This window comes from Adhaeribacter arboris (genome assembly GCF_003023845.1).
Classification (GTDB): Bacteria; Bacteroidota; Bacteroidia; order Cytophagales; family Hymenobacteraceae; genus Adhaeribacter; species Adhaeribacter arboris.
Genome location: NZ_PYFT01000001.1, coordinates 4,777,429 through 4,892,771 on the forward strand (window position 1 = coordinate 4,777,429; position 115,343 = coordinate 4,892,771).

Below are 115,343 nucleotides of genomic sequence, written 5' to 3' on the forward strand. Positions count from 1 at the left end.
CCAGGACCGCAGCCAGATTGCCAAAAACTTCTCCCCGAAACCAATATTTATTCCGATGAGAGTAAAAGAAATAATACCGGTAGTAACAATACCCATGAGGAGGGCAAAAGCAATTTTTTGTTTCATAACGCTCTGATTTTTAAAATTTTTAGCTGTTTTGCGGCTGAGCTTGTTTCCGCGATTGAAATAGGACTTGCAGCGCCGCTTCCGGCGAAGAGCGGAATAATTGGTAAATTTGCTCGGTATTACCTACCCGTATTTCGTATTCATTTTTCTCCAGCGCTTTTACGAAAGCTTCGGCTACGGCCAGGGGCGGAATACCATTATGGCCACCAATAGGCTGCGAAAATTCGGTATCTACCAAGGGTGGCATGAGTTCAAAAACCTTAATGGCGGATGTCTCTGCCAAGGCTAAACGTAAAGCTTGCGAGTACGAGTGCAAAGCCGCTTTACTCGCGGAGTAACCCACCAAAGCGCCCGGTACAAAAGCCACAATCGACGATACATTTACAATAGCCGCTTCCGGCTGATTTTTTAAAATGGGAAGCAGTTTTTCGTTTAACCGGATAACCGATAAATAATTAGTATGCATTTCCTCGGCTGCTTTTTCGAAGGCATTGACCGTGGGGTCGGTAATATCATACAACAAAGCGTGCCCAGCGTTATTGATTACTATATTCAGGTCCGGGAAATCCGAGTAAAGCGTGTTTACCAGATTAGTAACGTCCGCTTCTTTGCTCACATCCGACACTATTGCCGTTACATTTGGTAGCTGAATAGTTGCTCGTTGTAAACGCTCCTTATTCCGGCCGGTGATAATTACCTGGTTGTTATTTTGGGTTAATAATTTGGCTAATTCTAAACCAATACCAGCACTCCCGCCGGTAATTAGTATTGTGTTTCCAGTTGTTTTCATAAAGTTGTATTTGATTAAAATGTACGTTTTAAGAACTGATTGCCTAGCAACTTGCCAGAAGTTTTTCAGATAAGATTTATGTCTAATTTTTATACCAATCGGTATATTTTTAAATAAAAAATTTAAGTTAATTCTTCAATTAGTTTTTCGACGGATTGTAAAATAGCCTTCCGAAAATTGGTTTTTCCGGTAAGTTTGGTGATCATAATAGCACCTTCAATCATGGCAATAAGAGTTAGGGCGGTTTGGTCAGGGTTTACATCGGTGCGAAATTCTTTATTTTGAATTCCCCCATTTATCAGTTGTGAAATTTTGCTTTTCCAGTCAGTAATGGCATCGGCCGCTTTATTTTTTAAAATTGGATGCGTGTCATCGGCTTCAATGGCGGTGTTTAAAATAGGGCATCCTCCCACCGGAAAAGGAAATTTTAAAAAATTATCGTATACCCGTACGTAAACCAATAATTTATCCTTTGCCGACGTTTGCTTTTCTATTTCGGAATGAATAATTCGTTGTACCTGGGCCAAATTAAATTCAAAGGCGGCTACGGCTACTTCGTCTTTATTCTCGAAGTTGCCGTAAATACTGCCTTTCGTTAAGCCAGTAGCATCGGTAATATCGGCGATAGAAGTACCCGCATACCCTTTGGTATTAAAAATAGGAGCTGTTTTCTCTATTATAAATTGCCGGGTTCTTTCTGCCTTACTCACTTTGGTTTCAATAATGGTTTAAAATTATACCATTTGGTATATTATACAAATAAATAGCTCAAAAAGTTTAAGAAATTTATAATTTTAAATCAGATAATTTACTCGCCTGTAACTTGCAGTTAATTAAAGTTAGTACGAACAGTCAATTTTGGGAGAATACTAGTTTATTTACACGGCCAATCATTCTCTTATTCCCTAGCTTGTATGAGCAACCTGCTTAAAGATATTTACTCGCCCAGCTTTTATAATGCTTTAGCTACCGGTTTAAATAAAATAATTCCCGGCTTCGAAAGGCAAATATTTATTTCTCTGATCCTGACGGAAAATTTCCAGGAAAAGGAATTGAAAGAGCGGATGCGGCATACTACTCAAGCTTTGCGGGCCTTTATGCCGGATAATTTTGCCGAGGCGGCTCACCTGCTGCCCGCTATAATTACGCAATTAAAAGACGATGGCTTTAGCGAAGGCCGATTGGAGTTTCTGTTCTTGCCGGATTACATTGCAACCTACGGCTTAGCCGATTACGAAAATTCAATAAAAGCGCTGGAACACGTAACCCAATACATTACCGGCGAATTTGCTATCAGGCCTTTTCTATTGCATTACTACGAACCGACCCTGGCTCAGATGTTAAGCTGGTCGCGCCACGAAAAATACCAGGTGCGCCGTTTAGCCAGCGAAGGCTCGCGCCCCCGGCTACCCTGGGCGATGGCGGTGCCGGCTTTAAAGAAAGATCCTTCTCCGGTGTTGCCCATTCTGGAAAATTTAAAAAATGATTCTTCGGAAATTGTACGGCCGAGTGTGGCCAATAACCTGAACGATATTGCTAAAGACCACCCTTCCATTGTGCTGCAAATTGCCGCCCAATGGAAGGAGACCAGCAAAGAAATTGATGCCTTAATAAAACATGGCTGCCGCACTCTGCTCAAACAAGGCCACCCGGAAATACTGAACCATTATGGTCTGTCGGCTAAAAACGTTACGCTGGCCAACTTTAAAATAAATACCCCGGAGGTTTTCATGGGAAATAACCTGGAATTTAGTTTTAAAATTAAAAATGAGCAATCGATGAATCAGATAATCCGGGTAGAATACGCCATTTACTACCTGCGACAAAATAATACCTACGCCAAAAAAGTCTTTAAAATAAGTGAGCGCCTATTTCTCCCCCAGGAAGAAATTACCATAACCCGCCGGCAAAGTTTTAAACGGATCACCACCCGCACGTTTTACCCGGGGCAACACCGCTTAGGTTTAATTTTAAATGGCGAAGAAAAAGAAGTTAAACCTTTCGATTTGGTGGTCAAATAAAACTGGCGTTTTAAAAGAAATAGAAATCGGAAGTTCATTTCTGTTTATGGAACAGTCATGGTAATCATTCCCTGTCTCTCCGAAAAAAGACTTTTCTCTAAATTAGCGCGAGTGGTCCGATCGTGTTTCTTATCATGGGAGGTCGTATTGGCTAATGAAACTGGATATGCATGCCTACAATTATTAAGCTAGGCGGCTCAAGTAAAGTAAATTATTCGCAAATTCTATTTGAAACTCTTTGCCAAAATCATGTACTTGGCGAAAAATTTTAAAAATTTCAATGGCTTACCCGATTATAGCTGGTTTAACCTCTTGCCGGAAAGTCCTGATTTTTATTCTTACTACGAAATAACTTTAAACTATGGCAAAAATTATTTCTCCGCAAGTTGACTTTGCTGAACTGATCCGGCAGGTAAAGCAGGTAACTCCCGAAATTTACGATCAGCAGGGTAATTACCTGAATCTTATGGAAGGTCGCTGGCAGGAACCGGGTACTCCCCGGGAATTTGTAACGCCCATCGACGGCTCTGTATTGGGTAATCTGCCTTTTCTGGACAAAGCTACGGCGCTACGGGCCGTACACGGCGCTCACCGCGAAGCCGCCGATTGGTGCCGGGTAGACCTGGACGAGCGCAAACAGCGCGTCCAGGATTGCCTCGACCAGCTCCGCGATAACGTAGAACTGATTGGTAAATTGCTCATGTGGGAAATTGGTAAAACCTACAAACTAGGCTTTACCGACATCGACCGCTGCATCGACGGCGTGCAATGGTACGTCGATAATATCGAGGAAATGCTGGGCCGCCGGGAGCCCTTGGGCGTGGTTTCCAACATTGCCTCCTGGAACTATCCCATGTCGGTGCTGATGCACGCGGTATTGGTGCAGGTACTTTGCGGCAACGCGGCTATTGCTAAAACCCCAACCGACGGTGGCTTTATCTCGTTGAGCGTAACGTTTGCGATTGCCCGTCGCTGTGGTTTGCCCGTGACCCTGGTTAGCGGTTCGGGGGGTGAGTTAAGCGATGTATTGGTGAAAGACCAGGCTATCGAATGTCTTTCCTTCGTGGGTGGCCGCTACAACGGCCGCAATATTGCCGACGCCTTAGCTTCGGTGCACAAGCGTTACATGTTGGAAATGGAAGGTGTGAATACCTACGGCATCTGGAATTTTTCCGATTGGAATAACCTGGGCGACCAATTAAAAAAAGGCTACGATTACGGCAAACAACGCTGCACTGCCTACGTGCGTTTTGTGGTGGAACGCCGTTTATTTCCGCAATTTTTAGAAACTTACTGGACTGCTATCCGCAGCCTGAAAATAGGAAATCCTACCTTGGTTGACAACCCCACCGATAAACTGCCCGATTTGCATTTTGGACCGGTAATCAACAGCCGGCAGGCCGAAGATTTGGATCGTTTGTATACCAATGCGCTTAAAACCGGTGCTACGCCTTTCTACGAAGGTAAATTAGATGATTCGTTATTTTTACCAGATCAGGATCGTTCGGCGTACCGCGCCCCGCGCGCTCTGGTGAATTTACCGCGCCAAAGTGAGTTATACTTTAAAGAACCTTTCGGGCCGATTGATTCGGTAGTACTCGTGGATCGGGTAGAAGAACTGGTAGGGGAGATGAATATTTCCAACGGCGCCTTAGTAGCTGCCGTCGCCTCCGATGATACCAAATGGGCGCAACGCACCGCGAAAGAAGTACGGGCCTTTAAAGTAGGCATTAACAAGCTCCGTTCCCGTGGCGACCGCGAAGAAGTTTTCGGCGGCTTAGGCGAATCGTGGAAAGGTGCTTTTGTGGGTGGTAAATTGCTGGTAGAAGCTGTAACCCAAGGTGCCCCTTCGGAACTGGTGCTCGGTAATTACCAGGATGCTACTTTACTGCCGGAGAAAATTTAAAAAAAGATTTTGCTGGATTGCTTTTAGGCTGAAAATTTAAAAAAATCATTGGAAACCTGGGATTGGCGAAGTAGCTGGTTCTAGGTTTTTTGTTTATGGGCATTTCTTAAATGAATAAATATATACTATATTCGTTAATACAGGTACGTTTATCCAGCTAACGGGTGTGGTATAAATACCAGTACTGGCGTTTAGCAGTAAGTTGGTGGCAATATTAAAAAGGGACGTAAAAAAGGAATAATTTAAAATGAAAATTTACTTCTCTGACTTCTTTAATGTTTCGCCAGAAACACTAGATGAATACGGCGCATTTAACGTGTCACTAATAAATGATTTGCCATTGTTCATTGATCCCTTTCTGCTTTTTGGAAGTAAAAAGCCTGAATATCAAGAGTTACACCAAAATATATTGGACTATTTAACTTTTTTAAAGTCAAAGTCAGAAAAAGGAATAACAGATATTTCACAAGTTAAATCTTGGTATCTGTTTCGTGAAGTAAAACAAAATTGGTTTGGCTACAGCAAAGTTGGAAATGGAGGAAGTGGTTTAGGTGAAAAGTTTGGAAAGGCAATGTCCTCGTCTATGCATATCGTTTTTGACGACTTGGGCAAAGAAAAGATTACAGAAAGTTCGCATCTCGAAAAGGCTGGGCTATTTGAATTTGGTGTAGGAAAAGACAACATAAGCGACTTTACTACGAATCTAACAAAAGAATATTTGTTAACCTATACAGAATCTTTTGCTAAAAAACATATAGACCCTATTCAACTTAATGCTGTTATGGTTGACAAGGTTTATTTTGACTATGAACTTGAAAGATGGATGCCGAAAGAGTTTACACTTCCATATATTTTCAATGATTTTGTAATTCTTACGCCAAAAGAGCTTTTAACTAAAGACGAAAATTGGATTAATAGTAATGACTTGCGAGGCGACTTTAGGAAAATATGTAACAGCATTCCAAATGATCAAATGCGAAATGAAATATCTAATTATTTTTATAAAAAGCTCCCAAAACCTCCGAAGAATAAACAAAATTCCCAAAAAGAAATAACACAAGCAATTCAAGAAACAATAAGGCAGTATCCTGAAATTATCAAGTGGTATATTAAGCAAAAAGAAGAAAATAAAGAAGGAGCAAAGAATGTTTCAAAACAAAGGGTTCAAGAAGTTGAAACTGTTTTTATTCACCAAATAAGTTCTTTCGTTGAAAAACTCATTGATAATACTGACTTTTATAAAATTAGTTCGCAAAGTTCTTTTGATGAGGCTTTGGAAAGGGTTAATTACTTAAAGCAAGTAATTGAGAATAATGACGGATACAGACTTTTTTACATTGACGGCGAACCAATCAAAAGAGAAGAAGACTTACAAATTATTTATCGCCTAACTTGGTATGCTTCTGATTTTGATATTAACAGAGAAGCGAATAATGGCCGTGGTCCTGTTGATTATGCAATATCAAAAGGAGCAAAAGACAAGACGCTAATAGAGTTTAAACTGGCCTCAAATTCAAAACTAAAACAAAACTTGGAGAAACAAGTGGAAATTTATGAAAAGGCAAATAATACCAATAGTTCGATTAAAGTCATTTTATACTTTGACAACAGTGAATTCAAAAAAGTAATCAAAGCATTGAAAGAACTTAAAATCGACAATAAGCCAAACATAATACTTATTGATGCAGGACGAAAAATATCAGCTTCAAATGTTAAATAGAAGAAATCCTTCCACCAACACTGTATATACAAAACCCTTGCTCCGCTGCGGGCTTCGCATATACTAAACGTTGCCAGCAATAACATAAAAAACAGATGGAACTGAAAGACTACTTAGGACTTACTGTTATCGGAGCTGTAATTACGACTATAGGTAGCTTAATCGCTCTTTTCCTAAAGGACTTTTTGTTTGTTCGATACTTTGACTCAATTAGGGAGAAACGGACCCTGAAGAGTTTATTAAAAAAGTATAACGATCCGTTGGTATTGTCTGCAATTGAACTAATCAGACGTCTAAATGAATTGATAAAAAATTATTCTACTCTAACTAGTGTTTTTACCACAGACAACTTCAACTCCACACCGAGAATCCAGGCATCAAATGATGCAACGGATCCTTACTTTTTGAAATACAAAATTGTAAGTACCCTTTATAGATTTTGTTCCCTACTTGGTTGGCTTGAATTGTATCGACAAGAAATGACTTTCTTGGACAGTCACTCCACTAAAAGGACAATTAAGCTACTCGAGATTATAGAAAAGATAAGGATCCCTTTGGCGGACGGACAATTAATTGAAGAGAAAAAAGATTGGACAACTTGGAAGGACATACTAATATTTAGGGAAGAGTTAAGGGCCATCGGAGAGGGAATGATTGAGAACAACAAAGAAAAGAGATCAATACTGGGGTATGGAAAATTTCAAGAGATGATTGACGGATATTTAAGTAATGATAAGCCGACTCGGTTGCGACCTACAATTAATTTCTTCTTGGACTATAACAACAAGAAGGATTTTAGACAACAAAGACTTAAGCTATTGCATGATGGACTATTAGATCTAGTCGAGTGTTTAAATAAGGAATTGTACAACAAACAGGTAAAGAAACTTAGATTAGACTAATGCTACTGCTAGCAACACAAGATATAAGTCATTCCAGCACAGTTGATATTTAATTTGATTATTCTGGGTGCCGGCACGCCTCATAGCCAAACGTTGGGCAGAATGCAAAAACAGGAAAAGTAAAAAGCGTATTTTTGAATAAGTAAAAGAAATAAGACCATGGCTACACCAATCCAATTTATTATAGATAATGAGGGACACAAGAAATCAGTTATTGTACCTTACAAGCAATGGGAAGAGTTGAACCAACGCTATGAGAAGCTGAACAACAAAGTGCAGGTACTCACTGGAATTCAAGAAGCGATGAAGGAAGTAGCGCATGCCCGGAAAACAGGTAAGAAGTTGCAGGCCCTGACTGACTTTCTGAATGAAAACAGAGATTAGGGTTACCAACAACTTCAGTAAGCGTGCAAAGTCCCTGATAAAGAAATACCCATCCCTGATAAATGAACTGGAGGCATTGGAGAAAGACCTTACCAGTAACCCTCAACTAGGCACACCTCTAGGCAGCAATTCTTACAAAATAAGGTTGTCCATTAAAAGCAAAGGCAAAGGTAAAAGTGGCGGTGCAAGAGTGATTACACATATTGACGGCGAAATAGTAGCAATGGTTGAAAAAAGTATAAACGAGAAAATCACGGTTTACTTGTTGACTATCTATGACAAGTCCGAGACTGCATCAATATCAACCAAAGAATTAAAAGAACTTATCAAAAATAAGCGCTAATAAAAATAAGCACCTCGCCCAATGTTTAGTATCTACAAAACCCTTGCTGCGCTTCGGGCTATGTAGATACTAAACATTGGGCATCATTTAACCATACTGAATACAGTAAAAGGACACGTATCCATTCTTGCTCATCCAAAATAAATTTTAAGGACAATCCTTTCCAGCTTTCAAAAAAATAGCAAATATTTTGTGATAAAATCTCCTTTTCGGCTACTAATACTATAAGAAGACAACAGCAGGAATGAATCAGTCCGATAAGAAGGAGTTTATCCAGTTAATTCAAGCGCACCAAAGGCTCATCAACAGCCTGTGTGCTATCTATTATACCGCTCCCGAAGATCGAAAAGACTGCCGGCAAGATATTGTGCTGCAGCTCTGGCGGGCTTACCCCAACTTCCGCCACGAATCTAAAGTAAGCACCTGGATCTATCAGGTGGCTTTGCATACCATCCTGAACCAAAACAAGAAAGAAAAAAGACGGGTAGCTACCGAGCCTTACTCGGAGGTTAATTTAAATATTGGGGTCGTACCCATTTTTGCCGACGATGCCGTGCAGCAACTGCAACAAGCCATTAATCTGCTGGCCGACGTGGATAAGGCCCTCGTGATTCTTTATCTGGAAGGATATAGCCACCGCGAAATTGCGGACATTTTACACCTAACCGAGACCAATGTGAGCACCCGCTTTGGCCGGGTGAAAGCGCAATTGCAAAAAATATTTAAAATTAAGCATTATGAACCTCGATAATCTTAAATCTGGCTGGCAACAATACAAGGTAATGCATAGCCTCCCGGCGATGGAAGAGGAAGAAATACTATCCATTATCGAAGCCAAACCAAGGAAGGCTTCGGGGTTAGTATTCAGCAGAGTAACGCAAAACACCTTGCTCTACGCTTTTTTACTGCTGTGCGTGAATGGTGGCTGCGCCATCTGATAGCCTTACTTTTTTAAATTTTCTTTCTACTTTTTTCCTTGTTTTGTTATGGCCTATATCCATTGGGTTCCGGACGGAATCCTTGTTGACTTTGGTTTTTATGCCCTCCGGTGGTATTCTGTGCTTTTTGCCTCGGGCTTTCTGTTCAGCTATATTTTACTGCGTAAGAAGTTCCGGGCGGAAGGCGTAGCCGGGGTAATGTTGGAAAAGCTGACCATCTACGTGGTAATAGCAACGGTTATCGGCGCCCGATTGGGGCATTGCTTGTTTTACGATTTTGCGTATTACTCCCAGCACCCCCTGGAAATTTTTCTACCAGTCCGCTTCCAACCAGAGTTAGCGTTTACCGGTTTTCAAGGATTAGCCAGTCATGGGGGAGTGATGGCCATATTAATCGCCGTTAGCTTATATTCCTACCGGTATCAGGTAGCGCTGTTTTGGATACTGGATAAGCTGGCGTTGGTTAGTCCGCTGGCGGGCTGTCTCATTCGGGTAGGCAATCTGTTTAATTCAGAAATCATTGGCCGGCCTACGTCGGTGCCCTGGGCTTTTGTTTTTGAACGGGTGGACCTCATTCCCCGGCATCCGGGGCAGCTCTACGAAGCTATTAGTTATCTGCTGATTTTTATTTTGCTCCATACCCTGGAACCAAAGCTGAACAGAAAGCCCGGTTTTATCTTTGGGTTATTTCTGGTCTTACTGTTCCTTGCCCGGTTCCTGCTGGAATTCTTTAAAGCCGATCAATCGGTTTTTGAAGCGGGCATGTTGCTGAATATGGGGCAACTGCTCAGTATTCCTTTTATTCTGCTGGGGTTTATCCTGCTGGTGTTAAAGAATCAGAAGCAATCGATTATAGTTAAAGAACCGCCGGCCGCGTAGTGGTTGTAGTCTTAGTTGCATTTAAACTGCGTTCAACAACTGCCATTACTTAAACACTTCTATTTGGCAACAGCTTTATTCCCAACAAGGTTATAACTTTAATTTACAAGCTTAAAATAGATTTCTTCTCTGGCTAAATCCATTAACAGTTTTTTGAATTTTTCCGGCTACTATGATTATGGAAACTATTAGTGGAAACTCCATTTATTTCCTTTATCCGACTCGGCCAAAAAAGCGAAATAATTAGGCAAATCCAACTAACTGAATAAAATGCCTATATTTGAATTTCGCAAACAATAGATATGATAGGCATTGCTTCGTTGCAGGATTTTTACCGGGAAATGGGGTTCGTGAATAATAACGAACTCGAAACCATTTTACCGGACGGCATCAATAAAGAAATTGGGCATTTTAACGTGTTTAGTATTGCCAGTACGCGGAAGAAACTGAAGGAAACCAAGGTTATGCCTTACAACCGGCGGACTTACTATAAAATAAGTTTGATTAACGGTCACAATCGCGCGGAATACGCCGACAAAGTTATTGACATCCCCAAGCACGGTTTATTGTTTGCCTCGCCCAAAGTACCGTATAACTATATTCCGCAGGATGAACAGCAGTCGGGTTATTTTTGCATTTTCACGCAGGAGTTTCTGGCTACTTCGCGGAGCGGCGTCATTCTGGACGAACTGCCTATATTTAAACCGGGCGGTTACCCGGTCTTTCAATTAAATGAAAATCAGGTGAAAGAATTAAAGCAGCTGTTCGAGAAGATGTTTCAGGAACTGGCTTCGGACTACCCCTTCAAATACGATTTGCTGCGCAATTATGTGTTAGAGTTAATCCATTACGGTCAGAAATTACAACCGGATATTACCCAATACACCGCCCACAATGCTACTGCCCGAATTACCGGATTGTTCGTGGAGTTGCTGGAACGGCAGTTTCCCATTACCTCCCCGGGACAGCAATTAGAATTACGGGCCGCGAAAGATTATGCCGAACGGTTAGCCATTCACGTGAACCATTTAAATAAGGTCTTAAAAGAAAATACCGGCAAAACCACTTCTGACTTTATTAGCGGCCGCCTGGCCCAGGAAGCCAAAATATTACTCAAACAAACCGACTGGAATGTGTCGGAAATTGCGTATGCCTTAGGTTTTGAAGAAGTAGCCCATTTTTCTAACTTTTTTAAAAAACAAGCCGGTTTGTCGCCACTGGCTTTTCGTTCCTGAGGTGCTATTTGATTTTTGCAAATAATGGATTGATACGTGCAAACACCTGCCCGGTAAATTGCGCCACCTTTGTAGTATAAAATTTAAAAATATGGCTACAAATAATAAAATCGCATTAGTTACCGGCGGGAGCCGCGGATTAGGCAAAAACATGGCTCTTAGCTTAGCCAAAAAAGGGATTGATGTGGTGCTTACCTATAACAGCAACCAGCCGGAAGCCGATAAAGTAGTTTCGGAAATACAAGCTTTAGGTCAAAAAGCCTTTGCTTTTCAACTGGATGCCGGAAACATCAAATCTTTTGGTAATTTTCTCGGACAAGTAACCACCCATTTACAAGAACAAACCGGTAGTCCGAACTTTGATTTTTTGATTAATAATGCCGGCACTGCCCTCTACGCTCCTTTTGCCGAAACCACCGAAGAGCAGTTTGATACGGCCTTGAACCTTCATTACAAAGGCGTATTTTTCTTAACGCAAAAAGCCTTACCGTTTCTCAATGATGGCGGACGGATCATCAATATCTCCTCAGGATTGGCGCGTTTTTCTTTTCCGGGTTCTTCGGCTTATGGTTCCATGAAAGGCGCCATTGAAGTGCTTACCCGGTATTTGGCTAAAGAGCTAGGCCCACGTGGCATTGCGGCCAATGTAGTAGCGCCCGGAGCTATCGCTACCGATTTTGGCGGCGGCCACGTACGCGATAATGAAGACGTAAACGCTCAAATTGCGGGCATTACCGCTTTAGGCCGCGTAGGTTTACCCGACGATATTGGCGGCGTAGTAGCGTTTTTATGCACCGAAGAGGCCCGCTGGATTAACGGCCAACGGATTGAAGTTTCCGGCGGAATGAATTTGTAAAATTAAAAGTGCTGTTGCCAATAAGGTGTTATTGTAAAAAGCTGACTTGGAACGTTCCAAGTCAGCTTTTTACTTTTAGGCTGTATTGAACCTTAAACTATAAATTTCCGGTATGGCAATACTTAAACCATCACTATTTTTATGAAAATAAAAAATCGGAATAAATCGTTAAGTTTATACATCAGCTAAAAATAGCCATTACGGCCTTTGAAATCCTTAACATCCAAAACGACTTCGGCGCGCAAGCAATAAGAATTCCGGAGAATTTTAAAATTGATGACGATAAGGTATATGTTAAAAGAATAGGCAATGCTTTATACTTAATACCCTTCCATAATCCATGGGAAAATCTTTTTGAAAGTTTGGATAAGTTCACTCCTGACTTTATGGGAGAAAGAAACCAAGTAGATAATCAAACTCGGGAGACTTTTGATTAATGAAATACTTACTGGATACGAATATTTGTATTTATATTATTAAAAGAAAGCCAGCTATTGTACTTGAAAAGTTTAAAGAATTACCTTTAGGAAGTGTTGCCATTTCGACTATTACTTTAGCTGAACTGGAATATGGCATATGAAAAAGTACTAATCCTGACAAAAATTTAGATGCCCTTATCTAATTCTTGGTTCCGCTAAACATTTTGGCTTTTGATTCTGAAGCAACAAGAACTTACGGTAAAATAAGAGCAGATTTAGAAAGAAAAGGAACGCCTATTGGGCCACTGGACACCTTCATTGCCGCCCATGCATTAAGTTTAAATATGATTTTAGTAACTAACAATGAGAAAGAGTTTACCAGAATAGCAGAACTGAAAATCGAAAATTGGGCAGAATAAAAACCGCTAGCAATGACTATGCAAGAGTTGGGTTACTTTCTTCAGAATTTCCTTCTTTTCCATTACCTCATATTTGGGCGCAGATTTACTTCATAAGTTAAGAAACGGCTACAATAACCATAGATTTGGCTACACCGGCTTTTTAGTAACTACTGACCTTTGTAGAAACTAAAAAACATAGAAAATGAAAATTGTAGTTACCGGCTCATTAGGCCACATCAGCCAGCCCCTCACCCAAGAATTAGTTCAGAAAGGCCATAAAATTACCGTCATCAGCAGCAAGCCCGAAAAACAAGAAAAAATTGAAGCATTAGGCGCCACTGCCGCCATTGGTTCTTTAGAAGATGTTGCCTTTTTAACCGCTACATTTACCGGGGCCGATGCCGTGTACACCATGGTGCCTCCCAACAATTACTTCGATCCTACTCTGGATTTGATTGGGTATTACCGCCAACTCGGTCAGAATTATTCCCAAGCTATCCGGGAATCCGGTGTAAAGCAAGTAGTAAACCTGAGTAGCATTGGTGCCCACTTAGAAAAAGGTAACGGTATTTTGCGGGGAGCGCACGATGTTGAGCACATCTTAAATGAGTTACCAGCGGGCATTGCCATTACGCACATCAGACCAACTTCTTTCTATTACAATCTATACGGTTATGTGGATATGATAAAAAGTCAGAACCTGATTGCTGCCAACTACGGAGCCGATGACGTGATACCCTGGGTTTCGCCGGTAGATATTGCCGCAGTTGTAGCCGAAGAACTCGTAAACGCACAGGTGGAGCGTAAAGTGCGCTATGTAGCCAGTGAGGAACTGACTTGCACGGAAACCGCCCGGATTTTAGGAACTGTTATCGGCAAACCGGATCTGCAATGGATTATTATTCCGGATGAACAAAATCTAAATGCTTTAACCACTATCGGCATGAATCCGGCAATAGCGGCTGGTTTAGTAGAGATGTATGGCGCCTTGCACAGCGGTTTATTAGCCGAAGATTATTACCGCAACCGGCCCGCCGTAATGGGTAAAGTAAAGCTGAGCGATTTTGCCCAAGAGTTTGCCGCGGCCTTTCAACAAAAGTAAGTATATTGTCCTATGGCTACCCTCCCACCGCACCGGTTTAAAACCATTAGCGAATACCACCAGCAAATGGGGCTTCCCAAGCCGGAACATCCTTTAATTAGTGTAATCAATATGGAAACAATGCCCGTGTTTGCCGGGCAGGAACCGCAGAATCTGGTGCTGGACTTTTATTCTATTGCCTTGAAAAGGAATTTCAATATTAAATTTAAGTATGGGCAGCAGCAATATGATTTTGACGAAGGTATTCTGTTTTTTATAGCGCCGGGGCAGGTGTATGGGATAGAGCCCAGCCTGGGTAAAGAAGTAAAACGGTCGGGGTGGATGTTACTCATCCATCCCGACTTTTTATGGAATACGCCTTTAGCCAAAACTATTAAGCAATACGAGTACTTCGACTACGCGGTAAACGAAGCCTTATTTCTGTCAGAAAAAGAAGAACTTACCCTAACGAACATTCTGCAGAACATTGCCCAGGAATATCATTCCAATATCGATAAGTTCAGCCAGAGCGTAATTATTGCCCAACTGGAATTATTACTCACCTACGGCGAACGGTTTTACCACCGCCAGTTCCTCACCCGGAAAATTACCAACCACCAAATTCTAAACCGGCTGGAAGAACTATTAAACGAATATTTCAACAGCCAGGCCTTAACCGAAAAAGGCTTACCCACCGTGCAATTTGTTGCCGAAGAATTAAACGTATCGCCTACCTATTTAAGCAGCTTACTCAAGGTTTTAACCGGCCAAAGCACGCAGCAACACATCCACGATAAACTCATCGAAAAAGCCAAAGAAAAATTATCTACCACGGCGTTATCGGTTAGCGAAATTGCTTTTACCCTAGGCTTTGAACATTCCCAATCGTTCAGCAAATTATTCCGCAGCAAAACCAACCTGTCGCCGCTAGAATTCCGGCAATCCTTTAACTAGGCTGCGCTTAATTAGAAATGATGTCCGGATACTGGGCTCCATTTGCTCTGCTCTATATGGCGCGGATTTACTTCCGTACCTTACGCTTTAACCTTACTCAATAAATATCATATCCATTTTTATGTATTCATTTAAGTGCCTCGGCGAAGTTATTGTTTAAATTTTACGTACTAATTTTACGTACTAATTAAAAGAGAATTACTGCCCAAAAAACAGGAAAAGAATAAGTAGATTTAAAATCAACAGTTTATTTGCGGTTTAGCTTAATTAGCTTTATGTTTTAGATAAATCTAGACCTACACTTAAATGGATAGTAAAGTTGATAGCAAAACTAGTGTTGTTTCTTCTACCCCAGGCCCATCTAAAACCGGGTTTTATAATTATCTGAAAAAAGGGTTATTATCCTTAGGGCCGGGTATCATTACGGCCGCTTTGGTTTTTGGTCCGAGTAAAATGACCATTACGTCTAAGCTAGGAGCGGTTTATGGTTTCTCGCTTTTGTGGATAGTTGTGGTGGCTATTTTTTTCATGACCATCTTTACCACCATGAGCGCCCGGATTGGCGTGGCTACCCAGCAATCTTTACTAAGTACTATCCGGCAAAAATGGGGAAAAGCTGCTGCCATTGCCATTGGAGTAGGTATTTTCTTCGTTACCACTTCTTTCCAAGCGGGTAATTCTGTAGGAGTAGGAATTTCTATCGCCGAAGCCAGCAATACCTCGCCCATTCTTTGGATTGTGGTATTCAATATTTTAGGCATGGCATTGCTCTTTTTCCGGAGTTTTTATAAGGTAATGGAAAAATTAATGTTTTTTCTGATTGCTCTGATGCTGTTTGCTTTTATTACTACTTTATTTCTGACGAAACCCGGTCTAACGGAAGTGGCCGGTGGATTTATCCCGACTATTCCGGCCGGGTCGTTGGGCTTAGTCATTGCTTTTACGGCTTCTTGTTTTTCTATTGTCGGGGCATTTTACCAGTCTTACCTGGTGCAGGAACGAATTAAGATAAATCCGGAAATAAAAGAAACGAACCGCAACAGCATTACCGGTATTTTTATTCTGGGCTTAATGAGCGCCATTGTTTTAATTTGTGCGGCTGCGGTTTTACATCCCAAAGGTATTCCGGTAGCTAGTGCTTCGGATATGGCCCAAGCCTTAGAACCGCTTTTCGGCCGGTATGCTTCCATTCTTTTTTTAATGGGTTTATTCGGGGCGGCTTTTTCTTCGCTGGTGGGTAACGCCAGTGTGGGAGGAACCTTGCTGGGCGATGCCCTGGGTTATGGCAGTCAACTGAATAATCGGATGGTGCGATTTTTAATTGCTTTGGTAATGATTATCGGGGCTACCATTGCCATTGTTTTCGGTAAATTGCCTTTAGAATTAATTGTTTTTGCCCAAAGTATTACCATTTTTCTGGTTCCTTTTATTGGGTTAGCCTTGTACTTTGTTGCCAACGACTCCCGGATTATGGGTGATTTAAAAAATTCGTTTGCCGTTAAAATTTTTGGCGCCTTGGGCTTGCTGATTTTAATTTTTCTGGCGGGCAGCAATGTAAACGAGCTATTTCTAAAGTAAGTAACTGCTTGGTATGAACGATTTACAATTATTAGAACAGGAATACTTAAAACCTTCGCCGGCTTTAATTGCCGATATGTACGACCTGGAAGGTGATATTATCTTACTTGGGGTAGGTGGTAAAATGGGCCCCAGTATGGCCCGGTTAGCCAAACAAGCCGTTGACTTGGCAGGAGTAAAAAAACGCATTATCGGGGTTTCCCGCTTTTCCGACCCCCAAACCCGCACCGAACTGGAGGCAGATGGAATAGAAACTTATGCAGCTGATTTATTAAATGAAAAACAATTAGCGGAGTTACCCGAAGCTCTTAATATTCTGTACTTAGCCGGCCACAAGTTTGGCACCACCGGCAAAGAAGCGTTTACCTGGGCCATGAATGCTTATTTGCCCGGCCGGGTAGCCGAACGTTATAAAAATTCTAGAATTGTCGCCTTTTCTACGGGCAATGTTTATCCCTTTTCGCCCGTAAGTTCTGGTGGCTTATCCGAAGATCAGCCCACCGGCCCGGTTGGAGAATATGGCCAATCTTGCTTAGGCCGGGAGCGTATTTTTCAATATTTCTCCGATAAATACCAGATACCGCTGCTCATCTACCGGCTGAACTATGCCATTGATTTCCGGTACGGCATATTACTGGAAGTAGCTAAAGCGGTAAAGGAACAACGACCCATTGACTTAACTACCGGTAACGTAAATGTTATCTGGCAGGGCGACGCGAATGAAATAGCTCTGCGGGCCCTTAAACATTGTAGTGTTCCCGCTAAAATATTAAATGTAACGGGTCCGGAAACGGTATCTATTCAATGGCTGGCCGAGCAATTTGGTTGGCTTTTGGGCAAGGAACCCATTTTTATGAACGAGGTGCAGCCTACCGCCTTATTAAGCAACGCTTCCGAAGCGCACCGCCTTTTCGGGTATCCGCGGGTAACCTTGCGCCAGATGATAGACTTAACCGTTACCTGGTTGCAGGGAGGCGGTAAAATTTATAATAAACCCACTCATTTTCAGGAAAGAACGGGTAAGTTTTAACAGATGAAAGCAACTAGTTTAAAATCTGAAGTACAAGTTTTATTGCACCAGGGAACCGTTATACCCGCGCATCCGCTGGCTTTACAGGAAAACCGGCAATTAGATGAAGCGCGTCAGCGGGGATTAACCCGTTATTATCTGGCCAGTGGAGCAGGTGGGGTGGCGGTAGGCGTGCATTCTACTCAATTCGAAATCCGGGACCCTAAAATAAACTTGTACGAGACGGTACTAAGACTGGCCGCCGAAGAAATTGAGTCCGCTAAATTAAGCCGACCTTTTATAAAAGTAGTCGGAATTGTAGGTAAAACGGAACAAGCCTTAGCGGAAGCCCAATTAGCGGTTAACTACGGTTATGATTTAGGTTTATTAAGCATAGGTGGGTTACAGGGCTGGACGGAAAAACAAATTACCCAGCGGGTAAAAGCTGTGGCGGAGGTTATTCCCATATTCGGATTTTACCTGCAACCCAGCGTAGGAGGGAGGATCTTCTCGTACGATTTCTGGTATGAATTTGCGCAAATTCCGAATGTGCATGCCATTAAAGTAGCGGCTTTTAACCGTTACCAAACCCTGGATGTGGTACGCGCGGTTTGTTCCTCTGACCGCCAAAATGAAATTGCTCTGTATACCGGCAACGACGATAATATTATTGCCGATTTACTAACTACTTACCGGTTTGAAGTGGCCGGGGAAACAGTAGAGAAAAAGTTCGTGGGTGGTTTGCTGGGCCATTGGGCCGTCTGGACGAAAAAAGCGGTGGAATTATTAGACGAAATAAAGGCCGTGCACCAAAACAATGGAAAAAATTTAGCGGAATTATTAACTAAAAATATTGCGGTAACCGACATGAACGCCGCTATTTTCGACCCGGCTCATAATTTTCATGGGTGTATTCCGGGTATTCACGAAGTACTGCGGCGGCAAGGTTTATTAGCGGGCAGATGGTGTTTAAATCCGAACGAAGAATTATCACCGGGGCAGATGGAAGAAATTGACCGGGTATGTGCGGCTTACCCCGAACTGGTGGACGATGAATTTGTGAAAGAACTACTCGCTAAGGAGTTGCAGATAAAATAATAAGCTGGACCTATTTAATTGTTGCTAATAGGGTAATACGGATAGGAAGCAACTACGAGCAATTGACGTCAGTTTGGCTATGGAGGGCCTTCTAAGGTTCCGGTGCCGAGGCACGAGGCATTGTGAGGGACGAACAAAGGAAGCTTAGACCAGCCCGGAAGAGCCAAACGAGGCCCGCCGGCCAGGAGGCAAACAGGTTACTTCTCAATCGCATCAGCGCCAATGCCTGGAGACGGGCACCGGCTCCAAAGATAAACAGCCTTTATTATGTCTTTTATACTTTAATCTAGTATAAGGTTTTCTTTTTCAGCATAGCATTCTTAAACCTATAAAATGAATAGAAGGGATTTTGTGAAGATTACCAGCGCCTTGGTGGCGACTCATAATATTAGTTTCCCATCAGAAGCCAGGCAAAATAAAACGCCTCTTAAAACCATTAAGGTTACGCATACCGATTCTAATTTTGAGCGGGAAAAGCTGGTGCGTCCGTTTGGGTTTAAAGGCGGCTATCTCACGGAGTTATGGCAAACCGTTTCTAAGCTGGAGACCAGTTCGGGTAATAGCGGGATTGGACTAGCTACCCAGAGTGTTTTGTACGCCGACGCGGATTTATTCGCGGCCCATTCCGAAGCTGGGGGCAATGCTTTAAAATACACCTTAACCGAAAAAGCGCTGCAATTAGTGAAACAAACTCCTTTCACCACCCCGGTAGAACTAGTAGAAAAAATATTGCCGGAAGCCATGCGCCTTGGGCAAACCATAACCGGTAAAGCCGACCTCAATCCTATATTTACCTACATTGCTTTAGTAAGTCTGGATAATGCTGCCTGGGTTTTATACGCCGCCGAAAACAATTTCAAGACCTTTGATGCGATGGTGCCGGAGCCTTACCGGAGTGCTTTAACTTCGCGCAGCAACAAAATAGCTATCATGTACCAGGTGCCTTATGGTATGCCCATGGAAGATTTAAAAAAGGCGGCCCACGATGGTTATTTTGTTTTTAAAATAAAAAGCGGTGAGCCGGGCACTCAAGCCGAAATGTTACAAAAAGATATGGACCGCTTAACCTTAATTCATAAAACCCTTCAGAATTTTCGGACGGACCATACGCCGAGTGGTAAATTAATTTATACCATCGACCCCAACGCCCGCTACCAGAAAAAAGAACTATTTCAACGTTACCTCGACCATGCCCAAAAAATAGGAGCTTTTGAACAAATTTTATTCGCCGAAGAGCCGCTGAATGAAAAGAACGATGAAAACGTAAAAGACCTGGGTATTCCGATTGCGGGCGATGAAAGTGTCCACGATGAAGCAAGTGCCATTCGGCGATTAGAACAAGGTTACGGAGCCTTGGTGTTAAAAGGAATTGCTAAAACTTTAAGTTTTTCGATGAAGGTAGCCAAACTGGCCAAGGAACGGGGAGTACCTTGTCTTTGCGCGGATTTAACCGTTAATCCTATTTTAGTAGATTGGCATAAAAACCTAGCCGCCCGGGTAACTCCTTTCCCGGGCATTGGCATGGGCTTAATGGAAACCAACGGCGACATGAATTATCGTAACTGGCCAACCATGATGCGTTATAACCCAGCAGCAAATGCTTCCTGGAATAAAGTGAATAAGGGTGTATTTGAATTGGGTAAAGATTTTTACGACCAGAGCGCTGGTATTTTTCAGCCATCCACCCATTATCAGGAGTTATTCCGCAAAAAGACGAACTAAGGACTTGGGTAACCAAGTAAATACACAACCCGGCGGCTAAACTTTGCTTAGTAAATTCAGCATTTTGCGATCGAGTTTTTGACCGTGCCAATCCTCGTAGGCTACATCGGCCCGACCGGAGTTTAAAACGCCAAAGTCGCCGCTGAATTCCCAAACGGCAAAGCCAATTCCGTTCTCCGACAAAATACTTAATACATCGCCAAACCAAGCCAGAAATACGTCGTGCGGGGTTTTGTTCCAGGAGCCACATTCGCCGCAATGTACGCCTACGCCGCTATTGACTAATTCAATCCAGGGCCGGTAAAACTCTTCTAACAAAGCCCGGCTTAAATATTTATCACCTACTTGTCCGGGCCATTTCGGTTCCGGTAAATTTTCGGGATCTTTATTTGCCCAGGGAGCTTTATAATGCGAAATAATGCCTGGATTATAGCCCCGGCAGCTTTGCGCAATATTTAAGTCGGTAATTTCGGGAATAACGGTAGTGCCGGTATTATTGCCATCGGCAATAACCAGGTGTTTCTTATTTTCTTCGCGAATGGCTTCCGAAGCTGCTTTGGCTACTTTGCGGTAAACTTCGCCGGGTACGGTGCTACGTTTAGAATGCTGGTCGTTCATGTCTTCGCGCATGCTGGGCTCATTGAGTAAATCGAAGCTTATTTTCTTATCCGACACATTTTTGTACCGTTTGGCCCACATTTTCCAGTGAAAACAAAATGCATCTAAAGCCGCCTGGTCGGTCCATAAATTATAAGGCTCGTTAAACCCGGCATTCACGCAGTAACCGGGCGCCCGGTGTAAATTTAAACTTACGTGCATTTTGTATTTGTGCGCCATTTGCACCAGGTTATCAATTTTATCTACCTGCCTTTCGTCTATTTTGTACACTTCGTCGGGCGTAATAGTGCGGCTGCGATCAATATCTAAATAATAGGGGTACGCCATTGGTAACCGCACAAAATCAAAGCCCCAATCCGACATCCATTTAAAGTATTCTTCGGGGGTTGCCTGGCGGGTACGAGTGGGGTCCGGCGAAAAGAAATCGAGCAGGTTAAATCCTTTCCACTTCGGAAGCTTGTTCTTGTTTTTCTTGGTCTTTTCTTCTAAGCCAGCGAAGGCACTACTGCCAACCAGGCCCAGGCCGGCCGTAAGAAGACCGGTTTTTTTAATGAAATCGCGGCGGCCATTAGGTAATTCGTGTTGCATCTTCTCTTCTATGTGTTAATTTAAGTGGGTAATTCTGATCCTGTCTGGAATATACACATTAAAATTTAATACTTTAAAATAGGAAAGAGCGAAAAGTAAAAATAATAAGTTCCCGAACCAGGACAGGATTTTAGCCTGCAGCAGTCCTAAAAACTTTACGAAAGCAGCGGGTAAAACCATAATGCTTTGAAAATGATGTAATAAAATAAAGATGTTTGAGCAGTAGAATAGAAATAAAGTAGTTGTTGGTTATTTAGTAGTTTGGGCGACAATCTTCTGGGATTCTATACACTTGTAAAAGAGATATTTTAACCTAATTTTGCCCGGGTACTTAAATGGTATCAAGTTTAACTATTTCCTGAATTTATCTGCCGGTAGCTTTCATGAAATGGGGCGCCTAAACCCAATTTAGCCAACTATAAACCATAACGCTTATGATTTCGGAATTACTAGCTATTTACGAACGGGATATTAATCGCCTAAAAACTGAAATAGAATCATTTCGGGAGGAAGAAAACCTCTGGAAACTAGCGGGTCAGGTGAAAAATACGGCCGGTAATTTAGGCTTACACCTGGTAGGAAACCTGAAAACGTACATCGGTAAAAACCTGGGCGACTTTGACTACGTCCGCAACCGCGAAGCTGAGTTTAATTTGAAAAATGTACCAAAAGTACATTTACTGCAACAAATCGACGAAACGAAACAGGTTGTTAGGGCGGCTTTGCAGAAATTAGAGAAATCGCAGCTCGAAGAAATTTACCCGGAAGAAACCTTAGGTTATCCCATGACTACTGGTTTTTTTCTGATCCATTTAGCCGCCCATCTTTCCTATCATCTAGGCCAGATAAACTACCTCCGCCGAATAGTAGAATAATACTTATTAATCTGTTACAGGAACGAAGCGGTAAACTGTTTGTGGCCGGGTTTATATTCGTTTAGTATCTGAATAATATCCACTTACCATACCTGTCTATTATGTTTATATGCCATATTGTGGTGGGATATACGTAATAGTTACGTATATATAGTTAGGGCACATCTAAGATTAGTTCTAACTTTTGTTTGTAAAGTTTGTATATTGAAAATATGGGAACGACAGAGCTAATAAAAGAAATAAAAAAACTTTCAGTAGACAAAAGACTTAGAATTGTGGAGCAAACATTAAAGTCTATCCGAGAATCAGAAAACATAAACCAACTGGAAAGAGCGTCCGCAGCTTTATATGCTGACTATGCTGCAGATAAAGAAGTGACGGCATTCAACGAGTTAGATTTCGAGGATTTCTATGAAACAAGGTGAGGTTTGGCTAATTAATCTCGACCCGACTGTTGGTTCTGAGATAAAAAAGACTAGGCCCGTAATCATTGTAAATGACAATGCCCTGGGAAAATTGCCCCTGAAAGTTATTGTACCCTTGACCGACTGGAAAGACCGATACGATATAGCTCCTTGGATGATAAAATAGTACCTGACAAGAATAACAATCTCTCAAAGTCATCTGCTGCAGACTGCTTTCAGGTGCGCTCCCTTTCCGAACTTCGTTTTACCAAGAAGCTGGGGAAAATAACAGATGAACAGCTTGAAGAAATCAAAATAGGACTTGCTAAAGTACTATCCATAGAAGCCTAAATAAAAAACGTGCCCTAACCATACCTGTAGGGTAGCTATGCCTCGTTCGTTTTTTATACAAACCACTACCGTTAAGCGTACAGAACAATCGACAAAGCAAGGTTAGTTGGTTGGTTATATCGTAAATTTTAATTATCTTTGTAACTAAGATATTTAGTTGATAAGATATTTTATGAATAATAACCTACTCACCCAAATCAGGAAACTGAGCCAACAATATGCCTACACCTCTATTCAGATGCACGAAGCCATTGGCCGAAAGGCCGGACTTTCCGGAACGGACCATAAATACTTGGGATTTTTGATTGAAAAAGGGCAAATGACCGCAGGCGAGCTCTCCACTTTAACGGGTTTAACTACCGGTGCCGTTACCGGTTTAATCGACCGATGGGAAAAGAAAAACCTGGTGACAAGACAATTTGCTCCAGAAGACAGGCGGAAGGTTTTCATTGAACCAAACACGGAAAACATAATGGCTCTTTTAACCCCGCTTTATAAAGACTTCCGGGTCAACTCCGAAAAATTGCTTGCTTCCTTTTCAAACGAAGACATCAAAATTCTGGAAACCTACTTTTTAAAAGCAATTGCAATAATGAATGCGACTACCGACCAACTCAACAACAAAAATCGGGAAAATGAAGAATAGGAGTGCTTTCGTATTGGGTTTTCAGGATATGACTAAAACAATGCTTGCTTTGGTTGGGGGGAAAGGCGCGAACCTGGGGGAACTTGCCAGGATAGAAGGAATACACGTACCAGATGGCTTTTGTATTTCTACGGAAGCTTTTAAAAGAATAATCGGAGAAACCTCCTCGATTAACGAATTACTTGATAAGTTATCGCTGCTAAAGGTAGAAGACCGGGATAAAATTGTTGAATTAAGTGCTGAGATTCGTAGGATAATAGAAGCGATACCTATTCCTGAGGACATAAATGAAGAGATTTCCGGCTTTCTCTCCAGGTTTGGAGAAAAAAATGCCTACGCCGTACGATCCAGTGCAACGGCCGAGGATTTACCAACGGCTTCTTTCGCCGGCCAGCAGGATACCTATCTGAATATTATTGGAAAGGAGGCCATCCTAGAGCATATCAGCCAGTGTTGGGCCTCGCTGTTTACTGAGCGGGCGGTAACGTACCGGCTTCAAAACGGCTTCGACCACCGTAAAGTCCACCTGGCCGTGGTGGTGCAGAAAATGGTCTTCCCGGAGGTAGCCGGAATTTTGTTTACCGCCGATCCCGTCACTTCTAACCGGAAAGTGGTATCCATTGATGCCAGCTTCGGGTTGGGGGAGGCTTTGGTTTCCGGCTTGGTGAATGCGGATAACTACAAAGTGCGGAACGGCAAGATTATCGAAAAGAAAGTATCCACGAAGAAACTGGCTATATATGCGGTAAAGGATGGCGGTACGAACCAACAGGGGATTGAATTGGAACAACAGAACAAGCAAGCGCTGACGGATGAGCAGATTTTACAGTTGGAGTGTATAGGCAGAAAGATTGAAGCCCATTTGGGCTGCCCTCAAGACATTGAATGGTGTTTAATTGACGCTACGTTTTATATGGTGCAGAGCCGGCCAATCACGACGTTATTCCCCATCCCTGAAGCGAAGGATTCCGCCAATCACGTGTATATATCGGTTGGTCACCAACAAATGATGACCGATGCCATGAAGCCTTTGGGGATATCTATCTGGCAGTTAACGGCTGGCCGACCCATGTTTACCGCTGGCGGAAGGTTGTTTGTGGATGTCGCCCCGGATCTGGCTACACCGGCGGGAAGAAATATTCTGGTCAATGTCTTGGGCAAATCCGATCCGCTCATCCAAGACGCGTTGAGCACCATCCTGGCGCGAGAAGATTTTATAAAGGCACTACCAGCTAACAAAAAAGATTTAAGTCCCGGTACAAGTAGTCAAGGCCCACCGCCGACAGTTTTTCAAACATTACACGACTATGATCCGCAGATTGTTTCTGATTTAATTAATAACAGTCAAGCAGCGATAACCGAGTTGAAACAGGCCATTCAAACAAAATCAGGATTGGATCTTTTTGAGTTTATCCTTGAATACAACCAGAAATTAAAAAAGGATAAATCTAATTCACAAAGCCTGGCCGTGATTATGACGGCTATGAATGCTTCGGCTTGGCTCAATGAAAAGATGGCGGATTGGTTAGGGGAAAAAAACGTAGCGGATACGCTTTCTCAATCCGTGCTCAACAATATTACCTCGGAGATGGGGCTGGAATTGTTGGATGTTGCCGATGTAATTCGCCCCCATCCGGAAGTAACCCATTATTTGCAACAGGTAAAGGAAGATAGCTTTTTAGATGAGCTAATTAAGCTCGAAGGTGGAAAGGAAGCCCGCCAGGCCATCTATGCGTACCTGGATAAATACGGCATGCGCTGCGCCGGAGAAATTGATATAACAAAAACCCGTTGGAGCGAAAAACCCAGTACACTGATTCCCTTGATCCTTGGCAACATCAAAAACTTCGAGCCTGGTGCCCGCCGGCGAAAGGTTGAGCAAGGACTACAGCAGGCTTTGGAAAAAGAACAAGAGATAGTAAGTCGATTGAAGCAACTGCCGGATGGTGAGCAAAAAGTTGAAGAAACAAAGCGAATGATCGGCTTGGTTCGAAATTTCATCGGCTATCGGGAATATCCTAAATACGAGATAGTGAATCGTTACTTTGTTTATAAGCAAGCTTTATTGAAAGAAGCCGAACAACTCGTACAAGCGGGCATTATTCAGGATAAAGAAGATAGCTACTATCTCACTTTTGAAGAATTTCAAGAAGCTGTACGCACCAAGGAATTAGATGACCAGATCATCAGTAAACGGAAAGACGCGTACAAAATCTACGAAAAGCTAAGCCCACCCCGGATTATCACGTCTGATGGTGAAATTATTACGGGTGCCTACAAACGAGAAAATCTCCCGCCCGCAGCGATTGTCGGTCTGGCGGTTTCTTCGGGAGTGATAGAAGGGCGCGCGCGGGTTATCTTGAATATGGAAGAGGCTAATCTCGAAGCGGGAGATATATTAGTTACTGCGTTTACGGACCCAAGCTGGACTCCTTTGTTTGTATCTATAAAAGGCTTGGTTACCGAAGTGGGCGGACTAATGACCCACGGCGCCGTTATCGCCCGTGAGTACGGCTTACCGGCAGTTGTTAGCGTAGAAAAAGCTACCAAACTGATAAAAGACGGGCAGCAAATCCGCGTACATGGAACAGACGGGTATGTGGAAATCCTATAAACAGGGAAAGTATATAAAACCGGCTTGCTGGAGATGTAATACTTTATACTTTTGGATTTTCACTATTTGTTGTTTTTGCTTCCATCATCCGTACTTATTATAGTTACTGCCGCTTAAATTAACTATAATGGGCATCATGCTTGTTGCTCAGAAGTTTTCAATGTATATTTTTTAAAAATATTTTAGCCACGGACCTTGCTATTACGTAAACTTGGTTTAACTTTGAAACACAAAGTACTTTACAATGAACCCACAGCAAGATCAATTAGAAGCCCTGCACGAGATCCGGAACATCATGGATCGTTCTTCCCGCTTTATCTCGCTTAGTGGATTGTCGGGCGTGTTTGCCGGTTTGTCGGCATTGGGTGGTGCGGCAGTGGTTAAATGGTACTTTAGTCAACAAGGCATTAATTACTACCGGGACTTGGGCAGCCATTTAACCCGCGAAAATATATTATTTCTTTTAACGATTGCGGTAGCCGTTCTGATACTTGCTTTCTGTACGGCTACTTACTTTACCGTTCGTAATACCCGCAAAAAGAACCACCGGATCTGGGACAGCCAATCGAAGCGATTACTTGTGAACCTGGCCATACCTTTAGCCACGGGAGGCGCTTTTTGTGCCATACTTTTGTACCATAACATTTTAAACCTGGTCGCACCGGCCATGCTGATTTTTTATGGCCTAGCCTTGCTGAACGGCAGCAAGTATACGTTAAGCGACATCCGCTACCTGGGTATTTTCGAGATTGTATTGGGTTTGTTAGCCAGTGTTTTTGTAGGCTATGGCTTAATTCTCTGGACGGTAGGATTTGGGATGCTGCACATTGTGTATGGCGCGCTGGTGTACTTTAAATACGAACGCTAGCAGACCGGTGAAAAAGTATCTGGAAAATATAAACAAAGCCTTTGAAAGCAAGGCACGGTTGGGCATTATGTCGGTGCTGATGGTGGAAGATAAAGTTGATTTTAATACTCTGAAAGAAACCCTGCAATTAACCGATGGCAACCTGGCCAGCCACCTACGGGCGCTGGAAGAAGCGGAATACCTGCGCGTAGAAAAACAGTTTGTAGGCCGCAAGCCTAATACTACTTACCACGCCACTGAGGCTGGTCGCGAAGCATTTAAAAGCCATTTAGATGCTCTAGAGCAATTAATTTTAAATAACAGGCAAAACAACTGATTTTTTTTGTACTTAGACTTTGTAATTCAAAGTACTTTAAAATAAATCTTATAACTATTATTAAACCTAAAACTACTTTATCATGACACAGCAACCTAAATCTCAAAATCAGCCCCTTCATTCTGCATCATTCGTTAAACCGATAATAGTGGGTGCCGGAATAGCCTTACTCGTGATCTCCTTTTTTGTATTTGGAGTAGATGAGCCTCATCCGGAATGGGGGAAGTTTTGGATAGTTAGACCTTTACTAATTACTCCTTTAGCCGGGGCCATAGGTGGCGCCTTTTACGCTTTCCTAAATTACCAGAGTTCCCGCGGTTTTAACAAAATAGGGGCTATCCTTTTGAGCCTGGTTGTATACTTTATCGGGCTGTGGCTGGGTATTGTTTTAGGCTTGGACGGCACGATGTGGAATTAAAACTCGAAAAATTAGAAGTGAAAATTCTGGCTAAAAAAAGGCTTAAAACATAAACTTATGAAAAATGAAATCCTCTCCCACCTAAACGACCCCAGGCAATTGGAAAAGCTGTACCGGGCCAATAAGGCAAACTTTAAGCAAGAATTTAAGGGTGTTTACCCCCAGTTAAGCGGCAATGTACTGGCTGATTTCTGGTACGAAAGGCTGAACTACGAATCGGAAGAAATTTCCTGGGGCTCCCGAAACGAGTTACTGTTCGTTGTAGGGGCAGCTTTAATAGCGGGTACACTGGCTAAATTACCCGCCATTTTTTCCATCAGCGAAGAGTTTTTTTATCCCCGCAATATTGCCTTTCTGGTGTTCCCGTTTTTAGCCGCTTACTTCGCCTGGAAAAATAAATTACCGGTTAACAAAATAGCCTACCTTTCTGGTACGGTAGTAATTTGCCTGGTATATATCAATTCTCTGCCGGATAATAACAAAAGCGATACCTTAGTATTGGCCTGCATCCATTTGCCTTTGCTGCTTTGGGCAATACTAGGAGTGTCGTTTGCGGGCGATGCATTTCGCGACTATAAAAAACGATTAGAGTTCTTGCGTTTTAACGGCGACCTGGCCGTAATGATGGCACTGTTAGGCTTTGCCGGAGTATTAATGACGGCCATCACCATCGGATTATTCAAGCTGATAGGGTTTAAAATTGAGGAATTTTACTTTGAGTACGTGGTGGCTTTCGGCTTACCCGCCGTACCTATCGGTGCTACGTTCCTTACCCAAAGTAATCCGCAACTGGTAAACAAAGTATCGCCGGTAATTGCTAAGATATTCAGCCCCTTAGTTTTAGTAATGTTAATTATTTATTTGGGAGCTATTATTTTTTCAGGTAAAGACCCTTATAACGACCGGGAATTTCTGTTGCTATTCAACCTGCTTTTGCTTGGGGTAATGGCGTTAATATTCTTCTCCGTTGCCGAAAGTTCTGCCGAAGAAAAAACAACTTCGGGCCTCTGGATACTGCTTCTGTTGTCGTTAATTACGATAGTGGTAAATGGTATCGCGCTGTCCGCTATTTCTTTCCGGATATCGGAATGGGGAATTACGCCAAACAGAGTAGCGGTGCTTGGCGGTAATGTTCTCATTTTGGTTCATCTGCTAATTGTAACAGTTATGTTATTTAAAACAGTTACGAAAAAAGCAGTTATCACCGAAGTCGGGAGAGCCATTGTCCTTTACTTACCGGTTTACCTTATCTGGTCAGTAGTAGTGGTTTTCCTCTTCCCGCTGGTTTTCGGTTTTAAATAAAAATTGGACCAAAGCCTTTAGTAATACAGAAGAACATACATAGCAAGACTAAGAAAGTTTAATAACAAAATATTTAAAAAACTGAAAAATTATGATTACGCAAAATAAAAGACTTACCGGTATTGTGCTTACAGTAGCGTTTTTATTGCTCCTGCCATTGATTGCGATGCAGTTCACAAATGAAGTGAATTGGTCGTTATTCGATTTTATTGTCGCTGGTTTTTTACTGCTCAGCACTGGTCTCCTAGGTGAGCTTGTATCAAGGAAAGTAAATAAATTTGAGCACCGAATTGCCATCTGTGCCGCTATTCTGGCAGTACTCTTTCTCATTTGGGTAGAACTTGCCGTCGGTATTTTCGGCACACCGTTCGCCGGAAGTTAGCCGGTAAAATTAGTATATGCCCCTATTGTGGTTGGATGTGCGTAATAATGACGTGTACCACCCGCAATTATACGCAACCGCTTCCGACAAGATAGCCTTACAGCGGAAAAGCTATTGATCGCAGATAATTTTAAAATTTCTATTATTAATGAATGGTAAAATGTAGTATAATTTAAAGAGCATGAATCCTTCAAGACTAAAATTTATTTTCTTCTTCCTCTTATTTGCGTTTGCCTTTCTTTTTGGCACCACCTTGCTTTTAAATCAGCCACCCGAATCTTTCCTGGGTTCGGAGTCACAAGTACCCTGGAAATCTACTGTATCCACCATTCTATCGCCTATTAAAATTATTTTGATGGGGCCTCTATTGCCTTTTATTAAATTTTTGCATCAAGATCCGGATACCCCACCTCCCTTTTTTCTTATCGGTTTTGCTTTTTACTGGACTATCCTTGCCTTAATTGTGCATTATATTCTGAGTAAAATACGCTGAGTAATTTTTATTAACAAGATTGAATTCAGGAAGCTCTTGGGCGGGTTTTGAAATCAAAAATTAGATTAGTTACATGCGGCAGCGCCCAACAAGGGCTTAGCGAAAGGGCAGGTGAAGTGGTTAGATGGCGCATTGATCAAACTTTGGTGCTAGGTAACAGGGTAATGCTTCTTATACCGCCACTTCGCCAAGCTCGTTTCCCCATCTTATAGAACTCATTATTAAAAACTACTCCGAGATAATATGACAAAAGAGAACAACTTAAAAAGATTTATGGATGCTCAGGAAGCCGACTACTCCATGGCTTTAGCCGAAGTGAAGAATGGAAGGAAAAGAAGCCATTGGATGTGGTACATCTTTCCGCAGATCCAAGGGCTGGGTTTTAGTGAAATTTCAAAATTTTATGCTATCCAAGATATTAACGAAGCAGAAGCGTTTTTGAAGCATCCGATTTTAGGCAGCCGGCTGGTACTTATCTGTCAGGAATTGCTTCAATTGAAAGAGAATAATGCGAATAAAATATTTGGTAGCCCGGACGATTTAAAGTTAAAATCGTCTATGACCTTATTTTCTTTGGTACCTGATACAGACCCCGTATTCCAACAAGTTTTAGATAAGTTTTTTAACGGAACCAAAGACAGTAAAACTTTACAGATAGTTAGCCCGCAACAATAAAATTATAGAAGCTACTTTCTTAATTCCTGGAGAAGAAAGAGGTTGGCAAAAGAAGAATTATTATAAAAATGTAATTTCAATTAAACTTGGTAAGAACAAAATATTTAAGAGATTCATCTTTAATAAAAAAATCAGGCAAGTAAAGCTTTATCTTCTCGTAAAAGTTAGCCTCTATTGTAGTTAGAGAAATTCTAAACCACCTTTGCCGAATACTAAGTTAAAACAATGCAAAAAGGACGATTAGAAGCTTTCAGCGACGGAGTTTTAGCCATAATTATTACCATTATGGTTTTAGAAATAAAGGTGCCGCATGGTCAGGATATGCAGGCTTTACAACCTCTCCTGCCGGTAATTATCAGCTATATTTTAAGCTTTATTTATGTGGCTATTTACTGGAACAACCATCACCACATGCTGTATACCGTTAAACACGTAACCGGCGGTATCTTATGGGCGAACCTGCACCTGCTTTTCTGGTTGTCGTTGGTACCCTTTGTAACCGGCTGGGTAGGCGAAAACCATTTGGCGCCTGTTCCAATGGCATTTTACGGAGTAGTTCTCTTTATGGCCGCTATAGCGTACTGGCTCTTACAAAACCAGATTATTCAGAACCATGGTCCGGAATCTATATTGGCCAAAGCCATTGGAAAAGACATAAAAGGTAAAATCTCGCCTGTTCTTTATTTTATCGCTATTTGCTCTACTTTTTTTAGTACTTGGATTGCCGCTGGCATATATGTTTTAGTAGCTTTTATGTGGCTGATTCCGGACAAACGGATTGAGATTATTCTAAAGCATAATGCGAACGAAAAAAGCGAACTAGGTTCCAAAGCAGCCAAACATACTTCCTGATTTTGTCGGCTTGTGTATTTTTAAAAAATCTGCGCCCAGATGTCCTTATATTTTCATTTACTCATCCTAAAATAGTAAACAGCCTTTTTATGAGGCTTTATTACAAAAGGCAATTCACTAATAACAGTATATCCTTTATTACAATCTGCCTGAGGCTAATAGAACCTGCTTTTTAGGTAGGCTAGTTGCTTTATTCTACCAAAATTATTCCCCACAGCTGGCTCGTTGTAATTCGGGGGCCAATTTACTACTTTTCTATAAGTGCTGCAGGCTATCTAAGGCAACATACAAATTTTGTATTTTCAGTACATGCAGCATAGTCCCGTACGTTATAGCTTATAAACGAAGACATGGACAATCTTGATCAATTGCTTGCAGAATATTACAAAGCTCCGGAAATCTTTCAAGCCGGAAGATACTGGAAAGCATACGAAGCTAAAATTATAAGTGAAATCAAGAGAGCTGATATCGGACAAATAAGAAGTGGAAAGTATCCCATTTTTAGCACTTTTGGATTTTCTGATTTAGTGTATAGATATCATCCTAATATGCTTTTGCATGAAAAGCTCATTAAGAAAATTATAAGGAAGCTTTTTGTTGCGGATCGAGCCATATTGCCCTATTCCTTAAAACTGGCAGATATCAGAGAAATGGCCTATAATAATTGTCTCCTTCAGGGGCAATTGGCAGGCGCTAAATCTATTGCCGAAATCGAAGCAAGTACATACGGTAATCCCGCTGATTTATTCGAAATTGACGGCAGAAAGTATACGATGCAATTTTTAAATTATTATGTTAGATTTTGTTTTGTTCAAAAAGTTTTACATCTAAAAGGTAATGAAACTATCGTTGAATTAGGTTCCGGTTCCGGGTTTCAAGTAGAGATACTAAAAAAAATGTATCCAGATTTAACCGTACTTTGTTTTGATTTACCTGCTCCGTTATATCTATGTGAACAATACCTTTCTAATGTTTTAGGGGATACTACGGTTATTAAATCAACTCAAACCATGAATGTAGTGGACTTGAATGAATTTATTAAATCAGGAAAGGTGTACCTATTTGGTAATTGGAAGTTTCCACTGCTTAAACAATTTGAATTTAATTTATTTTGGAATGCCGCTAGTTTTGGAGAAATGGAGTTGGATATTGTAAGTAATTATCTAAGCTATATTAAAGAGAATTGTCATTCCATTTATCTTCTGCAGAGCAGGAATGGTAAAGAAAGTTCTAAAAGTGCAGGGGTGCTAACGCCGATTAAATTTAGTGATTATAATTCTATGTTGAGTGATTTTAAACTCATTAAAGAATCCGATGCATTTGAAGCTCACCGTAGAATGTCTCAGAATGGGGGCTATTTCCAGGCAATTTGGCAAAAGATAAATAATTATGGTTTACCAGATAACATTTGTATTAATTGAGCAATAATTATTAGCAGCTACCTAAAAGTTATTCTAATTATATGGAGCACGAATACCTTATGGTTTGAAATGGCAATAGTGAGTATTATCTTTCTATTGGGCAATATTTTTATGGGGCACTTTGAAGAAAGAAGTCCGAATTGGCGGAAATTAGTAAAATACTTGGTAACGGTTTGTATCATTGTTGCCATCTCCATCTTTGCCGGACGCACTTATGCCTTTATACTTTTCGGACTTGCCTTTATTCCGGTTATTTATGCTCATGGTATTTTGCTGCCCAAAAAAGGAATAAACGGGTGGACGGGCGAACCAAAATCAAAGTATTACGAATTCAGAGGTTGGGATAAAATATTTTTTAAGTAGCCATTTTTAAATCAATAAAAAGAAATTCAAATAGCTTTCTCTGACTTTTATTTTTTACCTGTTTCACTAGTTTCAGCTCTTAAGTAAAAAGAAATTGGCGATTAAATGAAAATTCCGTTCTCAAACCTCAGTAATAAAATAGTAATAAAATAAAAAGTATAAAGATGCAGAACATTGTCAAACAATAATTGGATGCTAGAATCGGAAAGGTTAAGGTTTGAACTAGCCCATTTAGAGGATAAAGGTTTTTTCTTTAAGCTGTTGAATAGCCCAAACTGGATTAAATACATAGGAGATAGAGGCATTAAAACCGAACAGGACTCGGAAAACTACATCAAGAATTCGCTGATTAAAACCTATAATGATAAAGGATTTGGGTTATACAAAATGGTAGTAAAAACCACCAACCTGCCCATTGGTATTTGCGGTTTTGTAAAAAGAGATTACCTCGATTCGGTGGATATCGGCTTTGCTATACTGCCGGAGTTTGAAGGCCAAGGATATACGTTTGAAGCCGCCAAAGCCATTTTGGAATACGGGCAAACCGAGTTAGGCCTTGGTACCGTTTATGGCATTACTACTCCCGATAACAAAGCATCCCAGCATCTGCTGGTAAAGCTAGGATTACAGTTTGTTTTTAAAAGAACCGATAAAATCCAAAACCAGGAATTATTGATTTTCTCTAACCAACAAAGAATATCCGCACCTCACCAAAATTAAGCTACGCAGGCAAATAGTAATAAAAGAACTTCCCGGCATACTGCGGACCATCTCTCTAAAGCATTAAGTAAAATCGAGTTAAGGCTACGGCAAAACAGGAGGGAATATTAAACAGTAATTCAATTTACTTTCTTCATCAGACTTATTTTAAAATTTATTGTATTTAGGCTTTAGAACTTAATAGATACAAGATTTTTTAAAAATAAATGCCCGACAACTTTGCCGGGCATTGGAAATACCTATTTCTATACTTAATGAAATCCTGAAGTATAACTTCCGATAGCTATATTACTTTATTTTCCGGATGTAAATATTGCCGTTAAAGTTCTTGAACATAAACTCAGGACCGCCACCATTTACCAAGCCATAAAGCCATTTATCTAATTTCATGTTTTTGTTGCCGCCAACTTTCATCATTTCTTTTTCTTTATCGCCTTTGCTAAAGTTCATTTCAAAATCGCTGTAAATTTCGCCGTTATCCGCTTTCATTTTGGTGGCAAATTTGGCGTTAGCGGGCAAAGCTACGTCTATTTTGCCGTTCATGCTGCTAAAAGCCATGGGTACGTTAGGGGTAATTTTTCTCAGACTTACCTGCAGGTCGCCGTTTAACGTATTGGCTACCACCGAACCAGAAACATCGGTAAGGCGAATATCATCGTTGAGGTTGCTTATTTCCAATTCGCCGTTTACGCCTTCCACAATTATTTTACCGTTATTCAGCGTGCTTAGCTTTACCGAAAAATCGCGGGGTACTTTTATGTCCAGGTCAATGTCGCGGTTAAAGGAATTAGTACGAACCACTACCTGATTATTTTCTTCGCTGGCCTCTAAGCCAAAGTTGTTATTCGGAATCCGGCGCAGTCCATTGGCGGTCGCATCGTTTTGCCGGTCTCTTTTCCGGTCGTCGTCATCGTCGTTGCCTCGCCCGGAGTAGCCGATAATGACATCTTTACCGGAATGAGCCGTTACTTTAATAGAACCGTTGAGTAAGTCTACTTTTAAGCTGCCCGGCTGACCTGGTTTAGATAAAGCAACCGTTAAATTCTTGTTCTCATTTTGAGCTACTACGGGATTGGTAGTTACGATAATGAGCAAGGTAATTAATACAATATAAGGTAATCGTTTCATGATGGTGGTAATTTAAATATTTTTAAAATTTTATTTTTTTTGATTCTCATTGACATAGCTGCACACTTTAGCGCGGATTTACTTCCGTGCCTTACAACTTTTATTGTTCGCAAAGCGGCGGCAGTTCTATTTCCTCTTTGAGCTGTTTCATCTCATCTGCCTTGGTTCTTTTTGTCTGGACACAAAGTAAAAGGGCCCCTACCCCCAGAACCAAAAAACGCAAGACGTTAAAAACTCGCCGACCGCTCGAACAGTTTAGCGTTAACCTTTGCACTGGGCTGAAGCTGTTTGTTCTATAGCTACTTAGGGTTTTTTGTTGTTTTAAATTTTTAGAATTTTAAACTTTTTGTCATTCAGGAGGAACCTATTTACTTACGCAGCAGAACAGGTTCATTCTGTATTAAGCCTTTCTGTTGATTTACATGTTAATTTTCTGTCTTTTAAATTAAGGCTATTACGTCCCAGTTATACCGCGAGCGTCTTCGCTCGTGATGATTATCGTCCGGCCTCTGGCCGGTGGTAGATTGTTTTAATTTCTGGTTAAGTTTTATTGTAATTCCTAAAATAAAAGCTTTTCAGTTCGCCCGGCCAGAGGCCTTTCGCATGGTAGCCACGAGCGAAGACGCTCGCGCCCGCATAATTCTTTAAATCTTTAATTTCTCAACTTCTCAATTTTAAAACTTTTCAACCTCTCAACTTTCCAACCTGCAACCCTTTCACTTCCCCTGCCGCACGTACACGTCGCCGTTGAGGGTTTCGAAACTGAAGGTAGGGCCGCCTTTGCCTAAGCGCATGGCTTGGCGGTTATCTACTTTATACACGGTACCGGAGCCTTTATTTTTAGTATTCTGAATAGTTTGCGCGGGTAAGGTTTTGAGGTCATCAAAATCGCTGAAGAACTCGCCGTGCATGGTTTTAAAAGTGAAATCGGCGGATAAATTGGGCTTGAACACCACGTTTAGTTTACCGTTTATGGTCCGGAAGTCGGAATCGCCGGTGGGGTTTTTGGTATAGGTAACATCTACGTTGCCGTTTACGGTATTGGCTTTGGTAGTACCTTCAATGTTACTAATTTTAATCGGGCCGTTTACATTATTCGCTTTTACAACTCCCTGGGTATTTGCTACCGTTACTTCGCCGTCGTTTACCGTCGATACTTCCAGATTGGTCTGGCGCGGTACTTTTACGGTAATGTCAAAAGCAAAATTATAATCATCTTCGTCGCGGTCAATGTTCATGCTGCGCATGCGGCCTTTGCGGCGGTAAATAAAAGGCGCTTCTAAGTAAACGTAAACGGTATCGCCGGAAGCTTCGGTTTTAAGCTGTACTTCGCGCATGCCTTTTTCCGCGTCGGCTTTGGTATCGCCGGTAATGGTTTTTTCGGCGGTTAATTCTACTTTATCCCCGTTATAACCTTCTACTTTTACGTCGCCCTGAATATTTTGCACAAATAATACGTGCGGGCCATTAGGGGTATTAAAACTGACGCTACGCGTAATATTTTCGGTTAATTTTTGGGCAAAAGCTGTTCCGGTTAGCCCGCTGCACACCAGTGCGGCCAGGCCGAAAAAAATCTTTTTCATAAACTTAAGAGATTAGATAAGTACGTTGATAGTTTGTTTTACTTTTGCTTCTACCGCCTGATTTAAATCTTTCTTGCGCAATAATTTTTGCAATTCGGCTACCGATTTTTTCTCCTGTAAACTCAGCATGACATCGGCCAGGGCAATTTGTACCAGCGGCGAATCTTGCTGACTGATGGCGGCAATTAATCCTTCGCGCACGGTAGGGTTACTAGCATGTTGGTACAAAGCCTCGATGGTGGCCAAGCGCACGTTCACGTTCGGGTCGTTGTTTAAAGTTTGCAGCAAAGCCCGAATTACTTTGGTATCGGCTGTTTCTAAATCGCCGGTTAAGTTTACCGCTTTCAGGCGCTCTGTCGCCGATGATTGCTTGAGTAAAGTCAGCATCATTACTTCGCGCATGTTCTGCACCTCGCCGGTTAGGTGGCTCAGTTCTTTTTCGTAGGTTTTAGCCGGCGTTATCCGGAAGCCAATCCCAATGCCAATAGCTAATACTAGCATCCCGAAAACTACTTGCCCGAATACCTGCGGCACGCTCAGCGAAGCCAGCCAACTGCCAAAAAAACCACCTTTGGGTGCCCGTTGCGGATGTTCTTTTTTGTAATCGGCCAACATACTCTGAAAATCAGCTTTCATAAAAGCGCTGGGTTCCGGCGCCGGAATATCGCCTATCTGGCAGTATAAGTTTTTGAATTCAGTTATTTCGGTAGCCTTAATGGTGCCTTGTTCGATATATTCCTGTAGTTCAGCTTCTTGCTGCAGGGTTAAGGTGCCTTCCAGGTGACCCGTTACCAGGTCGATGTACTTCTCATCCATCATATTTCTTGCCTTTCCAATTGGGTGTAAATATTTTTTAAATCCTGCATTGCCCGAAATACTTTTACTTTCACCGCCGCTTCGGAGCAGCCCAGTATGTCGGCAATTTCTTTGTATTTTAGGTCCTGGTACCGGCTTAGGATTAAAACTTCTTTTTTATCGGGACTAAGCTGGTTCAGGGCCTTCTGCAATAATTGTATTTCTTCGTCTTTCTTGGTTTGCTCTTCTAGGTTATAAGAATTATGCAAGCTGTTTTCTACCGTGGTAAAATCATCCGAAAAACCCAAACGACTGTCTTTGCGGTAATAATCGGCGTATACGTTGCGGGCTAAGTGGTACATCCAGGTAGTAAATTTACCTTCGCCGGTAAACGTATGTTTGTACTTCAGCATGCGCATAAAAACGTTTTGCACCAAATCTTCGCTCACCATTTTGCTTGAGGTAAACCGGTAAAAAAAGCTGTACAGCACCCGGTGATACCGGTCGAACAGCAATCCCAGCCGATCTACGTCTCCGGATTTTACTTTCAGCATTAAAGCATTATCGGCTAGTGCGTCCAAGCGAAACAGGATTATGTTTTCAGATTCAGAAGGGGAAACTAAGGTTTTGGCGAATGGTTACAAAGATTTATTAAAAAATATCCTCTACCTGTAGCTCCTTTCTTAAAACCACTTCTAATTCAACCTTTAAAAGTATTCAGATGGGTAGAGAACGTGCCTAGATGCTGCGCTGAACCTTAAAGCCAGTTGAGGTTAAGATTTGTTCTAGTTTGAGTAACATTCATGAAGGCTTTCAGAAAAATAACTTTGCAACAAATGCCACAGATGGCTAATTTTAAATTTTTACCAGAGTTATACCTAGTGCTTGCTACCAGCTAAGGTTAGTATTCATACTAGTAAGATATTTCCTTGATCTATCCCTAAGAAGGGCTAGGTTTAGAAAGGCTTGCTTGGTAAATTCTTTAACAATTCATTTTTCATTTGCTCCATTATGATGAAACTTTGGTTTTTATTTTTCGGGTTCTTTTTAACTTCCGCGATTAGGGCGCAACCGCAACCCAGTTTAAAATTATGGTATACCAAGCCAGCTAATGCGCAGGCCGCCGAAGACCCGAAAAACGGCTGGAAAGACGACCCCGAATGGCTTAAAGCGCTACCGTTGGGTAATGGTTCGCTGGGGGCGATGGTTTATGGAGATGTGACGCGGGAACGCATTCAGTTGAACGAAGAAAGCATGTGGTCGGGTAGTCCGGACGATAACAATAATCCGAATGCTTTTGCGGCTCAGGCCGAAATCCGGAAGTTACTGTTTGCCGGAAAATACAAAGAAGCCTCCGCTCTCACCAGCCAAACGCAGATTGCCAAAGGCGAAGGTTCCGGCCACGGCAACGGGTCAACGGTTCCTTTCGGTAGTTTTCAGTTATTAGGCAACCTTTTTCTCGATTTTCCTAAAAATTTGCCCTACCAGAATTATCAGCGGGAGCTCGACTTGAATGATGCCGTGGTGCGGGTTAGTTATACGCAGAATGGCGTGCAGTTTAAGCGCGAGGTGTTTGTGAGCCAGCCCGACCAGGTAATGGTAGTACATCTTACGGCCAATAAACCAGGGCAACTTTCTTTTACCGCCCAACTATCCCGCCCCGAACGGTTCCGAACTTACGCAGAGAATGACCAGTTACTAATGGCTGGCAAACTGAGCAACGGCAAAGGCGGCGATGGACTAGCCTACCTGACCCGACTAAAAGCCAAAGTGAATAAAGGCTCGGTAAAGTACAGTGAGGCCGGGTTAACGATTCAGGGAGCCAACGAAGTAACGTTATTTCTTACTGCTTCTACGGATTATAAGCTGGAATATCCTGCTTACAAAGGTCGGAATTACGAAGGTATCACTCGTACAAATTTGCAAAAAGCAATGCAAAAATCGTATAGCCAATTGTTCGGCAAGCATTTGGCCGAGTACCAGCCTTATTTTAAACGGGTTTCCTTTAGTCTTAATTCCGGGGAAGACAAGCTCCCCACCGATGAAAGGTTAGCCGTTTTTAAAACGAACCCCACCGACCGGCATTTATACGAGTTGTTGTTTCAATACGGCCGTTATTTACTCATTGCCTCGTCGCGGCCCGGTACTTTGCCGGCCAATTTACAAGGCATCTGGACGAATAAACTACAATCGCCCTGGAACGGCGATTACCACACCAATATTAATATTCAGATGAACTACTGGCCGGCCGAGGTAACCAATTTGCCGGAAATGCACTTGCCTTATTTTGATTTGCTTCGGTCCCTGACTAAACCTGGCGCCGAAACTGCCCAAATTCATTACCACGCCCGCGGTTGGGTTATTCATCCGATTACTAATGTTTGGGGATACACGGCTCCCGGCGAAGAAGCTGGTTGGGGTATGCATACCGGAGCTACGGCCTGGTTGTGTCAGCATATTGGCGAGCATTACCGTTTCACGCAGGATAAAGTTTTTTTACAGGAACACTATCCGGTATTAAAAGCCGCCACCGAGTTTTACATGGATTGGCTGGTAGTGAACTCGCAAACCGGCAAATTGGTTTCCGGGCCGGCCGGATCGCCGGAAAATACATTTATTGCGCCCGATGGCAGCAAAAGTCAGATTAGCATGGGCCCCGCCCACGAACAACAGGTAATCTGGCAATTATTCAATGATTTTCTAATGGCTTCAAAAGTATTGGGTATTCAGGATGACTGGACCAAACGCATTACCCAGGCCCAGCAATCTTTAGCTGGCCCGCAGATTGGCTCTGATGGTCGCTTAATGGAATGGGCTAGTGAATTCCAGGAAGCGGAACCCGGGCACCGCCATATTTCTCATTTATTCGCCCTGCATCCGGGTAATCAGATTAACCTGGTCCAAACGCCTGAATTAGCCGCTGCCGCTAAAAAATCTTTGGATTACCGCATTGCGAAAGGGGGCGGCCATACGGGTTGGAGCGCTGCCTGGCTAATAAGCCAATACGCCCGCCTGAAAGAAGCCGAAAAAGCTAAAGCCAGCCTGGATGTAGTTGTAACAAAAAGCACGTCGCCTAATTTATTTGGCCAGCATCCGCCGTTTCAGATGGACGCCAATTTTGGTACTACAGCCGGTATTGCCGAAATGTTGCTGCAAAGCCACGTGCAAACTGCTTCGGGCGGCGTACTCATTGACTTATTACCGGCTTTACCAGCCAGTTGGGCCATTGGCAGGGTCAGTGGTTTAAAGGCGAGAGGGGGCTTTGAGATCACCATGAACTGGCAAAATAACTATTTGCAACAAGCTGAAATCCGCTCCGAAAAAGGGGGTGAAGCAACCTTACAGTATGGGGGAAAATCTAAAGTTGTATCCCTGCTACCCGGGCAAAAGCAGGTTATCCAATGGTAATCTGAAATTCCCGTAGAAAAAGAAAGATTGTACGCGGGTGTAAAGTACCTGACCAACCTCACCACCCCGGCAAGCATTTAACCCAGCCGGGTTAGAACAAGCGGCTACCTATATTCATGAGGAATTTCAAAAGCTAAGCGAACGGGTATCGTACCAATCATTTACGGTAGATGGGCAAACGTATAAAAATATTATCTGTACTTTAGGCCCTAATGAAGCTGAACGCGTTATTATCGGAGCACATTACGATGTTTGCGGCAACCACCCGGCACTGCCGATAATGCCTGAATATTCGGTAATAAGATTGAGAAAATTGACTTTCCGTTAACTTTGGAGCTTTAATTAGTTTACCTGAATATCGTTGAATTTCCTCCTGCATTAACTCAGGGCAGTAGAATTGAAATTCATTTTGTGAATTCAAGAGTAATTCTTCTATAAGTCTGTTAGCATTTAGCAAGGCACTAAATACAATATTCGTATCAACAATAATCATTTAAGAAACCGGTATTTATTTTCGGCCCACCATCTCTTTTTAGATTCATCGGCAAGATTATTTGCTTCACTACTGGCAGTTGCTTCTTTATATTGTAAATAATTTATAATTCGTTGTAAGCCAATAGATCTATATTAGAAGGTAAACGGATAATTATTTCATCATTAGTTCTTTCTATAGTCATAATCTAGTTTTACGAATTTAAATGTGACATTGTTCCCTTGTGTAAATTAACTTATTTTTAATACCTACCCGCTTAAAACAGGCGTAAAATTTAAAATTCTCTACCGAATTGGCTTCGGCACCACGGGTAAACTTTCGTGCCCTTCGGCGTCTACGGCTTGTACCGCGAAAAAGTAATTATCCTTGGAGTAGGGGAGCAGGACTTTGGTTTCGCTGACGTAAATTTTCTTCTGCCACATAGGCAGGGAAGTTTCCCGCATTAATATGAAGTAACCGCTTGGCTTTTTACCGGTAGCAGGCGCTTCCCAGTGCAATTCGGTTTGGTTAGTTAAATTGCTGGTTACAATTCCTGCATTTTCCGGCGAAGCTGGCGCGGAAGCCAGACTAGCTAATGTAGCTAAATTAAGTGCCGTATTTTTGCGTAGGTAATCGTAGTCGATATGTTCGGGGAAATCGCCGTAAGCAATGTTGTTTTCGGTGCGGACATTTTGATGTTGGTGTTGGTAATTTTCGTTCATCTCGCAAATGCGCACCGCAGTAAAACCAGCCTGGCTAAATGGGGTATGGTCGCCGCCTCGCAAAAAGCGGTCGGTACGGTAATTTAACACAACTTCTAATTGCGGAACATAACGCTCGCTCATTTCTTTTAGGTAACGGGCCAACTGGCGGCTGCGGCTGTCGTTTTCGCCGCCAATACTTTTACGCAAAGCGGCCATTTCTTCGGTTTCCAGAGCGGGTACGCCTTCACTAAAAATCCGGACGTGGGTATTATCGCGCAGGTTGGTTTCATCGGAAAAAGAATTACCAATCATGTCGTTGTTTAATAGGGCTACCAGGTTCCAGCTCTCTTTTTTAGCGCGTTCGGCTAAATGTTTGGCCCCGTATAACCCTTGTTCTTCGCCTTGCACAGCCACAAAAATAATAGTAGCCGGAAAAGTACGCGCAGCCATTATACGGGCTAATTCTATTACAGCGGCTACTCCCGAGCCATCGTCGTTAGCACCCGGCGCCTGACCTTTTACATCCATCACATCGGTGTTGCGGCTATCAATATGGCCCGAAACAATAAATATGCGGTTATCACTGGGGTCAGTGCCTTTTAAAGTGGCCATTACATTCGCCATCTCCACATCCGCCGGAATACGACGACCATCGGCTTTAACTAGGTATTTATCTTGCGTTACGGTTAAACGTCCTCCGGAAGCAGCAACAGCTTTTTGGAATTCGCTTTCTACCCAGTTCCGGGCGGCGCCAATACCTCGTTTTTTATCGGTGGTAGAACTTAACGAATGCCGGGTCTCGAAGCTAACCAATTTCCGGACGGTATTTTCCAGATTCTGAGCAGAGACCTCCTTCACCATTTGCGCAATAGCTGCATCTGGTCGCACAATTGTTTGAGCGCCAACCGAATAAGGAACGACTGTAATTAGAATTAAAGCGGCTGAAAAACGCGCCAAAGAAGAAAGCCAGTTATATTTCATGAAAAAGGAATAGAATACCAGATTGAGTATGTACGGCCATAAAGGTAATAGGCTGTACTTTATTGAAGGAATTGCTTTAACAAAACATTTTACAACTTGGGAAAAATTGGTTTTGGCAGGTATTCCCTTATTGTGCATACGGTAAAATCCAGGAAGCGTGTTTATAAGGCTCCCAGGGAACGGCGGCTAAATCTGTTTTACTATCAATGAAAGTTTGATAAGGCCGACCGTTGAGGCTGGCTTGCGCAAACGCGAAAACCTGCACCTGTTGGTAGCCTTGTTTTTGGTAATGCTGTTTCAGAAACTGAGCAAATTGCCAGATTAAATCGGGCCGGACGGGTAAAACGCTGGCCTGTTTAGAAGTGAGGAATTGCGTGGGATAAACGGTTTGGCTCTGACCGGTAAGTGGGTTACGTACTTCAAAGTAAATAGTGCCGGTTTTAGCGCGTAACATCATTTGCCAGGCCATCCGATGCCCTTCTTCGGTCCAATGTACATCGCCGGGAATAAACCAGTGCCGGATAGGTAATAGTAACTGAATTATAAAGTATATAGTGAGTAAGTAAAAAATGGGTGGCGTGAACGAGTTTGTCGGTACCGCGTTCGGTTGAGTATCCGTTACCGACAAGGCTGGTTTTTTACGGAAAAATAGGCGACGGATGGTTTCTGGATTAAAAAAGAATACCGATAAGGCAATGCCTATGTACGGAAAAACACCTACCTGAAATACCGTTGAATTAAACAGATGAAAAAAAAGTGAAGCGATAAAAGCCCACTTCCGGGATTTATGCCACAACAAAAAAGGAGTAATGAATAAATCGAACAAGATACCGCCGTAGGCAATGAATACCTGTAACTCATGTTTTTGTAATAGCGGTCCGATTAGAGAGTAATGTGCTTTTACACTAAACCACAATTTAATGGGCATGGCTTGTAGCCAATCGGGGTATATTTTAGCAATGGCGGCAAACGTATACACAATCCCAATCTGAGCGGCAAATATAGCCAAACACCACCGCGAGCAAGTTAAAGAGCGAATAGCCGCATTCCGGCGGGTATCCCAGGAGGCATAGGCATTTGCCGGCACCAGCAACATTAAAAAGCAAAGCAAAATTATTAAGTAATAATGATTATTATAGCTAACCTTTTGCATGAGGTAGGTGGCCCACCACAATAGCATATAAGCCGCCAGACTAGCCCGGTAATATATTCCAAATAGAATCAGCAGCCCAAGTATAGCCATTAACCCGTAGTAATAATACATGCCGTCGCCGGGCAAGGGTTTTAGCCACTCAAAACCGATAAAAGGCAAGTGTACCGTGGGTTCGATAAAATTGCGTTTCACCCAGCCGGTAGCAATGGCTCCGCCTGCTTCCAGGGCGAGCAGCAAACCAAAAAATAACCGGAAAATAATTAACGGGCTATTATCAACCGGCTGACGCAGCCAGGTAAGTAAATGAAACCTAACGGGGGAAATAGTAGCGGTTTGCGCCATAATTTTAATGCATCAACTTCGGTAAAAATGCCAAAATTTTAAATAAGCTGAAAGATGCAGATTTAGTAATATAGAAATAAAATATTATCTTCCACCGATGCTTTTCTTTACGGGGTAACTCTTTTTTAACCCGATTATTGCAGAAGAAAAGTAACAAAAATCCCGAGTATTTTTAATTTTACACCTACGTTATTCGCCTACTATGCCTATTTGTACTTTGCTTCTTACGCCGAAGCGCAGTGTATTACTAGTGTTTGCTTTTTTCTTAATTACGTACGTTGCCCAGGCCCAATTAAACACCAACCCACCCAATGTTTCGTGGCGACAAATTAACACCGAAAAATTCCAGATAATTTTCCCTTCTGATTTTGAGAAGGAGGCCCAACGCGTGGCCAATACCTTGCAGTACTTGCACGCACCCCTATCGCGTACCTTGGGCCGGGAACCGCGGCGCTTGCCCCTTATCTTACAGAATCGCAACGCTATTGCCAATGGCTTTGTTACCCTGGCGCCACGCCGTTCGGAGTTTTATACTATGCCTACTCAGGATTATACTTTGCTGGGTACTAACCGCTGGCTCGATTTATTAGCGGTACACGAGTTCCGGCACGTGGTACAATACGACAAAGCCCGGCAGGGAACTTCTAAACTGGCTTATTATCTGTTTGGCGATTATGGTTTATCGGTAGCAAATAACCTGGCTTTACCTAATTGGTTTTGGGAAGGCGATGCCGTTGGTACCGAAACCGCTTTTACCAGCAGCGGCCGCGGCCGTACGCCTGATTTTGATTTATTATACCGCACTAATTTATTGAGCGACCGGAATTACTCGTACAACAAACAGCATTTAGGTTCTTTTAAAGATCCTGTACCCAACCATTACGTACTGGGTTATCATTTTACCACCTATGGCCGCCGGCATTATGGTCCTGAGTTCTGGGGGAAAGTGGTAGACCAGGCGTCCAGCCGGTTTTTTGTGCCGTTTATTTTTTCATCCGCAATGCGCTACGAAACCGGTTACCGACTGCCCGCCAATTACCGCCGGATGCAACACGAACTCGATTCGCTCTGGACCCAACAAGCTAACCAGATTAAACCAACCGAAGCTACTACCATAACGAAACGGATAAATTCTACCTACACCCATTACGAATTTCCGCAGGAACTTTCCGATGGCAGCATTGTAGCGCTAAAATCTGGCTTGGGCGATTATCCGCATTTTGTAAAAATTGCAGCCGATGGACAGGAAAAGAAATTGTTTACTCCCGGCCCGATTAACGGAAATGCTATGCTATCGGTAGCTCAAAATAAAATTGTTTGGTCGGAGTACGAGTTTGATCCCCGCTGGCAGGTCCGGACGTATTCGGTTATTAAATATTTTGATGTAACCACGGGTAAACAACACGTATTACAACGCAAAACCCGGTTGGCCGCTCCTGCTTTTTCGCCGGATGCCAGCAAAATAGCCGCTATCGAAACCTCACTGCAAAATGACTACACGCTGGTAATTCTGGATGCAAATACCGGCCAGGAGTTACAACGCATTCCGGCTCCGGAAAATAGTTTTATTTCCATGCCTCGCTGGGCTCCGGATGGTAAAAGTATTGTGTTGCTTCGTACCGCGCAGGGGCGCCGTTCCATCAGTTTGTTAAATATTGAAACAAGTACCTTTACCGAATTACTAGAACCTACCACCGAAAATATTGGCCACCCGGTACTAGCGGGAAATTACGTTTACTTTAATGCCCCGTACCTCGGCATTGAAAATGTTTTTGCCCTGGATGTTACTACCCGTAAACAGTTTCAGGTAACGGCCCGTCCGTTTGCCGGTATCAATGCGGTTGTTAGCCATAATGGGAAGCAAATTTTATTTAATGATTTTACCAAAACTGGCTACGATGTAGCCCGAATGGAAAACAACCCCGCTGCGTGGATACCGTTGGAGCAGGTGCCGGATATCCGGGTAAAGTATTACCAGCCTTTAGTAGAGCAGGAAGGTAAGCCGAATATTTTAACCGAAGTGCCCACTAAAGTTTATCCCGTTCAGCCTTATTCTAAATTCAAGCATAGTATAAAACCGCACAGCTGGGTACCGGGCCGCGATGTTATCAATAATACCTTAACCGCAACTGTTTTCTCGCAGGATTTGTTAAGCACTACGCTTACCAGTTTGGGATATACCTATAATGTAAACGAAGAAAGCAGCCGGGCTTTTGCCGATATTAGCTACCAGGGTTTTTATCCGATTATTAATCTTACGGGAGCCGTGGGGCAGCGGGCCGAAGTGGAAGACGATAGCCTTTCGTACGGCTGGAGAGAAAATAGTTTAACAGCCGGATTGCAGTTACCTTTAAATTTAACGCATTCCCGATATAATGAAACCTTAACTTTAGGCGCTTCGGCCAGCCTCACCAGTATTGCGGGTTACGAACGGCCGCGGCAAGCGCTAACGGAGCAAAGTAACGGCGCTTTACGCAGTGTGCAGTATAGTTTGGCCTATAACCGGGTGTTTACCACCAGCAAACGCGATTTAGCCGGACGATTTGAACAACGTTTGGCCGTAAATTATTTTCATACTCCTATGGGCGGCGATTACCAGAGTAGTTTATTAGCCGCTTCGGTTCGTTTGGCTTTTCCTGGATTATTTAAACATCATTCGTTCCAGATCGGGGGTAATTACCAGCAGCAAGGAGTAGAAAATTACCGGTTTGCCAGCACCCTGGTTTTCCCGCGAGGTTATCGTTACCGTTCGCATCAGAACTTTTCCAGTGGTTTCGTGCAGTATAAATTACCCTTATGGTACCCCGATTTAGCTCTGGGACCCATACTGTATTTTCAACGGTTAAGAGGCAACGTATTTTTTGATTATGGCCGCGGTTGGAGTACTAAAACCGTTTACCAACCAAATAAACGGTATCAATCAGTAGGAGCTGAGTTAGTTACTGATTTTAACATTATGCGCTTAAATAGTATTTTATTAAATGTGGGCGTACGGGCTTCCTATTTACCAAAAGAGAAGGATTATGAGCTAGAGTTCCTGGTGTTGGATTTAGGTTTTTGATGGAATTAGTAAGTATGGTTGAATATAAAATTAAATAACCAGGCGTAAGCAAATAGCGGGTATTTTATTACCCGTTATTTATTCATTATCAGGAACGACACTGATAAATTTTTGCGTGAGTCCTGTTTGCATCGCTATAGCAAGGTACATTGGTTCGCCCGGCCGGAGGCCTCCCAAATAGTAGCCACGAGCGAAGACGCTCGCACCAGAGAAGAGATTCCTTTCTTATTAAAGGACAAAATGCTAAATATTTTCCATCTTGTCTCGTTAGTTCAACTGTTCTTTTATTTATTGAATACTAATTAACTTGCTTCCTTAAAATCAATCAGATACCCAAATTTTTTTAGATAATTTTTTACTTTGCTGATGCTGGTTCTGGGAATAATCACGTGATACATTTCGGCTTTGATAATGTGTTTTTTCAGGAAAGCATCGCTGGCCACCAGCCGGATTAATTCTTTATTATTAGGTAATTCAAAAAGCTGGTAGTTAGCATTAAGCGCGGGTAAGGCTACGTTTCTTTCCTGAACTGTAGCAAAAAAGTCTTGCCAGAGCGGCGGCGGGTTGGCCGAAAGCAATTGCTTAAACATGTTTAATTTAGCAGTTACGTCCAGGCTGGTGTTGCAGTCGCCCAGCAAGGTTTCATAATCTACTTTAAACAAATGCTCGCCGGCTTTGCGGGCTACTTTATCCAAAATGGTAAGGAGCGGCTGATTGGTGCCAGTATAGGAAATAAACAGGTGCTGCTCGTCTAAAATAATTTGTTCATCCTGGGTAACGGGAGCCACGTAGGTTTGGGTTAAGCCGCACACGTACGCGCCCAAAGAAGTCAAGCGCACCGCTTGCAAGCCATCGAACACCGAAATATACGCTTTTTTAAAATTTCCGGCTTCTGGGTGAACGGGTGTTCCAAAGGCTACATCTACCAGGCCAAAAGTGGCGAATAAGTAAAAGGTACCCCGCAGCAGTGGCTCGGTAAGCAGAGTACGGTAGTAAGCGCGGTACAAATAGTTTTTAGTCTTACCATAATCCCCATCCGATTCAAAATACACGTTGTTATAAGCGGCGTAGTCGCGTACTAATTCTAAAGGTAGTTCCCGGTACAAAGCGTATTTCAGCAGATTATCCGCTGCTATCCATTGCCCGAGTGGCAATTGCCGCAGCAGCGAAAATAAGCCCCGGTTCACCTCCGGATTGGTTTCTACTTTATTAATGCCTTTCAGGTGAAAAAGCACGGCCGCCGACGAAAACTGAGATTTTTCGTAGAGTTGGAAGCCGCGTTTAATAAAAGCTACCGGGTCGTCGTACGTATCAAATCCTTTGTGTTGCAGGGCTGATAACATTTCGGCCATAAAACGAGTACGGATACTGGCAGCGTATTTATCTGTATTGTCGGGGTAAAATTCTTTAATGCCGCAGTATTTCCGCATTTTACTAACGGAGGCTACGTTTAATAAACCCGATTCCGAAACGCTTAATTTACCTTGCTGCAAATACGATAAGGCTACCGGTAATTCCGAAAATAAACTATCATGGCCGGTGTAAAGGTGCGTACCAGGGTTTTCCGGCAGCGGTATAGGCACCAGGTCGAACCCAAAAGAAGCCGGAATAAACTTTTTGAGCCGGGCATTAAGCGGCCGCGGGAAATAAAGAAAATGCAGGTAAGACGTCTCGTTTTTAAAGTTTCGGCCCGAGTACCAGTACGAATAACTCCGGGCAGTAGCATCGTCGCGAAATAGGCCGAACAGCGGGTTTAATTCGGCACTCGGATTCGGGTAGGAAGTTTCGAGTTCCTGGTTCGTATAGGCTACTTTCGTGTTAAAAGCTTTTTCCAAGCTTTCGTGGCTCTGCCCACCTTCCCAGATTATTTTATCTATAACTGCCGGCAGGGGGTCGGGCAGAGCTGCTCTCATTTTCCGGAACAACTCGCCGTGCTCGAAGAACGGCACCAGACACGCCATCAACTCTGATTTAGACGGACTAGGTTTTTGCGAATAAGGCGGCACATGATACTGGCGGCATAAATCGGCATTATTTAAAATAAAACTGCGCAAGAAAACTTTGAAAAACGGGTAAATGCTATCCTTGGTATAAGTCGCGCTCACTACTTCCTGCAACTCCCGCGGACTGAGTTCATCAGGCGTTTCCGTTCTACCGGTTATTTGAATAATTTTCTGCATTTATAAAGCTGGCTGGCAATTGTATGATTGTACGTATATTTTGATAAACGCTTGAGACTCTTCAAAACCGATATATTTTGAAAACCTACCAGATTTTTATAAATATTAAAAATAAAAATTTTATAACGCGAATGTCCTCGCTCGTGTTTTTTATTGTCCGGCTTCTAGTGGGTAGGACTAGGCATAATGCTTTGATTTACTGGTTATTCGTTCGCCCGGCCGGAGGCCTACCGGATAGTAGGCACGAGCGAAGACGCTCGTGCCAGCAGTATTTTTTTAATTTAAAGCAACCTTTCAACTTTTCAACCTTCTAACCTTTCAACCGGCAACCTTCAAGCGCCCAACATAAATTCTATGTCGTTTTCGCTGAGCGATTTAATAGAAGCGCTGTCGGAGGCGATGATGTTGTCGAAAAGTTCTTTTTTCTTTTCCTGTAAGAGCCTAATTTTTTCTTCGATGGTGTTTTTGGTAATTAAACGGTAGCTGAACACGGTTTTATCCTGACCAATGCGGTGCGCGCGATCGATGGCTTGGTTCTCGGCGGCAGTATTCCACCACGGGTCGAAGATGAAAATCATGTCGGCGGCCGTTAAGTTCAGGCCCACCCCGCCGGTTTTTAAGGTCATCAGAAAAACGCGGCACTGCGGGTCTTGCTGAAAACGATTGACTCTTTCCTGGCGGGTACGGGTAGACGTAGAGCCCGTCATTTCCACGAAATCAATGCCGGCCTGGTTCAAATCCTGCCCGATCAGCTCCACACCGTTTAAAAAATTCGTAAATACCAGCATTTTATGGCCGTTAGCCGCCGCATCCAGAATGTTTTCCAAAAGAGCTTCGCGTTTGGCCGAGCTTACTAGGTTATCGCTTTTACTTTCGGGCACCGAGGCAATTTGCCGGAGTTCCGTTAAAGCCTGTAAAATAAAAAACTGCGATTTCTGGATGCCTTCTTTCGTAATCTGGCTTTTGAGAAAAGTTTGGTAATAACGTCGCCGTTCTTCGTAAAGTCGCTTCTGTTCTTCCGACATTTCCACGAATAAGGTTTGTTCGATTTTACTGGGCAGTTCTTTTATCACGTCTTTTTTTAGGCGGCGCAAAATAAACGGGTAAACTTTGCGCTTGAGTTCGGCGGCTACTTCTTTATCGCTGTTTTGCTGAATGGGCAAAGTATAATAACGGTTAAACTCGTCGGCGGAGCCGAACATAGCCGGATTCAGGTAGCGAAATAAGGCGTATAATTCGGTTAAATTATTTTCGACGGGGGTACCGCTCAGGGCCAACCGGTGTTGCCCGTTGAGCAGCATCACGGCTTTCGAAACTTGCGAATTTAAATTTTTGGCGTTCTGCGACTCGTCGAGGATGGTGTAATAAAATTCCTGTTCTTTAAATTTCTCGATATCGTTGCGCAGAATGGCGTAGGTGGTTAAAATTAAGTGGTGCTTTATGGCTTCCTCCAGGTCGCGGGTAGTAGCGTAATACGTGTACGAGGTAAGCGCCGGATTAAATTTACGCAACTCGTTTTCCCAGTTAAACAATAAACTTTTGGGCATTACGATTAACGAAGACTTCTGCTGCGCCGGATAAACCGTCGACAGCATGGTAATGGTTTGCAGCGTTTTTCCTAAGCCCATGTCATCGGCGAGGCAGCCGCCCAGTTTGTGCTGGTGCAGGTAAGCGAGCCATTTAAAGCCTTGTTCCTGGTAGGGCCGCAGTTGCGCCTGCACGGCGGGCAATTTTACTTTTTTCTTTTTTAAATCGTTAAAACCCTGAAACACGTCGCGCGATTGGGCAAAATACTCGTTGGCTACTTTTTCTTCGAGCAGTTCTTCTACCAGGGGCAAATCAAAAAACGAGAGCTTTACTTTGTCTTTCTTTTTCTTAAAAAGCCGTTCGAGCCGCTGAATGTATTTTTCGTTGAGAATGGCCTGCGTACCGTCGGAAAGTTGGATGTAGCGATTTTTGTGGTATTGCTGAATGACATCAAAAAGTGAAAACTTTTGTCCTTGCAATTCCAAGGAAACATCACCTTCCAGGAAATCAATGCCGGAACTTAGCATGAGCAGCAACTTGGGCTTTACCGCTGCTATTTTGTACGATTTTAGTTTTTCGGCCCCGAATACCTGGTACTTGTGCAGCAAATACGGCAATTGGTCCCGCAGAAAATCGCGGGCTATCGGTTCCGGAATCACGAGCAGGTTATCTTCCTGGTAAAAACTTTGTAGGGCTTTCTTAGATTTGGTTTTACCAATTACCAAACTTACCACCTCGTTCACTAAATCGGCGTAAGGTTGGTAAGCTACTTGCCGCACGCTAATCGTATTTTCCAGGTCGTTAACGCTTACAATTTTATCGGCTTCGTACTGCTCCAGAAAATCTACCTCGAAATTGGGCAGCACTTGGGTTACCCGCAGGTACAAGGCATTATTTTCGTCTATTTTTTCAAAAATAAGCGTGGGCTGCGGTTGTATTGGTTCCGTAACAGCAAGAGTTTGATAGTCGCGGTACTGCACCATTACCTCCGGGAAAGACGAAAAAAGTAAGGACAAATATTTTTCTAAATCAGGAGCCGGAACCGGCGCTTGAAACAAGGGTAAATGCTTAAAATTACTGCCCAGCGGTTTTACCTGGTACATGTGGTTCCCGCTTAATAAATAACTCTCGCTAATGAGTTGCCAATTGGTGAACTCCTGGTTTTCGTGTTGCAGAATTACCTGGCCTTGCAACGAATTCTCCCCTTCTAGCCGCACGATTATTTTGCCTTCGCCGGGAGCGAAGCGCAGATTTTTGCCTTGCTCATTTACCAGGTTATCGCACTGGCGCAGTTGCCACAACAAAAAATCGTAATCGGCAAGGTATACTTGGTCGGGGCTTTTTTCCCAGTCAATTACAAAGCTGTTTTTCTGCTGAATGGTTTCCAGCGCCCGCAATACTTCCCGCACCGGGCCGCTGTATTGCCGGTAATCAACAGCAATTATTCTTAAATTCCGGTTTACTGTTTCCAGGTACGCGCCGTACTCATCGAACAAGATTTGAAAAAATAAATCTTCGTGATTCCGTTCTTTCCGGTCGAAGGCTGGTTTCCGCTTCAGTTGCTCAAACGGCGGGAGGGACATGGGCAATGTTTCGTTTAATGATAAGCGGTAGTTGGTAAGGAATACGCAGGAAACGTAGCTGGCGTTTTTACTATTGTGCCTAGCGGGGATTTAAATCCCCCGCTAGTTAATCTTATAGATTTTATTTGCTTTCAACTTTTTTTCTTTCTTGTTGCTGGTTTAGCAATTGCAGAAACTCCTCAATAGTAAGTAAATTAACTTTAGGGAAATCTATTTGAGCCAGCACTTTGAAATGCTGATCATTGCTTATTAAAAAGTCGGCACCGCTTGATAAAGCTGCATCGACGTATTTATTATCATCTGGATCATTATAAATGAGTTTCCATTCGTAATAAATGTCTATTTTTCTCACATTTTCCAGATTTAGCAGCATTTCTGCAATATTGGTAGCAACCAGCGCATTTGTTTTAGATTCTATAATTTCCGTGTATTCGGATAAAATGTCGTTGCTAATAAAAAAAATATATTCACCAGCTATAAGTAACTCAAAGATTACTCTGTATTTCGATTTTTTAGGTATGGAAACTAAAAAGCATTAATGTCCAGGATAACTTTCATTTTACTAGACTTATCCTTTCTTTCTTAAATGTTCATTAACCCATTGTTCCATTGTTTCGTTAGACCATCCCTGCTGTTTCCATAATTTATCCATTTCGGTACTGGCAGTTTCAGCAAAGTATTTCCCAAGTATACTCTTAATATCTTTTAACTGACTTTCCGCTAAGTCATAGTGGAAAATCTTCAATAGTTCTAACTGTAGGTTAGTTAATTTGCCCGATGTATTCATTTTTGCAAAAATTTTAAAGATAAATACGGTTTTTTCTTTTAAAGTTACTGCAAATGTAACTCTATCCACTTTCCATCTTCGAATTTCTCGAATGTACTCCAATCAGGCCGTCCAGCATCTTGGCCTTTAACTCTTACCGGATTGATCCAATCGTGTTGACAATTTCCCATAGGGTCGGGAATTTGTTGCCATTCCGTAGATTCTACCTGATATTTGTCTTCGCTTGATTCTTTCGCTTCTGCTACACTTTCAAACCATTCATCCTAGGTTGCATGAAATCTTCCATTTTTTTATAGCCAAATAAGTAAACGCCTTCTCTTGATTCATAAATCATAAGCCTTTTAATTTCGGAGCCTGCTTTATTTACTTTCGCTATAAGTCTCATCTTATCATCGAATTTTAGCTATTCCTTCGTAATCTTTCAGGAAAGCAGCCATTTTATTTAAGGTAACATTTAGTTCTTCTACGGTAGGTAAGTACACTACCCGGAAATGATCCGGATAGGGCCAGTTAAAGCCGGTGCCGTGCACAATAAGAATGTGCTGATCTTCGAGTAAGTCTAAAGCAAACTGCATATCATCCTGAATGTTAAACTTCTGGGTATCCAGTTTCGGGAATAAATAAAAGGCGCCTTTCGGTTTTACGCAGGTAATTCCCGGAATAGAAATTAACTTCTCGTAACAGGCATCGCGTTGTTTGCACAAACGGCCGGTAGGTAATACTAACTCGTTAATACTCTGGTAACCTCCCAAAGCGGTTTGAATGGCAAACTGCGAAGGTACATTGCTGCACAAACGCATGCTGGCCAGGGCCGTTAAACCTTCAATGTACGACTTTGCCCGGTGTTTGGCGCCGCTCACAATCATCCAACCCGCCCGGAAACCGGCCGCCCGGTAATTTTTAGATAAGCCGCTAAAAGTTAAAAACAAAATATCATCCGAAAAAGACGCTACTGAATGATGCACAGCGCCGTCGTATAAAATACGGTCGTAAATCTCATCGGAGAAAATAATCAGGTTGTGGCGTTCGGCAATGGCTACCAGGCGACGTAGCACCTCTTCGGAGTACACCGCTCCCGTGGGGTTATTCGGGTTTATAATCACCAAACCTTTGGTGCGGGATGTTATTTTACTTTCCAAATCTTCTAAATCCGGGTACCAGTCCGCCGATTCGTCGCACAGGTAATGCACGGCTTTGCCGCCGGCCAGGTTTACCGAAGCCGTCCAGAGCGGATAATCCGGGGCCGGAATTAAGATTTCGTCGCCGTTGTTGAGCAAGGCTTGCATGCTAAGCAGAATAAGCTCACTAACCCCATTACCAATATAAATATCGTCGATTTTTACTTCGGCAATGCCTCGGCGCTGGCAATCGTGCATAACCGCTTTGCGGGCCGCGAACAAACCTTTTGATTCGGTATAACCCTGGGCGCGACGCAAATTTATAATTACATCGTGAATAATTTCGTCGGGCGCCTCGAAGCCGAACGGCGCGGGGTTGCCAATGTTTAAACGGGTAATTTTATAGCCTTGCAGCTCTAATTCCATTGCTTTCTCGAAAACGGGGCCGCGAATTTCATAAAAAACGTTGTGCAGCCGGTTACTCTTCTCAATCATAAGTTGCCAAAATTTGGGCTTAAAGTTAAAAGAAAAATCAGCCCGGAAAGGAATTTAAAAAGTGCGAAGTTGTAAGTGCTTCAGTATAAAGGTTTTTGAACCATATTTTAAGTGCAAAAACCCCAATCTCGCTGAATTTATCTCGCTAAGCTGTTAACTGGTTTTGTGTAAATTAAAGCGAATGGGAACCGCAGCCAACTTTAATAGCTTAACAAAAACGACAATTAAAATCAAAAATCTTGATTTAAGAAATAAAATTGGCTTGTATATAGTAAAATGTTTATATTAAGAGAATAAATTACAATTAGCGGAGAAACAATGCTTAAGTAGTGGGGAAATAAACTCATTATAAGTTGAATTTGTAACACTAGCTGCTTAAAAAAGGTACACCTGCTTTAAAACCGATACTTCCGCTGAATGGAACCTCCGTCTTAAGTTTGAATTTGATGTCTTTTTCTAAAAATTACGCTTCCGTTTACCAACATTTTCATTTACTGTTTTTGGGGGTGCTTTTGTTGGCCGTTTCGCTTTTGAGTTCTTGCCGCGAAAAGGAGCAGCCCGCTCGTAAAGTAGTTTTTAAAGCGCAAGAAGTAGATATAGAAGATACCATTAAATACCCGAATGCCTTAATTACGTCGTTGCACCGCAAAAACCGTTGGGTCGATTCGGTGTTCCGGCGGCTCACGCCCGATGAGCGCATTGCGCAGCTCATGATTGTGGAAGCATTTTCGAATAAAGGCAAAGAACACGAAGAAGATGTGCTGCACCTTATCCGGAAGTACAAAGTAGGCGGTTTGATTTTCTTTCAGGGCGGTCCGGTGCGACAAGCTAAACTCACCAATAAATTCCAGAAGGCCAGTAAAGTGCCCCTGTTAATTAGTATGGATGCCGAATCGGGCATTGGCATGCGCATGGACAGCGCCATTCAGTATCCCTTGCCCATGTTACTGGGCGCCATTAACAACGATAGTTTGATTTACCGCATGGGCGTGGAAATTGCGATGGAATTTAAACGGCTGGGCATGCACCTGAACTTTGCGCCGGTGGTAGATATCAATAATAACCCGGCTAATCCGATAATTGGTTACCGGGCTTTCGGCGAGAATAAAAACGACGTTGCTTCTAAAAGTCTGGCTTATATGCTGGGTATGCAAAGCGAAGGCATTATTGCGACGGCCAAGCACTTTCCGGGACACGGCGACACCAACATTGATTCGCACCACGATTTACCCGTAATACCCTATGGTCGGGACCGTTTGGACTCACTGGAACTCTATCCGTTCCGGGAAATAATAAAGGCCGGGGTGGGCGGAATTATGGTAGCGCACATGCACTTGCCCAAGCTCGATTCCACTTCAAATCTGCCATCTACTCTTTCCCGGCCTATTGTTACCAATCTACTAAAACAAGAACTTAAATTTGGCGGCTTGGTAGTGACGGATGCTATGGTAATGAAAGGCTTAACGAAGTATTTTAAACCCGGTGAGGCCGAAGTGCGGGCATTACAAGCCGGTAACGATGTGCTGGAACGATTAGTGAGTGTACCCAAAGCTATTGCCGCTATTAAATTAGCTATCCGGCAGAACCGACTATCCCAGCTCGATATTGACCGTCGGTGCAAAAAAATACTGGCAGCTAAATACTGGGTTGGCTTAAACCATTACCAGCCCATTGTAATCGACAGTTTATACGCTAATTTAACCTCTTCCCGAGCTTACGAAACAACCCGGCGCTTGGCCGAAGGTTCCCAAACCCTGTTGCATAACAAACGCCATATTATTCCCTTAAAACGCAAGAAGAAAGTAAAATATGCGGTTTTGGTGGTAGGTGCTTCGCGCCCAACTTTCTTTCAGAAAAAGCTGGGAGAATTTATGCCAGTGGAAAATTTTGTATTACCCCGCCGAAGCGATAAAAAGGCCCGGTTGATTCTACGCCGCAAGCTGAAGAAATACAAACAAGTAGTAATTGGGTTATACGGACCCAATATCCGGCCTAGTAATACGCTCCTGCTGAGTAAAGACGAAATAACGCTGGTAAACGAACTGCTGGACCAGAAGCGATGCTTGGTAGTATTATTTGATAATGCTTACACCCTTACCGAACTAAAAGAAATCCGGAAAGCAAATGGCTTAGTAGTAAGTTACCAGCAATTATTGCCGGTGCAGGAAGCGGCGGCCCAACTATTAGCTGGGCGCATTAGCGCCAATGGTAAACTGCCGGTAACGGTAAACGAATATTTTCAATACGGCGACGGCTTGTAGAATAAGTAATAGGTTTTAAGTTGTAGGTTTTACGTTTATAAAACCTTGTATATAAGTTATGACAGGAACGTGCTACGGCACGTTCCTGTCATATAATGGTTAAGGGTTTGAGTTATATCCGATTAATAGCACTTCACAGTCGCCCAGCACGAAAGTAATTAAAAAGCAGAAAAAGAACGGGATTCATGTCGCCAGTTATAACTTAACCCTTGTGTTAGCAGCAGGCGTTCTTATTTTTACGCCAATACTTCTACCACTTTTTTCTATTCTCAGAACTCCTTACCGATGATTCATACATGAATTCACCATTAAAGTCAATTTTATGTATTCTAGTGTCAATGTCTCGGATTTCAATGTAATTATTATGGACTTTGAAGCTATCACCTATACTGTCGTCCAATGCAATTAGAACATCCCTGAGCCCTCTTTGCCAAAGTATGTTTCCGCCTTCGTCCAGCCGAGAGAATTCTAGTTCGCCATGAATAATTAAATTATCATTTACATTGAAAACTCCGAAACATGTAGCTTGGTCGACTTGGGTAATCCAGTTAAGTTCCAGATCCGGAAGAGAAATACTAAAGACTTTATTAGCACAGCAAACTAGAATATTATCATTATAAATGACTGCAGAATTTTTGTGAACGGTTGTTGCTCCTGCTACAGCGCATACAACGGCACTTTTATAAAGCTGTTCCTCCTTGAAAATCTTTATTCCATGATTGCTTGAATTATAATTAATAGCTTCATCGTCATCAAAAATTATGTCATAATTAAAAAGATTATCTGCCGAACCAATTTCAAAAGTCGGGTCGTTGATAATTTCAATATTATAATCTTCAAATAACAGGAGGAGCATAGTAGTTTTGTATGTTAGCTTTTTTACGCTTTTCGCTAATTTTAGAAATATCCTAAATAGTAAAAAGATTAAAAGAAGATGTACCCAGACACGCTTGATTTTGTATGGGGCAGGTTTAACCTACATCATGCAGGAGAGGATTAGTTTCCGTTATCGATAGCGGCATCGGCTTCTTTCGCCTCTTCTTTTATTTTAGCTTTAGCATTGCGCGCTCCTTCTTTCAATTTACCGTCGGCTTCCTGGGCTTCTTGCTTTAGTTCGGCACCCGCTTCTTTCGCATCTTGCTTTATATCCTGACCGGCTGCTTTTAAATCAGCGCCTACTTCGTTGGCGGCGGCTTTGGTTTCGGCGCTGGTGGCTTCGGCCTGGTCTTCTATATTATCGCCAGTTTCTTTGGTATCACCTTCCACAGAAGCATTGTTGGCATCTTCCGCATCAGTAGCACTTGAGTTTTCCTGTTCCATTACTTCTTCATTGTTTTCGGCTGCGGTCTCCGTGCTTTTGCTTTGGCAGGCAACAAACGAAAACGCCGTAAAGGCGGCGATAAAAGATAATTTGCTTAGCTTTTTCATAGTTTTAATTCTTCGTGCAAACTTATTTTGGAATGTATACGCATTTACTTCGGCAGGTTGTGGAATATTTTTAAATTACTGCTGTAAAAAGCATCCGAACACAGACAATAATCCTGAATTTTTAAAAAGTGTAGCTAATTGAAAACCCAATAGAGCCTAAAAAAGAAAGAACAAAAAGAATAATAAACTCTGGGTACTACTCCACGTTTTAAGCCAGACACTTAGGTTATTGTTACCCATGGACCAACCGGCTACCCAGCATATATTTTTGATCAGGCACCAACGGCCCAATGTATCTAAAAGCGGATTTTTCAATCAGAAACAAGCGCACCAATTTTTAAAAAATTACGATACCAGCGCCATTGAGCAACTCGTAACCAAACCAGCCGGTTTGCCCTACGAACACGTTACGCAAGTATTTTGCAGCAATTTGCCGCGGGCTAAACAAACCGCCCGGGCTATTTTTGGCCCCGGGGTAACATTAATCGAAGATGCCTTATTCAACGAGTTTCAGCGCCAGGTATTTCGGGTACCAAAAGTTAAATTTCCGATAAAATTCTGGCTGTACGGCGCACGTATTTTGTGGTTGTTGGGATTAAACAACAAAGGCCTGGAAACTTTTGGCCAAGCCAGAAAACGCGCATACCAAGCGGCCCAGAAATTAGCGCAACAAGCCACAACGGACGGGAAAGTAGTGCTGGTAGCACACGGTTTTTTAAATTTTTTCGTGCAACGGGCCTTAAAAAGAATGGGTTGGCGGGTAGTGCGCGCCGATGGCGGCGGTTTTCTGGGAGTTACGGAGTTGGTGAAATCGATTAAGGAATAGTTTTAAATTCTACCTTATTCGTAGCTATTTTTAACTTTCATCTCATAATTGCCAAGCATATTTTTTAGCTCATTTGCTTGGCTTTCCGTTATTGTTCCTTCTTGTTGTAAGGCAACAATGGTATCGGTTACATAATCATATTCATACTTATTTTTTATTTTTCTTCTTTTTAAAATAGCGGTTAAAGGGTTTTTTCTTTTAAAACCAAGCCCTTCTTCTTTTAACCTTTTCCAGAACAATTCTACGGTTTCGTCCTTTCCTTCCTGAAAATAGATAAATACGTCATTCTCCAGGGATTTTAAACTCTGCAGATTTTTAAATTCGGGTTCTGAATGTAAGCACAGTTCCTTGAAATAGAGGTAAACCGTAACAAAATGTTCTTTTTGCTTCTCATTGAATCCTGCTGGCCAAACTTTTTCCACACATTCTATTGCCATGTCAATCGCTTTGGCTAATGCTTCAGATTCAGTTTTATAATTTCTTTTCATTTACAGGAACAGGCCGTAAATACTTAACTCCGCCATACTTTACCTTTTAAATCCCAGTGGCTCGATTCAATTTGGTCGGAGTTAAGGAAGCGTTTAATGGTGCGGACATAGCGTTCACCGGTTATAGCCCCATCGGGGCGGCGTTTGCCAATAAACAAGGTTACCGGTTCACCCAGTTCGTTGGTAATAAACGTTAGATCCAAGCCCCGGTAGGTATCGTCCAAGCGGCTGTTCGGGGCGAATCGCTTGTTTAATTTTTCGGCCAGTTTTTTATTTAAAGGCATGTAATTTTATTTGAGTAGGAAGCACTACCGAAAAATCAGACTTGAGTATATTCCTGAAAAATAAGCAAGGCTTCCTCATCCGAAGCTTCTACTACTTCATCAATTACGTACTGAATTTCTTCTTCCGTCCAGTTGGCTTTTTCGGCCGCTTTCACAAATACGTCTAAAGCTTTAAACTTGCCCGCTTCAAGGGGTAAAATAGCCGTTACTTTCTTACGGATGCGCATATATGCAGGTACTAAAACAAGAAGTTAAACACGTTATTTGCTTTTACGATTGCGTCGCGTCCCGGTTCAGAAAGAAAGGCGGAGCTTTCCATAAACGGCGCTCTATTTTGTTAAGAGGTTTACTGTTTTACTGCTATATGCTGCCTGAACGTAACAAATCCGTTACATTTTATTTGTTAAGTAATGTATTCATTTTCCGGGATACATCGGCTAATCGCCTTGCCTAATGAATATGAGAAATTTTTTGGCAACACACACATCTATCAGGTTAAAACGCCTTATGATTATAAGTTAAAACGTTTTTATTTTGTTGGAGGAAAGTGAATTCAAATACGGGGTGAGGAAGAGTTAATAAATTATCTTCTCCTAGAAAGAATTATTTTTGAAAAATTTTTAGAATAATACAAACAAATTTGTATTTTATTGCTTATTACCTACATTAAAGTAAGTTGTTTATAATAAGCTAGTTTGCTTCTTAAGTAAATTAATTAAATTTGCCAGGTTAATATATAATAATTTAATAATATTATTATATATTAATACTGAAATACCTATTGGGCCGTTATATAAATTAAGCTAAAAAGCAGTTATTCATTTTTATATAGTCAAATATAATAAAAGGCAGATAGCACTTAAGTAACTTATTACTAGGTTACAAAAACGATTAAGCACTAAGCAAGCAGGATGGCCAAATTTACCGATAAATTTTTCTTGCAATCTATTCGCCGGAAGGTAATTGCGGCGTTTTTAATAGGCGCCATTGCCATTGGCCTGGCCTGGATAGTAACCCGGGTTGGCTTTGAGGAAATGCTTTCCACCGTAAACAAATTATCTACTCCCAACGAAAAATTAAAGGTAGTCAATACGCTTTTTCGCTCCATTACCCAACTCGATCAATTGCAACGGGTGCAAGCGATAAAAAACCCGGATAAACCGTACGCAGCTTTTAAAAAAGGGTCGGAATATTTAGTGAAAACATTAGATACGTTGCGGAACCTGAGCGCCAACAATCCCTTGCAGGTACAGCGACTGGACTCTATGCAAACTATTTTGCGCTCCCGCGACAAACTCTTTTTAAGTTACCTGAAATTACGGAAAGATTTAGTGCATAACGAAGCGCTTTCTAAACGCATTCACGCGGTGTCTAACTACATTGCGAAAAACAATAAACCTAAAATAGACACCAGTATCGTTATAACCAACCAGCGATACGTAACTACCACTACCATACCTACCGCAGATTCATTGGTTCATCCGCCGGTAAAGAAAAAACAAAGAAAATCATTTTTCGGGCGCTTGTTTAGTAGCCGCAAAACCGAACCTCTGCCACCCGCGGTTAAACAAGTAGAAGAAGAATTAAAAATACAAGTAGATACCTTAGCCGTAGCCAAACAAGACAGCTCCATCTGGAAAATTCAGAAAATGATGCGCCGCATGGAGCGGGAACAACACCAACGTACTACCCAACTTTTGAACCGCGAACTGGCTTTGGTAAATACAAATAACCAATTGCACACCCAATTACTAGCTATTTTGCACGTAATAGAGGCCGAAGAAATTCATTTGGATAGGCAAAACAGTCAGCAAGCCACCGAAGTAGTGCGGGCCAGTATCAGCCGGATGAACAGTATTATGATCATTTTCTTTTTAGTGGCGGCTTTTCTGGCTTACCTGATTTTAATTGATATTGCGCGCAGTCATAAATACCGGAAACAGCTAATAGCCGCTAAAGAAGAAGCCGAGCACCTGGGTCAGGTGAAACAGCGTTTTCTGGCCAATATGAGTCACGAAATCCGGACGCCTTTGCAGGCAATTATTGGCTTTGCCGAACAGGTGTATCAGCAGCCGCAACCTAAGCGGGAGGCTCTGGAAGCTATTTACCGTTCGGCAGAACACCTGTTGCAAATTGTGAACGAAGTGCTCGATTACAGCCGTATTACTTCGGGGAAATTTACGTTTGAACAACAACCTTTTAACGTGCAACAACTCGTTTCCGGGGTAGTAGAAACAATGCGTTTGCCAGCCGAGCAAAAACAATTAGCGCTAGTTCTGGAAAGCACTATTCCGAGTACCTTATTTGTTTCCGGCGATGCTTTCCGGTTGCGGCAAGTGCTTTATAATTTATTGGGCAATGCCATTAAATTTACCCAACGGGGTCGAGTTACTTTGCAGGTGAGCTGTATGCCTGTCCGGAAGGCTATAGAAATTACTTTTGCTGTCATAGATACGGGTATTGGTATTCCCAATTCAGAGTTGGAACGTATTTTTTACCTTTTTGAGCAGGCCGATGCTTCGGTAGTGCGTACCCACGGCGGTACGGGTTTAGGTTTAAGTATTGCTAAAACGCTGGTAGAAGGTCAGAACGGTAGCATTGAAGTGAGCAGCGAACCCGACGAGGGCTCTTGTTTTGTAGTAAAACTGCCTTTTATGCCGGCTCTTGCTCCCGTGCCGGAACCAGCACTAGTAAGTGCCAGTAATCAATCCATTAAAGCTATTACGGCGGGTAAGCCCAACGGTAAAGTACTGGTAGTAGACGATGATGCCTTTATCCTGCGCCTCTGCGAGACTATCCTGAACAAATACGGAATAATTAATACCTGCACCGCCGATGCGAACGCGGTTCTGCACCAGACCTGGGATTCCGACATTAAATTGGTTTTATTAGATATCCGGATGCCGCAGATAAATGGCTTGGAGTTATGCCGCGAACTGCGGAAAAAGCTGGGGAAAGAAGTAAAAGTGGTGGCTCTAACCGCCCAAGCGTTGCCCGAAGAACGGGAAATTATTTTGGCCGAGGGCTTTGATGGAATCTTAATGAAACCTTTCCGCGAGCACGAATTACTCACCTGGATTCATTCCCAAAATATTACCGGTGCAGCTTCTCCAACTCACTCCTTCTCTGAACCTGATTTATCTATGTTAATTAAGATAACCGATAACGATGAGGAACAATTGCGGATTATTCTGAACCAGTTTATTTTAGATACGCAGCAAGATCTGGAGAAATTAAACCCGTATTTAATAGATTGTTTACCCAAACCAACCAGAGAAATAATTCATCGCTTAACCGGACGAATCGGGCAGGTAGGTGCTAAAGAATTAGCGGCAAGGTTCCGGACATTAGAAGCCGCCTTAAACCAACAACAACCGCTCGAACCCATGCTTCCGGAATTAGAAATTTTGCAAAAAGAAGCAAAAGAGTTGGTAAGAAAAATTCACCTGAAAGTGAAAAGCCTGGAAGAAATTATGGTGAAGTAAATTTTAACTTAAAAGTCCGAAGGTAAGCCTCTGTTTTTGCATCAAAAAAGCCATTGTCAGTTGAATGTCTGGTAGTACCCCGAGCTAATAAATTTTAAGCTTCCAGGTTATACTTAGCCAGTTTTAAATAAAGGGTTTTTCGGTCGATGTTCAAAAGCCGGGCGGCTTTTGATTTGTTATATTTTACTTCTTGTAAAGTTTTGTAAATAAGCTCCCGTTCGTTGGCTTCCTGGAGTGCTTTTAAATCGGGGCCTTCTGTTCTGGGAGTTTCGTTTATGGTTTGCACCATTTCTTCGGGCAAGGTTTCTGCCCCGGCTACTTCCCCCGCAGACAGCAGCACTGCCCGCTTTACTACATTTTTTAATTCCCGCAAATTACCCGGCCAATGGTATTCCCGTAAAATCGCCATTACCTCCGGCGAAAAAGCCTTTACATTGCGGTTAAGTTCCTGGTTAGCTAATGCCACAAAATGGGCTACAAATTCCTCCAGGTCGTTTTCGCGGTTACGCAAAGCGGGTACTTTAATAATAAATTCATTCAGGCGATGGTATAAATCTTCCCGAAAATCACCGTTTTTCACGCTGTTTACCAGATCATCGTTGGTGGCGGTAATTACCCGCACATCAATGGCGATTTGTTTGTTGCTGCCCAAGGGCTGAATAGTGCGTTCCTGCAGAGCACGCAGTAATTTCACCTGAATGTCGTACGAGAGATTGCCTACTTCATCTAAGAAAATAGTGCCTCCCTGAGCCATTTCAAAAACGCCTTGCTTATCGTTGGTAGCCCCGGTAAAAGCGCCCTTTACGTGGCCGAAAAGCTCGCTATTCGCAATTTCACCGGAAATGGCGCCGCAGTCTACGGCTACAAACGGAGCTTCTTCGCGTTTACTCAAACGGTGAATGGTACGGGCCACGTATTCTTTACCGGTTCCGCTTTCTCCCTGAACAATTACCGACATATCCGTGGGTGCAACCAATTGAATAAAATCGTGTAGTTGCCGAGAAGCATAACTGTGGCCCGAAATAAAAAGGGGAGTATCGGTGGGGTGATCTGTATTCGGTTCTTTGGCCGAGGGCAATACTTCTTTTATTACCATTAGCAATTCATCCGGATTTACTGGCTTGGTAATATAATCAAAAGCACCCAGTCGCATAGCCCGAACCGCGGTACCTACATCCTGGAAACTGGTCATCATAATACCCGGTATAGGGGTGGACATGGTTCGGATATTTTCCAGTATTTCAAAACCGGTACCATCGGGCAAACGGTAATCCATCAAAACTAATTGGTACGTTTGGCTGCTCAGCCGCTTAATGCCATCTTTTACCCGGTGGGCAACGTTTACTTCAAATCCCTGCTTTTTTAAAAAACCTTCCAGTATCAGCGCAAAGGTTAAATCGTCTTCTATCACTAATATTTTTGCCATACCTTATTGTACATACGTGGAAACTGTAAAAATAAAAAAAAGCCGGGTAATTCCCGGCTTTTCTTTCTGGTTGCAATAAGGTAGACTTGTTTTAGGCAGAGATTATTTTACGGGTTTACCGTCTTTACCAATTTTAACGGTTCCGATTTGGTTCGCTTGTTTTAACTCAATAGAATAATATTCTTTACCAGTAGTAGCATCTTTCACTAATTGAGCAGAAGATGGAGTCCAGGTTTTTAATTTTTCGCTGGCAAGAGTAGCTTTCACAGGCGCAGGCAATTCTTCTAAAGTAACAGTAGTTCCGGCAGCAGCGCTAGTTGCAGTTGTTCCGGTAGCGGAAGTACCTGTAGCCGCGGTGCCAGGGGCAGCAGTACCTGCCGCCGCTCCAGTATTGGTAGCGTCTGTTTGGGTAGCAGTACCAGTGCTAGTAGATGTTCCAGCCTGCGTTCCGCTCGCGGCCCCTGCTTGCGTTCCGGATGGAGTAGTACCTTGCGTAGCACCTTGGGCAGTAGTTTGATCTTGAGTAGTAGACTGACCACCAGTAGTAGTTTGTGCTTGAACAGATACAACGCCTAATAAAAACAGGGAAAAAGCGGATACAACAATTTTCTTCATAATACTAATTTTGTTTATTTAACATCAATTGTTTGCCTACTTAATAGTCGAAAGCTATGCCAAAAACCAGAAATAATTGTAATTAACTACTAATCAATGATTTTGAACGTGATAGAATTAGAACGAAAATGTAAGATTGTAGAAAAATTCCTCATTTTGGGGTGTATAATTGGGGGATTAAACCACCTTCTCACAGTTTTGATAAGGGAATTTCTTTGTGTAAAAATTAAAGTCCCATCTACTGCTAGGAAAACAGTAAACGGGACTTTAATTTTTTAAGAAAAAGTAAATCTTACTTAAACATTCCCTTCAGCTTGGCTAGTTTTGCCTGGAAATCGTCCTGCAGCTCTTCCTCGCGTTTATTTTTGTCGCCTTTCTTACTGCCGCCAGCCGGTTTGACTCCGGTAGAGTCGGATTTTAAAGAAAGCGCAATGCGTTTGCGGGCAGCATCTACCTCCAGGACGGTTACTTCTACCCGTTGGCCTACTTTTACTACCTGGTGCGGATTATTTACAAAACGGTCGGAAAGGTGGCTCACGTGTACCAAACCATCCTGATGGACCCCAATATCCACAAAAGCGCCAAAAGCGGTAACATTGGTAATAATACCCGGTAATTTCATGCCGGTACGCAGGTCATTTATGTCGTTTACACCTTCCGTAAAAGAGAATGCTTCGAAGCTTTCGCGCGGGTCGCGGCCCGGTTTGGCCAACTCGCTCATAATATCCTGCAACGTAGGTAAACCAACCGTATCGGTTACGTACTTTTTCAGGTCAATTTGTTTGCGTAATTCAGGCTTTTTCATTAGGTCGGTAACGGTAGCACCTAAATCTTTCGCCATGCGTTCCACCAATTCGTAGCGTTCGGGGTGTACAGCGCTGGCATCCAAGGGATTTTTGGCGTGCTGGATGCGCAAGAAACCAGCCGCCTGTTCAAATGCTTTTTCGCCTAAACGCGGTACTTTTTTCAGTTCGGTGCGGGTTTTAAACGGACCATTTTGATTGCGGTATTCCACAATGTTCTGCGCCAAGCTCGGGCCTAAGCCAGAAACATAAGTTAGCAGTTGCTTACTGGCGGTGTTTACTTCCACACCTACGGCATTTACCGAACTCATAACTACATCATCCAAAGAATGTTTTAAGGCAAATTGGTCAACATCGTGCTGGTATTGGCCTACACCAATGCTCTTCGGGTCGAGTTTTACCAGTTCGGCTAATGGGTCCATTAAGCGGCGACCAATTGAAACGGCGCCTCGTACGGTAACATCGTAATCCGGGAATTCTTCGCGGGCTACTTCGGAGGCGGAGTAAATAGAGGCGCCACTTTCATTTACCATTACTACGGCAATAGTGGCGGGTAAGCCTAAGCCGCGCACAAAGGTTTCGGTTTCGCGGCTGGCCGTGCCGTTACCAATAGCAATCGCTTCTACCTCATATTTAGAAACTAAATATTTAACGGTACTGGCGGCTTCCTGGGCCTGGCGAGCGCCGGTGTGCGGATACACGTTTTCGTTGTGCAGTAATTTGCCTTGCTTATCGAGAACCACCAGTTTACAGCCGGTTCTAAAGCCTGGGTCCAGAGCCAATACCGTTTTCTGACCTAGCGGAGCCGCTAGCAATAATTGCCGGAGGTTGTCGGCAAATACCCGGATGGCTTCTTCGTCGGCGCGTTTCTTAGATAGCATCCGGACTTCGGTTTCCATCGAAAGTTTCAGCATCCGTTTGTACGCATCTTTGGTAGCCAGTTTTACCTGTTGCGCCGCTTCATTATTTCCTTTCACGAACATACCTTCCAGCAATTCAATGGCTTCCTCTTCGTCGGGTTGAGCATTGAGCATCAGAATCATTTCGTTTTCGCCACGGCGCATGGCTAGTATGCGGTGTGAAGGCGCTTTGTCAATAGGTTCTTCCCACTCGAAATAATCTTTGTACTTCTGACCTTCTTCTTCTTTGCCCACCATTACCCGGCTTTTGAATATGCCTTTCTTCTCGAACAGGTTACGCATATGAGCCCGGGCATCGGGGTTTTCGTTAATCCATTCGGCAATAATATCGCGGGCCCCGGCTAAAGCTTCTTCGGCGTCTTTAACTTCTTTTTCCTCGCTGATGTATTGGGCTGCTTCGGCGGTTACGTCAAATTTTTCCTGCTCAAACAAACGTTGTGCTAGGGGCTCCAGGCCTTTTTCGCGGGCAATGGTAGCTTTGGTCCGGCGCTTAGGCTTGTAGGGTAGATAAATATCTTCGAGCACGGCTATGGTTTCAGCGGCATTAATCTGCTCTTCGAGTTCCGGGGTTAGCTTTTGTTGTTCACGGATAGATTTAAGAATGGCTTCGCGGCGTTTATTTAATTCGCGGAGCTGCTCCATGCGGTCGCGGATAGCGGCCACGGCTACTTCGTCGAGGGAACCGGTAACTTCTTTGCGGTAACGCGAGATAAAAGGCACCGTGGCACCTTCGTCTAATAATTCTACCGTAGCTTGTACTTGCTTCATGCTGATACTCAGCTCGGTGGCAATTTTAAGGTAATGTTTTATAAGTTCTTCCATGCGGCACGGGGCTTCGGGTTAGGCGCCAAATTTACAGTTTAAAAACCGGAAGGCAAAGCGGCAGGAGGGATTGAAGTTTTGGTTTGTTTTTGGTATGGGTAAGTATAATTTAGATTTAGTAGTAATAACACCAGCAGTGGTATTAAATTAAATTTTACACTCCTTTTTTTGGAGAGAATGCTGCTAAACGGCCAGATGGTTCTATATCTAATTGGTAATAATTACCATTATAGTAAATACTTTCTTTTCCATTTCTAAAAAAATGCCTAGTAGGGCTTTCTTTAAAATGTTGTTTAATATCTTTATAAACTGACCTAATAACAAGCATTATAACACGTCTAATATCTGTTAAATTATACTGAAAAGCAGTTTTAATGGAATTGTTTTTCCCTATTTGAAACTCTTCAACATGCCTAATATGTATATGTAAGTAACTACTTAGGTCTAACCAAATAGAAAATTCAAAAGGTATTACTGGTTCACCGTTATAGTTTGCGCAAATCTTAATTAGCTGTTTTAATATGTGAGGATGTGTTTTTTGTATATTGTTTACTCCAGATTTATTGAGTTCTTTAAATAGAAGTTCCTGTCTTTCTTTCAGTCTATTTAACATCAAGGATTCAAGCTCTTTATTTTCATCTTCTGATAAGAGTCCATGATATTTTAATGTTTCTAATTGATAATACCTGATAGCCGGTTTAATTTCTTTTGTTTCTTTATCTAAAATTTTGTCATGAATTTCTAACGAAGCGAAATTAGGAATATATACTAAACCTAATCCATAATACTGGTTTTCTTCTTCTGGGAATAGTTTCTGACCATTTTCTAGTCTCATCTCTATTATGTCTAGCCTAGAAGAATAAGGGTTACTGTCACTTAAGTAAACTGGTGTTCTTATCGTATTTGGTATAAGCTTCTTGCCTCTCCTAGTAAAGTTATTTTTTGTTGTGGAGTCTAATGCAAAAATATAGGAAATATCAGAAGGCAAAATGCCAACTTCATTTAGTTGTCTTGCTTGGGTTTCTGTAAGGGTACTAAATCTTGAAATATTTAGATAGATAGGACGGTTTGTTTTTGGAAAGTTGTCAGATGAAATAATTTCTTGTAATGCTCTACGGTTTTCTAAAGTGTATTTGATTGTACCGGACAAGTCTGAACCATAATCATTATAAGCTTGAGATTTATATTTAAATGTCAGGTTAATAAAGAAGTCATATTGCCCATAAAACATATAGAGTTCTTCATAAGAGTATTCTGAATTTGTATTCATTTATATTCTTCAAAATTAGTTATTACAGGAATACTTAGCAGGTTGAATGTAATCAAATTTTTGAAGAATAATCGCTAGCGTATACAGGTGAGTGGGTAATGAATTAGGTGGCCATAACTGATATTTTCTGGTTTTTAAGTTCACATCAAAGTAAGTCAATTTCTTTAGATGAAATCCCTTTAAATAATAGTATATAATTCTATCTTTTCGTCTCTTCCTCTCAACTCACTTTCCCCTAGTGCTTGGAACTGAAACGCAGAAGAGAGAGGAAGTTTTTTTATTAAATGGCCGGAAAGAACTAGGTCAACTTGATACGTATTACAAAGAGCTTGAATGCGGGCAGTGGTATTTAGTACGTCTCCCGTGAAGATGATTTCCTTTTTAAGAACGCCTATTTCGCCGGTAGTTACTTTTCCGAGGTGAAACCCCGCTTTGAATTCCGGTAATAAATCAAATTTTTCATAGTACTTATTACTTTGTTTTTTGATGGCCGCTTTCATTGCAAAGAAACATTGCAGGCAGTTATTATTAGTCAATCCGGTTTTCAGCTTCCACGTCACGACAATCTCATCTCCTACATATTGATAAATTTCTCCTGAATACTCGAGTATGGAGTTAGATAAATCGGCGTAATACTCTCTAAGCATTTCGAAGTATGTAACATGACCGAGGTTTTCGGCTATGGTGGTAGAAGATTTCATGTCTAGAAACATAAAAATTCTTTCCTCCTCTATTGGAGTATGGTATTTTCCGGTTAAAAAATTACTAAGAACTCCGCGACCCAAATTATTACTTACTTCCGTGTAAAAAGGGAAACGCCTATTATTGCCGCAATGTACACTTCCACCCCCCAAAAGGCATAGTTGGAGAAAAAGGCCCAAATGTTAGTCCATACCCGTTCGTCTAAAAGAGTGGTTTTAAGTTCAAGGGCATTATTAATCAGGGAGGTTAAAAAAAGAAATAGAATAGTAATACCTAAATAGAGGAGAGTCTTAAGCCCAATTTTTTGAATAAAACTCTTTTGCCGGAATACCTTATAAAAATTAAGAACTTCAATGGTGCCCACCAATAGTCCTATGATGAGGGCAACAGCAGCCGTGATAAAAAAGGTTTTGCTAAAGTTGTAAGGATTGCCGGTAGCAGGGTAATAATTAAGTTTGCCTAAAAGCCCCCTTTCAAGCAGAGAATAAACGAGGCTGAAAATGAACCAAATCAGGCCAATCGGAATAATTTGAGCAATATTTCTTTTGGCGATAGGAGATACCATTTCAGCGCATTTTATTTGAAAGGAACTATAAATTTTTAATAAATCGAATTACCGGAATAAATCAGGTTTTGACGAATGAAAAAGCAGGGGGCAATTTTTGCGGATAGTAATCGGTAAATCGTAATGAAATATAGTGGTTATTTCTATAATTAATGAAAGTATTACTGCCCTTGTTTGTGTCCTCATAAGCGAGCTGTATGCTACCTACCTGTACTCAGTAATATTTTCCCCTTCCAAATTATTACTCTTAACGTACTTAGTTTCCCAATAAAATTAGTTTTTCCTAAACCTTAGAACTGCAATGAATATAATTTAACAAAAAATTTTATTGTCAAGTATTTTGACAAAAATTTTATTGTCATCCGCAGGTTTAATTCTTAAAGTTTAGCGCATTCGATTCCAGTTAAAGTAAATAGTTTAGATAAGAAAGTAGGCAGTAGAAAACGAAATTAGATATTCCCCAATCTGCTTAACACTAACTGCAATTTGGTGTACAACGTTTAGGCTTCATTTACCTTATTAATTAACTCATGGAAGTATCCCTTACCAAGTTGCTAAAAGACTTTATTGCGAATGAAAAAACAGGTGGTTTTATTTTGATTGCCGGTACCGAGGTGTCCATATTAATCGCAAATTCTAGAATAGGGGAGGGGTTCATTTTTGGCACTATTCGGTGAGAACGGAGTTACCCGATTGAATTTGGATAAATGAGGGCTTAATGGCTATATTTTTCTTGTTAGTGGGGCCGGAAATTGAGCGGGAAATTTACATAGGAGAGCTATCGAATCTTAAAAATGCCCTTTTACCTGTTTTAGCTGCTATTGGCAGTATGGCGATTCTGACATTGTTCTATTACTTGTTCAATGTGTGTTTCCTGCGAAGTATCCGGACTAATAAGGTTGAGGAATAAACAATTAAAAATCTCTCCTTTTTTTAAGAAAGCATTTATATAAATCAGGTGCTTTAAACAGCCATGATAGGTGCTACTTAAAATTATAAGTATTAAGACGTAAAAATCTGATTATCAGGATTGTTATTAACTAAAATTAGTTTACTTTCATCTGTCTAATTACCAAATAAATACCTTTGCTTGTTCTTTAGAACTAAAGTACTAAGTAATATTTCACGCGATTCGATTAAAGTAGTTAAGGATTCACAACGAATGTTCCACCAAAAATAATTATGTAGGGTAGATTTATTCTCCTTATCAGGTTTCACGCAATAGCTCCAATTATTGAGTTATATAGTCTAAGCTAACGCATACCGGACTTTCGCCAATTAGTCGTTGCATTTAAATAACTATTATTTCTTATACAATTGCTTTGCTCTTTAGGCTTAATCAGAAGCAATTGCAAACTACAGAATCAGCCTAAAATATATCATCCAATAATGGAGTAAAAGCTTATGCTTATGAAGTCTTTTCTACTTATTTTAGTTCTAGGTGGGTTCTGCCTACCCGTTCTGGCACAGCATCATCACCCTTCTCCGACTGTTAAACCGGGTCAGCCAGTTTCCCTCACGGCTGGGTTAGGGAAACACCATCATGCGGTTTCTACCACCAACACTCAAGCACAAGGTCTGTTTAATCAGGGGCTAACCCTGGTTTATGGGTTCAATCATCCGGAAGCAATACGATCCTTTAAACGCGCGGCCGAGTTAGATCCCCAATTAGCTATGGCTTATTGGGGCATTGCTTTGGCTACCGGACCTAATTACAACGAAGCAACCATTGACTCGGCCCGGCAAAGGGCGGCCTATGAAGCAATCCAAAAAGCAACATCCTTAATGGTTAAAGCACCTGCGTACGAGCAGGCCTATATTGAAGCGCTGGCAAAGCGATTTTCAAATAATTCAAAAGCCGATTCAAAACAACTCGCCCTAGATTACGCCACTGCTATGGCTTCTCTAGCTCAACAATATCCCGATGACCTGGATGCCGCTACTCTTTATGCCGACAGTAAAATGTTTTTGAATGCCTGGAAGCTGTGGACTCCGGATGGTAAGCCGGCAGAAGGAACCGAAGAAACGGTGCAAGTATTGGAAACGGTTTTAGCCCGCGATCCTAATCATATTGGCGCAAATCACCTTTACATTCATGCAGTAGAGGCATCGCCGCGTCCGGAACGGGCGCTTGCCAGTGCCGATAGATTGGGAACTTTAACCCCGGCCGCCGGCCACCTGGTACATATGCCGGCTCATATTTACATGCGAGTCGGGAACTACGAAGCGGCCGCTCGTAGCAATGATTTAGCCGCGAAAGCCGACCAGGTTTATATTGAAAACACGGGTATAAGAGGCCCTTATGGGGCTGGTTATTACAGCCATAATTTACATTTTCTGGCTGCCGCTTACAGTATGCAGGGGCGATTTAACGATGCAAAAAAAGCGGCCGCGCAACTAGAAACCAATGTAAGCCCGTACCTGAAAGATATGCCTTTTCTGGATGCTTTCATGCCTACCACAACTTTTCTTCTGGTCCGTTTCCGGCAGTGGGAAGCTGTTTTAAAAGCACCAGAGCCAGATAAAAAGCTAGCCATTACCAATGCTTTATGGCATTGGGGGCGCGGCATGGCTTATGCTGCTGCAGGTAAGTCTGGAAATGCTAAAAAAGAAAGAACAATTTTTGGTGCAGCGATAAAACGTCTGCCTGCCGAAGCTCTCTTTGGTGCCAACAGGGCGGCCGATGTTTTAAAGGTGGCCGAACACATGCTTAATGCCCGGATAGCAACCGCAGAGGGTAATCGTAAATTGGCTATTGAACTATTACAACAAGCAGTAGCAGCCGAAGATGCTCTTTCTTACAGTGAGCCACCGGACTGGTATTATCCGCCTTCCAGAGAATCGTTGGGAGGAGCGCTCCTGCTAGAAAAGCAATACGAAGAAGCCGAAAAAGTTTTTCGGGCAGACTTGAAAAAAAATCGTCGGAATGGCCGCTCTCTCTTTGGGTTGCTCCAAAGCCTGAAAGCCCAGGATAAGCAATACGCCGCGCAATTGGTGCAGCGGGAATATGAAGAGGCCTGGCGCCACGCTGAGGTACAACTCCGGGTGGAAGATTTGTAAAAAATCATCCTAAAACTTGATAGTGGTAGCTTAACAAGAATTCCCTAGCAACCTGTTAAATAGTTTCCACCTGAATAACCAATACAGGCAATAAAATTCAGAAAAGCTTACTGGTTAGAGACAATCTAGGAAGACTGGTGTATTATTTTTCTCTACCCGAAAATCACAAAAGTTACTTTCCGTAATTTGGATACAAACGCCAGGGATTAGGTTATTTTTTATTCGTTTCGGCAGCCGACCTTTGTCTTATTAATTTTTTTACGCACCATTTAATTAAGACGAAGATGCAAACGCTACAAAAAACAGATTTAGGCAGCCAAGGATTGGAAGTGCCGGTAATAGGATTGGGCTGCATGGGCATGACGCAAATTGCCGGAGCCGATATATACGGACAAGCAAACGAAGCGGAAGCCATCTCCACCATTCACCGGTCCTTAGAGCTTGGCGGTAATTTTTTAGATACCGCCGATTTATACGGTCCGTTGGCGAACGAGCGACTGGTGGCTAAAGCCATTAAAGGTAACCGCCACCAATACATAATTGCTACCAAATTCGGCTATGAAATAGACGACAACGAGCAATTGACCTGGCAAATAAACGGGCGGCCCAATTACGTAAAAAAATCCATAGAGCGCTCCCTGAAAAACCTGGGAACCGATTACATCGACTTGTATTACCTACATCGTTTAGACCCCAATACTCCCATTGAAGAAACCGTTGGCGCCCTGGCCGAACTGGTAAAAGCAGGAAAAGTACGGTACATAGGCTTATCGGAAGTTTCCTCAGAAACCATTAAGAAAGCGCACCGGGTACATCCGTTAACGGCGGTACAATCGGAGTATTCGTTGTTTGAACGCAGCGTAGAAGAACTAGGCATCCTGAATACTTTGCAAGAATTGGGTATTGGATTTGTGGCTTATTCGCCCTTGGGTCGCGGATTTCTTTCCGGTGATATAACCAGTTACGATGATTTTGCGGCGGATGATTTCCGGAGAAACTTACCCAAGTTTCAGGGCGAACAATTCTACAAAAACTTGCAGTTGGTGCAGGAAATTAAAAAAATAGCCGCCGAGAAAAATAGCACCTCGTCGCAGTTGGCTATTGCCTGGGTCTTAGCCAAAGGTGGTTTACCTATTCCGGGTACCAAGCGGGTAAAATACCTGGAAGAAAATATTGTTGCCGCTGCCATTGAGCTAAGTCCGGCCGAATTAAATCGCTTAGAAGCAATTGTACCTTTAGGAGTATCCACGGGCAACCGCTACGATGCTCATAATATGGCCTATATTGACCAATAAGTAAAAAGAAACAAGTATCCGGGTAGTAATTGCTAGACTTTTCTTTAGGAAAGAGGAATATTTTTATCTTATCGCGATACTGACGGTAACCCGTACAGCAAATTAATTTTATAATTTAAAGCAATTTAAACCGGAAGCTCTAACATTAGAGTAGCTCTTCCGGTTTAGCTTTATATTATATTACCGATACTGGGCTTTCCATTATATAAGTCCTTACTTTTAAAGTACCAAGTAAAAACATGACAAAGACGGCAACTGCTCCTCACGTAATACATTCTGTATCGGAATTGCACCGATTGTTAGGTTTGCCTAAACCCGAACACCCCCTCATAAGTGTTTTAAATATGGCCCTTTTTAAAGATGTGTGTTCGGTAATGTACGGGAGCTACGTGTATAATTTTTATTCGGTTTGCATTAAAAAAGATTTCAACGGCAAATTAAAATACGGGCAGAATTACTACGATTTTGATGCCGGGGTGATGACGTTTTTCTCCCCAGGCCAAGTTATTTCTACGGATGTAACGGATTCCGTTTCCTTGTCGGGTTGGTGGATAGTTTTTCATCCGGATTTTATCCGGAATTATTCTTTGGCTAAAAAAATGACTACTTACGGCTTTTTTTCTTACGCTGTAAACGAAGCCTTACACCTTTCGGAAAAAGAAGAAGCCATGCTTGCGGCTATTATGCAGCAGATTGAGCAGGAATACCGTTCGAATATAGATACCTACAGCCAGGATGTCATTATCTCGCAGTTAGATTTGTTGCTTACCTACTCTAACCGTTTTTACAACCGCCAGTTTATAACTCGTAAAAATGCGAGCCACGATTTGCTCATAAAACTGGATGCCCTTTTATCCGATTATTTCAAAAGCGAAAAAGTATCCCAACTAGGATTGCCTACCGTGCAGTATATCTCCGATGAACTCCATCTTTCGCCCAATTATTTAAGTGACTTGCTCCGTAACTTAACCGGGCAAAGCACCCAGCAACACATCCACCACAAATTGATTGAGCAGGCCAAAGAAATTTTAACTACTACGGCTTTATCGGTGAGTGAAATTGCCTACCAACTTGGGTTCGAATATCCGCAATCTTTTAGTAAGCTTTTTAAAAGCAAAACCCAAATCTCTCCGCTCGAATTCCGGCATTCTTTTAATTAATTTAATCTATTTGAAGTATATTTAACTTAATCACTGGAGAATAAAACTCTTACATACAAGAAAGTCTTGTGTCTACTATCTTTCTTGAAAACTTACATTAAAACAAATCAGTAAAGAAAAATTCTGAACGGCAACACCTAAAGCCTCTGATTCACCAGCGAACCGGAATTTATGACACACGCAGAATCCGTAGCCAAACCGCCTAAACGCCTTAGGGCGATTGTAAGCGGTTCAATGGGTAATTTGGTAGAGTGGTATGATTGGTACGCGTACTCGGCTTTTTCCATTTATTTCGCCCCGGCTTTCTTCCCGAAGAGCAGTGCTACCGCGCAACTTTTAAATACGGCGGGCATTTTTGCGGTCGGGTTTCTGATGCGGCCTATTGGTGGCTGGCTGTTTGGCCGCTTGGCCGATAAAACCGGGCGTAAGTTTGCCATGACGCTTTCGGTGTTGTTCATGTCGTTTGGGTCGTTGCTGATTGCGGTTACGCCGGCCTACCAATCTATTGGCGTACTCGCCGCAGTTTTGCTCCTAACGGCTCGTTTGCTGCAAGGCTTGAGCGTAGGGGGTGAGTACGGTACGTCGGCTACTTATTTAAGCGAAATGGCTACGGCTAACCGCCGGGGTTTTTATTCCAGCTTTCAATATGTTACGCTTATTGGTGGTCAGCTCATTGCTTTGGGTATTCAGTTAATCTTGCAGCGTTTATTTTTAACCGAGGCGCAATTGCACGAGTGGGGCTGGCGCATTCCGTTTTTTATTGGCGCCGTTTTGTCTTTAACCGCTTTGTACCTGCGCAGCCACATGCCGGAATCCGTAGCCTTTACTCAGGAGCAAGATAGTTTACTGAAAAAGAAAAGCGGTACTATAAAACAGTTGCTGCAACATCCGCGAGCGGTTGCCATAGTGGTTGGTTTAACTTTGGGCGGCACCATTGCTTTTTACACGTACAGCACCTACATGCAAAAGTTTTTGGTGAACACGGTTAAACTTACCAAAGACCAGTCCACGCTTATTACGTTTATATCGCTTTTGATTTACGCTGCTCTGCAGCCGCTTTTTGGCTTATTATCCGATTATATCGGCCGCAAACCTTTGCTCATTGGGTTTGGCGTTTTAGGTACTTTGGCTACTGTTCCTCTGCTTACCGCTTTAAGTCATACCACTAGCCAATGGCAAGCTTTTGCCTTGATTATGCTCGCCCTGATTATTGTAAGCGGGTATACTTCCATTAATGCGGTAGTGAAAGCCGAATTATTTCCCACCGAAATCCGGGCTTTGGGAGTAGGTTTCCCCTATTCTCTAACCGTGGCTATTTTTGGCGGAACGGCCGAGTACGTAGCGCTCAGTTTTAAAAACGCCGGGAACGAAAGTTATTTCTATTGGTACGTTACAGTTTGTATTTTTATCTCGCTGTTGGTGTATATTTCTATGCGCGATACCAAGCACACTTCATGGATAGATAGGTCCTGATAGGAATGTGTCTTTGATAAACTGCGTAAATAACTGTATTTGATCAACTGATTTGCTCTTAATGAAAAATATCGTCTTACTTCTAACCTTTTTGTATTTCGGGATTACGGAATCTTTTGCCCAAAATTCTTCTTTTACCGGCTTAGAAACGAATCTCGAAAATTTATTTCGGATATCGGATGCTAAATCCCGATCTATAAGTCCGGAAAATATTACCGGGGAAAAAGGCAAAGGCGGAATGACCAAGCTGGAAAACGGTTCGGCGGCCCATGCTGCCCGGGATTTAGGTATTGGTTGGAAAGTAAACCCTTACTTAGTAATAAAACCGGGCGAGAGTGCCGTGATGGGCGAAATTACTGGTTCCGGAGCCATAAAGCACATGTGGATGGCTACCATTGGCGGAAACTGGCGGTTTATGATTATAAAAATTTATTGGGATGATGAAAAAACGCCTTCGGTGGAGGTGCCCATGGGTGATTTCTTCTGTTCGGGTTGGGGGCGGTTTTCCCAGGTTTCCTCGCTGGCCGTTTGTGTAAACCCCGGTAGTGGCTTTAATTCTTACTGGGTGATGCCCTTCCGGAAAAAAGCCAGAATTGTAATGGAGAACATAAATACGCAGCCCTTAAATCTTTATTACCAGATTGATTATACCCTTACCGAGGTGCCAACCGATGCCGGATATTTTCACGCGCAATTCAGAAGGGTTAATCCTTTGCCGTATAAACAAGTTTATACTTTAATAGATAATGTTAAGGGAAAAGGTCAATTTGTAGGGGCTTATATGGCCTGGGGAGTAAATAATAATGGGTGGTGGGGCGAAGGTGAAATAAAGTTTTATCTCGATGGCGATAAGGATTTTCCGACTATAAACGGAACCGGAACCGAAGATTATTTCTGCGGCTCGCATAATTTTGAAAATCCACATAGTCACCAATACCAGGAATTTACCACTCCTTATTCCGGCCTGCATCAAATAATAAGACCCGACGGTTTATACCAGGCTCAGCAACGTTTTGGAATGTACCGGTGGCATATTTCAGATCCAATCCGCTTCGAAAAAGACCTTAGAGTTACCATTCAGGCTTTAGGCTGGCGGGGTGAGGGAAAATACTTGCCTTTAATGGACGATATCGCTTCGGTTGTTTATTGGTATCAGGCGGAGCCCCATAATACTTTTCCGAAACTTCCTTCCAGAGACGAATTAGAAGTTAATTAACTTTAAGTACTTCAACGAAATTAGTTTAGACTACCAAGTGAGATAATTTACTGGTCCTCATAGATTAATTAGATGAACAGCTAATAACCAACAACTACATGGAGAGAATTTTTTAATCAGCTACTGCCACTTCTTTCGTTTTGGCGGTTCCGTTTTTCAGGTACGTATCCAGAAACTTTAGAATAGCACTGTAGCCTTTTATCTCGTTTTCTTTTTTCACAAAGCCGTGTCCTTCGTCGGGGAAAACAATGTATTCCACGGGTACTTTATTTTTCTTTACGGCGGCTACAATTTCGTCGGATTCAACTTTTAGCACTCGCGGGTCGTTGGCTCCCTGAAGAACGATAAGTGGTTTCTTAATTTTATTCGCAAAGAATAAAGGCGATTTATTATAAAGAGCCGCTGAATCGGTTTTAGGATTGCCTAATTCTTTATAAAGTGCTTCCCGGAAAGATTCCCAATAAGGCGGAATATTATTGAGGGTACGCAACCAGTTGGCTACGCCAAAAATATCTACTCCTACCGCAAACTCATCCGGAGTAAATGTTAAAGCAGCTAAGGTCATATAACCACCGTAACTACCACCTAAAATGCCGATTTTATTCTGGTCTACATAGCCGGTTTGCGCCAGAAACTTTTTAGAAGCAACACAATCTTTCAAATCCACATCGCCATGCTTTTGGTCGTCGGCGGCAAAAAATGTTTTGCCATAACCCGAACTGCCCCGGTTGTTTACCGCTAATACCGTGTAGCCATGGTTTACTACAAACTGTAACAAAGGATCATAACCCAGAGTAGTTTGTCCGCCCGGACCGCCATGAATCCATAATAAAGCCGGAAGTTTATCGCCCGCTTTGGTGCCTTTGGGAGTATACAGCAAAGAAGGAATTTCTAAACCATCAAAAGATTTATACCGGATTACTTTACCGGCCACTAAATCATCCGGGTTAATGGCTTTATTCATGGAGTTAGTTAAGGCCTTTATTTCTTTCGTAGAAAGATTATAAACGTACAGATTATTAGGTGCTTTAGAGCTGTTTACATAAAAGGCCATTAACTTACCATCTTCCGAAAAATTAATATCGTTGATATTACCGGCCGGCATATCGGGTAGCTCTAAAAGTTTGTTGGAAGCGGTTTCGTAGATTTTAATTTGGGTACGAGCGTCATTATTAATACCGGTTATCCGGTGTTTGCCATCGTAGGAAAAGTAGGTGTACATAATATCCCAATCGGCTTTTTCTACCTCGGCGGTTTTACCCGAAGCGATATCGTAACTTTTAACGTACTTAAATTCGCTGTTCTCGTCGGTTAAAAAATATAATTGTTTGCTGTCCGGGGTAAAGGTTACCGGAGAATAGGATATATCGCCTTGGTGCGGGCTCAAATGTTTTAGCTGTTTGGTAGTAACATCATATAAATAGATGTCGGTGTTGTTGGTGGTGATACTTTTAACTAAGCCGATATAACGCTTGTCCCGCGAAATAGTAGTAGCATCTAATCCCTTGGTATTTTCTAGTATTAATTTCGGGGTTAGGCTTTTCACGTCCATTTCGTACAAGTCGAAATAGCGGTTATCGCGCTTGTTACTGATAAAAAAGAAACTTTTTCTATCGTGTGCCCAGGTAAAAAAGGCCGATTTGGCTTTGTCGCCGGGCGTTAAATCTTTGGTGGTGCCATCCAGGTTTTGCACAATTAGGTGGCTTATTTCATTGCCGCCTTTATCGCTGCTGTATAAGATACGTTCGTCGTCCGGAAAATACGAAATAGTAAAAACGGAGTTAGTAGTAGAACGGGTAAGTTGTTTGGGTTCTCCCCCAGTTACCGGTACTTCAAAAGCATTGTAAATACCCGATTGATTGCTGGTATAAAGAATTTTGCTATTATCTGGCGAGAAATCGCTACCACCAATAGAGGTAGTGGTCATAAACTCTTCGATGGTATAAGCTTTGGCCGGAGCTTCCGTCGTTAATTTTTCTGATTTACTGGTTCCGGAATTATTGCAGCCTGTAAACAGCGTTAAAACTATGATTGGAACAAAAACAAATTTGCAGAGATTTTTCATAGCAGGCAGTTTAGAGTGAGAGAGAGGGATTGGTATTAAATGTACATAAAGCATTAACAAATAACAAGTTATAAGTTAAGCTTAAATTTAGCTGAGAAGAGGTTTTAAGCGATTGTTTTAATCAGCCCAAATAAGCTACGGAAAGAGCAAATACTACTAAATGAAAAGCCTATTTACAGGTTAATTAATGGGTACATTTTTGCCAAGTATCAAAAAATTAAAAGTTAATCATTTAACTTTTCTACTATTATTTCGCAGATTTCGTGGGTGCGCAAAGCATCGCGGGCGCTGATCTGGGGCGGAGTGTTGGTTCGTAAAGCTTGTAAAAAATCGCCTACCAGGTTATCGAAACCTCGTTTGTATAAGGTGGACTCCCAATCGCTGCTGCCTAGGCGAGTACTGTTTTTATCCTTTAAAATTTCGAGTTCGGCCACGTTATAGGCAATTCTTTTTTCGGTGGCATTCATTATTTCCACTTTCTCTTCGGTGGTGCCGGTATCGCGGTTCATGATGCCAATAGCAAGAGCCTGCTTATTTATGAACTTTATAACTACGTGGTGCAGTAAATCACCTTGTTTTTTTCCATAAACCACCATATCATCAATAGAATACGGAAATAAATAGCGCAGTGTATCCACAACGTGAATAAAGTCTTCTACCACAAACCGGCGGGTGGTATCGGGTAAGGCGTGCCGGTTTTTCTGCATAATAATCAGGTTAGGCTCCGGAAGTTCTTTTAATTTTTGGTAAACGGGCGCGTACCTCCGGTTAAATCCTACCAGCAGCAAGCAATTATTTTGCTCGGACAATTCAACTAAGCGCTTAGAGGCGGTATAATGCAGCGTAAGTGGTTTATCCACAAATACGTGGAGGCGGTGCTGTAGAAATACTTCCACTAGTTCGTAGTGCGCTCCGGTAGCAGCATGCACCATAATTCCGTTTAAACCACTTGCCAGAAAAGTATCCAGAGTAGTATGCAGGTTCGTAAAGCGGTATTGGTGGCCTAAGTCGGTTAGTTTAGTAGCATTACCAGAGAAAAGATGGACTTCTACGTCGGCTTGTTTACTTAATACCGGTAAATATGCTTTTTGCGCAATATCGCCTAAACCTACAATGCCTACTTTTATCATAATGTACCGGTATTTTAACTTTGTTGTTAGTTGTTAGGTTAATCTATATCTGATAACCAGTAAATTGGTTCAGCGCATAATTTATAATAATTCCTTTTACCATAATTTTATTCGTCGAACAACGAATAACTAGCAACTGATAACAATCATTTATGTGGTGGATATATGCCCTTTTATCAGCAGTATTTGCGGCTTTAACGGCCATTTTTGCCAAAATTGGTATAAAAGGAGTAGATTCGGACTTAGCCACCGCTATCCGAACGGTAGTCATTTTAATTTTGGCTTGGTCTATTGTTTTTTTTAAAGATGCTATTCCTAACCTGGTAGGGCTTACTAAAACCAACTGGGCTTTTTTGATTTTATCCGGGTGTGCTACGGGCCTTTCCTGGATATTTTATTTTAAAGCTTTGCAAATAGGAAAAGTTTCGCAGGTAGCTCCCGTGGATAAAGCCAGCGTAGCCATTGCCATTCTGTTAGCCGTAGTATTTTTAGGCGAACCGCTTAGTTTAAAAACTGCTTTGGGGGCAGGATTCATTATTTTAGGAACGCTCGTTTTAGTTTTATAAGGTCAAACCGAATACTAATAAAATCTAGGCCTTCAATTACAGACAAAAATTAATTAAGTATTTAATTTAAGATACGTAGTTGAAAGCTAATTTATAATTACGTAAAACCTACTACCTACTACCTATTACTTAATTGCTTTAAATACTTCGTTGGCTAAAATAGCATCGCCTTCTGCGTTCGGGTGGATGCCGTCGGGCGCTAAAGCCTCTTTACCCAGCATAGGAGTATACAAATCAATTACCGGTACTTTGGTTTTTTTCGCGATAGCTTCTACCAGCGGTAAAATTTCGTTTTTAATAATAGTTGGGCTGATAGTAAAATTCTCGTAATAAGCCGGCATGGGTTTACAGATGTAGACTTTAGGGTGGGAGGGTAGCTTTTTAAAAGACTTGACAAACGCAATGTAATCTTTTTAAAATCAGCTTTATGTTGCCAATTTTGTGGTTTAGAATCGTTGGTGCCGAGTTTGATAATGACAATATTGGGTTGCCATTGCAACACTTCCTGGTATTTGACTTCGTTCCAGTACGGGTAATCGCCTTTTTTTAACAAGGTGCGCCCACCAATGCCGTAATTTTTAACTTCGTACGTATCACCCATCAAAGTTTGCAGTTGTTCCGGGTATTTTTTACCGGTTTCTACTCCCGCTCCTTCGGTAATGCTGTTACCCACGCAGGCAACTTTTATTTTAGACTGAGAAAATCCGATAAACGGACAGATAAAAAGAAAGGCCAGAATAAACCAGTTTTTCATAAAGACAAAGTTTTTCTAAAAATCAGCTAAGTAAAGTTTTAAAGCTTTCCAATTAACGAACGAAAAAGTAAATTAACTAAACTACGGGTTGTGATAATATCTTATTTCTTGAAATGCATGCTAATTTGAAAATTATCTAAATCCGCAAACAAAAATTGCTAACCTCCACAATAAACAAAAAAGTGGATTGGGAAGATAAGTAGGAAAAGCAATTGTTTATTTTAAATTAAGTACTTCGTCGAAATTAGTTTAGCCAGTAATTTATAAGTCGAACAACGAGCAACTAATAACCAACAACTAATTATTGCTAAACTTTGCCTGGAAGGAAGAGTAAGAATAAGATACCAACTCACTTAAAAACAGCTTTTTATGGCCTATTATTATCGCTTAGGTACTATTCCGCCGAAAAGGCATACGCAGTTTCGGCAGCCCGATGGCAGTTTATACGCGGAGCAACTGGTAGGGACATTGGGCTTTCACGGAGTTTCTTCGCTGTTGTATCATATTCACCCACCCACTCAAATTAGTCGCATTGGGGAGCCTGTTCCGTATGCACCAATAGTAGCTAGAAATAGGCCGTTAGCTCCGGGCCACTTGCGTACCCTGTCGCAAACCGTCACTGGCGTAGACTACCTGAATGCCCGCCAAACTCTTTTGGTAAACAACGATGTAACTATCAGCATTTGTAACCCAAGTGGCGGTATGGATTACTACTACAAAAACGCCCAGGCCGATGAGGTAGTGTTTGTACACGAAGGCAGCGGGGAGATGCTTTCGCCCATGGGAAAACTTAAATTTCAGCCAGGCGACTATCTGGTTATTCCCCGCACGGTTATTCATCAATTTAAATTTAATTCTGGTCTAATTCGGTTATTACTCATCGAGGCGTTCAGCCCCGTAGAAACCTGCCGGCGTTACCGCAACCAGTTTGGGCAGTTACTGGAGCACGCACCCTACTGCGAACGCGATATCCGGCCGCCCAGCGAACTTATTACCCAAACTGAACCCGGCGAGTACCGGGTACAAATCAAAAAAGAAGGATTTTTGCACCAATATTTTTACGATTTCAGTCCGTTGGATGTAGTAGGTTGGGACGGCTATTTTTACCCGTACGCTTTTTCCATCCACGATTTTGAGCCAATTACCGGCCGTATCCATCAGCCACCACCCGTACACCAAACCTTCGAAGGACATAATTTCGTGATTTGCTCGTTTGTACCCCGTTTATTCGATTATCATCCTCTGGCTATTCCGGCGCCCTACAACCACTCCAACGTCGATTCGGACGAAGTGCTGTATTATGTAGCGGGTAACTTTATGAGCCGCAAAGGAGTGGATCTTGCCTCGTTCACCATTCATCCGGGAGGTATTCCGCACGGTCCGCACCCGGGAACCGTAGAAGCCAGTATCGGGAAGAAAGAAACGCATGAACTAGCCGTAATGATTGATACTTTTAAACCTTTGCATTTAACCGAAACTGCCCTGCCTTACCTGGATGAGAACTACCCGATGAGCTGGAAGTAAAGAAATCTGTAATTGTTATTTACAAACTCCCGCCCTCAGTGGAAGTTTTTATTTTACTTTCTTTGTCTCAGAAGGTGAAGAAACGTAGCTGCTTTAGAAATAATTTACAAGGCATAAAAAGGAAGTTTATGCGTATATTTGCCACCCAAAATGAATAGTAGTTATGCACATATCGGAAACAAATAAGTTGCAGAAAATTATAATTGTAGGCGACCGGGTTTTAATTAAGCCAAAATCACCGAAAGACCAAACAAAAAGCGGGTTGTTTCTGCCGCCCGGGGTGCAGGAAAAAGAAAAAGTGCAGGAAGGTTACGTAATGAAAGTAGGGCCGGGTTATCCTATTCCCGCTGATTATACTTTTGAAGAAGAATCGTGGAACCAGAATGACCACGACGAAGAGGTACGATATATTCCATTACAGGCCAAAGAAGGCGATTTAGCTATTTACCTGCAACGCGATGCCATTGAAATAAATTACCAGTCCGAACGCTACTTTATCGTGCCTCAGGCAGCTGTTTTAATGCTGATTCGGGAAGAAGATTTAGACTAAGATTCTGCTACCTAAATATCTTACAGGAAAGCGGCAACCAAAAATGGCCGCTTTTTTGTTTTCCTTCCGTATAATTTTTTGAACGTGAATTTTGCGCGGGTTAATCGGCAAAGTGCCGGCTCAACCAGCGAGCCAGTATGATTAAAGCCCATAATTCTGTGCTATAATCGTAACGGCCCTGCAGCAGCATCTGAAGGAGACTTTGGGTTTCCGGAAAGCGGATGTACCGAAATACTACGTGTTGCGGGTTCTGCAAATCTTCAAAAATCCAACGGTTTTCGTTTTGTTTAAGCCAATAACCTAAGGGCATGCCAAAGCCTTCTTTTAGCCGGTTAGCAATTTGCTTTTCCTGGTGCTTCTCCAGAATATGCTTCAGAATCCATTTAGGCCCATTCTTGAATAAGATTTCCGGGGGTAACGTTTGTAAGAAACCATGCAAAGTGTTATCCAAGTAAGGTGTTCGTACTTCCAGCGAATGAATCATGCTGGTTTTATCCGTTAAAGCCAGAATATCGGCAATCAAATACTGGTGTAAATCCTGATTCAAGCTCCAGCGCAGTACATTTCCCTTCTCCACGGGTTTATCGGTGTCAAGTGTACTCCCGATGAATTCTGGTTGTAATAGTTGCGGCAGATGCCGGTCCATGGCCGTAAAATTTAAAAAAGTTTGCACGGGCTGGTGCGGCTGAATTTTATCGGCGAGTTTCCGGATAAGTAAAAACTGCTTGCGGAGCGGATGTTTAACTCCGGTGGGCAATAAGGCGGCTCCGGGCTTAAACAAAGCCAGAAATATATGCGCAAACCGGCGGTATTGCAAGAAATGGTAAAAGGCCCGGTGCCGGTTATAACCCCCAAAAAGCTCGTCGGCGCCCGCTCCGGACAGAGCTACTTTTATGGTTGCCTTTACTTGTTGAGATAAATAATACGTAAGCAAAGCGGCGCCGTCGGCAATAGGCTGGTCCAAGGTAGCAACTAATTCATCTACATATTTTAAAATAGAGGCATCCATTTCAAACGATTGGTGGTCAGCCCCAAAATCCTGGGCGGCTAATTTGGCAAAGCGATAGTCATCCGAGCCATAAATACTCTCCGAAGCTTTGTTGCTAATGGTAAAAGCCGGAAACTGCCGGTAGCCTAATTGTTGTATCAATGCCAGAATCAAGGTAGAATCTACCCCGCCACTTAAAAATAAGCCCACCGGTACATCGGCCCGTAATTGCCTTTCTACAGATTTCAAAAGTAAATTTTCGGTTTGCGAAGTAATCTCCGCATCGCTACGTTCTGTATTTATTTCAGTAGCGGGAGAGGAAATGAGAGATTCTACGTGTAATGTATGCGCTGCATAATTTAAGACCTGACCTTCTTCTAACTCATGTATATTCCGGAAAAATGTTTGGGGCTTTAAAGCGTGCCGGTAACGCAGGTATTGGAGCAGTTGGGTTTCATTTAACTCCTTTTTAATTAACCCGGATGCCAGCAGGCTGTTAATTTCTGAAGATATAATCAGGTATTCGGCGGAATGAAAATAATATAAGCGTTTGATACCAAAGCGATCGCGGGCGGCAATTAGTTTTTGGGTTTGGGTATCGTAAAAAATCAAGGCGAACATACCGTTCAACTTTTCTAAGCCGGCTTGCCCGTAAGTAGTTAAAACTGCCAGTACCACTTCCGTATCAGAGGTAGTCTGAAAAAAGTAACCTTTCGCTTGTAGCTCCGACCGCAGAGTAAGGTAATTATAAACTTCCCCGTTATAGAGCAATAAATAACGGCGGTTCGGGGAGAAAAGAGGCTGATTTGCCTCGTTCGAAAGATCGATTATTTTTAGCCGATTGTGCCCAAAGTAAATTTTCCCGCCGTCGTAATTAGAAGTATAGTAAACCGTAGCATCTGGTCCGCGATGGGTGTTTGCCTGGGTAAGACGGAGAATGGCCGAATCTGGAGCGGGTCCTTTCTTACTAATAATTACATTGATGCCGCACAAATTCTTCTGATTATTTTAAAACGTATTCGCTGAATACGCAGAAACTGATAAAACGGAGAAGATCAGGTGAATGGATAGAGATAATTCTAACAATCCCACTGGTTCATTTCTAATTGCAAAATAGTTTAATAACCGATTATAACGATTTTAACTCTGCCTTCGTTTGCTAAAAGTAAAGCAGTTTACAACCGATTTTCCGGATCATCGGGAATATTAGGCCAATGGGTTTGGTAAAACTTACAGAAATAGGTAAGCGCGCAGTGCTCGCATTTAGGCTTGCGGGCCACGCAAATATACCGGCCGTGTAAAATAAGCCAATGGTGCGCTTTCGGAACCAAACTTTGAGGTATTCCCTGCATTAATTGTTTTTCCACTTCCAGCGGCGTGTGGGCATTTTGCGTAACCAAGCCCAACCGTTTAGATACCCGGAAAACGTGCGTATCTACGGCCATAGCCGGTTGGTTGTAAATAACCGAAGAAATAACGTTGGCTGTTTTACGGCCTACTCCCGGTAATTGCTGGAGTTCGGCTACACTGCTGGGTACCTCGGCGTTAAATTGCTCTACCAGCATTTTACCTAAACCAGCCAGGTGTTTGGCTTTATTGTTTGGGTACGAAATACTTTTAATAAAGGGGTAAATATCGTCGGGGGTAGCGGCCGCCAAGTGTTGCGGCGTAGGAAATTGCTCTAATAAAGCCGGAATTACCAGGTTAACGCGTTTATCGGTACATTGGGCGCTTAATACTACGGCTAGTAGTAACTCGTAAGCGTTTTTATAGTGCAGTTCGGTTTTAGGTTCCGGGAAATTTGTGGTGAAATACTCAATTAAATGCTGATAGCGTTCTTTTTTGCGCATAAAAAAAGTTTGCAGCGTTTTACTGCTGCAAACTTAAGTTTTTCGAATAAGTTAAAATAGAGTTAATCGTTTTTTCGCTCGGAGCCTTCAATTCGCCATTCAACTTTTCTTGTAAAATCAATAACTCAGCACAATGTTCCGCCAATTCCTGATCTTTAGCAAGGGTTTGTTCAAATACTGTTTTCTCACCCAATGCCAATTCATCATATATGTATTGGATGAGATCATTGTGAGTAGAGATTTTTATCATAATCAATGTTTTGGTTTGTCATCTTCTTCCGAAGGTTAATCAACGCGTACCGCATGCGGCCTAGCGCTGTGTTTATACTAACCCCGGTCGTTTCAGCAATTTCCTGAAAGCTCATATCGGCGTAGTGCCGCATAATCAGCACTTCTTTTTGCGCTTCGGGTAATTGCTGGATCAATTCGCGGAGACGCTTGTGCGTATCCTCTTTGATCTGCAAGGACTCAATTGACTCTTCGGCAAATGCCAGTGTGTTAAAAACATTGCTGCCATCTTCCATTTCAATTGTTGGGTTTCTTTTTTCTTTGCGGAAATAGTCGATTGCCAGATTATGGGCAATCCGGCATATCCACGAAGAAAATTTACCCTCCTCGTTGTACCGGCCGCTTTTCATGGTGTGGATAGCTTTGATAAAAGTATCCTGCAACAGATCTTCGGCGGTATAGGTGTCTTTTACGATTAATAAAATCGTGGTAAAAACTTTGTTCTTGTGTCTTTTTACTAAGAGTTCGAAAGCGTTTTCATTACCTGCAATATATAACGACACCAGTTCTGAGTCGCTAAGTTGGATTGTGTTCATATTAAAGCTACATAAAATTAACGTAGAGCTTTATTCCATATTGTACAGATTAAGAATTTTTAGGATATAACAGCAGAGGTGTTTGTGTAAATATAGAGAGATATTTTCAGAATTGCAAAGTAGCCAGCTATATAGAAGGCTTTTTTTGCAAATTTTTTTAAAAAATCCGCAAAAATCGTCCCAACTTAAAATTTTAAGCCTTTTTCAGGTCTCTTACTGCTTCCTGAATAGCTGAAAATGTTTTCGAAAAGCTGAATGTGAGTAGATTTATATGCTTTTTTAGGAGTTGTTCAGGCATCATTTTCGGAAAGGCTTATTCACACGAAAAGGTACTACCCAGGGAAGATAAATAGATAGAACAGATGCTCATAGGAATTCTGAAAAACAAGTTGGAGAAATAGCACCCTGCTAAACCTTATTTTGCTGTTACCTTTCGTTATCGGGAGTAGTTGCGGTGGCTAAATTATTAAGAAATTCCTGAAGAAGTTGCCGGGCTTCCAGTACTTGAGTAGAATTTAAACCGTAACAAACACAGGTGCCGTTTACTTCACCGGTAATCAGGCCGGCTTCTTTTAATTCTTTTAAGTGCTGCGATACCGTAGATTGCGACAAGGGTAGTTCTTCCACAATATCGCCGCAAACACAAATCTGTTTCTGACTGAGTAACTGTAAAATAGCTATCCGGGCCGGATGCGCCAGTGCTTTTGCGTAAGTGGCTAATTTTATTTCTGTTTCCCGAAAAGAGGCTGCCTTCGAAATTGCCATGTATGCCAGGTGTAGGATCTTTGTCCTTTTTATAATTAAACTTAAAAATATTAAATAATTGCCAAATTTTCGCCAAGAGGCCTGGAATAACCTACTGAAGTTATCTAATTGCTTCTAAAAAATAGATTACACTTACACTTGCCATTTTAAATGGGTATATATATCCGGGCAGCAGGAGGTTACGTTTTGTAAGTTATTTCATCAGGTATTCTTTAAAAACATATTAGTAAAAGCGGGAAATTCAGATTAGTACTTTTACATAAGTTATTCTTCCGCCAGAACAAATCCGTGGGATAAATGAAACGAAATCCTTTGGGGTTATTTACCTTTGCCTTTCTAATAATACCGCGCTTATGTTACGCTTCAAAGATCTGGCTGAACTTACTCATGGCAACTTGCTGCAGTTAAAGCAAGATTATCTTATTCAGCATGTATTAACGGATAGTCGTAAGCTGGCGCACCCGGCTAGTTCTTTGTTCTTCGCCATAAAAGGTTCTTTTAACGATGGACACCAGTACATTGCTAATTTATATAAACGGGGAGTCCGGCAGTTTGTAATAGAAGACAGTAGGGCAATTCCAGGGATAAAACAGACCGATGCTCTCGATAGAGCTTTTCCGGAAGCTAACTTTTTGCAGGTAAACAGTAGCTTAGCGGCTTTGCAAAAGTTAACGGCCTATCATCGGAGCCAATTTGCGTTACCGGTAATGGCTATAACCGGCAGTAACGGCAAAACCATTGTGAAAGAATGGCTGGCGCAATTGCTAAGCCCCGATGAACGCGTGGTGAAAAGTCCGCGCAGTTATAATTCGCAAATTGGAGTGCCGCTTTCAGTATGGCAAATTAATCAAAATCATACATTGGGCATTTTTGAAGCGGGTATCTCGCGCATTGGGGAAATGGAGAAGCTGACCGCTATTATTCAACCCACAGAAGGTATATTCACGAATATCGGGCAGGCTCACGCGCAAGGCTTTGCTTCGCTGGAACAAAAAATAACTGAGAAGTTAAAGCTGTTTAAAAACGTGGAGTGTCTTTATTATTGCCGGGATCATGTTCCGGTTCATGAAGCAATTGTTGCGGCAAAAATTCCGGCGTTTACCTGGTCGCGGCATCAACCCGCCGATTTGCGGATTGTAAATAGTGCCCTGCAAAACAACCATTTTGCCTGCAAATTTCAATACCAACAACAAACGGGTACGCTACTGATACCTTTCACCGACGAAGCTTCCATTGAAAATTGCTTGCATTGTTTGGCGGTTTTGCTGGTCAGGCAGGTGCCTTTGCCCGAAATTCAGCAGCGTTTTTTAAAATTATCTCCGGTAGCTATGCGCCTGGAGATGAAAGAAGCTATAAACGGTTGTTACCTGCTCGACGATTCTTATAACAATGATTTAAGCGGTTTAAGCATTGCCCTGGATGTACTGCAAAATCAAACCCGGACGGTTAAGAAAAGCGTGGTTTTGTCGGATTTACTCGAATCGGGTTTGTCCGAAGAAGTACTGTATAGCCAGGTGGCCGAATTAATCCGGGTTCATCGCATTGACCGCTTAATAGGGATTGGTCTGGTTATTGGCCATCATAAATTAAAATTTGAACTACCCGCTGAATTTTTTGCGGATACAAATGAATTTCTGATAAATTTTAATCCGGATAATTACCAGCAGGAAACCATTCTGTTAAAAGGAGCCCGCATATTTGAATTTGAGAAAATAGTAAGCGCTTTTCAACGGAAAGTTCATGGTACGGTACTCGAAGTTAACCTAGACGCTTTGGTGCATAACCTGAATTTTTACCGGGCTAAGCTGGCTCCGGAAACCAAGTTAATGGTAATGGTAAAAGCTTTTGCTTACGGCAGCGGTTCCTACGAAATTGCTAATTTACTCCAGTTTCACCGGGTAGATTACCTCACCGTAGCGTACCCGGATGAAGGTATTTCGCTGCGGAGGCACGGTATTAGTTTACCCATTATGGTAATGAGCCCTTCGCCGGATTCGTTTACCAAATTGCAGCAATACCAGTTAGAACCCGAAATATATTCTTTAGAAATTCTGGAGGCTTGCATGAAGGCTTTACCTTCTGACCCGAACTATCGCCAGAACATTCATTTAAAATTGGATACGGGTATGCACCGCTTGGGCTTTACCGAAACAGACCTGGAAGTTTTATTTGCACGTCTGGCGGCCACCCCGCAATTACAAGTAATAAGTGCCTTTAGTCACCTGGCCGGTGCCGATGAAGCTATGTATAATGATTTCTCGCAATTACAAATATCCCGTTTCCGCGCCATGGTTCAGCGAGTAGAAAATACGTTGGGCTACAAGGTTATTAAACATATTCTTAATTCGGCGGGGATTGTGCGTTTTCCGGAACACCAAATGGATATGGTTCGGCTGGGAATTGGGTTATATGGTGTAGAAGCAACTGGAACAGAGCAAGATGCCTTACGTACGGTTGGCCAGTTGAAAACTACTATTTCGCAGGTGAAGGGGGTAGCGGCCGGAGAAACAGTGGGCTATAGCCGGAAAGGTATTGCTGACGAACCAAAGCAAATTGCCACCATTGCCATTGGCTACGCCGACGGGTACGACCGAAGGTTCGGCAATGGTGTTGGCCAGGTACTTATTAAAGGGCAACAAGCGGCCACTATTGGCAATATTTGCATGGATATGTGCATGTTGGATGTAACCGGTCTGGACGTAAAAGCCGGGGATGAAGTAGAAGTTTTTGGGGAGAATATTACTATTGGTAAAATGGCCCGGAAAATTGGTACCATCCCCTATGAATTACTCACGAACATTAGTGGCCGGGTAAAGCGAGTTTTTTATGCTGAATTATAGCAGTACAAGAATTTATTGAAGAATTTAAATAAATAAGATGTATTGTTGATAGTTGATCTTTGGAGCCTTTTCAAGTCTCCAGTTGCCGATGCTGATGCGGATGGAAAAGTAGCCTGCTTGCCTCATAGCCGGCGGGCCTCGTTTGGCTAGAGAGGGCCTTTAAGTCTTCTTTTCTCCTGCGTCGAAATGCCTCGTGCCTCGGCACCGAATCCTTAAAGGCCCTCTCTAGCCAAACTGGTGTCGTTTATTCTTGGCTACCTGATTCTTTGGAGTTGTAATTATTATTTACTGGAGTTATTTAGAAAAGAGTAAATGATTGCCTTCGGGTGCATTAAAATTAAAAAAATATGGTAGTAATTTTATTTAAAAGCTTGCAGACTATCGCTACGAACCAGAATGGGTTTGCCCACAAAAGCTGCTTTTAAAATATAGCCTTCTTTAATTTCGGGAGCGCGCTTTAACCTTACTTTGTAGAAAAAATAATCGGTCGTATCCATAACCTGAAGCATTTCTTGGGGCTGCACCATGGCTATTGCTAACCCTCTTACAGTGGGTCGGTCGTATAATTTTTCTTCAATGTTAGCTACAACTACTAATTGTTGGGTTGGCGGGTTTTCGGGTGCGGATCTTTGCTCGGTACCTGACTGGCAACTGGCTGCCAATAAGCCCAGAAGAATAAGAGCAAAAATATTTTTCATATATTTTAAAGTTTAGCTATTTATTTTACGAAGAGTTACTTACATTTAGGCAGTTACTTAAGGTAACGTTTTCGCCCCAATCCTCCTGCAACAAAACAAACAAAAAACTTCTTCCGGCTATTATTGTCTGCTCTGAACGAGCAGTGGAGAATGTATTTCTGTATCCAAGAATTAGTAATACTTTATTCTTTAAATAATTACTTTAACTATGCTTGTAAAATTTTTACTCCCGCAAAAACTTCGGTTAGCCTATTCTGCTTTCGGATTTAGTGTGATCATTGCCCTTGGCGCTTGTAGCCAAAAAGCAGTAACTACCACTACTCCCGCACCACCTACTACTCCGGATACGGCTCCAGCCAGCCCAAAAGCTACCTACCAGGTACCCGTAGATTATTATACCCTGGATAATGGTTTAAAAGTGGTTTTATCGCCGGATAAAACTACCCCCATTGTTACCGTAGCGGCTTATTATAACATTGGTTTCCGGAATGAGCCAAAAGATCGCACCGGGTTTGCCCACTTATTCGAACACATGATGTTTCAGGGCTCGCAGAATTTGGGCAAGATGGAGTTTATTCAGTTAATACAGAGAAATGGGGGAGTTTTAAATGGCTCTACCCGATTCGATTTTACGAATTACTTTGAAATTGTGCCAGCTAATAAACTGGAAACTATTTTGTGGGCCGAAGCAGATCGAATGCGGGGTTTGAACATTACCCAAGATAACCTGAAAAACCAACAGGAGGTAGTAAAGAACGAAGTAAAAGTGAATGTTTTGAATCAGCCTTACGGTGGGTTTCCGTGGCTGGATATGCCGCAGTACGCCAATAAAAACTGGTTTAATGCGCATAACTTTTATGGCGACCTGAAAGACTTAGACGCCGCTAATCTGGATGATGTCAAAAACTTTTTTAAAACTTTTTACTCCCCTAATAACGCCGCTTTAGTAGTAAGTGGAGATTTCGACCCTGCTCAGGCAAAAGCTTGGGTAAAGCAATATTTCGACGCGATTCCTGCAGCCGATTTGCCCCCTAAAGTTGATTTAACCGAACCCCGGCAGGAAAAAGAGCAACGGTTTGCCAAAGACGATAAATTGGCAACCAAGCCCGCACTGGCTTTTGCCTACCATATGCCTGATCGGAATACACCCGAATATTATGCTATGGGCTTACTCGACCAGATATTGATACAAGGTAATGATAGCCGCTTATATCAGGCGCTGGTGCAGGAAAGGGGCTATACCGGTAGCGTAAGTGGGGGTATTAATTCTGGGTTAGGCAATATGTTTAACTACAACGGCCCCATGTTATGGGATGGTAATCTTATTCACGACAGTAGTGTAACGGCGGATTCTATAATGGCGGTGATTGATCGGGAAATAAAAAAATTGGAAACTAATGGCATTGATCAAGCTTTGCTGGACTTAGCCATTGTAAAAATGCGCTCCAGCTTCTATGATCAAATTAGCCAAACGTATGGTTTCGGGAAAGCGGATTTACTGGCTAGTTTCGCTTTATTTGATAACAATCCGGCGCGCATAAACACTTTAGAAAATGAATTCCGGAAAGTAACACCGGAGCTCATGCAGAAAACCCTGCGCGAATACCTGCGGCCTACTAATCGTACTATTTTAACCATTAATCCATTAGCTAAAAGTTAAGGAGGACCTTCCATCATGAAAATTGTAAATATATATTTTTTAAGCGGGGCTTTGCTGTTTAGTAGTGTGGCGGCAATGGCTCAGAAACAAACTCCACCAACGGGTGGCGAACCGCGCAACTTTACCTTACCGGCCAAGCAGGAGTTTACTTTGCCCAACGGCTTACAAGCTACCATGGTGCCTTACGGCGAAATACCAAAAGTTACCGTAAGTTTAATGGTGCAGGTTGGCAATGTGCACGAAACCGAAAAAGAAAATGGCCTGGCCGATATAACGGGGCAGCTTATGCGCGAAGGCACGACTAATTTAAACGCTAAACAAATTGCCGAGCAGGCAGCTCGCATGGGAGGCTCCGTAGACGTAAGCGTCGGCTCGAACCAAACAACTATTTCGGGGTCCGTTTTATCCGAGTACGGGCCAGACTTGGTAAAATTATTAGCGGATCTGGTGCAGCATCCGGCTTTTCCACCTTCGGAGATAGAACGCATTAAGAATGATTTTAAACGTAACATGAATCTGGCCCGCTCGCAACCCGGTACACAGGCTGATACCAAGTTCCGGATGGCGATCTATAAAGGGCATCCTTATGGCCGCGACTTGCCTACCGACGCGCAGATTGATGCTTTTACCGTGGAGCAAGTGCGGGATTTTTATCAGCGGCAATTTGGTGCGCAGCGCACCGGCGTGTATGTGGCCGGTAAGTTCCAGGGAGAAGCCATGCGCCAAGCTATCACCGCCGCCTTAAGTGAATGGCAACAAGGACCACCGCCGCGCATTGAAATTGCTCAACCCATTACCAAACCCGATATGTTGCTGTTAGACCGGCCCGGCGCTCCGCAATCTACCTTAATTATTGGCTTGCCCACCATTGATCCGTCGCATCCCGATTATACCAAAATGCGGGTGATGAATTCTTTGCTGGGTGGGTCTTTTGGGTCGCGCATTACCCGCAACATCCGCGAAAATAAAGGCTATACCTATTCGCCGTACAGCTCTATTGCTCCGCGTTACCGGGTAGCCGATTGGAGCGAACAAGCCGATGTTACTACCGAGCATACCGGTAATTCTCTAAAAGAAATTGTGAACGAAATAGACCGGCTGCAAAAAGAAGCACCTTCTCCCGAAGAATTAAAAGGCATCCAGAACTATGTGGCGGGCATATTTGTGCTGCAGAATTCGTCGCCGGGAGGCATTATTAACCAGCTAAACTTTCTGGACCTGCATGGTCTGCCCGATACGTATTTGACTAACCAAGTGCAAGCTATTCACGCGGTAACTCCCCAAGAGGTAAAAGATTTGGCTAAAAAATATATTCGGCCCGAAGACATGACCATGGTGGTTGTAGGCGATAAAAAAGTAATTACCCCGCAGATTAAAAAGTTTCAGTCGGAGAAAAAGAAGCGGGCTTTGTAAGGAGTTGTTGTAAGTATTATCCGTTGATGCAGAACATATAAGCAGATTTAATTATTCCGGAAGGCTGGGTTCTCTACCAGCCTTTCTTTATTTTGCTTACGTACAACTGAAATTCTAAAAATCAAAAGTTGCCGAAGAAATGGAGAACAAGCATTTATTTATAGTAACTACCTTATCCAACGAAAAAGTAGATTTAACGAAAGCAAAAGAACTGCGGAGTAATAATTTATTCCCGTTTGGCAAGCACAATTACGCTATTTACCGCACTCCCGAAAATGTATTTGTAAAAGGCACGAACTCCGGCCTGGAATCACACATGCTTGATACCTACGAGATTATGGAAGAAACAACCGCCTTGCAATACAAGCACCCTTATTTCCGGGAAGAGTAAAGCAAAGAAGATTAATGAATATAAAAGGCAAAATCTTAAGAAGAGAGGAAATAAAAAAGGGTAAACCGTATTTTAGTGGTTTACCCTTTAATAGCTGGTAGTGTTGGTAAAAGTTAATTGATCCATTGACTTTGTAAGTTGTTAACTGCCGGTTTTTGTTGTACTAATTGTTTCTCCGATTCGTAATACGTTTGGTATTCATCATCGGTTAATTCATCCTGGAGGGCCATGTGAAACTTGGATAACGCGGGGTAAGTTGCGTAGCGTTCCTGCCGCTCGGCGGGATTGTCTACGTCGTAGTCATAAAAGCTTTTCATAAAAAAAATTAGTGAAATTTTGGGAGAAAACATTTTTACTACAATTAAGCAAAAAAGTTCTGGATAATTCAGTTTATCTAAATAACTTTTTTGAGAACTTAAATGAAGGTAAGTATTTGGTAGATAAATAGTTTCTTCTATTCTAAATTTGTTGCAATAATTGCTTTTATTGATATAGGTACAATTATTTTTCTGCCATAAATTAGCTTGATGTTAGAAAGGTATTTCTTACAATTATTACATTCTTTAATGCATATTTCTTCATTGACTTTCGGCTACTTATCATTAATCATAAGAATAAGGTGCAGTATTTAAAATATCAAGGCGGCAGTAAACGAGTCAACCGTAGATCACCACACTAATGGAAGGTGAGGAAGAGCTTACCTTTACAAATCAGAAAAATTATTTTTGGTACCTCATTATTATATAGACAGATAGAAACAAAAGCGGCTCCTACCTACGTAAGAGCCGCTTTTGTTTCATAAAAAAGCATTATGACTAATCTAATTTCTGCACGGCTTCTCTGAAATACTGTACGCTGACCGTTACATCCGGAGCGCTATTTTCCCAATTATATTCATATTCGGCGGAGAGTACGCCTTTAAAGTTTTGTCTTTTCAATTCAGCCAATACGCCGTCTACGTTCGATACGCCTTCGCCCCAATGTACGTCATGAGCATCTTTGCTTTTTTCATTCAAATCTTTGAAGTGCAGTTGAATAACGTGGCCTTCCAGTTTTTTCAAGCATTCAACCGGGTCTAAACCAGACCGAACCCAGTGCCCGATATCGGCGCAGGCACCTAATCGTTTGCTTTGCCCTTGCATGGCAGCAATTACCACATCGGGGTTCCAGTAGCGGGAAGGGTTAGGATGGTTGTGTAAGGCCGCGTTGATACCGTATTCGTCGCAGAGTTGAGATACTAGTGGAATGAATTCCGGCTCGGGCTCCATGGTAATATTTTCCAGGCCCATATCTTTAGCAAACTGAAATAATTCCCGCCAGCCGGCCTCATCTTTAGCGCCGGTAACGCCAAACGATACCATTTTCACGCTTTTGTCCTGCAACATTTTTAAAATTTGATTTCGTTTTTCAGCGGGCATATTCGGCTCCATTTTGCCTTCAATTCCGCCGCCAATCGTTTGACCCGGAAACGCTTCTACGTAGTTTAAGCCGCAGCTTTTAATTTTATCAATGGCTTCGGTAAAAGTAAAACGATTAAAGGTGTAAGCTTGCGCACCTAGTTTCCAACCTAATTCGGTTTCAGGAGTTTGGCCGCTGGCTGTGGAAGCAGAGGTGGGTGCTGAGGTAGATGCAGCCGATGAAGCACTATTGTTACTGGTAGTTTTACACGATACCGTTAAGCAGAAAACGGCAAACGTGCTTAATAAAAGTTTTTTCATGAAAAGTAATTTTTTGCGGCTCTAATATACAAGAACTAACCGGAGAACAAACTACCTTTTAAAGCCAAAAACTTGTTTTAGTTTATTAGTAGATTCTTTTTGAGCAGGATAAAGTTGGTTATATTGCCGCAAAAGTTCGGGTTCGTAACGCTTATAAAATTCGGGGTCAAAATTAGCTTCCCGCAGGTTTTTCAAGACTTCCTGGATGGGAGTGTTGTTTCGAATCCAACGTTCACAAACTTCGTGGCGGTAGCGAATACCCATTAAATTAAAGCCTTTTACGCGGTTACTGGCTTTGTCAAAGCAAATCCGGATTGATTTTTTGCCACTCGGGTGTTCCCAGTATAAGTGCTCTTCGTCGGGTTGGGGTTGCTGGTTTACTTCGCCGTATACCTGGTATTCAATATCAAAAAACTTGGCCGAGTTAAACCACATACCAGGGTTATAAGGTGTTTTCTGACCACAAAGCGTATGAGCCAAGGTTTCGCCGTGCATGCGGCCCGCGTACCAAAGCGGCTCCACGGATTTACGACCTAAAGGTGGCTTCTGGTACTGCGCGCAGTCGCCAATAGCGTGTACATCCGGCACGTTGGTTTCAAAATACTCGTTTACTAGTACGCCTTTATCCAAGGCAAGGCCGCTGTCGCGCAAAAATTCAATATTGGGGTGAACGCCCACGGTTAAACCTACAAACTGACAAGGTATTTCTTCCCCGTTTTTAGTAATAATTGCTCGCACCTTACCATTTTCATCGGGTAAAATTTGTGCTAGTTCGGTTTCCAGGCGCAGGTCTACGTGGTGGCTTTGAACGTGGCGGGCTACCATTGCTGATTCTTCAGTGGGCAATACGCTACTCCAGAAACTTTTTTCCCGCACCAGAAAAGTAACATCAATACAGCGCGATAGAAACATTTCAGCTAATTCTACACCAATTAAACCGCCGCCTACAATTACCGCTCGTTTTATTTGTGGCGTTAGCGTTTCCAGGTTTTCCAAATCCTGCCAGGAATATAATCCTTGCACCCCGGCGAGTTCCTGGCCGGGCCAGTTAAAAGTATTGGATTTAGAGCCAGTTGCTATTACCAGTATATCGTAGGTAACCGTATCGCCGGATTGCAGTTGAAGCTGTTTTGACGAACTATCTACCCGGGTAACGTAATCGCGTTTTAATTCAATGCGGTTTTCGGGCCAGTACCAATCTTCGAAAGGCTTCATTTGATCGGCCCGTAGGTGCCCCATGTACACGTACATGAGAGCCGTGCGCGAGAAGAAATAATCGGTTTCCGACGAAATAACCAGTAGTTGATGGTTACTTAACCGCCGGACATGCTGTGCCAGCGTAATGCCGGCAATGCCATTCCCGATAATTACTATTTTCTTCATGCGCTGCGTTTACCAGCTCTAAGGTACGTATTTACCCGGATGTACCGCACCATTGGGCCATCTATAGTTACTATGCTGTAATTAAAGCTAAAGTATAAAATTAATAGTTGATGCTTACTGCCAGCTACAAAGTAGTTGCGCTATTTCCTGCTGCATCGAAGCGCTTTTATCTTTCGCGTACCAAAGTTGTACGTTTTGAATGAATTCTTTTTTAGTACCCGTAGGATTCGCTTTAAAAGCCCGGTATAACTCTTGCGCCGCGTCTGGTCGCGGGCCCCAAGTGCCTAATTCTTCGCCAGTGTTCGCATCGAAACAGATTAATTTAGGAATAGAGCGGGTACCATTGGTTAAATACTGGTCCATTAAATTCGGGTTTTCGTCGCGGAGCAACAATTTTAACTCGATTTTACCGGCCGAAGCTTCTGTTATTTTAGCCAGCACCGGCACATTTTGCGCCGCGTCGCCGCACCAGGCTTCCGTTAATACTATCCACTGTAAGGATCTGGTTAATTCGGCCAGCGCTTGCTGTACTTCGGGGAGCAGGGTAGTAGTGCGGGCAATTCGGGTCATCCTTACTTGGTTTAGTTGGGTATAAGATACCATTTTCGGATCTTGATCCGGGCCGGTAGTTTTATTTTCGGCTAGTAAGCGGTCAATTAAGGCTTCGTATTCTGAATAAGAAAAAGATTGATCGAGGTTTACAAGCGCTTGTTTATCGAATGGTTGCATTTTATTTATTATACTAAAAAGGTTTACGTTTATAGGCAGCCTTAGAGCTTTGTCTGATAACTTTTAAAATGGCGTATTTTGTTGCCTGAATATTACTTGCAAATAGAAATAAGCCTGCTTTTAAATCATACAAATTGCCGTGAAAAAGCGTTCTGTAAACGGCTATCTTCCACTGAAAGAAGGTATTTTATTTATTGATTGTTTAAACTCCAGTTATACTCGTAATATCCTAGCTGGTAATTGCCCGGAATTTTATCGGTCCGGTAGGTATTCAGAAACGAAAGTACAGTTTGGTTATCTTTGGTAAAATCATTTTTGTACCAGTCGAAAATTTTTGAAAGCAATACTTGCCGGTTTTTAGAATTAACCCGAATAAATACCGGATTGTTTAAGGTCAGTTTAGTGCGGTTATTTAGCTGAGAATCTATTTCATCGGGAGAGTAAGCAAAACTTGCCAGCGGCGGACAACTTATTGCTGCACAGGCCAGGGCAAAATGCAGCCGGGCATCAGGGTATGGTTGTAATAACTTTTTCTTTTCTAGGTCATTCAAGGTGAGTTTTTCTCCCGCTACGGTATACAAAGTTTTATCAAAAAAGCCGGGTTTATCCATTACTGATTTTAAAGGATACAAATTACTTACCGCCTGAATAACTAGTAAATTATAGGCATTTATATAAAACGCCTTCTTACTGTTTTCCGAAGCATTTGTCAGGTTTATACTACTAATTCTGGAGCTAAGAACTTGAATGGCTTGTCCTTCTTTTTTAATGGCGGCGTAAGCTACTTTTCCATCCGAAACGTATTTTTTTAAAAAAGCGTCGGCCTCCGAAGTAAAAGCCGGCAATATATTCTGGGCCGATAAACTTAAATGAAAGAATACGAATACAATCAGAATAGAAAATTTTTTCATGATAAATAATAAACAGGATAACAGATAAATCTGGTTAATAAGACAAATAGAAGTAGAAATAATTTTATGGTTATAAATTTCAGTAAAAACCAGATAATAACGAAGCTAAAAAATAGGCAATACTTGGATTAGGTTGAGTGCTACAACATTTCTTATATCCCGGAGAATTTACTTTGATTTTTAATTTGCTAGCAATAGATTTGAAGAAGCCTGTTTGGTTGATTTAAATACGTATTCTGCTTGGCTTTACTTGGAGCAAAAAGCATTATCTGCAAATAAAAATTAAGGTTTAAATTCAGGAAATATGAATCGTCGTCATTTTATTAAATCGTCGGCTGCGGCTAGTCTGGCCTTTTCGGCTTATACGTTACCGTCTATTTCAGTAGCCGGTAAAACCCGGCCTTATCGTACGGCTCTTATTGGCGCAGGCTGGTGGGGTACCAACATTTTACGCGAAGCCATTGCGGCCGGCGAAAGTAAAATAGTAGCTATGTGCGATGTAGACCAAAGCCAGCTAGCTAAATCGTACGCCGAGCTGGAAAAATTAACCAGCGATAAACCTAAAAAATACGGCGATTTCCGAGAACTGCTCAGCAAAGAAAAGCCCGAAATTGTAATTGTGGCTACTCCCGACCATTGGCACCCGCTTATTACTATTGCAGCGGTACAGCAAGGCGCCCACGTATACGTCGAAAAGCCCATTAGTCATACTATTTACGAAGGCCGCGCGATGGTAAAAGCGGCCCGGGATGCCGATCGGGTAGTGCAGGTGGGTACGCACCGCCGGGTATCGCCGCACAATGTATCGGGTATGGAATTTTTAAAATCGGGTAAAGCCGGTAAAATTGGAATGGTGCGGGCTTTTGTGCATTATGGCGGCGGACCGGGCGAGGTAAAACCCGATAGTGAAGCTCCGAAAGGCTTAGACTGGAATATGTGGTGCGGACCAGCTCCCTTGCGGCCCTATAATGCCGCTATTCACCCACGGGGTTTTCGCTCGTTTCTGGATTATGCCAATGGTCAGTTGGGCGATTGGGGCATTCACTGGTTGGATCAAATTTTATGGTGGACCGAAGAAAAATATCCGAAAAAAGTATTTTCGACGGGTGGTCGCGCCATCCGGCAAGATAATACCGATGCGCCCGATCATCAGGTAGCTACTTACGAGTTTGAAGACTTTACCGTTAGTTGGGAGCACCGCTTGTTTGCGGGCAATAACGCCGAAAAAGGCGAAAATGTAGGTTGTTATTTCTATGGCACCGAAGGGACTTTTCATATGGGCTGGCAAAAAGGCTGGACATTTTACCCCACGGATTCTAAAAAGCAAATCATTCACCAGGATCCGCAATTAAATCAACCCGACGACCAAAACATTAAACAATTGTGGGCCGATTTTCTGGCATCTATTAAAGCGAAAAAGCGTTCGGTTTGCGACATTGAAATTGGGCACCGCTCTACTAATATGGCTTTATTGGGTATGTTGTCTTTAAAGTTAGGCCGCAGCGTAATCTGGGATGGTGAAAAAGAAATCATTGTAAACGATCCGGAAGCCAATAAACTACTCAGCCGGGAGTACCGCGGCGAATGGAAATATCCAACGGTATAGCTCTTGGTTATAAAAAACAATAGTTATCAGAAAGAAGGGAGCGTTTTAAGTAAACGCTCCCTTCTTAATTAAAGGCGGTTTAGTTCCCAATAAATCATATCACTGGATTCGCCGGTTTTCGTAAAATTATTTTTGAGCAATACGCGGTGCGACTTACTATTTTCCGGTGGGGTAGTGGCTATTACTGTTTTTAATTTTGGGTGAGCAAAGCCCCAACGTAACAAACATTGCAAGGCTTCCGTCGCATAGCCCTGGCCTTCGTGCAATTGGCTAATGCCATAACCTACCATAGTTTTACCATCAGTATCGGGTAAACCGGTGAAGCCAATACCGCCAATAGAAACATTGCGTTCGGTTAGCACTATGTCCCAATTGGTATACCAGCTATAATCCTGCGGGTGCAAGGCGGTTTGGGGTAGCCAGAAGTTTTCCAGAGCATCAGTTATTTCGGCCGCAATAGTAGTATCATATTCTTGTTCGCTGGGGTTTAGGCTTAGAGCTTTGTCTAGTTCCGAACGGCTTTGCGCTAGTAATTGCAGTTGATTATGGGATAATGGAATTAATTTTAATCTGTTAGAAGTAATGTTAAACATGGTTATACCTTTTTAATTGTTTAATAAACAGAAAAGAAATATCTGTTCGGATGCAGTTAATGGGTCATCCGAGGGAAATCAGTTGGTAGCTGATTTATTAAACAATTCCAGGCCAGGTATAGCCCGAAGAAGCAAGAGAAAGTAACAGAGGCTGTTTGTTAAGTTGGAGCAAAGATAAAGTGTTTTTGTGAATTTAAAACAGTTTATAAATTTTAATTAACTAATTGTTAGAGTTTTATCTTTTTATTTAAAGCCAAATTTTTATGATGATTCCTTACTCCCGTACTATTTTTAATACGGTACAGTGGTTATTTAAATAGCATTTTAACAAATACATGCCGGAAGGTAGAGTAGGTAAATCGTTTAAATAAATGGTGGTTGGCTGGAATAATCCATTCATTGATTTCTCGTACAATGGATGACCATCCAACGAAAAAAGTTGAATTTGAGCAATTCCGTTTCCAGATTCCGGTGGAGCAATTTGCAATTCAAGTTTATTTCTAAAAGGGTTTGGCGTTGATATAATTTGCCAGCCAGCAGAAGATATTTGAGTTACTTTTTCGGCAATAATAGCCGAGTATTTTTGCGTACCATTTAAATCGACCTGCCGCAAACGGTAGTAATTGGTACCAATAAAAGGAGTTTTATGTAAATACTGATACTCTTGCAACGTAGAAGTAGTTCCACTCGCTGGTAACTGAGCTATAGGAGTAAATTTTACTCCGTCTGTACTAGTTTCTACTTCAAAGTAAGAGCTATTATGTTCTGAGCTAGTTTCCCAGGTTAAAAGTACCTGCCCGTTTATATTATTACTTTTGAAAAAGGTAAGCTCAACCGGTAGTGGATATTTAAACGCATTAACATTGTACGCTACAAAGGCTACATCGCTATTACCAGATAATGTAATTTGAAAAGTTTTAACAGTAGCCACAGAGGCCGAAGTAATACCAAAATCGCTAAAATCTGCTGCCCACACCCGAATATCTCTTTGAGTATTGGTAAAACCGCTGGTTAAAGTAAGGGGGTTTGTACTCGCCTCGTAAAAATCAGCTACCCATTTACCTGTAATTGGAATTGCAGCAAAAGGAATGGTTATTTGATTGCCAACCTGGACATTACTATTATTTAGAAACCTGTATTTATCAGCTGAGCCGGCAGGATCGGCTATTTGCGTAACTAAAATATCTGGTATGCCATCTCCAACAGCACCAGGCAAAATATTATCCATGTTAAAGTTAAGATTTGGGCCAACTGGTACATTGGCAATACCAGTTCCAAGGTTTAACCCATTAATGCCATCAGAAAGATAAAGCGGAAGATCCCGAACGGGAGGAGGATTACTTGGTCCCACGGCTACTCCATCATATAAGGCACCTACACCTACTTTTGTATTCGTAGTAATTGTTCCAGATAAAGTAATTCCGGTTAAGGCTTGGTAGTGACCTGGAATGAAAGTTACTCCTTTAGTGGTTAGTAAACCATCATTTACGGCAGTAGAATACCGTGCGTTTCTATAGGTGAAAGCTATTAGATTATGGCTGTTATTTGGTTTAGTTGGATTAACATTATTTGCTGCAATAGTAGCATCTAAACTGGTGTTAGAACTTTGCCAGAAACCATCAAAATCGGTAACAATTTCAGTTACTGATTGGGGTGAAGTTGTTTGAGCATAAGCTACTGGTAAAAAGCAGATTATTAAAGGAAAAATTAGCCCAAAATAAGATATACCCCAAAATAAGATATTTACGGTCTTCTTTAAAGGTGGTATATAAAGGCAAATACTATAAAATTTACTTAACAACAATAAGCGAGCATTTACTAACATGTGTTAGCCAGTATGATTGAATAAACCAAAAATAATGGAAAAATATAATAACTACTTCAATTAAGAGAAGGGATTTAATAATTACAGAATTGGATCAATTATATATGGATCATTTAAGTAAAAGATTTAACTAATTTAATAATGCAGATAAGCTGTTTGACTTATTTTTATCAATAGAATTGTATATTACATTCTTGTTGTTAGAAATGCTTGAAGATTCTTAGACAGTTTCTTAATATAATATCAGGAATATAGAACCCTTATTGATTTTGTAAATTAAGAAGATGGGTTTATCTGATTAGCCTAAGTAAGGTAGCAAATCTATCTTTGATAAAGCCAAACTTAGATTTTTAGTGGAAAAACCTTTATTTTCTTGACTCTATAAGCCTGGTTAATAACTTCTTAAAATTCACATTTCTTAGGATACAGTGTAGGCCTGAATTACTTCTGGATAGCTGCAAACTATCAACAAGCCTTGTTTTTTAGGCCAAAAAGAGCTATTTCTATTTAAAGTTTATTTTTATACTGTTAATCAAAATACTTAGGCTTATTGCATGTTTTTACGCGTATCCCGTCCGTATGTAATTGCGGCATTTATTCTGATTTCTCTTTTTTGCCAAGCTGCTCAGAGTACGGCTGCTAAACTCCCTCGTGGGCCAATTCCGAGTTGGGTAGTTCCTTTACCCGTAAATCTTACCACTAAGGTAAAAGCGAAAGATGTTTCCGGTGGTTACCATGTGCTGCTAAAAGATTCCCAATCAGATTTGCCCAGTCAAACGCAGTTCTATCACAATGGCTACTTGGTATTTACCGACGAAGGGCTACAATCTGTATCAGAAATACAAGTTACTTACGATCCTAAGTACGAGCAAATTGTGTTTCATGCAATACGTATTTGGCGCAACGGAAAACCTATTGATAAGTTGGCTACGGTAAAGTTTAAGCAAAGCCAGGTAGAGAAAGAGCTTGACAAACATATTTATAACGAGCAACTTTCGGCTATTGCCCTGCTGGATGATGTCCGGATAAACGATATCGTGGAATTTGCTTATTCTATTAAAGGTTGGAATCCAGTATTTGAGAATAAATTTTTTAACAATTTTAATCTCCGCTATTCTGACCCGGTAGATGAAATATATGTCCGGGTAAATACAACTCCTAACCGTAAAATTAATTATAAGCTTTTTAACACAAAGGAACAACCAGCACAAAGCATAACTAGTAACCAGCAATCGTATACCTGGCATTTAAAGAACGTACCGGGTTTTCCCGTCGATTCAGATATCCCGTCGTGGTACGATCCCTATCCTTGGGTAAGTTTGTCGGAGTTTACCAACTGGCAGGAATTTGGACAATGGGCTGCAGCTCTTTACGAAGTAAAAGGTTTAAGCAAAGAATTGCAGCAGGAAATTGATTCTATCAAAAATATTTCCGGTGATGCCGGTGAACGAATTTCGGCTACGGTTCGCTTCGTGCAGGATAAAATCCGGTACTTAGGCTTAGAGAATGGAATAAGCGGTTACAAGCCCCATGCTCCGGCTCAAACCTTCAAACAACGCTTCGGCGATTGTAAAGATAAATCGTTTTTATTAAGCCAAATGCTCCAGGCCATGAACATTAACGCTTATCCGGCATTGGTTAATACTTACTATCAGCACCAAATCCCGAAATGGTTACCTTCGGCGTATGCGTTTAATCACTGTATTGTAGTGGTGGAATTACCTGGTAAGAAAATCTGGATTGATCCTACCATTAGCCTGCAACGTGGGCGCTACGATAGCCTGGCTACACCTAGTTACAAAACGGCAATGGTGTTAAAAAATGGTGGCGGAGCCTTTGTAAGAATGGAAACACCCCAGGCATCTAAAATGAAGGTGGCAGAAAACTTTATATTCAACGATATTGGTGGGGCAGTTACCTTGGAAGTAAAAACCTATTATTATGGAGCAGAAGCCGATGGGATGCGCCAGCGTTTGGCTACGAGTAATCTGAAAGAAACAGAAAAAAGCTACTTAAACTTTTATGCCAGCACTTACCCCAATATATCGGTAGCGCGCGACCTAGATTTTATTGATGATCCGGAGAAGAATATTATTACTACACTTGAAGAATATACCATTCAGGATCTTTGGTCGCCTGCCCAAAAGAATAAAGATAGCGTATTAACGGCTTATTTTTATCCGCAGGTACTCCGCGACCGGTTGGGTAAACCCAGTACCGTAATCCGGAAAATGCCTATTAGCTTGTCTTATCCTTCGGAGTTTGAAGAAACGATTACCTTATTGTTGCCAGAGTCCTGGCCGATTGATGAGGATACAAAAGTTATTCAGGATAAATCGTTTCGTTTTAAGAGCGACGTTAGCTACCAGCAAGCCAGTAATTCTATTATCCTGAAGTATACTTACAAAAATTTACGTGATTACGTACCCGGTACTGAAGCCAGCACTTACCTTAAAAAGCAAAAAGAAGTACTCGACCAGTTAGGTTTCGAGATTTATAATCCGCTAAATACAACAAAAACAACTCCCGAAAGACCAGTGGATATTCTGATGATTGTTCTGGCGATTATATTTTTATCAGCTTGGGCCTATGGCACTTGGCGAGCATACCACTACGATCCCATTATTCCAGAAACCTTTTCTTATAAGCAGGATATAGGCGGTTGGCTGGTGTTGGTGCTACTTGGATTATACCTTACCCCCCTGTCCATAGTTATTCGATTAATTACGAACAACTTTTTTGAAGCTTCCATCTGGCAATTACTAACTAATAAATCCTATGAAGGATTTAATCCAGTGCAGGCTTTATTAATTCTTTTTGAATTTGCCGGTAATATTGGTTTTCTGGTGTTTGCGGTGTTACTAATTATCTTGTTTCACGAACGGCGTACCAGTGTGCCTCGTTTACTTATAGCTTTTTACGGATGCAATTTCTTGTTTATATTTTTTGATAATGCTCTGGCCGTAATGCTTAAAGTAGGTGAATCCGATTTTAAGTTAATTTTTCGGACCTTAATAGCAGCAGCCATTTGGATACCGTATTTCATAAAGTCCAAACGAGTAAAACGTACCTTTACCACAACGTTGTACCAGCCAGAAGAAGTGAATCTTTTTGAAAAGGAAGGACAAGAAGCCTTTAAAACCTTAGTAAACGTTTAGCTATTTCCTAGTTATGTTTCCGGTATTTATTCGTGTAATTGTTAGTTTATGGATGTGTGTTTGGCTCAATTCAATGGTTCAAGCTCAAGTTTTAACCGATACACTTTACCTAGACGAAAATTTTGTTAGAACATCGGACAAATCAACTGCTACCTACTTGCGATATACTGCATTTAACATGGCTATTGAAGAAGAGTTAGTTAAAACCTTTTATATTACGGGCGAAAAGTACTCGGAATATCCTGTTCAAAAGAATTCGACAACTATAAGTTATAACCGGGAATGGTATAAGAACGGGCAGTTGAAATATGAAGAGCAGATCCAAAATAACTTTTCAACTGGAGAGAGAAGACGGTGGTATGATAATGGACAACTTTATTATCTTTATACAGATCTTGGTAGCCAGGCCGAGGCGACTACTTTTTATCGGGACGGTGCTCGCAAAAGGATAGAGACTTTCGAATCAAATAAACCAATTCAGGGGCGTTGTTTCACAAAATCCGGCCAAGATACTACTTTTTTTCCGCACGAAGAAAACCCGGTTTTCCCTGGTGGTTTAGAAAATATGTATAAATATCTAAGTAAAAACATAAAGTATTCGAAAACAGCTTACAAGCAAAAAGCGCAAGGCAATGTTATTCTACAATTCGTGGTTACTAAAAATGGTCAAATTGAGAACATTAAAGTGGTTAAATCCTTGCATCCAGATTTAGATAAAGAGTCTATCCGGGTTACAGCTAGTATGCCCGCCTGGGAACCTGGTAAGCAAGAAGGAGTACCAGTTAACGTGCGCTATACTTTGCCGATCAGGTTCAAATTATAATCTTACAATTCAAAACCAATCTGGCACCGTTCGCCCTCTAACTTATATAATTCTTGTTCAATAGTCAGGTTCGATTTAGCATTGTTAAACTGGTCGGCGTATTGCGCTTTCATTTCCTTGCGTTTGATTGCTTCGAGGTAACGACGCACTTGGTTACGGGTTTCTAAAATCAAACCAGGAACTTGGGTGGGTTTATCATCGTCGCCTTTGGCTACCATAGTAAAATAGGAAGTATTAGTATGTTTTACTATGCCGGTTTTTACATTTTCGGCAATAACTTTAATGCCTACCAATAAAGAGGTGCGCCCAACGTAATTAATAGAAGCCATCAAAGAAACCAGTTCGCCAACCTCTACGGGTTGTAGAAAATTTACACCATCCACGGTTACGGTAACGCAGTAATTACCCGCGTGCTTGGCCGCGCAAGTATAGGCTACCTTGTCCATTAAGGATAATAAGATTCCCCCGTGAATTTTGCCACCAAAATTGGCATAACTCGGAATCATGAGTTCAGTTAAAGTAGTCCGCGAATACGCAACGGTCCGGAAATCGGGGAGAGGAGCAGGCATTTTAAATAAGTTGCAGGTTATAAGTTGCAAGTTTAAAGTTTTCCGCAATACGTAGTACATTAAACTGACAGCATAAAATAATATGATGAAATTTTAAGTCTTCTAACTTGCAACTTGTAACCTGCAACTTGCAATTAATTACAAGAACACTACTTCCTTCACTACACCTTCGCCTACTTCCAGGTTAATTAATTCGATAACGCGGGTTTTCGACATAACTAACTGGTGTTTCAGCGGGGCAGATGTAAGTAATACAAATAGTTTATCTTCTTTAAAATAAAGTTCTTTTGTTTTAAGGGCAATGGCTTTCCCTACAATTTTTTCCCAACTAGCCACCACCTGAACCTGATTTACTTTGCCTTGAATACGATAAGCTTTCAACAATGCCTGAATGCTATCTTTCACCGGCTGTATGTCTGATTGGCGAATATTTAATTGTTTGTCTCGGTTTATAAAGGCCACGGTAGTTGGGTTAAAAGTTTTAAAATTAAGATGTTAGAAAGTTGCTGAGAGTAAACCTTTACGATACTATGGAAGGTAGCAGCTAAATCTTAACTAAATATACGCGCTGGCAGGCCCGATAACTGAAACAAACGTAGGTTTATTTATCCCGGAGTTATCCACTAATTTATCAACTGCACGTTGCCACTTATCACCTGAAAGTTCTGGATATGTGCAGAAATAAGGCCCACCAACTTCTGAGTGCGTTCTAAATGCGAGTCCGTAATAAATAATTGCCCAAAAGTATTGTTTGCTACTAATTCCAACAATTTCGTAATTCTTTTTTCGTCGAGCCGGTCAAAAATATCGTCTAACAACAGCAATGGTTTTTGGTTTTTTCGCTGCGCCACAATCTCGAACTGCGATAATTTTAAAGCAATTACGTACGATTTTTGCTGTCCTTGCGAGCCATAATTTTTTACCGGCCAGTTGTCCATCAGAAAAACAAAGTCATCTTTATGCGGGCCTACGGTAGTACGTTGCAGTAATAAATCTTTCCGTTGCGCCTGCTGCAGTAATTGAATAAAATTATAGCTCAATAGCTGACTTTTATAAGCGAGAGTAACCGTTTCGCTGCTGCCGGAAAGGTGTTGATAATGTTTTTGGAAAATAGGCACAAAGTTTTCTAAAAAAGATTGCCGAACAGTAGTAATGTATTCACCCGCCGGTACGAGTTGTTCATCCAGAATCTGTAAATATTCTTTATCAAAATAATTACGGTCGGCAAATTGCTTAATTAACGAATTACGTTGCTTTAAAATGTAATTATAAGAGATGAGCTCGTTTAGATAAACCGGATCGAGTTGCGAAATAAGGCTGTCGAAGTATCTGCGTCGTTCTTCGCTGCCTTCCCGGATTAAATCGGTGTCGTAAGGCGAAATCAATACTGCCGGATACTTGCCAATGTGTTCGCTTATTTTTTCGTAGGCTAACTTATTGTGCGTAATTATTTTCTTCTGACCCGTCCGAAAAGTGCATTGAATCGTATCAGTATGCGTAAAGGTTGAAAAGCGGCCTTTTACCATAAAATACTCTTCGCCTTGTTTAATATTTTGCAGGTCGGTGGCGGTAAAAGCACTTTTCCCCATCGATAAGTAATAAATAGCATCGAGTACATTCGTTTTACCGCTGCCGTTATCACCGATAAAACAATTAATATGCGGCGAAAAAGAAAGGTCCGCCTCTTCGTAATTTTTAAAAAACAGTAAATGGAGATTTTCGAGGACCATTCATTTCTTTGTTGAATTTTTTACTTAATTTCGCACTCTAAACAGTTTAGCTCGTTACAAGTTATGGCAGTTACGAAACAAATGCCCAAAACAAAGGTAAAACCTGCAGCAAATTTCTCAAAAGAAACCTATGTGCGTTGGTACGAAATGATGCAGTTAATGCGCAAGTTCGAAGAGAAAGCAGGTCAGTTATACGGACAACAGAAAATTAAAGGTTTTTGCCACCTATATATTGGGCAGGAAGCCTGCGTAGCCGGTGCCGTTACCGCGCTTACCAAAGATGATAAATGGATTACTGCTTACCGCGACCATGCGCACCCTTTAGCCTTAGGTACTTCCCCCAACGCCGTAATGGCCGAATTATTTGCCAAAGCTACCGGTTGCTCAAAAGGCAAAGGTGGTTCCATGCACATCTTCGATAAATCAGTGAATTTTGTGGGTGGCCACGGTATTGTGGGCGGCCAGATTCCCTTAGGCGCTGGTTTAGCCTTTGCGGAGAAGTATAATAACACAGGCAATTTGTGCATGACCTACATGGGCGATGGCGCTGTACGCCAAGGTTCTTTCCACGAAACCTTCAACATGGCCATGACCTGGAAATTGCCCGTAATTTTTGTAGTAGAAAATAACGGTTATGCGATGGGTACTTCTGTATCCCGGACTTCGAATGTTACGGAACTGGCTACTTTAGCCCTGGCTTACGAGATGCCTGCCGAAACGGTAAATGCTATGCGTTGCGAAGATGTACACGAAGCAGTTGCTCGTGCTGCTGAAAGAGCTCGCGCTGGAGAAGGTCCAACTTTCCTGGAGTTCAAAACTTACCGCTACAAAGGTCACTCTATGTCGGACCCGGCCAAATATCGTACGAAAGAAGAACTGGAAGAGTACCGTAGCCAAGATCCGATTGAACTGGTTCGCCATACCATCTTAGAGAATAAGTATGCTACTGAGCAGGAATTAGAAGAAATAGATAACAGAATCAAAGCAGAAGTTGCCGAAAGCGTAGAGTTTGCCGAAAAATCGCCTTATCCTACGGCAGACGAATTATATAAAGACGTGTACGCTCAAAGCGATTATCCTTACATTCAAGACTAAGAGTACTAATAGCTAGCTAAATGTTGTCGGAATAACAAAATTTTTGCTTTTGATTGAATGCAAATGTTTTTTTTTCTGTTTAATTCCTGACAACCAATTATTAATTAAATAATTAAACTTTAATCTTCCTAATTGTTGTTCACAAAGCTTAGCAACAGATAAAAAAGCTACTATCCGTTTCTGGCAACAAGCAAGTAACAATTAACAACCAAACAAGAATGGCACAAAATATCACCAAGAAAGACCACACTTTAGATGTTCTGGAAAACCCGGACGTACTGGCGGATCGTCTAACTCATGGCTCAGAAGACTTTTTAACTAAATACAAGAATGTATTATTGGGCCTTTTGGGGGTCGTGGCAGCTGCCGTTATTGGAGGGTTCTTGTTTTATAATTACCGTAGCTCGCAAGAGAAAGAAGCTCAGGCGGATATGTTTCAGGCGGTATATTATTTTGAGGCCGATTCTCTGAACAAAGCCTTAAAAGGGGATGGTCAATATCGGGGTTTAACGGCTATTGCTAATGAATATGGTGGTACGAAAGCGGGTAACCTGGCTAAATTTTATACCGGTATTATTTACTTAAAACAAGGTAAATTTAAGGATGCCATTAATTACCTGGAAGATTATAAATCTAATGATTTAATTTTACAAGGTAAGGCTTATAGCCTGCTGGGCGACGCTAATTTGGAATTAGGTAACAAGAAAGAGGCAATTGATTATTATTTGAAAGCCGTTGATTATAATTCCAATGAGTTCTTTACCCCGCAGTATTTAATGAAAGCCGCCACTGCTTACGAAGCGGATAGCAATTACGCTAAAGCTACCGAAATGTACGATAAAATTATTAATAGCTATCCTAACGCTGCTGAAGTAGCAGATGCTAAAAAATACAAAGCCCGGGCAGAACTTTTAGCTGCCAGCAAATAATTTAATTCAATTTATTTTATTAAAAGCACAACCATCGAAATAAAAGTTTCGGTGGTTGTGCTTTTTGTTTTATACCACCTGAAGATTAATTTACTTTGCTGCGGGTAGTTAAATAATGAGCTAAAGGAAAATAGTTTATTTATCCGATTACTAAACTTGCAACTTATAACCTATAACCAATTATGGCCAGTGCCCTTAAAAACCTAAGCGATTATAATTCCGATAATTTAGTTGACATTACAGAGAAAAAATTTGGTTTGTTGGTAGCAGAGTGGAATAAAGCTATTACGGATACTCTGTGTAAGGGAGCTTACGAAACTTTAATAAAGCACGGCGCAAAGCCGGAAAATATTATCCGGAATACGGTACCAGGCAGCTTTGAATTAAGTTTAGGGGCACAATTGCTGGCACAAAACAGCGATATAGATGCCGTTATTTGTCTAGGTGTGGTAATTAAAGGCGAAACCAAGCACGACGATTACATTTGCCATGCTGTAGCCCAAGGTATTACCCAAGTAAGTTTAAAGTATAATAAGCCCGTAATTTTTGGCTTGGTTACTACCAATAATGAG

General features: G+C 42.0%; 104 protein-coding genes and 2 pseudogenes (2 of these 106 only partly in view). 60 read left to right on the plus strand and 46 right to left on the minus strand.

The features are described from left to right. The 3 genes from AHMF7605_RS19350 to AHMF7605_RS19360 form a co-directional block, all read right to left on the minus strand. Positions 1-126, minus strand: partial view of a DUF2798 domain-containing protein gene (locus AHMF7605_RS19350; protein ID WP_106931685.1) — the 5' portion only. It extends 108 nt beyond the left edge of the window; the window shows 126 of its 234 coding nt (coding positions 1-126); it begins with the start codon at positions 124-126; its stop codon lies off the left edge, out of view. Between the two features lie 22 nt (positions 127-148). Continuing rightward, on the minus strand, positions 149-916 hold the full coding sequence (locus tag AHMF7605_RS19355; RefSeq protein ID WP_106931686.1) for an SDR family oxidoreductase: 768 nt from the start codon (positions 914-916) through the stop codon (positions 149-151). A 122-nt stretch (positions 917-1,038) separates the two neighbouring features. Beyond that, positions 1,039-1,626, minus strand: coding sequence for a TetR/AcrR family transcriptional regulator (locus AHMF7605_RS19360; protein WP_106931687.1), 588 nt, complete (start codon positions 1,624-1,626; stop codon positions 1,039-1,041). Positions 1,627-1,830: 204 nt separating this feature from the next. On the opposite strand from AHMF7605_RS19360, the gene AHMF7605_RS19365 reads away from it, so the two are divergent. The 19 genes and pseudogenes from AHMF7605_RS19365 (at position 1,831) to AHMF7605_RS19460 (ending at position 20,362) form a co-directional block, all read left to right on the plus strand. Beyond that, the gene (locus AHMF7605_RS19365) at positions 1,831-2,937 is read left to right on the plus strand and encodes a DNA alkylation repair protein (RefSeq protein ID WP_106931688.1); all 1,107 of its coding nucleotides are present in this window, start codon (positions 1,831-1,833) and stop codon (positions 2,935-2,937) included. Positions 2,938-3,298: 361 nt separating this feature from the next. Then, on the plus strand, positions 3,299-4,843 hold the full coding sequence (locus AHMF7605_RS19370; protein ID WP_106931689.1) for an aldehyde dehydrogenase family protein: 1,545 nt from the start codon (positions 3,299-3,301) through the stop codon (positions 4,841-4,843). A 247-nt stretch (positions 4,844-5,090) separates the two neighbouring features. Further along, the gene (locus AHMF7605_RS19375) at positions 5,091-6,563 is read left to right on the plus strand and encodes a hypothetical protein (protein WP_106931690.1); all 1,473 of its coding nucleotides are present in this window, start codon (positions 5,091-5,093) and stop codon (positions 6,561-6,563) included. A gap of 95 nt (positions 6,564-6,658) precedes the next feature. After that, the gene (locus AHMF7605_RS19380) at positions 6,659-7,465 is read left to right on the plus strand and encodes a hypothetical protein (RefSeq protein ID WP_106931691.1); all 807 of its coding nucleotides are present in this window, start codon (positions 6,659-6,661) and stop codon (positions 7,463-7,465) included. A gap of 159 nt (positions 7,466-7,624) precedes the next feature. After that, positions 7,625-7,849 carry a hypothetical protein gene (locus tag AHMF7605_RS19385; protein ID WP_106931692.1) on the plus strand — a complete coding sequence of 75 codons (225 nt, stop codon included), beginning with the start codon at positions 7,625-7,627 and terminating at the stop codon, positions 7,847-7,849. Then, on the plus strand, positions 7,833-8,192 hold the full coding sequence (locus AHMF7605_RS19390; protein ID WP_106931693.1) for a hypothetical protein: 360 nt from the start codon (positions 7,833-7,835) through the stop codon (positions 8,190-8,192). Before AHMF7605_RS19385 ends, AHMF7605_RS19390 begins: the two co-directional genes overlap by 17 nt. Positions 8,193-8,436: 244 nt before the next feature. Then, a complete protein-coding gene (locus AHMF7605_RS19395; RefSeq protein ID WP_106931694.1) occupies positions 8,437-8,943 on the plus strand; it encodes an RNA polymerase sigma factor in 507 nt (168 codons plus the stop codon). Further along, complete coding sequence (locus AHMF7605_RS19400) at positions 8,930-9,130, plus strand: hypothetical protein (protein WP_106931695.1); 201 nt, start codon at positions 8,930-8,932, stop codon at positions 9,128-9,130. The genes AHMF7605_RS19395 and AHMF7605_RS19400 overlap by 14 nt, the downstream gene beginning before the upstream one ends. 48 nt (positions 9,131-9,178) lie before the next feature. Further along, entirely contained in the window at positions 9,179-10,009 is an 831-nt protein-coding gene (lgt, locus tag AHMF7605_RS19405) for a prolipoprotein diacylglyceryl transferase (protein ID WP_106931696.1), read from the plus strand. Between the two features lie 302 nt (positions 10,010-10,311). Then, positions 10,312-11,244, plus strand: coding sequence for a helix-turn-helix domain-containing protein (locus AHMF7605_RS19410; RefSeq protein ID WP_106931697.1), 933 nt, complete (start codon positions 10,312-10,314; stop codon positions 11,242-11,244). Between the two features lie 91 nt (positions 11,245-11,335). After that, positions 11,336-12,100 carry an SDR family NAD(P)-dependent oxidoreductase gene (locus AHMF7605_RS19415; RefSeq protein WP_106931698.1) on the plus strand — a complete coding sequence of 255 codons (765 nt, stop codon included), beginning with the start codon at positions 11,336-11,338 and terminating at the stop codon, positions 12,098-12,100. A gap of 248 nt (positions 12,101-12,348) precedes the next feature. Next, positions 12,349-12,537, plus strand: coding sequence for an antitoxin (locus AHMF7605_RS30585; protein ID WP_262512388.1), 189 nt, complete (start codon positions 12,349-12,351; stop codon positions 12,535-12,537). Continuing rightward, a pseudogene (vapC, locus tag AHMF7605_RS30590) lies at positions 12,537-12,938 on the plus strand (type II toxin-antitoxin system tRNA(fMet)-specific endonuclease VapC). Before AHMF7605_RS30585 ends, vapC begins: the two are co-directional and overlap by 1 nt. Positions 12,939-13,122: 184 nt before the next feature. Continuing rightward, a complete protein-coding gene (locus AHMF7605_RS19435) occupies positions 13,123-14,022 on the plus strand; it encodes an NmrA family NAD(P)-binding protein (RefSeq protein WP_106931700.1) in 900 nt (299 codons plus the stop codon). A gap of 12 nt (positions 14,023-14,034) precedes the next feature. Next, entirely contained in the window at positions 14,035-14,955 is a 921-nt protein-coding gene (locus AHMF7605_RS19440) for a helix-turn-helix domain-containing protein (protein ID WP_106931701.1), read from the plus strand. Between the two features lie 306 nt (positions 14,956-15,261). After that, on the plus strand, positions 15,262-16,533 hold the full coding sequence (locus tag AHMF7605_RS19445; RefSeq protein WP_106931702.1) for an Nramp family divalent metal transporter: 1,272 nt from the start codon (positions 15,262-15,264) through the stop codon (positions 16,531-16,533). 13 nt (positions 16,534-16,546) lie between these two features. Then, positions 16,547-17,563 (plus strand): NAD-dependent epimerase/dehydratase family protein, encoded by a 1,017-nt coding sequence (locus AHMF7605_RS19450; RefSeq protein ID WP_106931703.1) that lies wholly within the window; start codon positions 16,547-16,549, stop codon positions 17,561-17,563. Between the two features lie 3 nt (positions 17,564-17,566). Next, entirely contained in the window at positions 17,567-18,640 is a 1,074-nt protein-coding gene (locus tag AHMF7605_RS19455; protein ID WP_106931704.1) for a dihydrodipicolinate synthase family protein, read from the plus strand. Positions 18,641-18,973: 333 nt separating this feature from the next. After that, the gene (locus AHMF7605_RS19460) at positions 18,974-20,362 is read left to right on the plus strand and encodes a mandelate racemase/muconate lactonizing enzyme family protein (protein WP_106931705.1); all 1,389 of its coding nucleotides are present in this window, start codon (positions 18,974-18,976) and stop codon (positions 20,360-20,362) included. Positions 20,363-20,398: 36 nt separating this feature from the next. Here the strand turns inward: AHMF7605_RS19460 and AHMF7605_RS19465 are convergent, their stop codons facing one another. After that, the gene (locus AHMF7605_RS19465; RefSeq protein WP_106931706.1) at positions 20,399-21,568 is read right to left on the minus strand and encodes a glycoside hydrolase family 5 protein; all 1,170 of its coding nucleotides are present in this window, start codon (positions 21,566-21,568) and stop codon (positions 20,399-20,401) included. A 434-nt stretch (positions 21,569-22,002) separates the two neighbouring features. Between AHMF7605_RS19465 and AHMF7605_RS19470 the strand changes: the two genes are divergently transcribed. From AHMF7605_RS19470 to AHMF7605_RS19545, 17 genes are all read left to right on the plus strand, one after another. Beyond that, on the plus strand, positions 22,003-22,443 hold the full coding sequence (locus AHMF7605_RS19470) for a DinB family protein (protein WP_106931707.1): 441 nt from the start codon (positions 22,003-22,005) through the stop codon (positions 22,441-22,443). A 212-nt stretch (positions 22,444-22,655) separates the two neighbouring features. Beyond that, the gene (locus AHMF7605_RS19475; protein ID WP_106931708.1) at positions 22,656-22,868 is read left to right on the plus strand and encodes a hypothetical protein; all 213 of its coding nucleotides are present in this window, start codon (positions 22,656-22,658) and stop codon (positions 22,866-22,868) included. After that, complete coding sequence (locus AHMF7605_RS30200) at positions 22,855-23,034, plus strand: type II toxin-antitoxin system PemK/MazF family toxin (RefSeq protein WP_199200267.1); 180 nt, start codon at positions 22,855-22,857, stop codon at positions 23,032-23,034. Before AHMF7605_RS19475 ends, AHMF7605_RS30200 begins: the two co-directional genes overlap by 14 nt. Next, on the plus strand, positions 23,019-23,198 hold the full coding sequence (locus AHMF7605_RS30205; protein WP_199200268.1) for a type II toxin-antitoxin system PemK/MazF family toxin: 180 nt from the start codon (positions 23,019-23,021) through the stop codon (positions 23,196-23,198). The genes AHMF7605_RS30200 and AHMF7605_RS30205 overlap by 16 nt, the downstream gene beginning before the upstream one ends. 172 nt (positions 23,199-23,370) lie before the next feature. Beyond that, complete coding sequence (locus AHMF7605_RS19485; RefSeq protein ID WP_106931709.1) at positions 23,371-23,844, plus strand: MarR family winged helix-turn-helix transcriptional regulator; 474 nt, start codon at positions 23,371-23,373, stop codon at positions 23,842-23,844. Continuing rightward, the gene (gene ppsA / locus AHMF7605_RS19490) at positions 23,834-26,458 is read left to right on the plus strand and encodes a phosphoenolpyruvate synthase (RefSeq protein WP_106931710.1); all 2,625 of its coding nucleotides are present in this window, start codon (positions 23,834-23,836) and stop codon (positions 26,456-26,458) included. Before AHMF7605_RS19485 ends, ppsA begins: the two co-directional genes overlap by 11 nt. A 244-nt stretch (positions 26,459-26,702) precedes the next feature. After that, entirely contained in the window at positions 26,703-27,326 is a 624-nt protein-coding gene (locus tag AHMF7605_RS19495; RefSeq protein ID WP_106931711.1) for a hypothetical protein, read from the plus strand. 67 nt (positions 27,327-27,393) lie between these two features. Then, positions 27,394-27,642 (plus strand): winged helix-turn-helix domain-containing protein, encoded by a 249-nt coding sequence (locus AHMF7605_RS19500; RefSeq protein WP_394336237.1) that lies wholly within the window; start codon positions 27,394-27,396, stop codon positions 27,640-27,642. Between the two features lie 82 nt (positions 27,643-27,724). After that, complete coding sequence (locus AHMF7605_RS19505) at positions 27,725-28,060, plus strand: potassium transporter KefB (RefSeq protein WP_106931713.1); 336 nt, start codon at positions 27,725-27,727, stop codon at positions 28,058-28,060. A 57-nt stretch (positions 28,061-28,117) separates the two neighbouring features. After that, a complete protein-coding gene (locus AHMF7605_RS19510; protein WP_106931714.1) occupies positions 28,118-29,362 on the plus strand; it encodes a DUF4153 domain-containing protein in 1,245 nt (414 codons plus the stop codon). Positions 29,363-29,453: 91 nt separating this feature from the next. Beyond that, entirely contained in the window at positions 29,454-29,744 is a 291-nt protein-coding gene (locus AHMF7605_RS19515) for a hypothetical protein (RefSeq protein WP_106931715.1), read from the plus strand. Positions 29,745-29,925: 181 nt separating this feature from the next. Then, positions 29,926-30,237, plus strand: a complete 312-nt coding sequence (locus tag AHMF7605_RS19520) for a hypothetical protein (RefSeq protein ID WP_106931716.1) — start codon at positions 29,926-29,928, stop codon at positions 30,235-30,237. 243 nt (positions 30,238-30,480) lie between these two features. Then, the gene (locus AHMF7605_RS19525; RefSeq protein WP_106931717.1) at positions 30,481-30,912 is read left to right on the plus strand and encodes a DUF1810 domain-containing protein; all 432 of its coding nucleotides are present in this window, start codon (positions 30,481-30,483) and stop codon (positions 30,910-30,912) included. A 225-nt stretch (positions 30,913-31,137) separates the two neighbouring features. Next, positions 31,138-31,764, plus strand: a complete 627-nt coding sequence (locus AHMF7605_RS19530) for a TMEM175 family protein (RefSeq protein ID WP_106931718.1) — start codon at positions 31,138-31,140, stop codon at positions 31,762-31,764. A gap of 350 nt (positions 31,765-32,114) precedes the next feature. Further along, positions 32,115-33,185 carry a putative sugar O-methyltransferase gene (locus AHMF7605_RS19535; RefSeq protein ID WP_106931719.1) on the plus strand — a complete coding sequence of 357 codons (1,071 nt, stop codon included), beginning with the start codon at positions 32,115-32,117 and terminating at the stop codon, positions 33,183-33,185. Between the two features lie 69 nt (positions 33,186-33,254). Beyond that, entirely contained in the window at positions 33,255-33,548 is a 294-nt protein-coding gene (locus tag AHMF7605_RS19540; RefSeq protein ID WP_233219191.1) for a hypothetical protein, read from the plus strand. 192 nt (positions 33,549-33,740) lie between these two features. Further along, positions 33,741-34,268 (plus strand): GNAT family N-acetyltransferase, encoded by a 528-nt coding sequence (locus tag AHMF7605_RS19545; protein ID WP_106931721.1) that lies wholly within the window; start codon positions 33,741-33,743, stop codon positions 34,266-34,268. A 288-nt stretch (positions 34,269-34,556) separates the two neighbouring features. Here AHMF7605_RS19545 and AHMF7605_RS19550 read toward each other — a convergent pair whose 3' ends face one another. The 4 genes from AHMF7605_RS19550 to AHMF7605_RS19565 form a co-directional block, all read right to left on the minus strand. Beyond that, a complete protein-coding gene (locus AHMF7605_RS19550) occupies positions 34,557-35,396 on the minus strand; it encodes a DUF4097 family beta strand repeat-containing protein (RefSeq protein WP_106931722.1) in 840 nt (279 codons plus the stop codon). A gap of 716 nt (positions 35,397-36,112) precedes the next feature. Beyond that, complete coding sequence (locus AHMF7605_RS19555; RefSeq protein WP_106931723.1) at positions 36,113-36,979, minus strand: DUF4097 family beta strand repeat-containing protein; 867 nt, start codon at positions 36,977-36,979, stop codon at positions 36,113-36,115. Positions 36,980-36,991: 12 nt separating this feature from the next. Beyond that, complete coding sequence (locus AHMF7605_RS19560; protein ID WP_106931724.1) at positions 36,992-37,798, minus strand: HEAT repeat domain-containing protein; 807 nt, start codon at positions 37,796-37,798, stop codon at positions 36,992-36,994. Next, on the minus strand, positions 37,795-38,355 hold the full coding sequence (locus AHMF7605_RS19565) for an RNA polymerase sigma factor (RefSeq protein WP_233219192.1): 561 nt from the start codon (positions 38,353-38,355) through the stop codon (positions 37,795-37,797). Before AHMF7605_RS19565 ends, AHMF7605_RS19560 begins: the two co-directional genes overlap by 4 nt. 430 nt (positions 38,356-38,785) lie before the next feature. Between AHMF7605_RS19565 and AHMF7605_RS19570 the strand changes: the two genes are divergently transcribed. Then, entirely contained in the window at positions 38,786-41,182 is a 2,397-nt protein-coding gene (locus tag AHMF7605_RS19570; protein WP_233219193.1) for a glycoside hydrolase family 95 protein, read from the plus strand. Between the two features lie 202 nt (positions 41,183-41,384). On the opposite strand, the gene AHMF7605_RS31135 is transcribed toward AHMF7605_RS19570, so the two are convergent. From AHMF7605_RS31135 to AHMF7605_RS19590, 3 genes are all read right to left on the minus strand, one after another. Beyond that, the gene (locus tag AHMF7605_RS31135) at positions 41,385-41,675 is read right to left on the minus strand and encodes a PIN domain-containing protein (protein ID WP_106931726.1); all 291 of its coding nucleotides are present in this window, start codon (positions 41,673-41,675) and stop codon (positions 41,385-41,387) included. Between the two features lie 284 nt (positions 41,676-41,959). Next, a complete protein-coding gene (locus AHMF7605_RS19585; protein ID WP_199200269.1) occupies positions 41,960-43,339 on the minus strand; it encodes a M20/M25/M40 family metallo-hydrolase in 1,380 nt (459 codons plus the stop codon). 127 nt (positions 43,340-43,466) lie between these two features. Then, positions 43,467-44,834 carry an HTTM domain-containing protein gene (locus AHMF7605_RS19590; RefSeq protein WP_106931727.1) on the minus strand — a complete coding sequence of 456 codons (1,368 nt, stop codon included), beginning with the start codon at positions 44,832-44,834 and terminating at the stop codon, positions 43,467-43,469. Positions 44,835-45,036: 202 nt separating this feature from the next. On the opposite strand from AHMF7605_RS19590, the gene AHMF7605_RS19595 reads away from it, so the two are divergent. Further along, on the plus strand, positions 45,037-47,895 hold the full coding sequence (locus AHMF7605_RS19595) for a TolB-like translocation protein (RefSeq protein WP_106931728.1): 2,859 nt from the start codon (positions 45,037-45,039) through the stop codon (positions 47,893-47,895). Between the two features lie 302 nt (positions 47,896-48,197). Here the strand turns inward: AHMF7605_RS19595 and AHMF7605_RS19600 are convergent, their stop codons facing one another. The 5 genes from AHMF7605_RS19600 to AHMF7605_RS19620 form a co-directional block, all read right to left on the minus strand. Continuing rightward, entirely contained in the window at positions 48,198-50,075 is a 1,878-nt protein-coding gene (locus AHMF7605_RS19600) for a hypothetical protein (protein ID WP_106931729.1), read from the minus strand. 332 nt (positions 50,076-50,407) lie between these two features. Continuing rightward, positions 50,408-53,185: a DEAD/DEAH box helicase gene (locus AHMF7605_RS19605; protein ID WP_106931730.1), complete on the minus strand. Its 2,778-nt coding sequence runs from the start codon at positions 53,183-53,185 to the stop codon at positions 50,408-50,410. A gap of 121 nt (positions 53,186-53,306) precedes the next feature. Next, positions 53,307-53,705, minus strand: coding sequence for a putative toxin-antitoxin system toxin component, PIN family (locus tag AHMF7605_RS19610; RefSeq protein ID WP_106931731.1), 399 nt, complete (start codon positions 53,703-53,705; stop codon positions 53,307-53,309). Between the two features lie 48 nt (positions 53,706-53,753). Beyond that, positions 53,754-54,041: a hypothetical protein gene (locus AHMF7605_RS19615; protein WP_233219194.1), complete on the minus strand. Its 288-nt coding sequence runs from the start codon at positions 54,039-54,041 to the stop codon at positions 53,754-53,756. Between the two features lie 320 nt (positions 54,042-54,361). Continuing rightward, entirely contained in the window at positions 54,362-55,585 is a 1,224-nt protein-coding gene (locus AHMF7605_RS19620; RefSeq protein ID WP_106931732.1) for a pyridoxal phosphate-dependent aminotransferase, read from the minus strand. Between the two features lie 446 nt (positions 55,586-56,031). Here AHMF7605_RS19620 and AHMF7605_RS19625 point away from each other — a divergent pair, with 446 nt between their 5' ends. Next, positions 56,032-57,846, plus strand: a complete 1,815-nt coding sequence (locus AHMF7605_RS19625; protein ID WP_106931733.1) for a glycoside hydrolase family 3 protein — start codon at positions 56,032-56,034, stop codon at positions 57,844-57,846. A 250-nt stretch (positions 57,847-58,096) separates the two neighbouring features. Here AHMF7605_RS19625 and AHMF7605_RS19630 read toward each other — a convergent pair whose 3' ends face one another. Beyond that, positions 58,097-58,702, minus strand: coding sequence for a hypothetical protein (locus AHMF7605_RS19630; protein ID WP_106931734.1), 606 nt, complete (start codon positions 58,700-58,702; stop codon positions 58,097-58,099). Between the two features lie 140 nt (positions 58,703-58,842). Further along, entirely contained in the window at positions 58,843-59,274 is a 432-nt protein-coding gene (locus AHMF7605_RS19635) for a cell surface protein (protein WP_106931735.1), read from the minus strand. 238 nt (positions 59,275-59,512) lie between these two features. On the opposite strand from AHMF7605_RS19635, the gene AHMF7605_RS19640 reads away from it, so the two are divergent. Beyond that, positions 59,513-60,100 carry a histidine phosphatase family protein gene (locus AHMF7605_RS19640; RefSeq protein WP_106931736.1) on the plus strand — a complete coding sequence of 196 codons (588 nt, stop codon included), beginning with the start codon at positions 59,513-59,515 and terminating at the stop codon, positions 60,098-60,100. A gap of 14 nt (positions 60,101-60,114) precedes the next feature. Here the strand turns inward: AHMF7605_RS19640 and AHMF7605_RS19645 are convergent, their stop codons facing one another. Genes AHMF7605_RS19645 through AHMF7605_RS19655 form a run of 3 tightly spaced genes read right to left on the minus strand, consistent with a single transcriptional unit; the run spans position 60,115 to position 61,099 of the window. After that, a complete protein-coding gene (locus AHMF7605_RS19645; protein WP_106931737.1) occupies positions 60,115-60,588 on the minus strand; it encodes a hypothetical protein in 474 nt (157 codons plus the stop codon). Between the two features lie 23 nt (positions 60,589-60,611). Continuing rightward, positions 60,612-60,872 carry a hypothetical protein gene (locus AHMF7605_RS19650; protein ID WP_106931738.1) on the minus strand — a complete coding sequence of 87 codons (261 nt, stop codon included), beginning with the start codon at positions 60,870-60,872 and terminating at the stop codon, positions 60,612-60,614. A gap of 35 nt (positions 60,873-60,907) precedes the next feature. After that, entirely contained in the window at positions 60,908-61,099 is a 192-nt protein-coding gene (locus AHMF7605_RS19655) for a hypothetical protein (protein WP_106931739.1), read from the minus strand. 684 nt (positions 61,100-61,783) lie between these two features. Between AHMF7605_RS19655 and AHMF7605_RS19665 the strand changes: the two genes are divergently transcribed. Then, a complete protein-coding gene (locus AHMF7605_RS19665) occupies positions 61,784-64,357 on the plus strand; it encodes a hybrid sensor histidine kinase/response regulator (RefSeq protein WP_106931741.1) in 2,574 nt (857 codons plus the stop codon). 94 nt (positions 64,358-64,451) lie between these two features. Here the strand turns inward: AHMF7605_RS19665 and AHMF7605_RS19670 are convergent, their stop codons facing one another. The 6 genes from AHMF7605_RS19670 to AHMF7605_RS29500 all read right to left on the minus strand — a co-directional run bounded on the left by AHMF7605_RS19670 (position 64,452) and on the right by AHMF7605_RS29500 (position 71,480). After that, positions 64,452-65,783: a sigma-54-dependent transcriptional regulator gene (locus AHMF7605_RS19670; protein ID WP_106931742.1), complete on the minus strand. Its 1,332-nt coding sequence runs from the start codon at positions 65,781-65,783 to the stop codon at positions 64,452-64,454. A 102-nt stretch (positions 65,784-65,885) separates the two neighbouring features. Next, the gene (locus AHMF7605_RS19675; protein ID WP_106931743.1) at positions 65,886-66,398 is read right to left on the minus strand and encodes a hypothetical protein; all 513 of its coding nucleotides are present in this window, start codon (positions 66,396-66,398) and stop codon (positions 65,886-65,888) included. A 292-nt stretch (positions 66,399-66,690) separates the two neighbouring features. After that, positions 66,691-68,943 carry a Tex family protein gene (locus AHMF7605_RS19680; protein ID WP_106931744.1) on the minus strand — a complete coding sequence of 751 codons (2,253 nt, stop codon included), beginning with the start codon at positions 68,941-68,943 and terminating at the stop codon, positions 66,691-66,693. Positions 68,944-69,097: 154 nt separating this feature from the next. Continuing rightward, positions 69,098-70,213, minus strand: coding sequence for a hypothetical protein (locus AHMF7605_RS19685; RefSeq protein WP_106931745.1), 1,116 nt, complete (start codon positions 70,211-70,213; stop codon positions 69,098-69,100). 179 nt (positions 70,214-70,392) lie between these two features. Beyond that, the gene (locus AHMF7605_RS29495; RefSeq protein ID WP_158267567.1) at positions 70,393-70,914 is read right to left on the minus strand and encodes an adenylate/guanylate cyclase domain-containing protein; all 522 of its coding nucleotides are present in this window, start codon (positions 70,912-70,914) and stop codon (positions 70,393-70,395) included. 92 nt (positions 70,915-71,006) lie between these two features. Next, positions 71,007-71,480 carry a hypothetical protein gene (locus AHMF7605_RS29500; protein WP_146153624.1) on the minus strand — a complete coding sequence of 158 codons (474 nt, stop codon included), beginning with the start codon at positions 71,478-71,480 and terminating at the stop codon, positions 71,007-71,009. A 703-nt stretch (positions 71,481-72,183) separates the two neighbouring features. Between AHMF7605_RS29500 and AHMF7605_RS19695 the strand changes: the two genes are divergently transcribed. From AHMF7605_RS19695 to AHMF7605_RS19720, 6 genes are all read left to right on the plus strand, one after another. Then, entirely contained in the window at positions 72,184-72,390 is a 207-nt protein-coding gene (locus tag AHMF7605_RS19695; RefSeq protein WP_394336238.1) for a Na+/H+ antiporter NhaA, read from the plus strand. A gap of 500 nt (positions 72,391-72,890) precedes the next feature. After that, the gene (locus AHMF7605_RS19700; RefSeq protein ID WP_106931747.1) at positions 72,891-74,540 is read left to right on the plus strand and encodes a tetratricopeptide repeat protein; all 1,650 of its coding nucleotides are present in this window, start codon (positions 72,891-72,893) and stop codon (positions 74,538-74,540) included. Between the two features lie 284 nt (positions 74,541-74,824). Further along, complete coding sequence (locus AHMF7605_RS19705) at positions 74,825-75,835, plus strand: aldo/keto reductase (protein WP_106931748.1); 1,011 nt, start codon at positions 74,825-74,827, stop codon at positions 75,833-75,835. Between the two features lie 239 nt (positions 75,836-76,074). Continuing rightward, positions 76,075-76,995, plus strand: a complete 921-nt coding sequence (locus tag AHMF7605_RS19710; RefSeq protein ID WP_106931749.1) for a helix-turn-helix domain-containing protein — start codon at positions 76,075-76,077, stop codon at positions 76,993-76,995. A 171-nt stretch (positions 76,996-77,166) separates the two neighbouring features. Then, positions 77,167-78,468, plus strand: coding sequence for an MFS transporter (locus tag AHMF7605_RS19715; protein WP_106931750.1), 1,302 nt, complete (start codon positions 77,167-77,169; stop codon positions 78,466-78,468). Between the two features lie 61 nt (positions 78,469-78,529). Further along, positions 78,530-79,684 carry a glycoside hydrolase family 172 protein gene (locus AHMF7605_RS19720; protein WP_106931751.1) on the plus strand — a complete coding sequence of 385 codons (1,155 nt, stop codon included), beginning with the start codon at positions 78,530-78,532 and terminating at the stop codon, positions 79,682-79,684. A gap of 112 nt (positions 79,685-79,796) precedes the next feature. Here the strand turns inward: AHMF7605_RS19720 and AHMF7605_RS19725 are convergent, their stop codons facing one another. Further along, positions 79,797-81,749: a S9 family peptidase gene (locus AHMF7605_RS19725; RefSeq protein ID WP_106931752.1), complete on the minus strand. Its 1,953-nt coding sequence runs from the start codon at positions 81,747-81,749 to the stop codon at positions 79,797-79,799. Positions 81,750-81,973: 224 nt separating this feature from the next. Further along, positions 81,974-82,879: a Gfo/Idh/MocA family protein gene (locus AHMF7605_RS19730; protein ID WP_106931753.1), complete on the minus strand. Its 906-nt coding sequence runs from the start codon at positions 82,877-82,879 to the stop codon at positions 81,974-81,976. A gap of 152 nt (positions 82,880-83,031) precedes the next feature. Here AHMF7605_RS19730 and AHMF7605_RS19735 point away from each other — a divergent pair, with 152 nt between their 5' ends. Next, positions 83,032-83,445, plus strand: a complete 414-nt coding sequence (locus tag AHMF7605_RS19735) for an EamA family transporter (RefSeq protein ID WP_106931754.1) — start codon at positions 83,032-83,034, stop codon at positions 83,443-83,445. Between the two features lie 125 nt (positions 83,446-83,570). On the opposite strand, the pseudogene AHMF7605_RS19740 reads toward AHMF7605_RS19735, so the two are convergent. After that, a pseudogene (locus AHMF7605_RS19740) lies at positions 83,571-84,199 on the minus strand (GDSL-type esterase/lipase family protein). Positions 84,200-84,568: 369 nt separating this feature from the next. Between AHMF7605_RS19740 and AHMF7605_RS19745 the strand changes: the two are divergent. Then, positions 84,569-85,723, plus strand: coding sequence for a homogentisate 1,2-dioxygenase (locus tag AHMF7605_RS19745; protein ID WP_106931755.1), 1,155 nt, complete (start codon positions 84,569-84,571; stop codon positions 85,721-85,723). A 163-nt stretch (positions 85,724-85,886) separates the two neighbouring features. Next, on the plus strand, positions 85,887-86,273 hold the full coding sequence (locus AHMF7605_RS19750; protein WP_106931756.1) for a co-chaperone GroES: 387 nt from the start codon (positions 85,887-85,889) through the stop codon (positions 86,271-86,273). Between the two features lie 100 nt (positions 86,274-86,373). Here AHMF7605_RS19750 and asnB read toward each other — a convergent pair whose 3' ends face one another. From asnB to AHMF7605_RS19775, 5 genes are all read right to left on the minus strand, one after another. Further along, the gene (asnB, locus tag AHMF7605_RS19755; RefSeq protein ID WP_106931757.1) at positions 86,374-88,254 is read right to left on the minus strand and encodes an asparagine synthase (glutamine-hydrolyzing); all 1,881 of its coding nucleotides are present in this window, start codon (positions 88,252-88,254) and stop codon (positions 86,374-86,376) included. Between the two features lie 182 nt (positions 88,255-88,436). After that, the gene (gene nth / locus AHMF7605_RS19760; protein WP_106931758.1) at positions 88,437-89,111 is read right to left on the minus strand and encodes an endonuclease III; all 675 of its coding nucleotides are present in this window, start codon (positions 89,109-89,111) and stop codon (positions 88,437-88,439) included. A gap of 19 nt (positions 89,112-89,130) precedes the next feature. Further along, positions 89,131-89,361 (minus strand): hypothetical protein, encoded by a 231-nt coding sequence (locus AHMF7605_RS19765; RefSeq protein ID WP_106931759.1) that lies wholly within the window; start codon positions 89,359-89,361, stop codon positions 89,131-89,133. After that, positions 89,336-89,935, minus strand: a complete 600-nt coding sequence (locus AHMF7605_RS19770) for an RNA polymerase sigma factor (protein ID WP_106931760.1) — start codon at positions 89,933-89,935, stop codon at positions 89,336-89,338. The genes AHMF7605_RS19765 and AHMF7605_RS19770 overlap by 26 nt, the downstream gene beginning before the upstream one ends. A gap of 426 nt (positions 89,936-90,361) precedes the next feature. After that, positions 90,362-90,700 carry an ArsR/SmtB family transcription factor gene (locus tag AHMF7605_RS19775; RefSeq protein WP_106931761.1) on the minus strand — a complete coding sequence of 113 codons (339 nt, stop codon included), beginning with the start codon at positions 90,698-90,700 and terminating at the stop codon, positions 90,362-90,364. Positions 90,701-91,053: 353 nt separating this feature from the next. Between AHMF7605_RS19775 and AHMF7605_RS19780 the strand changes: the two genes are divergently transcribed. Next, positions 91,054-93,540: a bifunctional UDP-N-acetylmuramoyl-tripeptide:D-alanyl-D-alanine ligase/alanine racemase gene (locus tag AHMF7605_RS19780; RefSeq protein WP_106931762.1), complete on the plus strand. Its 2,487-nt coding sequence runs from the start codon at positions 91,054-91,056 to the stop codon at positions 93,538-93,540. 359 nt (positions 93,541-93,899) lie between these two features. Here the strand turns inward: AHMF7605_RS19780 and AHMF7605_RS19785 are convergent, their stop codons facing one another. Continuing rightward, positions 93,900-94,238 carry a hypothetical protein gene (locus AHMF7605_RS19785; RefSeq protein WP_106931763.1) on the minus strand — a complete coding sequence of 113 codons (339 nt, stop codon included), beginning with the start codon at positions 94,236-94,238 and terminating at the stop codon, positions 93,900-93,902. Between the two features lie 208 nt (positions 94,239-94,446). Here AHMF7605_RS19785 and AHMF7605_RS19790 point away from each other — a divergent pair, with 208 nt between their 5' ends. The 3 genes from AHMF7605_RS19790 to AHMF7605_RS19800 all read left to right on the plus strand — a co-directional run bounded on the left by AHMF7605_RS19790 (position 94,447) and on the right by AHMF7605_RS19800 (position 97,702). Further along, positions 94,447-95,898 carry a M16 family metallopeptidase gene (locus tag AHMF7605_RS19790; RefSeq protein ID WP_106931764.1) on the plus strand — a complete coding sequence of 484 codons (1,452 nt, stop codon included), beginning with the start codon at positions 94,447-94,449 and terminating at the stop codon, positions 95,896-95,898. A 15-nt stretch (positions 95,899-95,913) separates the two neighbouring features. Further along, positions 95,914-97,311, plus strand: coding sequence for a M16 family metallopeptidase (locus AHMF7605_RS19795; protein ID WP_106931765.1), 1,398 nt, complete (start codon positions 95,914-95,916; stop codon positions 97,309-97,311). Between the two features lie 139 nt (positions 97,312-97,450). Then, the gene (locus AHMF7605_RS19800) at positions 97,451-97,702 is read left to right on the plus strand and encodes a hypothetical protein (protein WP_106931766.1); all 252 of its coding nucleotides are present in this window, start codon (positions 97,451-97,453) and stop codon (positions 97,700-97,702) included. A gap of 113 nt (positions 97,703-97,815) precedes the next feature. Here the strand turns inward: AHMF7605_RS19800 and AHMF7605_RS19805 are convergent, their stop codons facing one another. The 5 genes from AHMF7605_RS19805 to AHMF7605_RS19825 all read right to left on the minus strand — a co-directional run bounded on the left by AHMF7605_RS19805 (position 97,816) and on the right by AHMF7605_RS19825 (position 102,443). Continuing rightward, positions 97,816-98,019, minus strand: coding sequence for a hypothetical protein (locus AHMF7605_RS19805; protein ID WP_146153625.1), 204 nt, complete (start codon positions 98,017-98,019; stop codon positions 97,816-97,818). Positions 98,020-98,517: 498 nt separating this feature from the next. Beyond that, positions 98,518-99,420 (minus strand): sugar phosphate isomerase/epimerase family protein, encoded by a 903-nt coding sequence (locus AHMF7605_RS19810; RefSeq protein WP_106931768.1) that lies wholly within the window; start codon positions 99,418-99,420, stop codon positions 98,518-98,520. A gap of 51 nt (positions 99,421-99,471) precedes the next feature. Beyond that, positions 99,472-100,803 carry an NAD(P)/FAD-dependent oxidoreductase gene (locus AHMF7605_RS19815; protein WP_106931769.1) on the minus strand — a complete coding sequence of 444 codons (1,332 nt, stop codon included), beginning with the start codon at positions 100,801-100,803 and terminating at the stop codon, positions 99,472-99,474. Between the two features lie 114 nt (positions 100,804-100,917). Then, on the minus strand, positions 100,918-101,532 hold the full coding sequence (locus tag AHMF7605_RS19820; protein ID WP_106931770.1) for a thioredoxin family protein: 615 nt from the start codon (positions 101,530-101,532) through the stop codon (positions 100,918-100,920). Between the two features lie 191 nt (positions 101,533-101,723). Continuing rightward, the gene (locus AHMF7605_RS19825) at positions 101,724-102,443 is read right to left on the minus strand and encodes a DUF547 domain-containing protein (protein ID WP_106931771.1); all 720 of its coding nucleotides are present in this window, start codon (positions 102,441-102,443) and stop codon (positions 101,724-101,726) included. A gap of 304 nt (positions 102,444-102,747) precedes the next feature. Here AHMF7605_RS19825 and AHMF7605_RS19830 point away from each other — a divergent pair, with 304 nt between their 5' ends. Further along, a complete protein-coding gene (locus AHMF7605_RS19830; protein WP_106931772.1) occupies positions 102,748-104,049 on the plus strand; it encodes a Gfo/Idh/MocA family protein in 1,302 nt (433 codons plus the stop codon). A gap of 68 nt (positions 104,050-104,117) precedes the next feature. On the opposite strand, the gene AHMF7605_RS19835 is transcribed toward AHMF7605_RS19830, so the two are convergent. Together AHMF7605_RS19835 and AHMF7605_RS19840 are read right to left on the minus strand one after the other, a co-directional pair. Further along, positions 104,118-104,642, minus strand: a complete 525-nt coding sequence (locus tag AHMF7605_RS19835; protein WP_106931773.1) for a GNAT family N-acetyltransferase — start codon at positions 104,640-104,642, stop codon at positions 104,118-104,120. A 274-nt stretch (positions 104,643-104,916) separates the two neighbouring features. After that, positions 104,917-106,467, minus strand: coding sequence for a T9SS type A sorting domain-containing protein (locus AHMF7605_RS19840; protein ID WP_106931774.1), 1,551 nt, complete (start codon positions 106,465-106,467; stop codon positions 104,917-104,919). A gap of 554 nt (positions 106,468-107,021) precedes the next feature. Between AHMF7605_RS19840 and AHMF7605_RS19845 the strand changes: the two genes are divergently transcribed. Continuing rightward, positions 107,022-109,625 (plus strand): DUF3857 domain-containing protein, encoded by a 2,604-nt coding sequence (locus tag AHMF7605_RS19845; protein ID WP_106931775.1) that lies wholly within the window; start codon positions 107,022-107,024, stop codon positions 109,623-109,625. Between the two features lie 178 nt (positions 109,626-109,803). Further along, positions 109,804-110,448, plus strand: a complete 645-nt coding sequence (locus tag AHMF7605_RS19850; RefSeq protein ID WP_158267568.1) for an energy transducer TonB — start codon at positions 109,804-109,806, stop codon at positions 110,446-110,448. Positions 110,449-110,450: 2 nt separating this feature from the next. Here the strand turns inward: AHMF7605_RS19850 and AHMF7605_RS19855 are convergent, their stop codons facing one another. The 3 genes from AHMF7605_RS19855 to recF form a co-directional block, all read right to left on the minus strand. Next, complete coding sequence (locus tag AHMF7605_RS19855) at positions 110,451-111,017, minus strand: acyl-CoA thioesterase (protein WP_106933542.1); 567 nt, start codon at positions 111,015-111,017, stop codon at positions 110,451-110,453. A gap of 138 nt (positions 111,018-111,155) precedes the next feature. Next, positions 111,156-111,479: a DUF721 domain-containing protein gene (locus AHMF7605_RS19860; RefSeq protein WP_106931777.1), complete on the minus strand. Its 324-nt coding sequence runs from the start codon at positions 111,477-111,479 to the stop codon at positions 111,156-111,158. Between the two features lie 161 nt (positions 111,480-111,640). Continuing rightward, positions 111,641-112,747: a DNA replication/repair protein RecF gene (gene recF, locus AHMF7605_RS19865; RefSeq protein WP_106931778.1), complete on the minus strand. Its 1,107-nt coding sequence runs from the start codon at positions 112,745-112,747 to the stop codon at positions 111,641-111,643. Between the two features lie 63 nt (positions 112,748-112,810). Between recF and pdhA the strand changes: the two genes are divergently transcribed. The 3 genes from pdhA to ribH form a co-directional block, all read left to right on the plus strand. Beyond that, complete coding sequence (gene pdhA, locus AHMF7605_RS19870; RefSeq protein ID WP_106931779.1) at positions 112,811-113,842, plus strand: pyruvate dehydrogenase (acetyl-transferring) E1 component subunit alpha; 1,032 nt, start codon at positions 112,811-112,813, stop codon at positions 113,840-113,842. A gap of 218 nt (positions 113,843-114,060) precedes the next feature. Next, on the plus strand, positions 114,061-114,771 hold the full coding sequence (locus tag AHMF7605_RS19875; protein ID WP_106931780.1) for a tetratricopeptide repeat protein: 711 nt from the start codon (positions 114,061-114,063) through the stop codon (positions 114,769-114,771). A 182-nt stretch (positions 114,772-114,953) separates the two neighbouring features. After that, positions 114,954-115,343 carry the 5' portion of a 6,7-dimethyl-8-ribityllumazine synthase gene (gene ribH, locus AHMF7605_RS19880; RefSeq protein ID WP_106931781.1) on the plus strand. It continues 93 nt past the right edge of the window, so 390 of the gene's 483 nt are visible here — the first part of the coding sequence; it begins with the start codon at positions 114,954-114,956; its stop codon lies off the right edge, out of view.

What these genes read in the sequence shown, in the direction of transcription:
- AHMF7605_RS19850 (WP_158267568.1), top strand. Translation starts at nt 109,804, where the DNA reads ATGGCTATTGAAGAAGAGTTAGTTAAAACCTTTTATATTACGGGCGAA.
- AHMF7605_RS31135 (WP_106931726.1), bottom strand. Translation starts at nt 41,675, where the DNA reads ATGATTATTGTTGATACGAATATTGTATTTAGTGCCTTGCTAAATGCT.
- ppsA (WP_106931710.1), top strand. Translation starts at nt 23,834, where the DNA reads ATGAAGAATAGGAGTGCTTTCGTATTGGGTTTTCAGGATATGACTAAA.
- AHMF7605_RS19730 (WP_106931753.1), bottom strand. Translation starts at nt 82,879, where the DNA reads ATGATAAAAGTAGGCATTGTAGGTTTAGGCGATATTGCGCAAAAAGCA.
- AHMF7605_RS19505 (WP_106931713.1), top strand. Translation starts at nt 27,725, where the DNA reads ATGACACAGCAACCTAAATCTCAAAATCAGCCCCTTCATTCTGCATCA.
- AHMF7605_RS19840 (WP_106931774.1), bottom strand. Translation starts at nt 106,467, where the DNA reads ATGTTAGTAAATGCTCGCTTATTGTTGTTAAGTAAATTTTATAGTATT.
- AHMF7605_RS19515 (WP_106931715.1), top strand. Translation starts at nt 29,454, where the DNA reads ATGATTACGCAAAATAAAAGACTTACCGGTATTGTGCTTACAGTAGCG.
- AHMF7605_RS19445 (WP_106931702.1), top strand. Translation starts at nt 15,262, where the DNA reads ATGGATAGTAAAGTTGATAGCAAAACTAGTGTTGTTTCTTCTACCCCA.
- AHMF7605_RS19720 (WP_106931751.1), top strand. Translation starts at nt 78,530, where the DNA reads ATGAAAAATATCGTCTTACTTCTAACCTTTTTGTATTTCGGGATTACG.
- AHMF7605_RS19560 (WP_106931724.1), bottom strand. Translation starts at nt 37,798, where the DNA reads ATGATGGATGAGAAGTACATCGACCTGGTAACGGGTCACCTGGAAGGC.
- AHMF7605_RS19540 (WP_233219191.1), top strand. Translation starts at nt 33,255, where the DNA reads ATGGCAATAGTGAGTATTATCTTTCTATTGGGCAATATTTTTATGGGG.
- AHMF7605_RS19680 (WP_106931744.1), bottom strand. Translation starts at nt 68,943, where the DNA reads ATGGAAGAACTTATAAAACATTACCTTAAAATTGCCACCGAGCTGAGT.
- AHMF7605_RS19355 (WP_106931686.1), bottom strand. Translation starts at nt 916, where the DNA reads ATGAAAACAACTGGAAACACAATACTAATTACCGGCGGGAGTGCTGGT.
- AHMF7605_RS19535 (WP_106931719.1), top strand. Translation starts at nt 32,115, where the DNA reads ATGGACAATCTTGATCAATTGCTTGCAGAATATTACAAAGCTCCGGAA.
- AHMF7605_RS19475 (WP_106931708.1), top strand. Translation starts at nt 22,656, where the DNA reads ATGGGAACGACAGAGCTAATAAAAGAAATAAAAAAACTTTCAGTAGAC.
- AHMF7605_RS19495 (WP_106931711.1), top strand. Translation starts at nt 26,703, where the DNA reads ATGAACCCACAGCAAGATCAATTAGAAGCCCTGCACGAGATCCGGAAC.
- AHMF7605_RS19700 (WP_106931747.1), top strand. Translation starts at nt 72,891, where the DNA reads ATGAAGTCTTTTCTACTTATTTTAGTTCTAGGTGGGTTCTGCCTACCC.
- AHMF7605_RS19815 (WP_106931769.1), bottom strand. Translation starts at nt 100,803, where the DNA reads ATGAAGAAAATAGTAATTATCGGGAATGGCATTGCCGGCATTACGCTG.
- AHMF7605_RS19390 (WP_106931693.1), top strand. Translation starts at nt 7,833, where the DNA reads ATGAAAACAGAGATTAGGGTTACCAACAACTTCAGTAAGCGTGCAAAG.
- lgt (WP_106931696.1), top strand. Translation starts at nt 9,179, where the DNA reads ATGGCCTATATCCATTGGGTTCCGGACGGAATCCTTGTTGACTTTGGT.
- AHMF7605_RS19640 (WP_106931736.1), top strand. Translation starts at nt 59,513, where the DNA reads ATGGACCAACCGGCTACCCAGCATATATTTTTGATCAGGCACCAACGG.
- AHMF7605_RS19775 (WP_106931761.1), bottom strand. Translation starts at nt 90,700, where the DNA reads ATGGCAATTTCGAAGGCAGCCTCTTTTCGGGAAACAGAAATAAAATTA.
- AHMF7605_RS19365 (WP_106931688.1), top strand. Translation starts at nt 1,831, where the DNA reads ATGAGCAACCTGCTTAAAGATATTTACTCGCCCAGCTTTTATAATGCT.
- AHMF7605_RS19410 (WP_106931697.1), top strand. Translation starts at nt 10,312, where the DNA reads ATGATAGGCATTGCTTCGTTGCAGGATTTTTACCGGGAAATGGGGTTC.
- AHMF7605_RS19510 (WP_106931714.1), top strand. Translation starts at nt 28,118, where the DNA reads ATGAAAAATGAAATCCTCTCCCACCTAAACGACCCCAGGCAATTGGAA.
- AHMF7605_RS19545 (WP_106931721.1), top strand. Translation starts at nt 33,741, where the DNA reads ATGCTAGAATCGGAAAGGTTAAGGTTTGAACTAGCCCATTTAGAGGAT.
- AHMF7605_RS19380 (WP_106931691.1), top strand. Translation starts at nt 6,659, where the DNA reads ATGGAACTGAAAGACTACTTAGGACTTACTGTTATCGGAGCTGTAATT.
- AHMF7605_RS19785 (WP_106931763.1), bottom strand. Translation starts at nt 94,238, where the DNA reads ATGAAAAATATTTTTGCTCTTATTCTTCTGGGCTTATTGGCAGCCAGT.
- AHMF7605_RS19715 (WP_106931750.1), top strand. Translation starts at nt 77,167, where the DNA reads ATGACACACGCAGAATCCGTAGCCAAACCGCCTAAACGCCTTAGGGCG.
- AHMF7605_RS19750 (WP_106931756.1), top strand. Translation starts at nt 85,887, where the DNA reads ATGCACATATCGGAAACAAATAAGTTGCAGAAAATTATAATTGTAGGC.
- AHMF7605_RS19705 (WP_106931748.1), top strand. Translation starts at nt 74,825, where the DNA reads ATGCAAACGCTACAAAAAACAGATTTAGGCAGCCAAGGATTGGAAGTG.
- AHMF7605_RS19835 (WP_106931773.1), bottom strand. Translation starts at nt 104,642, where the DNA reads ATGTTTAACATTACTTCTAACAGATTAAAATTAATTCCATTATCCCAT.
- AHMF7605_RS19375 (WP_106931690.1), top strand. Translation starts at nt 5,091, where the DNA reads ATGAAAATTTACTTCTCTGACTTCTTTAATGTTTCGCCAGAAACACTA.
- AHMF7605_RS19770 (WP_106931760.1), bottom strand. Translation starts at nt 89,935, where the DNA reads ATGAACACAATCCAACTTAGCGACTCAGAACTGGTGTCGTTATATATT.
- AHMF7605_RS29500 (WP_146153624.1), bottom strand. Translation starts at nt 71,480, where the DNA reads ATGGTATCTCCTATCGCCAAAAGAAATATTGCTCAAATTATTCCGATT.
- AHMF7605_RS19485 (WP_106931709.1), top strand. Translation starts at nt 23,371, where the DNA reads ATGAATAATAACCTACTCACCCAAATCAGGAAACTGAGCCAACAATAT.
- AHMF7605_RS19675 (WP_106931743.1), bottom strand. Translation starts at nt 66,398, where the DNA reads ATGAAGAAAATTGTTGTATCCGCTTTTTCCCTGTTTTTATTAGGCGTT.
- AHMF7605_RS19790 (WP_106931764.1), top strand. Translation starts at nt 94,447, where the DNA reads ATGCTTGTAAAATTTTTACTCCCGCAAAAACTTCGGTTAGCCTATTCT.
- AHMF7605_RS19805 (WP_146153625.1), bottom strand. Translation starts at nt 98,019, where the DNA reads ATGAAAAGCTTTTATGACTACGACGTAGACAATCCCGCCGAGCGGCAG.
- AHMF7605_RS19735 (WP_106931754.1), top strand. Translation starts at nt 83,032, where the DNA reads ATGTGGTGGATATATGCCCTTTTATCAGCAGTATTTGCGGCTTTAACG.
- AHMF7605_RS19550 (WP_106931722.1), bottom strand. Translation starts at nt 35,396, where the DNA reads ATGAAACGATTACCTTATATTGTATTAATTACCTTGCTCATTATCGTA.
- AHMF7605_RS19520 (WP_106931716.1), top strand. Translation starts at nt 29,926, where the DNA reads ATGAATCCTTCAAGACTAAAATTTATTTTCTTCTTCCTCTTATTTGCG.
- AHMF7605_RS19670 (WP_106931742.1), bottom strand. Translation starts at nt 65,783, where the DNA reads ATGGCAAAAATATTAGTGATAGAAGACGATTTAACCTTTGCGCTGATA.
- AHMF7605_RS19470 (WP_106931707.1), top strand. Translation starts at nt 22,003, where the DNA reads ATGATTTCGGAATTACTAGCTATTTACGAACGGGATATTAATCGCCTA.
- AHMF7605_RS19710 (WP_106931749.1), top strand. Translation starts at nt 76,075, where the DNA reads ATGACAAAGACGGCAACTGCTCCTCACGTAATACATTCTGTATCGGAA.
- AHMF7605_RS19585 (WP_199200269.1), bottom strand. Translation starts at nt 43,339, where the DNA reads ATGAAATATAACTGGCTTTCTTCTTTGGCGCGTTTTTCAGCCGCTTTA.
- AHMF7605_RS19555 (WP_106931723.1), bottom strand. Translation starts at nt 36,979, where the DNA reads ATGAAAAAGATTTTTTTCGGCCTGGCCGCACTGGTGTGCAGCGGGCTA.
- nth (WP_106931758.1), bottom strand. Translation starts at nt 89,111, where the DNA reads ATGCGCAAAAAAGAACGCTATCAGCATTTAATTGAGTATTTCACCACA.
- AHMF7605_RS19385 (WP_106931692.1), top strand. Translation starts at nt 7,625, where the DNA reads ATGGCTACACCAATCCAATTTATTATAGATAATGAGGGACACAAGAAA.
- AHMF7605_RS30200 (WP_199200267.1), top strand. Translation starts at nt 22,855, where the DNA reads ATGAAACAAGGTGAGGTTTGGCTAATTAATCTCGACCCGACTGTTGGT.
- AHMF7605_RS19795 (WP_106931765.1), top strand. Translation starts at nt 95,914, where the DNA reads ATGAAAATTGTAAATATATATTTTTTAAGCGGGGCTTTGCTGTTTAGT.
- AHMF7605_RS19685 (WP_106931745.1), bottom strand. Translation starts at nt 70,213, where the DNA reads ATGAATACAAATTCAGAATACTCTTATGAAGAACTCTATATGTTTTAT.
- AHMF7605_RS19595 (WP_106931728.1), top strand. Translation starts at nt 45,037, where the DNA reads ATGCCTATTTGTACTTTGCTTCTTACGCCGAAGCGCAGTGTATTACTA.
- AHMF7605_RS19725 (WP_106931752.1), bottom strand. Translation starts at nt 81,749, where the DNA reads ATGAAAAATCTCTGCAAATTTGTTTTTGTTCCAATCATAGTTTTAACG.
- AHMF7605_RS19465 (WP_106931706.1), bottom strand. Translation starts at nt 21,568, where the DNA reads ATGCAACACGAATTACCTAATGGCCGCCGCGATTTCATTAAAAAAACC.
- AHMF7605_RS19530 (WP_106931718.1), top strand. Translation starts at nt 31,138, where the DNA reads ATGCAAAAAGGACGATTAGAAGCTTTCAGCGACGGAGTTTTAGCCATA.
- AHMF7605_RS19800 (WP_106931766.1), top strand. Translation starts at nt 97,451, where the DNA reads ATGGAGAACAAGCATTTATTTATAGTAACTACCTTATCCAACGAAAAA.
- AHMF7605_RS19570 (WP_233219193.1), top strand. Translation starts at nt 38,786, where the DNA reads ATGATGAAACTTTGGTTTTTATTTTTCGGGTTCTTTTTAACTTCCGCG.
- AHMF7605_RS29495 (WP_158267567.1), bottom strand. Translation starts at nt 70,914, where the DNA reads ATGAAATCTTCTACCACCATAGCCGAAAACCTCGGTCATGTTACATAC.
- AHMF7605_RS19370 (WP_106931689.1), top strand. Translation starts at nt 3,299, where the DNA reads ATGGCAAAAATTATTTCTCCGCAAGTTGACTTTGCTGAACTGATCCGG.
- AHMF7605_RS19400 (WP_106931695.1), top strand. Translation starts at nt 8,930, where the DNA reads ATGAACCTCGATAATCTTAAATCTGGCTGGCAACAATACAAGGTAATG.
- AHMF7605_RS19810 (WP_106931768.1), bottom strand. Translation starts at nt 99,420, where the DNA reads ATGAAAAAACTTTTATTAAGCACGTTTGCCGTTTTCTGCTTAACGGTA.
- recF (WP_106931778.1), bottom strand. Translation starts at nt 112,747, where the DNA reads ATGGTCCTCGAAAATCTCCATTTACTGTTTTTTAAAAATTACGAAGAG.
- AHMF7605_RS19820 (WP_106931770.1), bottom strand. Translation starts at nt 101,532, where the DNA reads ATGCAACCATTCGATAAACAAGCGCTTGTAAACCTCGATCAATCTTTT.
- AHMF7605_RS19845 (WP_106931775.1), top strand. Translation starts at nt 107,022, where the DNA reads ATGTTTTTACGCGTATCCCGTCCGTATGTAATTGCGGCATTTATTCTG.
- AHMF7605_RS19450 (WP_106931703.1), top strand. Translation starts at nt 16,547, where the DNA reads ATGAACGATTTACAATTATTAGAACAGGAATACTTAAAACCTTCGCCG.
- AHMF7605_RS19765 (WP_106931759.1), bottom strand. Translation starts at nt 89,361, where the DNA reads ATGATAAAAATCTCTACTCACAATGATCTCATCCAATACATATATGAT.
- AHMF7605_RS19650 (WP_106931738.1), bottom strand. Translation starts at nt 60,872, where the DNA reads ATGCCTTTAAATAAAAAACTGGCCGAAAAATTAAACAAGCGATTCGCC.
- AHMF7605_RS19455 (WP_106931704.1), top strand. Translation starts at nt 17,567, where the DNA reads ATGAAAGCAACTAGTTTAAAATCTGAAGTACAAGTTTTATTGCACCAG.
- AHMF7605_RS19415 (WP_106931698.1), top strand. Translation starts at nt 11,336, where the DNA reads ATGGCTACAAATAATAAAATCGCATTAGTTACCGGCGGGAGCCGCGGA.
- AHMF7605_RS19645 (WP_106931737.1), bottom strand. Translation starts at nt 60,588, where the DNA reads ATGAAAAGAAATTATAAAACTGAATCTGAAGCATTAGCCAAAGCGATT.
- AHMF7605_RS19435 (WP_106931700.1), top strand. Translation starts at nt 13,123, where the DNA reads ATGAAAATTGTAGTTACCGGCTCATTAGGCCACATCAGCCAGCCCCTC.
- AHMF7605_RS19830 (WP_106931772.1), top strand. Translation starts at nt 102,748, where the DNA reads ATGAATCGTCGTCATTTTATTAAATCGTCGGCTGCGGCTAGTCTGGCC.
- AHMF7605_RS19780 (WP_106931762.1), top strand. Translation starts at nt 91,054, where the DNA reads ATGTTACGCTTCAAAGATCTGGCTGAACTTACTCATGGCAACTTGCTG.
- AHMF7605_RS19605 (WP_106931730.1), bottom strand. Translation starts at nt 53,185, where the DNA reads ATGTCCCTCCCGCCGTTTGAGCAACTGAAGCGGAAACCAGCCTTCGAC.
- AHMF7605_RS19395 (WP_106931694.1), top strand. Translation starts at nt 8,437, where the DNA reads ATGAATCAGTCCGATAAGAAGGAGTTTATCCAGTTAATTCAAGCGCAC.
- AHMF7605_RS19745 (WP_106931755.1), top strand. Translation starts at nt 84,569, where the DNA reads ATGGCCTATTATTATCGCTTAGGTACTATTCCGCCGAAAAGGCATACG.
- AHMF7605_RS19875 (WP_106931780.1), top strand. Translation starts at nt 114,061, where the DNA reads ATGGCACAAAATATCACCAAGAAAGACCACACTTTAGATGTTCTGGAA.
- AHMF7605_RS19525 (WP_106931717.1), top strand. Translation starts at nt 30,481, where the DNA reads ATGACAAAAGAGAACAACTTAAAAAGATTTATGGATGCTCAGGAAGCC.
- AHMF7605_RS19855 (WP_106933542.1), bottom strand. Translation starts at nt 111,017, where the DNA reads ATGCCTGCTCCTCTCCCCGATTTCCGGACCGTTGCGTATTCGCGGACT.
- AHMF7605_RS19620 (WP_106931732.1), bottom strand. Translation starts at nt 55,585, where the DNA reads ATGATTGAGAAGAGTAACCGGCTGCACAACGTTTTTTATGAAATTCGC.
- AHMF7605_RS19635 (WP_106931735.1), bottom strand. Translation starts at nt 59,274, where the DNA reads ATGAAAAAGCTAAGCAAATTATCTTTTATCGCCGCCTTTACGGCGTTT.
- AHMF7605_RS19655 (WP_106931739.1), bottom strand. Translation starts at nt 61,099, where the DNA reads ATGCGCATCCGTAAGAAAGTAACGGCTATTTTACCCCTTGAAGCGGGC.
- AHMF7605_RS19625 (WP_106931733.1), top strand. Translation starts at nt 56,032, where the DNA reads ATGTCTTTTTCTAAAAATTACGCTTCCGTTTACCAACATTTTCATTTA.
- AHMF7605_RS19500 (WP_394336237.1), top strand. Translation starts at nt 27,394, where the DNA reads ATGTCGGTGCTGATGGTGGAAGATAAAGTTGATTTTAATACTCTGAAA.
- AHMF7605_RS19665 (WP_106931741.1), top strand. Translation starts at nt 61,784, where the DNA reads ATGGCCAAATTTACCGATAAATTTTTCTTGCAATCTATTCGCCGGAAG.
- AHMF7605_RS19825 (WP_106931771.1), bottom strand. Translation starts at nt 102,443, where the DNA reads ATGAAAAAATTTTCTATTCTGATTGTATTCGTATTCTTTCATTTAAGT.
- pdhA (WP_106931779.1), top strand. Translation starts at nt 112,811, where the DNA reads ATGGCAGTTACGAAACAAATGCCCAAAACAAAGGTAAAACCTGCAGCA.
- AHMF7605_RS19630 (WP_106931734.1), bottom strand. Translation starts at nt 58,702, where the DNA reads ATGCTCCTCCTGTTATTTGAAGATTATAATATTGAAATTATCAACGAC.
- AHMF7605_RS19460 (WP_106931705.1), top strand. Translation starts at nt 18,974, where the DNA reads ATGAATAGAAGGGATTTTGTGAAGATTACCAGCGCCTTGGTGGCGACT.
- AHMF7605_RS19440 (WP_106931701.1), top strand. Translation starts at nt 14,035, where the DNA reads ATGGCTACCCTCCCACCGCACCGGTTTAAAACCATTAGCGAATACCAC.
- AHMF7605_RS19600 (WP_106931729.1), bottom strand. Translation starts at nt 50,075, where the DNA reads ATGCAGAAAATTATTCAAATAACCGGTAGAACGGAAACGCCTGATGAA.
- AHMF7605_RS19590 (WP_106931727.1), bottom strand. Translation starts at nt 44,834, where the DNA reads ATGGCGCAAACCGCTACTATTTCCCCCGTTAGGTTTCATTTACTTACC.